The organism is Bordetella muralis (genome assembly GCF_054781015.1).
This window is the reverse complement of record NZ_BAAGVF010000006.1, coordinates 170,680-286,022: the sequence shown is the minus strand read 5'-3', so window position 1 is coordinate 286,022 and position 115,343 is coordinate 170,680. Positions and strand designations below refer to the sequence as shown.

Sequence of the window (115,343 nt, the reverse complement as noted above, 5' to 3'; positions counted from 1 at the left end):
AACGTGCCTGGCCAAGTCGTCCCCGCTGCCTCCGCGCGGCCCTGGCAGCCCTGCACAGTACCAGTGATCGACACGGCCCAGCATTTTGGCCAGCACGCCGTCGACATCCTTGTCGTTGAGCATGCCCACGACTGCGTGGGTGTAGGGATGAAACCCCATGTTATCCAGATTTTGAGCCAGCACCGCTGCGGCGTGCGGGTTATGGGCCACATCCAGAATGATGGTGGGCTGGCCTGGCAAAATCTGGAACCGGCCGGGTACCGATGCCTGCAACAGACCGATACGGACGGCTTGCTGCGGTACAGGCAGGCGGTCACGTACCGATTCCAGCGCGGCGAGCGCGGCCGACGCATTCAGCAACTGGTTTGCGCCCCGCAATGCCGGATAGGCCAGGGCATTGCGGCGCTGGCTTCGGCCGCCATAGGCCCATTGCTGGCGATCTCCGGAATAGTTGAAGTCTTTACCGAACAGCCACAGATCGGTGCCGATCTCTGCCGCGTAGTCCAGCAACGACTGCGGCGGCTGCGGATCACTGCATATGGCCGGCCTGCCGCTGCGATAAATATGGGCCTTTTCCCAGCCGATTTTTTCGCGGGTGTCGCCCAGCCACTCGGTATGGTCCAGATCGACGCTGGTGATGATGGAGCAATCGGCGTCAATGATATTGACGGCATCCAGACGCCCCCCGAGGCCGACTTCCAGCACAATGGCATCGAGATTCGACTGTGCGAACAAGCGCAGGATCGCCAGCGTCGTGAACTCGAAATATGTCAGCGTAATCTCGCCGCGTGCCGCTTCGACTGCGGCAAACTGCTCAGTCAACGCGGTGTCGCTGGCAATCTCGCCGTTGATCCGGGCACGCTCATTGAAATCGATCAGGTGCGGCGAGGTGTACAAGCCCACCCGATAGCCGGCGGCCAGCAAGATAGCCTCGAGCATGGCACAGGTCGAACCCTTGCCATTGGTGCCGCCGACCACGAATTTGACGCCGTTCAACTGCAGCGCCAGGCGGTCCGCCACCTGCTTGACCCGGTCCAGCCCCAGATCGATAGCCTTGCTGTGAATGGACTCAAGGTACTGCAGCCACTGAGGCAACGGCGCGGCGGCGTCTAAACGGGGGGCAGACATGAAAATATTCGAAAAAGGCGAAGACGCGGCAGTGTAACAGCCGCGTCGATATACAGGGGCATAGGCCCTGTTGGCGTTGATGGATTCGGCGACCAACCGGCCCCGGCGAAAACTACGCCGCTTGCAGCATCAAATCCAGGTTCTGCACCGCTGCGCCCGAAGCGCCCTTACCCAGATTATCGAATACTGCTGTCAAGAGAATCTGGCCATGCTCGGGATTGGAGAAAACAGCGAGCTCCATATTGTTGCTGTCATTCAAACGCTGGGGGTCCAAGGCCTGCAACGCGGAAGACTCGGCCTGCGGCAACACACGCACGTATTGCGCGCCCGCGTAATGGCCGGCAAGGCAGGCCTGCACTATCCCGGCGTCCACCCCTGCCGGCAACAGGCGTTGTTGTAACGCAATGGTGAGCACGATCCCCTGGCGATAAGCCCCGTAAGCCGGGACAAAAACCGGCGGCAATGCCAGACCGGCATAACGTTGAATTTCCGGGACGTGTTTATGTTGCAGCGGCAAGCCATAGATCTGGAACGCGGGCAGGCTGCTGGACTGTTGGCTGGCGCTCCGTTGCTCACTGTGCGGATCGATGCCCTCGTACCGCTCAACAGCTGCGCGCCCACCGCCGGAATACCCCGATACGGCCTGAATGGCCAGCGGATAGTCAGACGGCAGCAAGCCCGCCGTCACCAAGGGCGATAGCAGCCCGACAGCGCCCGTGGGATAACAACCCGGATTCGTGACGCGCTTGGACTGCGCAATCAGACGCGATTGATCGGCACTCAACTCCGGAAATCCATACGTCCAGCCATCCTGGACACGATGAGCCGAACTGGCGTCGATGATGCGCACGTGGGGATTTTTGACCAGCGCCACCGCCTCGCGCGCTGCCGCGTCAGGCAGGCACAAAATGGCGATGTCGCAGGCGTTCAACGCCTCGGCGCGACGCTGCGGGTCCTTGCGATAAGCCGCCGGCAAAGTATCAATGACAATATCGTCGCGCCCCTGCAAGCGTGCATGGATCTGCAGGCCGGTTGTGCCTTGGTCGCCGTCAATAAAAACATGAGGAGTCGTCATCGCGATGATTCCGGTAAATGGTCGATGGCGTTATCGTGACTCGACTCGTAGAATTAGAAAAGTTGAATTTAATAATCTTCCTATTCAGAAATTCTGATCTATGAGGCGCCATGCGAGAAATCAACCTGGATCAACTGCGCACGCTCGTCACCATTGCGGACCAGGGCTCGTTCGCCAAGGCCGCGGCACTGCTGCACTTGGCGCCGCCTACCGTCAGTCTGCACATCAGCGAACTGGAACAGCGCGTGGGCGCGCAATTACTGTCTCGAACCAAAGGCCATGTACGCCCCACAGCCATCGGCGAAAGCCTGATCGATCATGCACGAAAGCTGTTGGCCGACGTGACACATGCCCTGGATGACGTGTCGCGTCAGGCCCAGGGACTGGCGGGCCGTGTCCGACTGGGTGCATCGACCGGCGTCATCGCTCATTTGCTGCCACGCGCCCTGGCGGCTTTGGCGCAATCGCATCCGGCGATTGATGTACAAATCGCAGTCCTGACCTCTCAACAAACCCTTGTCCAGTTGACCGACGGATCGCTCGATATTGGCATCGTCGCCCTACCTCAGGCCAAGGTTGCCGGCCTGACAATCCAGCCCTGGCGACGCGATCCGGTCGTGGCATTCCTGCCTGCGGCCTGGCGCGCGCCTGCTCATATCACCCCCCGCTGGATGGCCGAACGGCCGCTCATCCTGAACGACCCGGGCACGCATTTATCCAGATTGACCACACAATGGTTTGCCGACGTCGGCCTGCGGCCTGCTCCCCGCATCGCGTTGAACTACAACGATGCCATCAAGAGCCTCGTCGGTGCAGGGTATGGTGGGACATTGCTGCCTCACGAGGCGGGCGCGCCAGCGCCAGATGAACGCATTCTCATGCGGCCGTTGCGACCGGCATTGTGGCGGCAACTAGGGATTGCCTATCGCGAAAAGGTGAGCGAGCCTGCTACGCGGCATATGTTGGCGGCTTTATGGGATTTGCAGCAGCAGTGAAATCGGGCTGTTTGGTTAGCTGGTAGCCAGGGGCTGTTGGGCTAGCGAGTCTTTCCGGGAAAACCCCCTTGCTCGTGATTTCACATCTGTGAAATAATTTTCACACTCATAAAATTCATTTCCCTATCATGCCCCACACTCCCAGCTGGCTAGTCCGCGAATCCCAAGTCCCCGGCTACCACCCCGCCAACCACACTGGCACCCTCAACCGCCGCCTGATCGGCCCAGAAAACGTCGGAGCAAAGCACGTAGAAGTCCTGTTAGGCGTAATAGAAAAGGGCCAAGGCGCCCTGCCCCATGCCCACCCCGGCATCGAGCAAGTCTGTTATTTGCTCGAGGGCACCGCCCGCGCCCAAGTCGGTGACGAATCCGCCGACATGGTCGCCGGTGACTGTTGCTATTTCCCGCCCGATATCCCTCATGTTTTCACCGTCACCAGCGACACCCCCGTGCGCTTGCTGGTCATCTACTCGCCGCCCTACGAAGAATCTCCAGATCGCGTAATACGCGGTTTTGCTGCCCCCACGACAGGAAACACATCCAAGTAATGCCACCCGGCCCAGCGGCCACCGCAGGCAGAACCGCCATCACAGAGCCGCCGCCATCCACCAACCGGAGAGAGACCCCATGTTGTTACGCATCCTACGCGCCGCGGCGCTATGCAGCACCGCGCTTGCGTCCGTATTCACGTCCCCCGCCCAAGCCGCCTACCCCGAAAAACCGATCACGCTGATCGTGCCCTTTCCCGCAGGATCCGGCACCGACGCGGTAGGCCGTATCTTTGCCGCCGAACTGGGGCAGATACTGGGACAACAAGTGATCGTAGAAAACAAACCCGGCGCCAACGCCACCATCGCCGCACAGTACGTCGCACGTGCCAAGCCCGACGGCTACACCTTGTTCGTCACCACCAATACCTCGCACTCGGCCGCCCCGTTCTTGATGAAGAACGTCCCCTACGACCCGGTCAAGGATTTCACGCCGATTGCACGCGGGGGCAACTTGCCCTTTCTGCTGGTGACCAATCCCAAACAGCCCTACACCACCGTGAAGGAACTCGTCGATTACGCCCGCAAAAATCCGGGCAAAGTCACCTATGCCAGCGGCAACAGCACAGGCATCGTGGCGGGGGGCACCCTGGCGCACCGTGCCGGCATCGACATTCTGCACGTGCCTTACAAAGGGACGCCCCAGGCGCTGACCGATCTTGTCGGTGGCCAAGTCAACATCATGTTTACGGATCTGGCTTCGGGCCTGCCTTTTGTGCAATCCGGCCAACTGCGCGCCCTGGCTGTGTCCACGGCAGAGCGCAGCACTATCGTGCCAGACCTGCCCTCCATGCGTGAGGCCGGTGTGAACGATTTTGATTTGAACTCATGGAACGGCTATTTCGGCCCGGCAGGATTGCCGCCGGAGATCGTGACCAAACTCAATGCCGCTATCAACCAGATCGTCAACAAACCCGACGTGCGCAAACGTCTGGCAGATCTCGGCTTCGACGCGTTTAGCGGCACACCGGAGAGTTTTGCCGCCTTTGTCAGCGAACAACGCGACCTCTGGGGAAAACTGATTAAAGACGCAGGAATCCAGGCGCAATGATCGCGCTGTTTTTTCAGAGATGTGCTGATTGCGCCTCGCCCTCTGCACCCGCATTGTTGTGCGTTAACGAAGTGTGCAGCGCCAGCAAACCACAGAGATTCGAACACTATGCAGCATCATGACGCACCTGTCCGCAACGGGCCGACATCTGACATTGACACAGGTTCGCCTCCTGTGACCACCGGTCCGTTGTCCGGCGTACGCATTTTGGATTTGAGCTCAGTCGTGATGGGTCCGTATGCCACGCAGGTGTTGGGCGATCTGGGCGCAGACGTGATCAAAGTCGAATCTCCCGCTGGCGACAACATGCGGGCCGTCGGTCCCATGCGCAATGCTGGCATGGGACATCTGTACCTGCATTTGAATCGCAATAAGCGGTCCATCGTGCTGGACCTGAAAACCGAAGCGGGCCGCGAAGCGTGTCTAAAGCTGGCGGAGAGCTGCGATGCGCTGCTCTACAACATCCGGCCCCAAGCCATGGCAAGGCTAGGCCTATCGTACGAGGCCGTGTCCGCACGCAATCCTCGCCTGGTCTACATTGGCGCCTATGGTTTCAGCGAGGCCGGCCCCTATGCCGGTCGCCCTGCTTACGATGATTTGATCCAGGGACAAACAGGCATTGCGGATCTGTTTCGTCAGCAGAGTGGCGATGTCCCGCGCTATGCGCCATTGACGCTGGCAGATCGCGCCGTCGGCCTGCATGTGGCCATCGCGCTCGTGTCCGCCGTCCTGCATGCTCGTGCACAGGGCCAAGGCCAATCGGTTGAAATCCCCATGTTCGAAGGTATGGCCCACATGGTGCTGGGCGACCACCTCGGCGGCGCAACGTTCGAGCCGCCGCTGGGCTCTACCGGCTATGCCCGGCTGCTGGCCGCGCACCGGCGTCCCTATGCGACCGCAGATGGTTATCTATGCCTGCTGATTTACAACGACAAACATTGGCGAAATTTCTTTGCGCTGATCGGCCGGCCCGAGCTGGAACAAGATCCACGTTTCAGCAGCCACACTGCCCGCGCTCGTCACATTGATGAGGCGTATGCCTTTGTGGCCGACATCATGCGTACACGCAGCAGCGCTGAATGGCTCGCTGACTTGACGCAAGCAGACATTCCTGCCGCGCACCTCTATTCGGTTGATGACCTGATCCACGACGCACATCTGCAGAGCACCGGTTTCGTTCATGAGATGGATCACCCCACCGAGGGCCGATTGCGTACGACCGCGCCGCTGGGACGCTACGAACGCACCCCGACTACCATTCGCCGGCCCGCGCCGCGATTGGGGGAACACAGCCAGGAGATACTGCGCGAAGCCGGTTGCACCGATGCGGAAATCGACGCACTCATTGCCGCTCGGGCGACACAGGAGATCACCGCTCATGATGCTGCACCTCAGAAAGGAATTTCGTAATGGACTTTGAATTTTCATCCGATCAACTGGCGTTGCGCGATGCGATCGAACGCGTCTGTGAGCGTTATCCCAATGAATACTGGCTCGAACGCGATCGTGATGGCGGTTTTCCTCATGACTTTCATGCGGATCTGGCACGCGATGGCTGGTTAGGGATTGCCATGCCGCAAGCGTATGGAGGCGCGGGATTAGGCATGACAGAAGCCGCGCTGATGATGCAAACCATCGCTGCCTCCGGCGCGGGTTTCGCTGGCGCGTCGGCCGTGCACATGAATATCTTTGGTTTGAATCCCGTGGTCGTATTTGGCTCCGACGAGCAACGCCAGCGTTGGCTTGACCCGCTGATCGCCGGCCGCGAAAAGGCCTGCTTCGCCGTCACCGAGCCCGATGCAGGTCTGGATACCACCAAACTTTCCACACGTGCGGAACGCCATGGTGATGAGTACATCGTCCATGGCCGCAAAATCTGGATCTCGACCGCACAAGTCGCTCACAAAATGTTGCTGCTGGCGCGCACAACCCCGCTGGTCGACGTCGCCAAGCCCACCCAGGGCCTCTCACTGTTCTACACCGACCTGGATCGCAGCAAAATCGAAGTCCGAGAAATCGACAAAATGGGCCGCAAAGCCGTCGACTCCAACATGCTGTTCATCGACGGCCTGCGCATCCCTGTTGCCGACCGCATCGGTGAAGAAGGCCGAGGCTTTGAATACATCCTGCACGGCCTGAACCCCGAACGCATCCTCATCGCCGCCGAAGCCGTCGGCATAGGCCGCGCCGCCCTCGATCGCGCCGTGCAGTACGCAGGTGAACGCACAGTATTCGGACGTCCCATCGGCCAGAACCAGGGCATTCAACACCCCTTGGCCCAGGCATGGATGCAACTGGAAGCGGCCAATTTAATGGTCTTCAAAGCCGCCAGCATGTACGACGCGGGCTTGGCCTGCGGCCCCTATGCGAATACGGCCAAGTATCTCGCCGCAGAGGCGGGACATAACGCTTGCCAGACAGCCGTCCTCACCTTAGGGGGTATGGGCTACGCCAAGGAATATCACGTTGAACGTTTATTGCGAGAGAGCTATATCCCGCGCATTGCCCCCGTCAGTCCGCAATTGATCATGTGCTTCATTGCAGAGAAGGTGCTGGGTTTGCCGAAGTCGTATTGAATCGGCGCGGGGGCTGGTGCTGGGAATCAGGGAGTGCTTACAGGCGCCATGCGGCGCGCAGGTATGCAACAGACGAGTCTCCAAAGAGACCTCTACGCATCATCATCGCCAGCCTTAATCGCAACCAAGCAGATCTTCCAACAGGCACCACGCCACCCCTCCCGCATGCCCGGCCCGATCGCTTGAGGTGGACGCGCAGGGCGTCCCCCGAAAGCAGCACCGCAAGACCTTTCTCTCTTCCCAGGCGCTGCAAAAAAAACGCCAAGCACAAAAGTCGTGCCAGCGATGCAGAGAATTCTAATTGCTGCCAGTCGAGCCGAGGCAATCGGCCCGGCCGGGCGCCTCAAAGTCGAGCCAGCAGCCACCGTAGGGAGCGCGAAGGCGCGGACGAGGTGAGCGACGCGGTGTCCGGCGCCCGCGCGCCGGACCGACTTTGTGAAGCCCGGCCGGGCCGATTGCCTCGGCTCGACGACCAAAAGAAAACCTCACCGCACGCAAAAAAACTACCCCTGCTCCAACCCCGTACAAGCCGCCCTCAATATCCGAGCACACTCCTCCTGCCGAGGCTCCAACCGATAAACCGGCCCCCCCACAGAAATCGCATACGTCTCCCCCGACAACGTCACCGGCCAAGCCAGCGCACACACATCGGGAATCGACTCACCGAGGTTCATGAACCACCCCCGCTCCCGCGACAACTCCAGATCCGCATCAACCGCATCAACGGACGTCAACGTACGCTCGTTATAGCGAGTCAGAGCATAGCTATTGAGCAACGCATGGCGAGCCTTCGTATCCAGGACAGACAACAACGCCTTGCCAAGAGAGTTCGCATGTACCTCGCGAAACTCCCCGGCTACCGGGGCATAGCGAATGGTGTGCGGAGAATCCAGCACATCCAGATAGACAACCTTGCCCTCGCCGGTGAGTTTCCCGAACACAATCGTTTCCTGCGTCGCATCGCGCAGTTCGATCAAGCTGGGATAAACACGATCCAGAACCGGATCGGACGCGGCGATGCGTTGCGCCATCGCCAGCAACCGACCCGTAGGGTAATAACCCTGCCGTCGCCCTGTCTCGTACAGATAGCCAAGATCGGCCAAGGTACGAATCAGCGCCAGACAGCTGGAGACCGGCACACCCAATAGGCGCGCCAGCTCCGACAAGGGCAACGCGCGCCGCTCGCGAGCATAGGTTTCTATGATCTCGATGACGCGCAGCGCTGTCTTGACGCTCATGGGCTGGGCAAACAGATGTTTAAGAAAGGATTACTTCTTGCGCATCGGAGGCAAATCCGTGCACACGCCTTCCGCGACTTCAGCCGCCATGCCGACAGACTCGCCCAACGTCGGATGCGGGTGGATGGTCTTGGCAATATCGACCATATCCGCGCCCATTTCGATCGCCAAAGCGATCTCGCTGATCAAATCGCCCGCATGCGTGCCGACAATGCCGCCACCCAGAATGCGGTGCGTTTCGGCATCGAACAGCAGCTTGGTAAAGCCCTCGTCGCGGCCGTTCGCAATCGCGCGGCCCGACGCTGCCCAGGGGAACAGACCCTTTTCGACCTTGATACCCTGTTTCTTGGCCTCGTCCTCGGTCAAGCCCACCCACGCGACTTCCGGATCGGTATAGGCTACCGACGGGATCACGCGCGCGTCGAAGAACGACTTTTGACCAGCAGCTGCTTCTGCAGCCACATGGCCTTCATGCACGGCCTTGTGCGCCAACATGGGCTGGCCCACGATGTCGCCGATCGCGTAAATGTGCGGCACGTTGGTGCGCATTTGACGATCGACTTCGATAAAGCCGCGGTCCGTCACGGCAACACCAGCCTTGTCGGCGGCGATTTTCTTGCCGTTCGGGCTGCGGCCCACGGCCTGCAACACCAAGTCGTAACGTTGCGGTTCTTTCGGTGCGCCCTCGCCTTCGAAGCTGACGTAGATACCGTCTTTTTTCGCTTCGGCGCCGACGGTCTTGGTCTTGAGCATGATGTTGTCAAAACGCTCGGCGTTCATTTTCTGCCAGACCTTGACCAGATCACGATCCGCACCTTGCATCAGGCCGTCGAGCATTTCCACGACGTCCAGACGCGCGCCCAACGTGGAATACACCGTACCCATTTCCAGGCCGATGATCCCGCCGCCGATGATGAGCATCTTTTTCGGAATCTCGCGCAGTTCCAATGCCCCGGTCGAGTCGACGATACGCTCGTCGTCGGGCAGGAACGGCAGTTTCACCGATTGGCTGCCCGCCGCAATAATGGCGTTCTTGAAACGGACGGTTTGTGTCTTGCCGTCAGCGCTCTTGACGGACAAGTGATGCGGATCGGCAAACTCGCCGACACCCGTGACCACCTTGACCTTGCGTGCCTTGGCCATGCCGGCCAGGCCGCCCGTCAGCTTTGCCACCACGCTGTCTTTGTAGCCGCGCAGCTTGTCCAGATCGATCTTGGGCTCGCCAAAACTGATCCCGTGGGCCGCCAGTGCACGCGCTTCGTCGATGACGGCTGCGTTGTGCAACAGCGCCTTGGATGGAATGCAGCCTACGTTCAGGCAGACACCGCCCAACGTCTCGTAACGCTCGACCAGCACAACGGACAGGCCCAGGTCTGCCGCACGGAAAGCCGCCGAATAGCCGCCGGGGCCTGCGCCCAGGACCAGCATGTCGCATTCCAGATCTGCGGAGCCGCTATACGACGCCGCCGCCGGTGCCGGAGCTTTATCGGCCGGCGCCGCCGCCGGTGCAGGCGCAGACGAGGCCTGCGGTGCATTGCCACCCGCTTTCGCCTCGGCCGGAGCATTACCGCCCGCCGGCGCGGCGGCTTTGCCCGCGTCCGCCGACGCTGCCTCGGCAGCCTCGACCTGCAGGATCACCGTGCCCTCGGCAACCTTGTCGCCAACCTTGACCTGCACGGATTTCACCACGCCGCCTGCGGACGCGGGGATTTCCATGGATGCCTTGTCGGATTCGACCGTGATCAGGCTTTGTTCTGCCTTGATCGTGTCGCCCGCAGCAACCAGCACCTCGATGACTTCGACTTCCTTGAAGTCACCGATGTCGGGTACCTTGATATCAACCAGTGTGCTCATGAGGCCCCCTTACAGCAAGATGCGGCGGAAGTCGGCCAGCAACTGACCCAGGTACGCGTTGAAACGCGCGGCAGCAGCGCCGTCGATGACACGATGGTCGTAGGACAGCGACAGCGGCATCGTCAGGCGCGGCACAAACTGCTTGCCGTCCCAGACAGGCTTTTGCGCCGAACGCGACACACCGAGGATAGCCACTTCCGGTGCATTGATGATGGGCGTGAAGTGCGTACCGCCGATCCCGCCCAGCGACGAAATCGAGAAGCAACCGCCCTGCATTTCCGCAGGAGAGATCTTGCCTTCGCGGGCCTTCTTGGACAGTTCGCCCATTTCCTTGGCGATGTCGATGATGCCTTTCTTGTCCGCATCGCGGATGACCGGCACGACCAAACCGTTGGGCGTGTCGGCAGCAAAACCGATATGGAAGTATTGCTTGTAGATCAGTTGATCGCCATCAAGCGACGCATTGAACTCGGGGAATTTCTTCAGTGCGGAAACAACGGCCTTGATCAGGAACGCCAGCATGGTGACTTTGACACCGGCTTTTTCGTTCTCTTTGTTCAAGGTCACACGGAAAGCTTCCAGGTCGGTGATGTCCGCTTCGTCATTGTTGGTGACGTGCGGGATCATGACCCAGTTGCGATGCAGGTTCGCACCCGAGATTTTCTTGATGCGCGACAGCGGCTTGGCGTCGATCGGACCGAACTTGGTGAAGTCGATCTTCGGCCACGGCAAGAGGCCCAGCGCCGCGCCATCGGCGCCGCCCGAGGCAGCCGCCGCCGGTGCTGCCAGCGCTTGCTTCACAAAGGCGCGCACGTCGTCGGCCGTGATGCGGTCTTTCGGGCCAGAGCCTTTGACCTTGCTCAGGTTGACACCCAACTCGCGTGCGAACTTGCGCACCGACGGCGATGCATGCGGCAATTGACCAGGCTTCAGACCGGGATCTTCGAGCGAGGCAGCAGGCGCGGGCTTGGCGGCCGGCGCCTCAGGTGCTGCGGCAGGAGCGGGGCTGCTGGCAGCCGGTGCTGTTGCCGCGGCTGCGGGTTGCGCGCTGGGCTGTGCCGAAGCGGCAGCGGGTGCCGCGCTGGCGCCGCCCTCGACCACCACGATCACGGTGCCCTTGGATACCTTATCGCCTACCTTGGCCTTGATTTCCTTGACCACACCGCCTGCGGATGCCGGGATTTCCATCGAGGCCTTGTCGGACTCGACGGTAATCAGGCTTTGCTCGGCCTTGATGGTGTCGCCCACGGCGACCATGACTTCGATGACTTCGACTTCTTTGAAATCACCGATATCGGGTACCGCGATTTCCACGGGGCCACTGCCTTGCTGGCTTTGCTCGGCCGGGGCAGCGGGCGCCTTGGCAGCAGCGGCAGGCTCAGCAGCGGCAGCCTTTGCCGGCGCCGATTCCGCCGCAGGTGCGGCAGCGGGTGCGGCCTCAGCCGCCGCTTCGCCCGCCTCGATTTCCAGGATAACGGTGCCTTCGGCGACCTTGTCGCCGACTTTGACCTTGACGGACTTCACGACGCCACCGGCCGACGCCGGGATTTCCATCGATGCCTTGTCGGACTCGACGGTGATCAGGCTTTGCTCGGCCTTGATCGTGTCACCCGCCGCGACCAGCACTTCGATGACTTCGACTTCTTTGAAATCACCGATGTCGGGTACCTTGATTTCCACGAGTTTGCTCATGTCTGTTTACCTTCAAGCGTGGTGCGGGTTGGCTTTTTCCGGGTTGATGCCGTATTTCTTGATGGCCTCGGCGACCTTGCCGGCGGGGACCTTGCCCTCGTCGGCCAGCGCGCGCAATGCGGCCAACACCACGAAATGGCGATCGACTTCGAAGTGCTCGCGCAGCTTGTAGCGGAAATCCGAACGGCCGAAACCGTCGGTGCCCAGTACACGGTACGTGCGGTCCTTGGGCACAAACGGACGGATCTGATCGGCGAACAACTTCATGTAGTCGGTCGACGCGATGATCGGGCCTTCGGTCTTTTCGAGTTGCTGCGTGACGTAGGGCACCTGCGGTTTTTTCTGTTCCGGGTGCAGCAGGTTGTGGCGATCGGCATCCAGGCCATCGCGGCGCAGCTCGGTAAAGCTGGTCACGCTCCACAGATCCGAGGCGACGCCCCAGTCGGCTTCGAGCAATTCCTGAGCCGCCATGACTTCGCGCAGGATGGTGCCGGAGCCCATCAGTTGCACGCGGGTCTTGCCCTTGCCGTGCGACTTGAGCTTGTACATCCCCTTGATGATGCCTTCCTCGTCGCCCTTGGTCAGACCGGGCTGCGGGTAGTTTTCGTTCATCACCGTCAGGTAGTAGTACACGTTCTCCTGGTCTTCGACCATGCGCTTCAGACCGTGCTGGATGATCACAGCCAGCTCGTGACCGAACGTCGGGTCGTACGACACGCAATTCGGAATGGTCGAGGCCAGCAGGTGGCTGTGACCGTCTTCGTGCTGCAAGCCCTCGCCATTCAACGTGGTACGGCCTGCCGTGCCGCCCAGCAAGAAGCCGCGCGCCTGCATATCACCCGCTGCCCAGGCCAGATCGCCAATGCGCTGGAAGCCGAACATCGAGTAATAGATGTAGAACGGCACCATGATGCGGTTGTTCGTCGAATACGACGTGGCCGCCGCAATCCACGAGCTCATCGCGCCGGCTTCGTTGATGCCTTCCTGCAGCAGTTGGCCGTCGGCGGATTCTTTGTAGTACATGACCTGGTCTTTATCGACCGGCACGTACTTCTGCCCTTCCGGTGCATAGATGCCGATCTGGCGGAACAGGCCTTCCATACCGAAAGTCCGCGATTCGTCCGCCAGGATAGGCACGACGCGCGAGCCCAGGTCTTTGTCGCGCAGGATCTGATTCAACACACGCACAAAAGCCTGCGTCGTCGAGATCTCGCGGCCTTCGGCGGTGGGTTCCAACACCGCCTTGAATGCCTCCAGCGCGGGGGCCTTGAGCTGCTCGTCGGCCTTGGCGCGGCGCTTGGGCAGATAGCCGCCCAGCGCCTTGCGGCGTTCGTGCAGATATTTCATTTCCGGCGAATCTTCGGCCGGCTTGAAATAAGGCAGTTTCTCGAGCTGATCGTCGGGAATCGGGATCGCGAAACGATCGCGGAATTCGCGGATCGACTCGAGCTCGAGTTTCTTTTGCTGGTGAGTCGGGTTCTTGGCCTGGCCCACCTGGCCCATGCCGTAGCCCTTGATGGTCTTGGCCAGGATGACGGTCGGTTGACCGGTATGCGTGCTGGCCGCCTTGAAGGCCGCGTAGACCTTGTGCGGATCGTGGCCGCCGCGGTTCAGGCGCCAGATGTCCTCGTCGCTCATGCGCGAGACGGCTTCCAGCAGTTTCGGATGCTTGCCAAAGAAATGTTCGCGCACGAACTTGCCGTCGTTGGCCTTGTACGCCTGGTACTCGCCATCGACGGTTTCTTCCATGATCTTGCGCAGGATGCCTTCTTTGTCGTGCGCCAGGAGCGGATCCCAGTAGCCGCCCCAGATCAGTTTGATCACATTCCAGCCCGATCCGCGGAAGTCGCCTTCGAGCTCCTGGATGATCTTGCCATTACCGCGCACCGGTCCGTCCAGACGCTGCAGGTTGCAGTTGATGACGAAGATCAGGTTGTCGAGCTTTTCGCGAGCGGCCAGCGCGATCGCGCCCAGCGACTCGGGTTCGTCCATTTCGCCGTCGCCGCAGAATACCCAGACCTTGCGCTGGCTCGTGTCGGCCAGGCCGCGGGCATGCAGGTATTTCAGGAAGCGGGCTTGGTAGATCGCCATCAGCGGGCCCAGGCCCATCGACACCGTCGGGAACTGCCAGAAATCCGGCATCAGCTTGGGGTGCGGATACGACGACAGGCCCTTGCCATCGACTTCCTGGCGGAAATGGTTCAGCTGTTCTTCGGTCAAGCGGCCTTCGAGGTAGGCGCGACCGTACATGCCGGGCGAAGTGTGGCCCTGGAAATACACCAGGTCGCCGCCATGGCTTTCGTCTTCGGCATGCCAGAAATGGTTTTGCCCGCAGCCGATCATGGTGGCCAGCGAGGCAAACGAGGCGATGTGGCCGCCCAGATCGCCGCCATCGGGCGGGTTATGCTTGTTGGCCTTGACCACCATGGCCATGGCGTTCCAGCGCACATAGGAGCGAATACGCGATTCCAGCTCCAGGTTGCCGGGATGAGCCGGCTCGAGTCCAGGCGGAATGGTGTTGACGTAGGCCGTGTTGGGCGAAAATGGGATATGCGCCCCCGAACGACGGGCCTCGTCAATCAGGCGTTCCAGCAGGTAATGGGCACGCTCGGGACCTTCGCGGTCGAGCACGGCAGCCAGGGCTTCAAGCCACTCTTGGGTTTCTAGAGTGTCTTCGTCGTTGGCGGCCGATAGCGCGCTAGCCTGGGCATTAGAGGACATCGTATGTCTCCTGTGGGAGTTCTGAGCAGGCCCGCTCCAACGTAATGGATCGGGCAATCCAAAGGGGTCCGGCTCCTGGCCGGGGCGTGTTTTGCCGCCTGAACGGTCAATGCTATCGCGTCAGGCAGCAAGTACGAAACGCGAAGATTAACCTGTCCGCGTGAAAATTTCATGTTGCGGTACGGAATTTCATAATATGAAATATTGACAGATTCCTGAATTTATTTTCCCCATCATGACAAACTCCAACGCCCTGCTCTGCGCACACACGCGCAACACGCTCTAAAATGCCGGGTCTATCTGTGCCGACTGTCATGTCCAGCCCTTACAAATCCAGCATTCCCAACTCGTTTCACGACCACGCTCGCAAACGCCGGCGGGGCGTGTACTGGGTCACGCCAGCGGTGGTGTTGATCCTGTATCTGTGCGTAATGGGTGCGTTTTTCTGGCTGCAGCGTCTGCACGACGACAGCGTCATGTTCGTGACCATCGACCAGGAGGTCCGCCAACAGCGTCTGATCTGGGTCGTGCTGGCACTGTCGTGTGTGATCATCATCAGCTTGCTGATGCTGTGGCGTTACACCCGTTTCCGCTCGACCGCCGAGGCCGCCTTGATCGCCGAGACCGGATTCCGCCGTGCCATGGAAAACTCCATGTCCACGGGGATGCGCGTGCTCGACATGGAGGGGCGCATCGCCTATGTCAATCCGGCGTTCTGCCGCATGATCGGCTGGAACGAGGCGGATCTCATCGGACGCAGCCCTCCTTTCCCCTACTGGGTGCCGGGCCGGCACGAGCAGCACCAGCACACACTCGACGTGCTGACCTCGGGCAAGACCCCCAGCAGCGGACTTGAAATCGAGGCCCAGCGCCGCGACGGCTCGCGCTTTACCGCGCGGATGTATGTGTCGCCCCTGCTCGACCCCAACGGCACGCAGATCGGCTGGATGACCTCGATGACGGACATCACCGAGCCCAAACGCATTCGCGAGGCCCTGACTGCCGCGCATGAGCGTTTCATGACCGTGCTCGAAGGGCTCGACGACGCGATTTCCGTGACTGCCGACACCCATGACGGCCTGGAACTGCTGTTCGCCAACCGCACCTACCGCCGCGTGTTCGGGGCGCAGACTGGCGGCCACAACGAACTGCTGGCGCGACGCCGCGGCCGGTTCACCGATGAGGCGATCGAGATCTTTGCCCCCTCGGTACAGCGCTGGTTCGAGGTACACCACCGTATGTTGGCCTGGACCGACGGCCGCCGCGTACGCATGCAGGTCGCGCGCGACATCACCGAGCGCCGGGACCACGAAGAAGCCTCGCGCATCCAGCAAGAAAAGATCCAGCTCACCAGCCGCCTGACCACCATGGGCGAAATGGCTTCGTCCTTGGCTCACGAGCTGAATCAGCCTCTGACTGCCATCGCAAACTACAGCATGGGCGCGGTCGCATTGGTCAAAGCCGGCCACACCAGCCCGACCATGCTGCTGCCCGCACTGGAAAAAGCCGCCTCGCAAGCCGAACGCGCCGGCAAGATCATCAGCCGCATCCGCGAATTCGTAAAACGCAGCGAGCCGCGCCGCCAGCGCGTGCCGATCAGCCGCATCGTTGACAATGCCATCGGTTTTGCCGACATCGACGCACGCAAACGCCGCATCCGCATTGATTCGTTCGTGCCGTCCAATGCGCCAGACGTGCTGGCCGACCCGATTCTGATCGAACAGGTGTTGCTCAATCTGCTGAAAAATGGCCTCGAGGCCATGGACAAGAGCGATTCCGACGAGCTCAAGGTCGCAGTCATCCCTCACGAACAGCACATCGAAGTCGCTGTCGTCGACCGTGGTCACGGCCTGACGGATCCCGAGCGCCTGTTCGAGCCTTTCTTCAGCACCAAGACCCAGGGCCTGGGCATGGGTCTGAATATCTGCCGTACCATTATTGAATCGCACCACGGCCGTCTCTGGGCGGATCCGAATCCCGCCGGCGGTACGATTTTTCGATTTACACTGCCCTGCGCCGCGCCTGAAAAACCGGCACAGAACGATCAGCCCGAGGAGTTACACGCATGAACACCCCCCCCCAGTCGAGCACGGTATTCATTGTCGATGACGACGAAGCGGTACGCGATTCATTGCGCTGGCTGCTCGAAGCCAACGGTTATCGCGTGCGCGCTTTCGCCAGCGGTGAGACCTTTCTCGAGGAATATGATCCCAGCCAGATCGGCGTCTTGATCGCCGACGTGCGTATGCCCGGCATGAGCGGCCTCGAGCTGCAAGAGCAACTGCTGGCCCGCAACGCCCCGCTACCCATCGTGTTCATCACCGGTCACGGCGATGTCCCCATGGCAGTATCCACGATGAAAAAAGGCGCAGTCGATTTTCTGGAAAAGCCTTTCAATGAATCGGACCTGCGCGAGATCGTGGCCCGCATGCTCGAGCAAGCGACCCAGCGCATCAGCCAGTTCCAGGCCCAAAAAGACCACGAAGCCATGCTGGCCCGTCTGACCGCGCGCGAGCAGCAGGTATTGGAACGCATCGTCGCCGGCCGCCTGAACAAGCAAATCGCCGACGATCTCGGCATCAGCATCAAAACGGTGGAAGCGCATCGCGCCAACATCATGGAAAAACTGGAAGTCACCACTGTCGCCGACCTGATGAAAGTCGCGCTGGCAAAACCCGAGGCACACGCATGACCCTGCAGGACCCTTCTACACCCGCCGTCCAAGGCGCACGCATCATCGACGGCACCGCCCTGTCGCAACGCATCCGCGAAGAAGTCGCACAACGTGTGCAAACCCTCGCTGCCAAGGGCATCCGTCCCGGTCTGGCCGTCGTATTGGTCGGCGAAGACCCCGCCTCGCAGGTCTATGTACGCAACAAGGTCGCTGCTTGTGAAAAGGCCGGCCTGCATTCGATCAAAGAGCAATATCCTGCCGACATGACCGAGGCCGAGCTGCTGGCTCGCATCGACGCACTGAACCGCGATCCGTCCATTCACGGCATTCTGGTGCAGTTGCCGCTGCCGCCGCACATGGACAGCCACAAGGTCATCGAAGCGATCTCCGCCGAAAAGGACGTAGACGGCTTTCACATCAGCAATGCCGGTCTGCTGATGACAGGCCAGCCTCTGTTCCGCCCTTGCACCCCCTACGGCGTGATGAAGATGCTGGAATCCGAGGGTGTCACCCTGCGTGGCGCCGAGGCTGTCATCGTGGGGGCCAGCAACATCGTGGGCAAGCCCATGGCCATGTTGCTGCTGCAAGCCGGCGCCACCATCACGATCTGCAACTCGAAAACCCGTGACCTGGCCGCGCAAACGCGCCGTGCCGATGTACTGGTGGTTGCGACGGGCAAGCCGGGCATGATCACCGGCAGCATGATCAAGCCGGGTGCGGTCGTCATCGACGTCGGCATCAATCGTGGCGCTGACGGCAAACTCTGCGGCGATGTCGATTTTGCGTCGGCCCGCGAAGTCGCTGGCGCAATCACGCCGGTGCCGGGGGGAGTTGGCCCCATGACCATTGCGATGTTGCTGGTGAATACCGTCGAGGCGGCCGAGCGCGCGGCAGCGTAATACGTGACAACGATGCCAGGGACCATCAAACATCCGTGGCATCGTTGACTACCGCATCAAGTTCCTATCGAAACCGGAACCATAACGCCCACAGCATGAACACGCCGCCCATCATGAACAGGGCCTGATATCCCCTGACGATGGGTCGCTGATGGCGCAAGAACCCTCGCACGGGCTGGCGATCCAGATTGGCGGCATTATGCGTGGTGTGAAATTTGGCCATTGAGCTCACACCCTTTTGCGCCAATGCCGCAAAAAAATTGAGCAGAAAAATCATCAAGATCGCCATATATAGCTTGACGCCCAACAGCAGCGCTGCGGCCAAGTCCGGGGAACCCTGCTGCCCTGAAAACTTGATGCTCTGACCATGTTTCGTCAGCAGGATCGCCGCCGCACTCAGCACGACATGCACCGCCAGCACCATTAAAAAATGCATAGCCACCGTTTTGAACGGTTTTCTCAGCGTAACACCAAAGAAATAGGCCAATAACAAAACCAAAGACGCCCCCCACATCAGCGTCTTCAAAAGAATATCCATCATCCCAATCGCCTCTGAACTGCGATAAGCTGCGCAGCACGGAGGGCATTTTATCGCCGGAAGGTCCCCCCGCAGGGTCACCCTTGTTTTCCGTGCAAACGCCCTCATCTTTATCGTATTCCGTCCCATTCGCAGCGACACCGAACATGACTCAAAATCCCCTGCTAGCCCCCGTCTCCGACCTCATCGACTATGCCACCGTGCAGCCCGCGCACATCGTGCCCGCCATCGAAGCACTGCTGATCGGCGCACGACAGGCTGTTGATGCAGCAGCGGATCCGAGCTTGCCGGCTGATTGGGAATCTGTGGTGCAACCGCTGGATACCGCGTCAGAGCGACTGTGGCGCGCCTGGTCGGTCGCGGGCCATCTGAATGCCGTGGTCAACACCCCTGAATTGCGCGAGGCCTACAACGCCGCCCTGCCGCTCGTGACGGAGTTTTCGACCTGGGTAGGCCTGCACGAGGGACTGTACAAGCAATACCAACGCCTGCGTGCCGCCCAAGACTTCGACAGCTGGGATCCAGTACGCCGCCGCGTCATTGAATTAGCGCTGCGTGATTTCCGCTTGAGCGGCGTCGAGCTGCAAGGCGCGGCCCGCGAGCGCTATGCCGAGATCTCCGATCGCGAGGCCCAAGTCACGCAAAAATTCTCCGAAAACGTCCTCGATTCGATCGACGCCTGGTCGCTGCTCATCGAAGACGAGTCCCGGCTCGCGGGCCTGCCTGCCGACGTGCTACAGGCCACTCGTCAGGCCGCTCAGGACGATGGGCACGAAACGGGCTGGAAACTCACGCTGAAAATGCCGTGCTACCTGCCCGTCATGCAATACGCACGCGACCGCAGTCTGCGCGAACAGATGTACCGCGCCTATGGCACCGTGGCCTCTGAACAAGGCGACACGCGTTTTGACAACTCCCCGCTGATCGAGGAACTGCTATCCCTGCGCGCCGAGGAATCCGGCCTGCTCGGGTTTGGCACCTTTGCCGCGTTGCGCCTGCAAACCCGCATGGCCCGCGACGCCGACGAAGTCACCGGTTTTCTGCGCGACCTCGCTTCGCGTGCCCGTCCCTACGCCGAACGCGACCTGGCCGAGATCAAGGCCTTTGCCGCCAGCGAACTCGGGCTGGCTGAGCTCGAGCCGTGGGATATTCCCTACGCGTCCGAGCGCCTGCGCGAGACTCGCTACGCCTACTCCGAAGACGAGATCAAACAGTACTTCACCGAGCCTCGCGTGCTCGAGGGCCTGTTCCAGGTCATCGAATCGCTGTTCAACGTACGTCTGCGCGAAACCGACGTCTCGCGCTGGCACGCCGACGTACGCGGCGTCCGCGTCGAATCACCCGAAGGTGCGTTGATCGGCCACCTGTACCTCGACCTCTATGCCCGTGCCGGCAAACAAAGCGGTGCCTGGGTCGACAGCGAGCGCAGCCGCCGCCGACTAGGCGACCATGTTCAAACGCCGGTCGTCTACCTGACCTGCAACTTTGCCCGCCCCGGCGACGGCAAGCCCGCCTTGCTCACGCACGACGACGTCATCACGCTGTTCCACGAAACCGGCCACGCGCTGCATGCCTTGCTTTCCGAAGTCGACGAGCCCGGCGCCTCGGCATTCTCCAGCGTCGAATGGGACGCCATCGAACTGCCCTCGCAGTTCATGGAAAACTTCTGCTGGGAATGGCCCGTCGTGCAACGCCTCTCGGCCCATGTCGCCAGCGGCGAGGCCCTGCCCCGTGCGCTGTACGACAAACTCGTCGCCGCCCGCAATTTCCAAAGCGGCATGCAGACCGTACGCCAAATCGAATTCGCACTATTCGACATGCTGCTGCATAGCCGCACCGATGGCGCGACCATCGAGCAAACCATGGACCTGCTCCAGCAAGTCCGCAAAGAAGTCGCCGTGCTGTTCCCGCCCGCGTGGCACCGTTTCCCGCATGCCTTCTCGCATCTGTTCGCCGGCGGCTACGGCGCGGGCTACTACAGCTACAAATGGGCCGAGGTCCTGTCTGCCGACGCCTACGAGGCATTCGAAGAAGCCGCCAAAGCCAACGCCGACAGCACAGCCGGCACCCTGGATCCCGTCACCGGCGCGCGCTACCGCAAAGAAATCCTCGCCGTCGGCGGCGCCCGCCCCGCTGCGGAATCCTTTGCCGCCTTCCGCGGCCGTGCCCCGCGCATCGACGCCCTATTGCGCCACAGCGGCATGACAAACTGACCGCCGCCTCGTCCAACATCCTCACGCCTACAACCGCAGCCCTTGCAAGCGTCATTGGCCCGAGTGATGAACCCGCCGCAATATGAGGCTTCGGTATGCGACTGACGCCATGACCTGGGCGTCATCAGTCCTGCTGACGCTGTGACCTTGCAGCGTTATCAGTCCCGCTGACGCCGTAATCTTGCATGGGTTATGCCCTTCTAACGCCGTGAGTTTGCCGCAGCCGGGCGGGAGCCACGGGCGGGCCTGTCGGAGGCTGCCGAGTCTGCGAACCATCGGCGGGGGAAGTCCGGGGGCCATGTTTGAGTGGAGCGTAGCGGAGCGAGTTTGGCCCCCGGCCCGCCGATGGTTCGCGGACGAAGGCCGAGTCCCCGTTCAGGGGACGAGTCAGCCGACCAGGCCCGCCCGTGGCTCCCGCCCGGCTGCGGCAAACGGCTTAAGAACCCACCCCTCCGCCAAAAACGCCCCACCCCAAGTCCCTCAGCTAGAATCAAGCCATCAACGTGCCCTCCGCATTCAGCGTTAACGACACCACATGCCTGCCATTCTCACCCGCCACCTCTGGCGCGCCCTGCTGTTAGCCACCTGCACCCTGCTCGCCGCCTGCGGAGATCGAGCCGTCAACTGGACCCTCTACGACGTCAAAGGCCACCTGCCAGACCTGCAATTTCAATTGCCCGGTGCAGGCGGAAAAACCGTCTCCAGCGAAAACCTGAAAGGCAAAACCGTCATGCTGTTTTTCGGCTATGCCAGTTGCCCCGACATCTGTCCCACCACCATGGCGCAACTCACCGCCGTCCTGGAACAACTCGGTGACGACGCCCAAAACGTACGCATCCTGTTCGTCAGCGTCGACCCCCACCGCGACACCCCCGACAAACTCCAGGCCTACGTCGATGCCTTCAACAACCAGGCCATCGGCGTCACCGGCACCGAAAAACAAATCGCCGATCTCGCCCGCCGTTATCGCGTCGCCTACCAAATCGAAAAACCGCGCCCGGGCGACTCCGCCGAAATCTATGACGTCAGGCACAGCCGCGGCGTCTATATATTCGACAACACGGGCAAAGCCCGTCTGCTGGCCTCGGACACCGAGAGCACCGCTGACATCGTCAAGGACATGCGCCAATTAGTCGAACTGACACGCTGAAGCGCTCAACCCTCCATTGACCGCAAATCCAGCGGCCGGTTATCGATAATGGCCTCCATACTGAAAAATCCCGTCACCGTCGCCAACTCGAACCCCGTAATCAACCGCTGGTAAAAACGGTCGTACCCCGCCATCCCCCGGCAGACCACCTTGATCAAATAGTCCCAATCGCCCCCGATGCGGTAGAACTCAGTCACCTCGGGCAACTGGTCCACGTGCTGACGAAACGCATCCGCCCAATCCTTGGAATGGCGGCTCGTCCGTATCATCACGAACACCGTCAGGTCGAAGCCCAATTCGACCACATTCACCTCGGCGCGCGTCCCGCGAATAATCCCGCAACTATGCAAACGCTGCAGCCGCCGCCAGCACGCGTTTTGCGACAAACCCACGCGATCCGCCAGCTCGCGCTGCGACAGCGCGCCGTCTTTTTGCAGGCAAGAGACGATAGCCATATCAAACTTATCTATTTTTTCCATAAATCAGATCATACGACCCAAATTCAATGAATTTTCGGAAAATTTAGGTGATGTTTCAAATTTCCTTCCATCGTATGATATTTGGACACTTCGGCATGACCACAAAGACGGCATAGATGGATACCCACACAGTCGCAACACCCGCCACGCTGGGCCTGTTGCAGCAGTTTCAAGCAGACCTCGACACAGGCGACGTCATCGCCTCCCTGGCTGACGGACTCATCGGCCAGGACGCAATCGTCCAAGGCCCCTATGGCCCCAAACCGCTGATTTACGCCGACTATGTCGCTTCGGGCCGGGCACTCATGCAAGTCGAGCGCTTCGTGCTGGAAAAAGTCCTCCCCTATTACGCCAACTCGCACACCGAAGCCTCGTATTGCGGCGGGTTCATCACCCGCCTGCGCCGCGAAGCACGCGCTGCGATCGCGCGGTGCTGCGGTGCCACGGCCGAACACGCCGTGATCTTCGCCGGATCGGGCGCCACAGCGGGGATCAATCGACTCGTCCATTTGTTCGGCGTAGACGCAGCCCTCAAGGCCGGCAAAAAAGTCCGCGTCATCATCGGCCCCTACGAACATCACTCGAATATTTTGCCCTGGCGTGAATGCGGCGCCGACATCGTCGTGCTCGCCGAAAGCCCCCACGGCGGCCCCGACTTGAACGACTTGGACGCCGCCCTGAAAACCGACGACGATACCTTGGTCATCTGCGCGCTATCGGCCGCCTCGAACGTGACCGGCATCGTCGCCGACGTCCCCGCCATCACGCGCCAGGTAAAAAAGGCCGGCGCAAAAATGCTGTGGGACTATGCCGGCGGCGCACCGTACCTGCCCGTGCAACTGTCGCCCGCCAGCGATGCGCCCATCGACGCGATCGTCTTTTCACCGCATAAATTTCTCGGTGGCCCCGGCGCCTCGGGCGTCCTGATCGTACGGCGCGACGCGGTCCTGAACACCACCCCGACATGGCCGGGCGGCGGTACCGTCAAATTCGTATCGCCGCTCAGCCACGACTACAGCGACAGCCTCGAATCCCGCGAAGAAGCCGGCACGCCCAATGTCATCGGCGACATACGTGCCGCGCTCGCAGTCCTGGTCAAAGAAGCCATTGGCGCCCCGTTCATGCAACAACGCCAGGCCGCCTTGGTACAGCGTGCGCTGGCAAAATGGCAAGGCGTGCCGCAAATCGAACTGCTCGGCTCTCTGACCGCCGAACGCCTGCCGATTTTCTCGTTCCGCGTACGTAATGGCCAAGGCGGTTTTGTCCACCAGCAATTGATCACCCGCATGCTGAGCGATCGATTCGGAATCCAGGCCCGCGGCGGATGCGCCTGCGCCGGGCCCTACGTGCATGAACTGCTCGACATCAGCGCCGACGAGTCGGCCCGCATGCGCCTAGCCATTCTCGATGGCCGCGAAATCGAAAAACCTGGCTTCACCAGACTCAATCTCAGCGTCCTGCTGTCGGATGCCAAGGTAGATTTCATTTTGGCATCGGTATTGGCGCTGGCAACAGACGCCACGCAATTCGAACACCAGTATGGGTTCGACCCGAGCCGTGCGATTTTCACACCCTTGAACACCGTTGCGAATGCCACACAGATGTGACAACTGATCAGTGTTGTTGTACAAACACCCTGAATACGAGTTGTTACACTGCGATCGTCCGCGGTGAGTATCATCAGAGCGTTTACCCATCGCCTAACAGGAGTGTGCGAATGAGCATTATCATCATGATCATCGTTGGCTTTGTCGTGGGTCTGATCGCCCGCGCCATCATGCCTGGAGATCAGTCCATGGGAATCATCTTTACGACGATTCTCGGGATTGTGGGTTCTGTCATTGCCGGCTTTCTGGGCCAGTCGATGGGTTGGTATGCCCCGGGTGAACCCGCGGGCTGGATTGGTTCCGTAGTTGGCGCCATCATTGTCCTGTTCGTGGTTGGCCTGATCGCTAAAAAGCGCGGCTGAGATCGTTGAGGCGCATGCATCACCGCGCCTCGCCATCCCACGATCAACACATTTGCTTCTCGTCCATCCTCTCTTGACGTGCGTGACAGCAAAAAAATGGGCGGCTCTTGATCAAGAGCCGCCCATTTCTTTTCCACCGCTGATGCTTATTTAACCGCTGGCGTAGCGCCACCTTGTACAGCATCTGCCGCGCTGGCATCCTGCGCCGCAGCCACCGTTTTCTCGGTCCAACCGCCGCCCAGCACCTGATACAGCGTGACCAGATTAGACAGCCTGGACAAGCGCGTTTCCACCAACACCTGTTGTGCGGCATACAACGAGCGCTGCGAATCCAGGACGCTCAGATAGTCATCCACGCCCTGGTCGAAACGCTGCCTGGACAAATCATAGGCACGCTGATATGCCGCCACGAGTTGTTGCTGCGCCACGATCTGCGTCTGATAAGTACCCTGGCCTGCCAAAGCATCGGCCACCTCGCGGAAAGCCGTCTGAATGGCTTGCTCGTAGGTCGCGATCTGAATGTTTTTACGCACCTTTGCGACATCCAACCCTGCCCACAGCGAACCGCCGGCAAAAATCGGCATCGTGATCGACGGCGCGAAACTCCACGCCCCCGACCCCGCGTCAAACAAGCCTCCCAGGCTGGCACTGGCCGTACCGGCGCTGCCCGTCAAGCTGATGGTCGGGAAAAACGCAGCGCGCGCGGCGCCGATATAGGCATTGGCGCCCTTGAGCTGATGCTCCGCTGCCCGAATATCAGGACGGCGCACCAACAAATCCGACGGCAATCCGGCCGGCAAGGACTCGGGCACGATGCCGTCGGGCAACGTCTTGGCCTGATCCAACTGAGCCACCACATCATCCGGCAAAGGCTGCCCCACCAACAACACTAATGCGTTGCGAGCCTGCGCCACCAGTCGCGTATATGTCGACAGATCACGCTGCGCCGTACGCAGTGACACCTCGGCCTGACTCAGATCCAGCTCCGTTGCCACACCCGCGTCATAGCTCTGTTTTGTCAGCTGGTACGAATCCTGTTGCGAGGTCAGCGTCGACTGCGTCAGGCTCAGCAGTTCCTGGTCCGCTCGCAACGTCAGATACGCCGTCGCCGTTTCGGAAATCAACGACAACTGCGTGGCAATACGCGTTTCGTCCAGCGCCAGGTAGGCTTCCAAAGCCTGGTCACTTAAGCTGCGGATGCGGCCAAACAGATCCAGCTCCCACGCCGATACCGCGCCGCCAACTTGATACGAGCGGCTGATGCTGCGGCTGCCTGTACTGCTCAGATCCGCGGGCAAGCGCTGTACCGAGCCCTCGCCTGCGACTCCCACGCTAGGCAGCAGATCTGCGCGCTGGATACGATACTGCGCGCGGGCTTCCTCGACATTCAATGCCGCGACACGTAAATCACGATTGGCCGTCAGCGCCATCGAGATCAGGTTCTGCAGCAGCGGATCCGAATAGAAATCACGCCAGCCGATATCGGCCACCGGCGCTTGCGCCGCGGCTCCTTGCGACTGACCCGACTGCGTATACGCGTCGCCCGTCGGATAGGCGGGGCTCACCGGCGCCTCGGGACGTTCGTAGGTCGGAGCCAGCGAGCAGCCAGTCAGCACAGCCGACAACGCAACAACATAGAGTTTATTCATAGGAAACGGAATCACGACTGCTCTCCCAACTTAGCGTCGAGAGCCTCTTCTTCAGCTTTGCGTTCGCTCACGCGTTTGACGCGGAATAGACGCAACATCAATACAAAGAACGTCGGCACAAAGAAGATCACCAGCACCGTACCGGTCACCACGCCACCGATAACACCAGTACCCACGGCATTCTGACCACCCGAGCCAGCCCCGGAGGAAATAGCCAACGGAACGACACCGAGCGAGAAGGCAAGCGAGGTCATGATGATAGGACGTAGACGTTGACGCGCGGCGTGTACCGCAGATTCGATAAGACTGGCCCCCTGTTCGAAGTGCTCTTTCGCAAACTCCACGATCAGAATTCCATTCTTCGCTGTCAAGCCCACCGTGGTCAGCAGTGCCACCTGGAAGTACACGTCATTGGACATACCACGTAGCAGTGTCGCAAGCAATGCGCCGATCACACCCAACGGCACTGCCAACAATACCGAAGTCGGAATACTCCAACTTTCGTACAACGCGGCCAGACACAGGAACACCACGATGAGGGAAATGGCGTACAACGCTGGAGCCTGGGAACCAGATGATTGCTCCTCGTAGGACATCCCCGTCCATTCCAAGCCCACGCCCGTGGGCAACTGACTCACCAGCCGCTGCATCTCGGCCATCGCATCACCAGTACTGTAGCCTGGCGCATTCTGCCCCAGGATTTCAAATGCCTCCACGCCGTTATAGCGAGTCAACATCTGAGGCCCGTAGGTCCACTCGGCGGAAGCGAACGCCGAGAACGGCACCATGTTTCCACTGTCATTTCGCACATACCAGGAGTTGAGGTCTTCGGGCGTCATGCGCGATTCCGGTTGCCCCTGGATGTACACACGCTTCACACGACCACGGTCAATGAAGTCATTGACGTACGACGACCCCCAGGCAGCCGACAAGGTAGTGTGAATCTCTGCAATGGAAACCCCGAGCGCATTCGCTTTCTGACGATCGATTTCGAGTTTGTACTGTGGCGCGTCTTCAGTGCTGTTCGGACGCACGCCCGCTAATATTGGGCTTTTAGCCGCCTCGCCCAATAGTTGATTGCGCGCCTGCAACAACGCCGCATGGCCCACACCGGCTCGATCAACCAGCATCATGTCAAACCCGGTGGCATTACCCAGCTCGATGACCGGCGGCGGCGCAAATGCCATGACGACGGCATCAAGGAATACCGGATCGGACGCGAACTTGGCGTTGGCCCGCTTCATCAGCTCGGCGACCTTTTGTTCAGCGCCGGGACGCTGAGCCCAGTCACGCAGCTTCACAAAGACAAGGCCAGCATTCTGTCCACGGCCGCCAAAACTGAGACCGTTGACGGCAAAGGTAGATTCAACGCTATCCTTTTCATCGTTTCGGAAATAGCCTGCCGCTGCATCAATGACGTGCTGAGTACGTTCGGCCGTAGCGCCTACCGGAGTCTGTATCTGCACAAACATGACGCCTTGATCCTCATCGGGCAGGAACGACGACGGCACCTGGGTAAACAGCCACCCCATAGCAGCCACCAGCACGGCATAAATGAGCAGCATCCGCTTACCACGATTGAGACTGCGGGCTACCGTGTTGGAATACCCGTGGCTGGACCGTTCAAAATTGCGATTGAACCAGCCGAAAAATCCCTTCTTGGTGCCGTGATGTCCCTTGGGAATGGGTTTGAGGAGCGTCGCGCATAGGGCCGGCGTAAATACGATAGCAACCAGCACCGAAAACGCCATGGAGGCAACGATCGTGATCGAGAACTGGCGATAAATCACGCCCGTGGACCCACCGAAGAACGCCATGGGCACAAACACTGCCGACAGAACCAGCGCGATACCGACCAGCGCGCCAGTGATCTGATCCATGGACTTACGCGTAGCCTGCTTGGGCGATAAGCCCTCCTCCTGCATGATCCGCTCCACGTTTTCCACCACCACGATGGCATCGTCGACCAGCAGACCGATGGCCAGCACCATACCGAACATCGTCAGCATGTTGATAGAAAAGCCCGCCAGAGACAGCACACCGAAAGTCGCGAGCAACACGACCGGCACTGCCAGCGTAGGGATCAGCGTCGCCCGGATGTTCTGCAAGAAGAGATACATCACCAGGAACACCAGGACGATGGCCTCGATCAGCGTATGGATGACAGTTTCGATCGAGATGGAGACGAACGGCGTGGTGTCATAGGGATACACCACTTCCATCCCTGGAGGGAAGTACTGCTTCAGGCTGTCGACCGTGGCCCGCACGTTTTCCGCGGTGTCCAGCGCATTAGCCCCCGAGGCCAGACGGATAGCCAGGCCTGCAGCGGGATAGCCGTTGTATTGGCTGTCAATAGCAAAGTTCTGGGCTCCCAGTTCGACCCTGGCGACGTCCTTGAGCCGCACACGCGAGCCATCGGGATTGACCTTGAGCAGAATGTCGCCGAACTCCTCGGCCGTCTGTAGACGGCTGGGACCAATAATGGTGGCATTGAGTTGATTGCCCTTGACAGCAGGCAGCCCCCCCAACTCACCCACAGAGAGCTGCACGTTCTGCGCCTCGATAGCGGCCGAGACGTCGCTGGCTACCAAGCCGAAGTTAACCAGCTTCGCAGGATCCATCCAAATACGCATGGCGTACTGCGAGCCAAACAACTGAAAGTCACCGACACCCTCGGTGCGGCTGACCGGGTCTTGCACATAGGTAGCAACATAGTCGGACAAGTCGGCCTTGTTCATGGAACCGTCGGTCGACACGAAGCCCAGCACCATCATAAAGTTAGAGGTGCCTTTAGTAACGCGTATCCCCTGCTGCTGCACTTCCAGTGGCAACAACGGCTGAGCCAGCGACAACTTATTCTGGACTTGAACCTGTGCCGTATCGGGATTGGTACCCTGCCGGAACGTCACGGTGATTTCCATGCTGCCGTCGGAGTTAGCCTGCGACTTCATGTACATCAGGTTGTCGATACCGTTCATCTGCTGCTCGATGACCTGCACGACAGTATCCTGCACGGTTTTCGCCGACGCCCCAGGATAGGTCACCGAAATGCGCACCGCGGGCGGCGCGATATTGGGATATTGCGATACCGGCAGGCTGAAGATGGACAACGCCCCCGCCAGCATCAAGACAATGGCGATGACCCAGGCAAAAACCGGCCTATCGATGAAAAATTTGGCCATGCGCTAGGCTCCCTTACTTCGTTTGTGCGGCTTGCGACGCACCGGCGGCGGTCGGCTGCCATTCGGTCGGCACCACCTCGACGCCCGGCCTGGCTTTCTGGATGCCTTCGACGATGATCTTGTCGCCGGCCTTCAGCCCCTCGGTCACCAGCCACTGATCGCCCACGGTACGGTCCGTTTTCAGCATGCGTAGCTCGACCTTGTTTTCTGCATTGACCACCAGAGCGGTCGGCTGACCACGCTGATTTCGCGTGATGCCACGCTGCGGCGCCAATAAACCTTGTGGCGCCGTACCTTCGAGAATGCGCGCCCGCACGAACATACCGGGCAGCAATTTATGATCGGGATTGGGGAATACGGCACGCAGCGTCACCGAATCGGTACTCTCGTCGACCGTGATCTCGGAGAACTCCAAGGTGCCCTCAACGCCATAGTTCTGACCGTTAGCCAGCTCCAACGACACACGCGCCGAGTCCTTGCTCGTATCGCGTTGCAGCGACCCGCTCTCGATCGCGTTACGCAGACGCAGCAGCTCTACGCTGGATTGGGTAACGTCCACATAGATGGGATCGATCTGCTGTACCGTCGCCAGTGCTTCAGTCTGATTCGCTGTGACCAGAGCGCCCTCGGTGAACGAAGAGCGCCCGATAATGCCTTCGATGGGCGATAGCACCTTGGTGTAGACCAGGTTGATGCGAGCGGTGTCCAAAGCGGCTTTGGCGGACTGCACATCGGCAGCGGCCTGGTCGCGCGCCGCGATCGCGTCATCGTAAGTCTGGCGGCTGACGGCACGCGTTTCGGCCAAAGGCTTGTAGCGTTGAACGAGCAAATTGGCCGTCTTGAGTTGGGCCTGAGCGCGCGCTAAAGCGGCTTGCTGGCTCTCCAGGCTGGCTTGGTATAACGCGGGATCGATCTGATAGAGCTGTTGGTCGGCCTTGACCTCACCGCCCTCGGTAAAGAGGCGTTTCTTGATGATACCGTTGACCTGTGGGCGCACTTCGGCCACTCTGTAAGCCGAGGTGCGGCCGGGTAGTTCGGTCGTCAGTACCACTGGGCGCGTCGCCAAAGTAACGACGCTGACTGGTGGCTTGCCGCCAGCTGGCGCCTCTGCAGTTTTGCTGCACGCCGCCAATGCCAGCGCGGTCGCTGCGAGAGTCAAAACAGCGGCGCTACGCCGCATTCCGTTGTAGTTCATACGATCCTTTCCGAGCTATAACGTGCCGTATCACCCCTAGCGGCGTGGTACTTGCAGCCCTAAATCTCTGATTCACGATTCGAATCGCGCAGACATCCTATGTTGCACTGCGCAATCCGCCATTTTGCTTTATCCCAATTCAGAAACAAAGTGGGTAAAAGCGAAAACATCATCCCAAATATGGAATAATCCTTTATCGAACTCTCCTGGATGGCCTAGCCATGAAACGCCTACAAGGCATGGAACTGTTTGTCGAAGTGGCCAAAACGTGCAATTTCGGTCGGGCGGCGAATAATCTGGGCATCCCAAAGTCGACCCTATCGCGCCAGGTCGCCGAACTGGAACGTTCGTTGGGATTGCAGTTGCTCAGTCGCACCACCCGTAAAGTGGAGCTGACCGAAGCCGGTAAGCTGTACTTTGTACGCTGCCAACGTATCGTCGCCGAAGCCCAAGTCGCCCACGAAGAACTGCAAAAGTTGGTGGAAACGCCCTCGGGGCCCTTGCGAGTGAATATGCCAGCCGATTTTGGCACGGACTTCCTTGCAGAAGCCTTTCTGGAATTTTCTCGACACTATCCTGAGGTCACCTTTTATCTAGATCTCGCCAATCCCGATCATGCCGGCCTAGTGTTTCAGACCTGCGATATTTCCATCGAGATCGGCGCCCTGCCCGACTCCACTCAGATCGCCCGCCTGCTAGGACGGCTAACGGCCTATCTATACGCGTCACCCGAGTACCTGCAACGTCATGGCACACCGCAACATCCCAGCGACCTGACTCGCCATGAATGCATAGAGTTCCGAGCCGACAACAGCCGCGTCACACGATGGCCCCTGTCACGAGGCGACGAACACATCGAGATCACCCCCAGCAATCGCTTTTCGGTCAACAGTATGGCAATGGTGCGCAGCCTGGCGTCATTAGGCTCCGGCATTGCCATCTTGAGCCCTGCGCAAAGCGTATTGCAGGACGTCGCAGAGCAGCGTCTGCAACGTGTCTTGCCCGATTGGCAGGCGGGGCCGTTTCCGGTCTATGCCGTCACCGACACGCGACTGCTGCCCGCCAAAACTCGGATTTTCATTGAGTTTCTGATGGAACGGCTACGCGACGGTAAGTTCGTAGCGAAGAATAGCGCGGACTTATTAATTTAAATTAAGGCGTGAAATGGGCTGAAACAGCTATGCAGCACCGAAGCACCGACTATGGGTAACCGTCTGCTGTGCAACTAGCGATTAGAAACGCTCATCATCTCGCAAATAACGCCACTGCCCTTGCGGCAGATTTCCCAATCTGATTCGACCGATACGCACGCGTTTCAGTCCCACGACGCGCAAGCCCACGAGTTCGCACATGCGGCGGATCTGGCGTTTTTTGCCCTCGCGCAAGATAAAACAAAGTTGATCGTCGTTTTGCCAGCGGACCTGCGCGGGACGCAGTGCCTTGCCGTCAAGCGACAGGCCATGATTCAACAATGCCAGGCCTCGCTCGTCCAGACGGCCCTGCACGCGTACGAGATATTCCTTGTCTACGTCGGAGTCCTCGCCAATGAGTTGACGGGCGATGCGGCCGTCCTGAGTCAGTACGAGCAAGCCCTGTGAATCGATATCCAGCCGGCCTGCGACAGCGAGCCCCTGCAGATGGGCTCGGGAAAAGCGCAGCGGCGAGCGATCATTGGCGTCGCGGGAACGGGCATCGATCAAGGCGACGGCGGGCGTATAGCCTTTTTCGGCCTGGCCCGACACATAGCCGACGGGTTTATTGATCAGGATGGTGACGCGAGATGTCTGTTGCGCCTGGGCGGCGCGTTCCAGCGTGATGACCTGATCGGGATAAGCTTTGGCGCCGAGCTCGGATACGACGACGCCGTCGACTTTGACCCAACCGCGCTCGATATAACTATCGGCCTCGCGCCGCGAGCATAGGCCGCGCTCGGACATCAGCTTTGAGATTCGTACTTTTTCCATATGCCTTGGTGGTCTGCTACGCGACGGGTGATGTGGTCGCCTAGCGAAGGGGCTATTTTAGGCTGAAGGAGGTTGAGCTGCTCTGGATCTCATATATTGCCGGCGGGAGTTGGCATAATAGTGGCTATGACAGTCTTTCTTCCTCTCGCCGCTGGTTGGCAGCCTACGGTCGCGCCTTCGTTGACTCCTGCTCATAAATTCTGGCTGATGCGTCCTGGCGCGTTAACGGCCGGATTGCGGCAGTTGGGCAAAATGGAACTTCGCGTATTGAACGAATATGCCGAAGGGGTCCCGCTGGATGAAGCTCGGGGAATGGGTCTTGAGGTGGCGCGTCCTGTGTGGGTACGGGAGATCCTCATGTCCGTGGACGGTGTGGACAGCGTGGTGGCGCGCAGTCTGACGCCGTTGGCGGCCTCACATGGCGTGTGGCAAGGAATACGCCGGCTGCGCACGCGGCCGTTGGCGGACATGCTTTATCACGATCGTACGATTCAACGTTCGCCCTTTGTCTGCCGCAAACTGGCCTCGCCTGTACCGTTTTATGCGACAGCGCGGGGGGTGCGGGCCGATGGGGACAACGGTGCACTCTGGGCGCGGCGTTCGGTATTTTGGCGATATGGGCAGCCGCTGTTGGTCGCGGAATGCTTTTTGCCGGGCTTTTGGCGAATCGTGGAACAACGTTCGGCTACGTAGCGATTCAGCAGATTGACGTGCGGCCCAACCAGTCGGTCAGGCAGGCGCAGCGCTGCAGATCAGCATTCCGTACGGACCGCGGCAAACCACCCCGTGCCACAAAAAAAACGATCTAACGCCAGACTTCGGGCTCGATGGTCATCTGCCCTTTGTCTGCGGACACAAAGGCAGTACCGTCCTGTATGTTGACGTGCACGTCCATCGTGCGCTCGGCCAATTCGCCGAGTTCACGGGTATGCCCGGCCGGCAAATGTACGACGCGCAAATTGCGGGCTCGTTCCAGCTTGTTGCGTACGCCGTCCCACCAGACGGAGCTGGCATGGCCGCCGTAGCAATAGACAATCACTTGTTCGGCGCGGCCACAGGCCTTGAGAATGCGCCGCTCGTCGGGTTGACCGACTTCGATCCACAAATCGATTGCGCCGGTCAGGTCTTTCAACCACACATCGGGCTCGTCGGTGTCGCTCAAGCCTTTGGTAAACGCCAGACCCTCCTGCGCGTGCAGGGCAAAAGCCAGCAAACGCACCATCATGCGTTCGTCCGTTTCCGAGGGATGACGTGCGATCGTCAGCGAATGACTGCCGTAGTAGTGGCGGTCGGAGTCGGCGATGTGCAGGTCGGCTTTGTAAATCGTTGCGCGCAGGGCCATGGAGGTGTTGGGAGGCTGGGGCGGGTTTTGAGAAAGGGGGTAATCATACTCGGGGTGGAGGGGGCTTGCGATCAGGTGGGTTCTTTAGGCGCCGGGGGCCGTCATGTCGAGGCGGTGTTGGCCCTATCGTCCGGTCTGGTCGCCTGCGCGACCAGACTGCCCTTCACCGTCCTTGTCAGGCGGGGCGGCTGGGCAAACTCGCTCCGCTGCGATGCGCTCAGACATGCCCAGCCGACTGCCCCCCGCCTGACAAGGACGGTTCGGCGGACTCAACGGGCCGACACCGCCTCGACATGACGACCCCCGGCTCACGTTATCTGCACATGGCAGGATCGAGGCTCTGCGCCAAACAGCATCCGGGACATGCCACTACTGTGAGTCGGTGTCGGGGGCTGAAAGCCGCACCGGGCCGTTGAGCGGCGATTTAGCCCGCGCAGCGGGCCGAGGCCCCTGGTCATGGGCCGAGTCGCCGCGATAGGCCCGGTGCGGCTTTCAGCCCCCGACACCGACGTGTTCACAGAGAGGCTCCATGCCCCTAGCTGACCGACAGCCTAAATCGCACAAGCAAAGCCCATACGGGCCTACCCCGCGTACACCCCCACAGTATGACGAGCAACAAAATGCCCCTCGCCCACTGCTACCAACGGCGCCACTACAGGATCATCTCCCACCCGACGCACCGGACTGGGAATCTCATCAACGAGCAATGAACGCTCGCGATGGCGACGTTGCGGGTCTGCGATAGGCACAGCATCCATCAGCTTGCGCGTATACGGATGCTGCGGATTTTCAAAGATCGCTCGACGTGGACCGATCTCGACGATTTGACCCAGGTACATCACCGCCACACGATGGCTGATACGCTCGACCACCGCCATATCGTGCGAGATGAACAGCAGCGATATCCCCAGTTCGCGTTGCAGATCGAGCAAGAGATTGACGATCTGAGCTTGAATCGAAACATCCAGCGCCGACACCGACTCATCCGCCACGATCACTTTGGGATTCAACGCCAACGCTCGAGCAATGCAGATACGTTGACGCTGGCCGCCGGAAAACTCATGCGGATAGCGGTCGATCATCTCGGGCACTAATCCGCATTTGTCCATCAGCCATCGCACACGATCCTGCGCTGCCTTGCCTTTGGCCACGTTATGAATCAGCAAAGGCTCCATGATCGAATAGCCCACTGTCATGCGCGGATCCAGCGAGGCGAACGGATCCTGGAAAATGAACTGAATGTGGCGCCGCAAAGTCTGCATGGCCGCGCCGCGCAGGCTGCCGATATCCTGGCCATCGAATTCGATACTGCCGCCCTGGCTTTTCACCAACTGCAGCAACGAGCGGCCCGTCGTGGTCTTGCCGCAACCGGACTCTCCGACCAAGGCCAAGGTCTCGCCCGGATAGAGATCGAAACTGACTCGTTCTACCGCATGTACCCGTTTCTGCACACGACCGAAAATACCGCCCGAGATATCAAAACGGGTGATCAAGTCCTTCACTCGCAGTACCGGGCCGTTGTCGCGGCGCACTGTACTCTGCAAGGTGTCGACCGGGGACGATGGCACGGGGGCATCCGCGGCATCGGCCACCCGCAATAGCGGAAATGGCGCTGGCTCGTTCGTGCCCTGCATCGCGCCCAGACGCGGCACGGCAGACAGCAAGGCGCGCGTATAGGCGTGGCTCGGCGCAGCGAAGATCTCGTCCGAGCCGCCCTCTTCAACCTTGTCGCCACGGTACATGACCAGCACACGGTCGGCGACCTCGGCCACCACACCCATGTCGTGCGTGATGAAAATCACCCCCATGTCCATTTCGTCCTGCAACTGACGGATCAATTGCAGGATCTGTGCTTGAATGGTCACATCCAGCGCGGTGGTCGGCTCGTCTGCGATCAATAACTGCGGCTTGCACGACAGCGCCATTGCGATCATGACGCGTTGACGCATGCCGCCCGATAGTTGATGCGGATAGCGATCCAGAATGGCGCGCGCCTCGGGGATGCGGACGCGCTCCAGCATGCGCAACGTCTCGGCACGTGCAGCGGCACTGTCCAACCCCTGGTGCAACTGCAACGCCTCGGCGATCTGAGAGCCCGCCGTGAAACTCGGATTCAGCGAGGTCATGGGCTCTTGGAAAATCATGGCGACATCAGCGCCGCGCACACGTTCCAATACCGTCTCGTTGGCATGTATCAGGTCCAGCATGCTGCCATCGCGACGACGCAACAGCATATCGCCATTGACGATGCGGCCACCGCCGTATTCCACCAAACGCATCAGCGCCAGCGAGGTCACGGATTTTCCCGAGCCTGATTCGCCGACGATGGCCAGCGTCTCGCCACGATCCACATGGAACGACACGTTGCGCACGGCTTCGACCATCCGATCCGGCGTCTTGAACTGCACGGTCAGGCCGTTGACCTGAACGACTCTTTTCGCATCCATATTTTGTGCGAACGTTTTAGTATCCATCTTCGCCATGCTTACTTCTCCTGCCGTGGGTCGAGCGCATCGCGCAGGCCATCGCCGAGCAGGTTGAAACCCAGCACGACCAGGAAAATCGCCGAGCCCGGGAAAATCGACATCCACGGAGCCTGCGTCATGAAGTTTTTGCCGGTATTGAGCATCGATCCCCACGAGGGATTAGGCGGTTGCAACCCCAGGCCCAAAAACGACAGGCTGGCCTCAGCGATGATCGCGGTGGCGATGGTGATCGTCGCCTGCACGATCAACGGCGGCATGATGTTGGGCAGGATGTGCCGCGCAATAATGCGTGTGTCCGATGCGCCCAGAGCGCGTGAACTCTGCACGTAGTCTTCGCTCTTGACGGCCAATACCTGGCCACGCGCCAATCGCACGAATTTCGGTGCGGCCGACACCCCGATGGCAATCATGGCGTTGGTCAGGCTCGGCTCCAAAAACGCCGCGAGCGCAATCGCCAGGATCAAAAACGGGATCGCCAGCAGGGCCTCGGTGCAACGTGACACGATGCTATCGACCCATCCGCCAAAATAGCCCGACACCAGGCCTAGCGGCACGCCAATGATCACGGCGATGGCCACGGAGACAACGCCGGCCATCAGAGACGCCTGCGCGCCATACAACATGCGGCTATAGATATCCCGGCCCAGTTCATCGGACCCAAGCCAGAACGTCGCGGACGGCGCCTTGCGGATCGTCATGAAGCTGGTCTGAAAGGGATCGTGCGTCGCAAGCAAGGGGGCAAAGATCGCCAGCAAGACCATCGCCAGGACGATCGCGGCCCCGAGCAAGGCCACACGGTTGCGTTTGAATTTGCCCCAGGCGCGGTTGCGGCGGCGGGGCGGCGTGACGGCGGCAGCCGTAGCAGTATTTGCGCTCATGCGTGCCTCAGGCGTGGGTTAACCAGGATATACAGAATGTCGGCCAGCAGATTCATGATGATGAACCCTACGGCAACGCACAGGACCACGCCCTGCACCACCGCGTAGTCCCGCGTGAATACCGCATCGACGATCAGCTTGCCAAACCCGGGAATCGTAAACACCTGCTCCGTCAGCACAGCGCCGGCCATCAACTCGCCAAACAACAGCGTGACCAGCGTTACGATGGGCATCAAGGCATTACGCAAGGCATGGCGCAGCACCACGCGGCGCGCCGATACGCCTTTGGCGCGCGCGGTGCGCACGTAGTCGGCGTTCAGCGCCTCCAGCATGGCCGAACGGGTATGACGCATCAAGTAGGCGGCAATTGCTGTCGACAACACCAATGCCGGCATCAGCATGGTCTTCATCGATAACCAGAAATCCTCGAACGGTGAGACGTATCCCGATGCGGGCAGCAGACGCCATTTCACGGACACCAGCATGATCAGCAAAATGCCGAGCCAGAAGTTTGGTATCGACATACCCGACAGCGCCGCAACGTTGGCACCCATCTCCGTGACAGTGCCTTTGCGTACGGCTGCGATGATGCCCATGGGCACGCCGACCAGGATGGCAAAGAACATCGCCATCGTCGCCAGTTGCAGCGTGACGGGCAGTTTCTGGGCAATCAATTGCGTCACGGGCACGTCCGTGCGCAGCGAGCTTCCCAAATCGCCCTGCAGCACATTGCTCACCCATGCCCAATATTGCACGGGCCATGAGGCATCCAATTGATATTTTTGACGCAGAAACTCCAGAACGGCAGGATCGCGCTCCTCGCCCGCCATGGTCAGCACGGCATCGCCGGGCAACAGTTTCTGCAGCAGGAATACGATCACCGACACCAGTATCAATGTCGGTATCGCCACCAGCACGCGACGCAGAATTATTTTGAACATAAAAAGACCTGAAAAACTCGGGGATTACGAACGGTCAACGCCAAATGCACGGGCCGTGCGTGACGGCACGGCCCGTGCATCCGGCGATGCAAGACTACCCGCGCTTATTGCGCAAACGTCACGCCCTTCAGGCGGATCATGCCGTCCGGATAGGGCTTGAAGCCTTGTACCTTCTTGGCCAGTACAAACGGCCACGGTTGGTAGTAAATGTAGACCGATTGCGTTTCGTTTTGCAGAATGCTCTGGGCCTGATCGTAAATGGCCTTGCGCTTGGCTTCGTCAGGCACGGTGCGCGCCTCGTTCAGCAGTTTGTCGATTTCGGGATTGCAATAGCGACCGTCGTTCAACGCGCCTTTGCATGTCACGAACTGATGGATGTTGCCATCGGGATCGACACGGCCTGACCAGCCACGCATCAACAATTCGAAGTTACCGCTTTGCGCTTCGCTCAACAAAGCGGCGTATTCCGTCGGGCGCAGGCTCAATTGGAAACCAGCTTCGGCGGCCATGGCCTGCACCATTTCGGCGATCGCCGAGGTCGTGGTGTTGTTGCCGAAAGCCAGCTCTGCCTTGACTTGTTCCTTGCCTGCCTCTTTCAGCAGGGCCTTGGCCTTTGCCACATCGCGGGCGGGAATCGGAAATTTGTCGCTGTGATATGGGCTGGCCGGCGGAAACGGCTGATTGGCGGGATCGAAAATACCGCCACCCACAACCTCGTTGATCACATTGCGATCCAGCGACAACTCGAATGCGCGGCGTACGCGGGCGTCCTTGAACGGATTGGTCTCGGCGCGCTTGCCATTGGCCAAGTTGAAGTAGAACTGCTGATAGCCCAGCCCCGAAACATTGGCGAATTGCAGCGAGGCATCGCTCTTGACCTGTTGGGCATCCGAGGGATTCATGCGCTCCAGAATATCCAGCCCGCCTGCACGCAGGTTGGACAGACGCACGGTGGAATCCGGAATCGGCAGGAACGTCACGCGCTTGAAGGCGTAGTCCTTGGCGTTGTAATACTGGTCGAACTTGTCCAGTACGATGCGATCGTTCTGCACACGCTGCACAAATTTATACGGTCCCGAGCAGACAGGGTTGCGTCCCACCGCGGCAGTGTCGTCAGTAAAGGTCTTGGGCGACAACATCATGCCCGCACGGTCCGACAACGACGCCAGCAAGGTTGCGTCGGGCTTTTTCAATTTCAGCACCAACGTCTGTGCGTCAGGGGCGTCGACCGACTCCACAGAGGCCAGCTCGCTCTTGCGCATGCTGTCCTGCAGGGACAAGGCGCGCTCGATGTTTGCCTTGGCCGCCGCCGCGTCGAACTTGGTTCCGTCGTGGAATACCGCGTCCGAGCGCAGTTTGAACGTCAGCTGGGTATTGTCGTCGTTCCATGACCACGACTCGGCCAATTGGGGCACGAACTGCAGTTTTTCGTTGACGTCCACCAGTTTGTCGCACAAGGACGTGAAAACAATACGCCCCACATAAGTACGAGCGCGATGCGGATCCAGCACGTCGGGATCTTCTTGCAAACCGATGCGCATTTCCTGCGCGACGGCCGCGCCTGAGGCCACGGCCAATAGGGTTGCACACAGTCCAAGCTTGAAGGTCTTACGCTTCATGGTTCTTTCCCTTGTATACGTGTTGTAGACACCAAACCGGAGCCTGTCATGGGGCTCCGGTGTTGGATGCATTACTGTTATTTTGACTTAGAAGCCGACGGCTTGACCGTCACGTCGGGGATCGCTGGCCGCGACATAGCCCAGTTCGTTGTCGCTTTCGTGCATGCGCCAGATGAACTGGCCCGCGCCAAAGTCCATATAGGGATCGTCCACCGACTTCAGCGCATGGCCCAATGCCTGCAAGCCCTCGACGGTCGCCCGGTTCATGCTGGACTCGATATCCAGCGTGAAATCGCGGTTGACCTTCCAGCGCGGCGCGTCGCACGCGGCCTGCGGTTGCTGGTGGTAGTCCAGCATGCGCACGACGGTTTGCAGATGGCCTTGCGGTTGCATATCGCCGCCCATCACGCCAAAGCTCATCACGGGCTTGCCGCCGCGCGTGAGGAATCCAGGAATGATCGTGTGGAAAGGCCGTTTGCCACCCTCGACCACGTTGGGCGATTTCGGATCCATCGAGAAACCGACGCCGCGGTTCTGCAGGCTGATCCCGGTGCCCGGCACAACCACGCCCGAGCCAAAGCCCATGTAGTTCGATTGGATGAACGAGATCATCATGCCGCTTTCATCGGCCGCCGTCAGATAGATCGTGCCGCCAGCATGCGGGCGGCCGGCTTCGAATTGCGTGGCGCGATCCAGGCGGATCAGCTTGGCGCGGCTTTGCAGATAGGCGTCAGACAGCATCTGTTCGGGCGTGACGTCCATGCTGCGCGGGTCGGACACATAGCGGTACAGGTCCGAGAACGCCAGCTTCATGGCTTCGATCTGGACGTGCTGCGATTCGATCGAATCGACCTTCATATTGGCCAGGTCGAAATGTTCGCAAATGCCCAGCGCCATCAAGGCGGCGATCCCCTGCCCGTTCGGCGGGATTTCGTGCAGCTCGTAGCCGCGGTACGACTTGGAGATCGGTTTGACCCAGTCCGGCTTGTAGTTGCGCAGATCGTCCAGCGTCATCGCGCCGCCGCATTCCTTGGCAAACGCAGCGATTTTCTCGGCGATTTCGCCCTCGTAGTAGTCACGGCCGCCGCTGGCAGCAATACGGCGCAGCGTGTAGGCCGCATCAGGAATACGGAAATGCTCGCCCGGCTTCGGTGCGCGGCCGTTGGGCAGGAAGACCTGGGCGTAGCCCGGCTGGTCCCGCAACTCGTCGGCGGCGGCGGCCCATTTGTGCGCCACAACCGGTGGCACGGCGTAACCGCGCTCGGCGATCTCGATGGCGGGCTCGAACAAATCGGCAAAAGGCAGCTTGCCGAACTTTTCATGCAATGCCGCCCAGCCGGCCACTACGCCCGGCACGGTCACCGCGTCCCAGCCGCGCTTGGGTTGAATGGCCAGACCGTTGGCGTCCGTACCATATTTGGCCTTGAAATATTCGACGTTCCAGGCGGCAGGCGCCACACCGGAGGAATTCAATCCGTGCAATTCCTTCCCGTCCCACAGGATGGCAAAGCAATCGCTGCCCAGACCGTTGGAAACGGGTTCAACCAGCGTAATCGTCGCAGCAGCTGCAATCGCAGCGTCGATAGCATTGCCGCCCTTTAGCAGCATGCGCAGCCCCGCCTGCGCAGCCAGCGGATGCGACGTAGAGACGACATTGCGCGCAAACTGAGGGATGCGGTAGGAGGGATACGGGTTATTCCAATCAAAGGTTTTCATGGCGCGGGGACTCGAAAAAGAAACCTGGGAGATAGATACACAAACCGGACTGCATGGCCGACACGTGCACCAGCGCAACGCGCCAACCAAAACAATTGAAGTTACTCTTGTGATTTAATTAAATCAATTTGAATAATTATTTTCTCGTAAAAAATATTTTTATGAGTAGCATTCGCTTCCTGCGCAGCTTCCTGGCTGTCGCCCACCATGGCTCGTTTTCCGAGGCTGCCGAGCAGGTCGCCCTGACGCAGGCGGCCATCAGCTTTCAGATGCGCGCCATTGAGGCCGAACTGGGACGGGAATTGTTCGACCGTACCGGCCGGCTGGCTATTTTGAACGCGGCCGGACGCGAGCTGCTGCCGGATATCAAGCAGTTGGTCGACATGTACGATCGCCTGAAGCTGCCTCGTTCGGCCCCGGGCAAGCTGGCGGGTGCCGTCTCCATCGGCGCGATCGTGTCGTGCATGGGGACACTGTCCAAAGTGGTCTCTCAGCTCAAACGCCAGCACCCCGCGCTGGATGTCCGCGTACTATCGGGCAAAGCCAGCGAGCTCGCCAGCAAGGTCGAGGCCGGCGAGCTCGATGCGGCCTTTGTCGTCGAGAGCAACCGCAAGGTCGCCAGCCTGCACTGGACTCCGCTTTACGAAGAGCCGCTGGTCATCGTGGCACCTGCGTCCGTGCAGGAACAAACAGCGCACGCCGTGCTGGCGGCCAATCCTTTTCTGCGCTTTGATCGCACCCAGCGCACTGGCCGGCAGATTGACCGCCTGTTGCGACGCCTGGGCGTCGCCTCTGACGAGTTTCTGGAGCTGAACGCGATCGAGACGCTGGTCGAACTGGTGCGCCAAGAGGTGGGCGTGACCCTGCTGCCCCTGTTGAACGGATCGAACTGGCAAAGCAGCCAGGACCTGCGCATCGTGTCTCTGCCGGATGAATTGGGACACCCTACCCGCAGCATCGGCATGGTGGAACGCCGCGATCACGTCCGCCAGCACATCACCCACGAAATCTGCACGCAAAGCCTGGAGATATTCCAGATGAAGGCACATGCCCAGACAGGTTGATCCTGGTTGCCGGCGTCACACATACTGCTGTCATAAATTTACGTTAGGGTCCACGCTTTCGTCCCAGCGATATCATCTGCTTTATGCGCCTGCGCCCGACCTTTACGCTGCCCTCTGCCCCACGCGCCGTACGCGTTCTGGCGATTGCCGCCGCCGCGGCGGGTGTGGGACTCTGGAGCGCAATATTGTTGGCGCCTGCGCCTACCGATTTGCCCCCCGCCCTCAACACCAGCAACGCCCCGGTATCGGACACACGCTCTGTGGCGATGCTGTTCGGCACCGATGGCGTACTGGACACGCAGATTACGGTATTGGGCCTGATTGCCGCGGGACCGCAAGGCTCTGCCGTATTGAGCGTAGATGGCGCGCCGGCCCGGGCCTATCGCATCGGTGCCGAGATCGCACCGGGGTTGTCGCTGGTCGAAGTCTCGACCAGCGGCGTCGAACTGGACCGCAACGGGACGCGCTTGCGCGTCGCGGCGCCCAAGCTATCCGCCGTTCCGGCGGGAATTGTGGCCGTCCCCTAGATCGGCTCACCTCTCCCGCACGGCTGGCATCTGGATATTGCTGCAGCCCTGATCGCCGCGCGCTGCAGGTTATTTCCCTTTGACGTATTTCCGGACTTCGCGGGCAGCGCCGGTGGCCCATTCATTGATCAGCGGCTGCAAGTCGGCCGCCTGAACCCCGCCCTTGCCCTGGCTGGCGCTCGTAATCCGTTCGCCTGTGCCCCCGCGCACGGCGGCATACAACATTTCGCCTGACATGCTATCTGTCACGAGCGTCTCGATGGCAATCGTCGCATCACGCGGCAGTCCACCATCCAGGGCGGCTTTGGCGCCGGTCAACACCAGGCCGATCGGAATGTATTGGTAAGCCTTCAGCGCTTGTTGTTCTGCCCCGACCGCGGTAATGGCGATACGCACGTGCGCGACGCCAGGGCCCGCGCGGTCTACCAGACGGACCTGCTGCCCGATCTTGCTGCGCAGCGATTGGTCGATCGTATTGCGGATCTGGGTCAACGTTTCCATCGACACATCTTCGGTGGCCTTGGGCTCCGGGTAATACTTAACAGTGTCAAGCCATACCGCTTTGTAGCGTGCCGGGGTAAACGCGGGATTCACATAGACCTGCCGGGTGCCGCCATCGGGGGTGGTTTCCTGGTGCAGGCGGCTGTAATCCGGCAAGAAGCCCGACTCTTTAGGCGCGGACCGCGTCGCACAGCCAGAGACCAAGAAAGCAGCCAATATCCCCAAACACATTGCACGCACTGGATTATTGATTTTCATTGCTTTTCCTTTGCGGAAAGTAGACCCAGAGAAGTAGCGCTGTAAACTTTTGTCCTGCCTCATACCATAACGTAACAAAAGCTACGCAGCACTATAGCGCGCTCCAGACGCTTTGTGTCAACGTCCGTCTGCGGAACGTATCTGCCCTGCGCTTGCGACATTCCCTGGGCGCGCCAAGGCGACCGGCACGGTGCAGGCTCATTGTTTTCGCCCTGGAAGTATTACTGTCATATTTCTGACGCATCATTGCCGCCTTCATATGGTTTTTCATTGAATGAGCGGAGAATAGTTCGTGCCTCAGTTTCAGCGCCCGCGTGCCCGGCAGCAAGGTTTCACCCTGATCGAGATCATGGTGGTCGTGGTGATCATGGGCATTCTGGCCGCGCTCGTCGTCCCCCGCGTGCTGGATCGCCCGGACCAGGCGCGACGCGTCGCGGCCAGACAAGACATCAATGGCCTGATGCAGGCCTTGAAACTCTACCGCCTGGACAACGGCCGTTATCCCTCTACCGCTCAAGGGCTGCAGGCCCTGGTGCAACGCCCGGATGGCGCGCGCAATTGGCGGCCCTATCTGGACCGCATGCCCAACGACCCGTGGGGCCATCCCTATCAATACCTGAACCCCGGCGTTAAAGGCGAAATCGATGTGTTCTCGTTTGGCCCCGACAACAAGCCAGGCGGAGAGCAAGACGATGCGGACATCGGCTCGTGGGAACTCTGAGGGCGGCTTTACCCTGATCGAAATGCTGGTCGTGGTGGTGATCATCGCCATCGCGGCCTCGATGGTCAGCTTGTCAGTGGCCTCCTCGTCAGATCGGACGCTGCGCGCTGACGCGGAACGTCTGGTCGATGCTTTTTCTGTCGCGCAAAGCGAAGCCCGCAGCGATGGCCGCACGATTCGCTGGTCTGCGGACGAGCAAGGCTGGTCGTTCGAGCGGCAGGGTCGATCAGAACGTCTGTCGGCACAGGACGATGGCCCCCTCAAGCCCGATCGCTTCGATGACGATCAGAGTCTGCGCCCTCAGACATGGCGCTCGCCACCCGTGGCCCTACAGCTTTCACCCAATCGGCCAGTCGTTTTCGGTACCGAGTGGATTGCCGATCCCATCGTACTGGAGCTCTCCATCAAAGGAGACACCGTGCGTATCGAACGCGACGCGGCAGGCGGATATGCCATTAATTAAACCGTTTCCTGATGGCCTTGCTCGGCCCCATGTTCGCCATCCCGCGAAACCGCCACCGCAGCCGCGTGCATGCGGCGGCCGGCGTTCCGGCGGCCGGCTATCCGGCGGCCAGCATTCCCGCGCCTCGAGAGCTGCCGAGCAAGGTTTCACGCTGATCGAAGTCCTGGTGGCGTTGGCCATCATCGCCGTCGCCATGGGTGCCGCGCTGCGGGCCACGCAGGTCATGCTCGATAACAGCCGCGCTATCCGAGGCAAGACACTGGCGCTGCTGGCTGCTGAAAACACGCTGGCGCAATTGCGCCTGGAGCGCACATTCCCGCGCGCCGGTACACAGACACGCCCCTGCCCTCAAGGCAATGTCGCATTGCGCTGCGAAATCGAAATCCGCAATTCAATGAACCGCAATTTCCGCCAAGTCACAGTCCGGGTGAATGACGCAGACCGCGATGGCGTGACACTGACGCAGTTGAGCGGCCTCTTGTCGCAGGTTAGATAATGTGCACCTGTTCTAGCAGACCGGCGGGATCGAATAGACATCCAGGCGCGCGTCGCATCACACCCGTGCTCCCGCGCACCGCACAGCAAGGCTTCACGCTCATCGAAGTCCTGATCGCCATCGCCCTGATGGCGCTGGTCAGCCTGCTATCCTGGAAAGGCCTGGAACAAGTATCGAACGCGCGCGATTGGCTGGGCGAAGAATCCGCTGACCAAGCCACCGTCTTGCGCACGCTCGGGCAAATCGAACGCGATTTGAATCGCGCCTATGCGGGCGCACCTGCGGGCACGACATCCAGCACGTCCGGCAGTTCCGACGGTACAGACACGGGCACCGCCACGCCAAGCAGCACCACACTGCTGCCTCCGGGCATTGATATCACGCAGTCCTCTGGCGCCGTGCTGCTGAATCTGATCCGCGCCACACCGGAAAACGGCTTGTGGCAACGCGTCATGTGGCGCCTGCGGCCCGATGGCTTATGGCGCTATAGCGGCGCGCCCGGCTCGAGTTATCCATTGCCAGAACCCGATCAGGGCGTTCTGATCATGCCCGGCGTCAGCCGCCTGGATGTGCGCGCGTGGTTGACCGGACAAGGCTGGATCAACCCGTTGCAACCCGCCACGGCCCGTGCCGCAGGCCTGGAAATCGCCATCGAGCGTCAACGCGGCAATCAGAAAGAACGCTATACCCGAATTGTGGTGCTGTCATGAGAACGGCCCGCATCCGCCCAAGCTGTGCGCCAGCGGTATTGGCAACATCCCGCCCCCCCCGCGAACAGCGAGGCATGGCTGTCGTCAGCGCCCTGATTGTCGTAGCCATCGTGGCTGCGCTGACCAGCGGCCTGTTTCTGCGCCAGACGTCAGCCATACGCCAGATCGAAAACGAACAGGCCCGCATTCAGGCTCGATGGCTGCTATTGGGCGGCATAGATTGGTCGCGTCTGATCCTACGCGATAACGCCCGGGCCGAATCCACCGTCAGGCGGGACCAGCTATGGGCAACTCCCGTCCAGGACACACGCATCGATGGCGAACAGACGGGCGAGGATGCGGTCTTTGCCGGCAACATCCAGGACGAGCAAGGTAAATACAACCTGTACAACCTGGCCAAGCAAGGCATCGTGGATGAAACACAGATCGAGGTCCTGGCGCGACTGCTCGACATGCTGGGCCTGCCCAACACCCTGGCACGCCAGATGGCCACGCAAATTGCGCTGACGCAAAGCCGAAAAGTTGCGGCGGGCCCGGCACCGGCCGACGAAACCAGCAGCGGTGCGCGCGCGCCGCAATCACGCGGCATTGACGATATGGCCGCGCTATTGCGTATCGACGATAGAGCGCTGCAGACCCTGCGCCGTACGCTTACCGTATTGCCCGAGGCCACCGAGGTCAACGTCAACACTGCCGAGCCCGAGGTCATTGCGGCAATCGTGACCGGCTTGACGCTCGCGCAGGCCCGCAGCATCACCGGCGAACGCGACCGCGGCGCCTGGTTCAACAACAGCGCAGACTTCACTAATCGTTTGAGCAGCTATGGCGATGCCGTGGAAATTCCTCCCGTGACCACCGGCAGCAATTGGTTCATTGCCAATGGCACCGTGGCCTATCTGCGCTCACGCGTCAGCATGCAGGCGCTGTTGAATATGTCGGCAGACAGCACACCGAAAACCGTATGGATAAGAGAAACACCGTAACCACGCCGTCACGCCCGCCGGTAAAGAACACGCTACGTATCGCCCTGCCCCCCTTGGCGGAATGGACGGACAGTACGCCTTTGGCTTATGCCTGGCTCGACCGGCAAGGCCGGGTTGCGCGTGGCGGCGGTTTACCCGCAACGGAACTTGCTGCGGCATTTGCCCAGGCACGTACCCAGGTGGTCTTGCATCCGGATGACGTGATCGTCGCCATGATCAACGTCCCCGCTGTCCCCGCCAATCGTTATGCCGCCGCGGTGCGGGGCATCCTGGAAGGCCTGGTATTGGGGGATATGGATGGATTGGCGATAGGCCACAGCAAACGCGCAGAAGACGGCACGGCCATCGTCGCCTGGACGCCACGCGAAGCCCTGCGCAGCGCGTGGCAGCGCTTGTCCGCTGCCGGCTTGTCCGTGCAGGCGTTTTATCCCTTGCAAATCTGGTCAGACCAACCGTGCATCGATCAGGCGGCGCCTCTGCACAACATCGAGGATCCCCGTTGGCAAGCGTCTAACCCCGGATGGTCTCTGGCCATCCCACAGTTGGCGCCGCGGCAACCCTCGCGCTGGCGCGGCGCCGCGGCATGGATCGCAGGCGCGGCACTGATCTGGATTGTCGGCCTGAACATTCATGCCGCTCAACTCCAGCGCGAGACAGAACAACTACGGCAACACATGGAGCGCGACGTGCGCGACGCATTCCCTGACATTCCTGTTGTGCTGGACCCCTTGCGCCAAGCACAACAAGGCCGCGACGCCCTGCGTACTGGACAGGGAGACACTTCGGGCAAAGACCTATTGTCGCTGGCCCGTGTTGCCGCCCAGGTCTTGCCGTTTGCCGCGGATGCGGTAGATCTGCTGGTCTACCAGAATGACGTGCTGACATTGAGGTTGAGCGACGGCTCGCAAGACAGCGGTCAGAGCGAATCGGGATCGCCGCCCGCGAACGAACTGGGCAAGACTGCGACACCCAACGTTAAAGCAGCCTCGCCGGAATCCGCGGGTCCGGCCTCAGCCCCAAACGCCCGGACCGGCGACGCAAAGACCACTGCGGCGGACCGCGTGGCCGATACCGCTGCCATTTTGCAACGCGCCTCTGCCTTGGGCGCGCGCGTAGAGCGCGACGACAAAGGCGCCTGGCGCATTACTCGAGCCGACCCATGAGCTTTTCCGATTCCCTGCGTAACTCCGTGGCCCCCTGGGTCCGCCGAGGCTCGGCCTGGTATGGCAGAGCTGAATCCTGGTATCGGCACCGCCCGCGTCGCGAGCAACAATTGCTGGCAATGGCCGGTGGCGTGATCGGCATCGCTCTGATTTTTCTGGTCCTGATCGAGCCAGCCTGGTCGACCATGACACGCGCCCGACAACAGCTACCGGAACTGCGCACACAAGCCGCCGCCGTATCCGACCTGACGGCGCAGGTCCGTGCCCTGAGACGCCAAGGCAGCCACGGCGCCAGCGACGGCGCCCCTTCGATTGAGGAGCTCGGCAACAGCCTCAAACGCGAAGGGTTGAACGAAGAGAGCTGGTCCTTGTCCGAGGCGCCAGCCGCCTCGGTGTTAAGCACCAGCAATGGCCAAACCTCGCAAACCTACAGCAGCCAGGATCTGGCCACTCGCCAGGCCATCACGCTGACACTGAACGAGGCGTCCTCATCCGCGCTATTCCGCTGGCTGGACACCTCCGCCCGCGATTGGCGCCTGTCTGCGGTCAAAGCCGAACTCACGCGTGCCCTGCACGCCACAGGCCGCCGCCTGCCAGGCCGCCTGAGTGGCACATTGATATTGCTGCCGGCTTCGCCATCGTGAGGCCTCTAGCCCAGATCACATCACACCGACGCGTCGTGCCACATGCTTGACGTCGTCACTGTTGACGCTCACAGACGTGTGCAGACCGCGCACGTGATTTGAACCCGTTTCCGTTCCCGTACCACGGACATCCCCCGATCAAACCTTTCCTGATGCGCCTGTCACTACCTTCATTCGTCTCGGTGCCGTTGACCATTCTGGCGCTCTGCAGCGCCATCGTCGCTGCGCTATTCGTCCTGCCCGCACGCTGGCTGATGCTGGCTTTGCCTGATAACGCGATGGCCGCCATTGCTGACGCCGGCGGCACCGTGTGGCGTGGCAGTGCGCAAATCGCGCTCGGACCTGATGGCGCACGCTATCTGCTGCCGCAACCTGTCAACTGGCAATGGAATAACGGGGCGCTGGAGATTTCCCATCCGTGGCTGCGCGGACCTGTCCGCGTCCAGCCCAGCTGGTCGGGACTGAAGGTCTCTGCCCAGAACCTGCGCGCGCCCGCCAGCGTCCTGACCGCGTTCGGCGCGCCGCTGAACACGATTGTCCCCGCAGGCCAGATCAGCCTCGAATGGCAAAGCTTTATCGTGGGTCACCTGCCCCAAAGCGGCAACCTCGCTACCGGTCGCTGGACACAAGCCGGGTCCGCACTATCTCACGTACGTCCTCTCGGCGACTATCGCTTGCAGGTCAACGCCAAAGACGGCAATGCTCAGTTCACTTTGAGCACAGATTCCGGGGCTCTCGTCATCAACGGCCAGGGTCAATGGCAAAAAGGCCGTATCCGCCTGCAAGGCACGGCAGAGCCCGCCGACAATGCCACCGATGCGCAACGCGCCGCACTGACCGGGCTGCTCAGCGCGTTGGGCCCCGTCACCAAGGGCCAAAGCCGGTTTGGCACGCCGCGTTGAGTCGCCAGCAGCGTCGATAGCTCGAGCGTGTCTTTTACATGTAACAATCATTCGCGCGGCAGCAACGGCGATGAGAAGCATTTTCCTGTCGAAAAAAAACGTGTGTTAGGAGCTGTAAAACTCCACATATGCCACAGCGCACAATGCTAGCCTGAAGTCCTTCAGATACGTTCAAGGCGGGCTCGATTGCGCCGGCAGGATAGCACCCCTGCCCACACAAAAGTCATTGCTCGAATACGGGCATCCATTCGTGACGAAATGGCAAGCAACTTGCCAATAGACGTCTTTATTGGCGCAACCATTATCTCTACGATTCAGTTTCAAGATACGTTTCCCCCTGCGGCGTTTTGGCAATTCCCATGAATATCCTGTACACGAATTTCCATGCCGCGGCGACCATCGGTGGTCATTCGATCTATATCCTCTCGCTGCTGCGCGCGCTGGCTTCACACCACAATCTCATGGTCGCGGTCCCTGATGGCTGCGGCCTGGCGCGCATGGCGGGCGATATAGCGAATGTGCGAGTCATTTCACAAGAATATCCCAGCCGCTTTTTCAAACGCCTGCGTGCCGCCCGGCAACTGCGACGCGTTATTCGAGAACAGCAGATCGACGTTATTCACGTCAACGGTTCGGCCGATCACCGTACCGTGATGCAAGCCTGCGCTGGTTTAGGCCACAAGCGACCTCGCGTCGTCTTCACCAAACATAACGACCTGCCCATTTCGGCCATCGGCGCAGCGTGGCGTGCCCGCCTCTGCACTGACCATGTGATCGGCGTATGCCGCTATATCGAGCCCATGCTGCGCCAGTCACCTTATGCGCGTCTGCCTATCAGCATCATTGCCAATGGCGTATGTGGACAACGCTTTCAACCCTGGTCCACAGACGCGACACACGCCGCCCGGCTGGGCCTGCTGGGCTCGCGCGCAGCCGATTGCCGATTGCTGGTGGGCAGCAATGCCGGCACCAATGATTACAAAGGCTGGATGGACATGGTGAATGGCCTCGCCTCACTAGGAGAACAGGCTCGAGGCGTATACGTAGCGCTGGCGGGCGCCTATCCGAATGCCGAGCAGATGCAGGCATTACAGGCAACAGGGCTGGCGGATCGCGTCATTTTTACTGGACCGCTGGATGATGTACGGCCTTTCCTGGCGGCACTGGACCTAGGCTTTGTCCTGTCGTATCGGGTCGAAACCATTTCATTTGCCTGCCGCGAGATGATGGCCATGGGCTTGCCCGTCATCGTGTCGGACCAGGCCGGTTTGCCGGAAAATATTACGCCCGGCCACGACGGCTGGATTGTGCCTCGCCGCGACCCGCAGGCCGTGGCCGACGTGATGCGGGGCGTGTTGCAAGACCCTGCCAGCCTGAAAGCCATGGGCCGGGCAGCACGGCGCAAAAGCGTTGAGGAATTCAGCGTCGAAGCCTTCTCCCGGCAGACCGAACAGGTTTATCTGAGTTTGGCGCGCGTCGCTGACACGCCCAAACTGCAACCGCGCATGAGTTGACCCTCACGCCCTCGGCCGTCTGCCGTCCAGCCCTGCACGTTGTGGCGCATCACTCGCAACGTGCACGCGCCATGCCGATTATGACTCTCGGGTCACGCGCAAGATTTCCTCTGGCGACGTGGCTCCCGCATCCACCCAGCGCTGTCCGTCGTCGCGCAGTGTCCGCATTCCATTGCATAAGGCCTGCTTGCGTATGGCCTGCTCATCACGCCCTTCGTGAATCAAACGGCGTACGTCTTCATCCACGGTGAACAGTTCGTGAATCCCGGACCGTCCGCTGTACCCAGTGTGATTGCATGCCTCGCAACCAACCGGCCGATACACCACCTTTCCATCGGGCAGGGTCTCGGCAGCGCGACATTCCGGGCACAGCTTGCGTATCAAACGCTGTGCCAACACCCCTAGCAACGACGATGCCAGCAAAAACGGCTCGACGCCCATATCGACCAGACGCGTCACCGCGGACGTCGCGTCGTTCGTATGCAGCGTCGCCAGCACCAAGTGCCCGGTCAATGACGCCTGCACCGCGATCTGTGCTGTTTCCAGATCCCGGATTTCACCGATCATGATCACATCCGGGTCCTGGCGCAAAATCGCGCGCAGCGCCAGCGCGAATGTCATATCGATCTTGGCGTTGACTGGCGTCTGGCTGATGCCGGGTAAGTCATATTCGATGGGATCCTCCACAGTCAGAATATTGCTCGTCGAGGCATCCAGCCGCGCCAGGGCCGCATACAAGGTCGTCGTTTTACCGCTACCCGTCGGCCCTGTCACCAACACAATACCGTGCGGCTGGCGGATCAGGTGATCCAACTGCGCCAACACCGATGGGCTCATCCCCAGCTTTTCCAGCTGCAGACGGCCGGCCTCTTTATCCAGCAGACGCAACACCGCGCGTTCGCCGTGCCCGGTCGGCAAGGTCGACACCCGCACATCAATCGGACGCCCGCCTACACGCAACGCAATACGGCCATCCTGCGGCAAACGCTTTTCCGCGATATCAAGATGCGCCATGATCTTGATACGCGAGATCAGCGCCGAATGCAGCGCCTTGCGCGGACTGACGACATCGCGCAGAACACCATCTACGCGGTAACGCACCACCGAATGCGTCTCATAAGGCTCGATGTGCATATCGCTCGCACCGTCACGTGCCGCCTGCGCAAACAAGGCATTGATCATGCGGATGACGGGCGCATCGTCCTGGGTTTCCAGCAGATCGGCGACCTCTGGAATATCCTGCATCAGACGGTCCAGATCGATCTCGTTTTCCGCCACGCCCATCACCGAGGCCGCATCGGCGGTATCGCTGTAAGCCGCATTCAACAAGGTCTCCAGGGCATCGTCCGACACCTCGGTCACCGGCACTTCACCGTGACAACGCAGGATCTCGCGTATGGCCCACGATGGCGTACGCGGACTCGTCGTCAGTTTCGACGCTCCTGGCCGCAATAGCAGCACCGCGCGCTGCGCGCGGGCCCAACTGTAAGGCAAGGGATAGGCGTTCACAGATGTGTCACCAGCTCGGGACGGAAACCCAGTTCCTTCAACAGTGCAACAGCAGTATCGACCGTCGTCGCATCGCGTGCCAATTCCGTACGTACCACGTATCCCTGCCCGCCGGGCCCTACCTGGGAATAAGCATTCAGGCCACTGGTGCGCACACGCTGCACAATACGCTTCGCTTCGGCCTCGTCCTGGACAGAAGCAAATTGCAGAACCGTCGTGTTCGATTCCTTTTCTGCATAGAGTGCCGAAGGATCCGTCGCGATACTGACGCCCAAGGGCAGGCTCGCCCGAATAGGCAAGCTCGGATCCGAGCCCCCAAATGGCTGCGGAAACTGACGCACGGCAAACGTCTGCACCGTTGTCGGCGGCTCACGGCGCATCGTGGTGGCCAGCGCTTCCGGGCGCATGTCGTAATCAGCGCCACCCACCGCCGGTACATTCGCCGGCGGCAATAACGGCGCTTGCATATCAGGCAGGAGCCAATGTTTGCCGGGTTGCGCCTGGCTCTGCAAACGGCGCATATAGTCATAGCGATTCACCGTCACATTCGCGCTGTCGCGCTTGTCACGCACCACATAAGGCCGCAAGAACACCATCAGATTCTTTTTGGTGCGCGCCCGCGAGTCGTAGCGGAACAATGCCCCCAGTATGGGAATCTCGCTCAAGCCCGGCACGGCGCTGGTCGTCGTCGTGACGCTATCCTCCAGCAAGCCTCCCAACACTATGATCTGGCCGTCATCGACCAGCACGCTGGTATCGATGGCACGCTTGTTCGTGACGATGCCCGTGGTCTCGCTGGAGCTCGCCTGGTCAATGCTGCTGACCTCTTGGTAAATATCCAGCTTCACCGTGCCACCTTCGGAAATCTGCGGGCGGATATTCAGTTTCAGGCCGACATCCTCGCGTTCGATCGTTTGAAACGGATTGCTGCTGCCGTCACTGCCGGAGGTCACATATTGCCCCGTCACGAACGGCACGGTCTGTCCGACCAAAATGCTGGCAGACTCGTTGTCCAAGGTCAGCAGATTCGGCGTAGAGAGGATATTGGCTTTGCCTGTATCGTTCAGTGCCCGCGCCAATACACCCAGATTGATGATCTCATTGCCCAATACATCCACAGTGCCCTTGACCACCCCCAGCGTGAGACCGCCTGCCAACTGGTCAATCGTCGTAGCGCCCGTAGACGATGTGCCGATACCGCTGCCGCCGAGGTTTGTCCCGCCGACAAAGCCGCTGCCATCGTTCAGATTGCCGCTGCCCGTCATCCATTGGATACCGAACTCTGCCGCCGCCTCGTCGTTGACTTCGACAATCAAGCTTTCCACCAGCACCTGCGCGCGACGCTGATCCAATTGATCGATCACTTCGCGCAGGCTGCGGTACAGCGGCTCGGGCGCCGAAATGATGAGGGTATTGGTCGACGGATCCGCTTGGATCGTAGCGCCCCCGCCGGAATACGACACGGCCTGAGATGAGCTCGTATCGCGCTCAATCTGTTCCATGCTCAGCGAGTTGCCAGACGAACTGCTGGAGCCGCTACCGGTCGAACTACGGTTCAACGACGTATTACGCGATGAGGTATTGCGATTGCTGCTAGTGCCGGTGTTGTTGCCCGGCGCCGTCGTCTGACCTGCCATCGCATTGGCGGCATTCGCCGCATTCAAAGACTGACTGTTCAGCAACCCACCCAGCACTTCGGCCAGGCGCGCTGCCTGCGCGTTGCGCAGATACACCACGTGCAGATTGCCGGGCCGGGATTGCTCCGAATCCAGCTTATTGATCAGATCGCGTGCCAATTTAGTACGCGCCGGGCTGCCAGAGCGAATCAATACGCTATTGGTACGCGGGTCCGCCACCATGGATATACGCTGCGTTTGATCGCTGTTCTGCGCATCCAGCAACTGTGTCGCCAGCGACGCCAGATCGCTGGCCACCCCGTATCGCACGGCCACGACATCCGTATCGATCGCACTGGGTACATCCACACGCGCGATCACCTGAGCGATGCGGTCCAGATTGTCCGCGTAATCCGTCACGACCAGCGTATTGTTGCCGGGATAAGCATTGATCGGGTTGTTGGGCGGCACCAACGGGCGCAGCACCGGCAACAGATTCGCAGCGTTCTCGTATTTCAACGAAAACACACGCGTCACGATCTCACTGCGTTGCGCCCCACGCGCAAACTCGGCCACCGACACTGGCGCAGGCGCACCCGTGCGGCGCAGCGCATCGGTGACGACCGGACTGCCCTGCAGTTTGGCATCGGACTCCGGCACCACACGCGTCACGCCGTCGACCTCCACAATCGCATACCCCTGCATGCGCAAGGAACCCGCCAACATATTCAGCGCGGTCGCGCGATCAACGGGGCGGTCCGACACCAGCGTCAACTTACCCTTGACGCGTGGATCCACCAGATAATTGCGTTGCGTGAACAACGACAAGGCACGCAATACGGCAGGGATATCCGTATCGACAAAATTCAAACTCACCTTGTCATTAGTGGCCTGCGCCTGAGCGTAGACGACCGGCAAAGGCATCGCGACTTGAGCGATGGCAAGCAGACAGGCCAGAGTAGTTTTTCGAACGCGACGCATGAACTCTCGGTGACTAAAAACGTAAAAAGACAACGATCAGCAGCAACAAACATGCAACAAATCAACGGGTGAAACCCACCTGAAAACAATGAACGAATCACCTGTTCACTGCCATCCGACCGCGAGACAAAACGCCCGACATTGCGCCTTGGACATGACATTTTCATGACAGAGAATGTGATTGTTCCGATTGGGGCAATGCGTGCCGACAGCAAATAAATGGCTCAAGACGATGAATTTCGCGGCCGAGTATACGGGGTACCCCTGCAACACCATTGTCATAATTCAGCGTCAATCTGACGGCCTATAAATTCAAGAAATTCCAGGCTCTTTTTGCATGCCCTCATTTCGCTATGAAGCCACCGATCTGGTGGGAAAGATTGTCCACGGCACCCTCGATGCTGAAACCGAACGCGGTGCACGCAACCAATTGCGCGCCCGCGGTTTGTTGCCGCTGTCCACGACGCTCGCGGCCTCTCGCCATGCTGCGGGCACCAGCGTCCTGCAGCGTCGCCTGTCCGATGGCGAACTGGCATGGTTGACTCGACAGCTGTCCAGCCTGCTGGCAGCCCGCCTGCCGCTGGACGCTGCGCTCAGCGCGACGTTGGAGCAAGCCGAAAGCCGGCACGTCGCTGGCGCGCTGACGGGTGTACGCGACGAAGTTCGCGCGGGATTCCGCTTGGCCGATGCACTGGCCACTCGCCCACGCGACTTTCCGGAGATTTATCGGGCACTGGTTGCCGCTGGCGAAGAATCCGGTGATCTGGCGCAGGTCATGGAAAAACTCGCCGATTACATCGAAGAACGCAATGCCCTGCGCAGCAAAGTGATGACGGCTTTCATCTACCCCGTCGTCGTCGCCTGTGTATCTGTCGTGATCGTGGCATTCCTATTGGGTTATGTCGTGCCGCAAGTGATCACCGCGTTTGATCATGCGCACCAGCAACTTCCGTTGTTGACACGGGTCATGCTCACGCTCAGTGATTTTGTGCGTGATTGGGGCTTGATCACCGGCGTCGCCTGTGCCGCCCTGTTTGCTTTATGGCGTCTGACATTGCGCTCGCCCGCGCGCCGCATAGCGTGGCATGCCCGCTTGCTGCGCATGCCGTTGGCTGGCAAGTTCGTGCTGGGCGTGGATGTCGCCCGTTTCGCCTCGACACTGGCAATCTTGAGCGGCAGCGGCGTCAGCCTGCTGGGTGCGCTAAATGCCGCGCGCCGTACGCTGGGCAATGATCGACTGCGCAACGCCGTCGACGAAGCCACAGAGCGCGTACGCGAAGGCGCACCGCTGGCCGCCGCGCTCGCCGCGCAAAAAGTCTTTCCGTCTTTGTTGATTCACCTGATTGCCAGCGGCGAAAAAACCGGCCGTCTGCCGGAGCTGCTGGAACGTGGTGCGCAGAACCTGTCGCGCGACCTGGAACGCCGCGCCATGGCGATGACCGCCCTGTTGGAACCCATGCTGATCTTGATCATGGGCGGCTTTGTGCTGCTGATTGTGCTGGCAGTGATGATGCCGATCCTGGATATGAATCAGCTCGTGCGTTAAAGGAGGGAACGCATCCCTCCCGTCGACATTGCGCCGGGCTCGTCCAAGCCCTGGCGCCTGTCACTTACAGGGCTTGTTCACCGTTCTCACCCGTACGGATACGAATAGCCTGTTCGACCGGCGAGACGAAAATCTTGCCGTCGCCGATCTTGCCGGTACGGGCGGCCTTGATGATGGCCTCGATCGCGGGATCGACCATATCGTCGCCCAACACCACCTCGACACGGATCTTGGGCAGGAAGTCGACCACATATTCAGCGCCCCGATACAACTCGGTATGCCCTTTCTGGCGGCCAAACCCCTTGACCTCGGTAACCGTCAGGCCGCTGACGCCGACCTCGGCGAGAGCTTCGCGCACCTCGTCGAGCTTGAATGGCTTGATAATGGCAGTGACTTGTTTCACGTTATTCTGATCCTGAAGAAAAAACTTAAACGGTTTCCCGAAATCCATTGGTGACAGGATAGCGCCAATCCCGGCCAAACGCCCGCGGCGTAATACGGGGCCCCGGAGGCGCCTGCCGACGCTTGTATTCGTTGATGCGAATCAAACGCACGATCTGCTCGACTGCCGGCTGCGGAAAACCTGCAGCAACGATCTCGGCCGCCGACTCATTGCGCTCCATATAGCGCTCCATGATGCCGTCCAGAATGTCATACGGCGGCAAACTGTCCTGGTCGGTCTGATCCGGCCGCAATTCCGCCGAGGGCGGGCGCGTGATGATGCGCCGCGGGATGACCTCCGTTTCACGGTTACGCCACTCAGCCAGTCGATAAACCAGCGTTTTCGGCACGTCTTTGATCACCGCGAAGCCGCCCGCCATATCGCCATACAGCGTGCAATAGCCCGTCGTCAGCTCGGATTTGTTGCCGGTGGTCAGCACCAGTCGGCCCGTCTTGTTCGACAGCGCCATCAGCAAGGTCCCACGCACGCGCGCCTGGATGTTTTCCTCAGTCGCATCGATGGGCAGGCCGGCAAACTGCGGCGCCAGCATGTTCTCGAAGGCCTCAAAGGCCGGGGCAATGGCGATATCGTCGTGTTGCACGCCCAGCCGCTGCGCCATATCAGTCGCGTCAGTCTGGGAGATATCTGCGGTGTAGCGCGACGGCATCATCACCGTACGCACGTTCTCGGCGCCCAGCGCATCGACCGCCACGGCCAGCACTACGGCCGAGTCGATCCCGCCCGAAAGCCCGATGATGGCGCCCGGAAAGCCGTTCTTGCCCAGGTAATCCCGCACGCCCAGCACCAGCGCATTCCAGACTTGCTCTTCGAGGCAATAGGGCTTGACGTCAGCATGGGCGGACACCGGCCGCACAGCGCCCCCTGCATCCACCTCGACCACGTTGACGCCCTCGGTGTAGTCCGGCAGGCGCGCGGCCGGTTGCCCCTGGGCATCCAGGGCGAACGAAGCGCCGTCGAACACCAGCTCATCCTGCCCGCCCACCATATTTGCGTAGATCACCGCACAACCGGTGTCCTGCACACAGCGGCGTGCGACGTGCAGACGCTCGTCCTGCTTGCCCGTATTGTAAGGCGAGGCGTTAGGCACCAGCAGCACCTGAGCCCCGGCCTGTGCCGCCGCCCGGGGAGCCCCTGCGAACCAGATGTCTTCGCAGATATTGACGCCGAAACGCACGCCTTTGACCTCAAAGACCAGCGCGTCATCCGCAGCGGTGAAATAGCGTTGCTCGTCGAAAACCGAATAATTCGGCAATTCGCGCTTGCGATACACCCCAACCACGCGCCCCTCGCACAGGACTGTGGCCGCGTTATAGAGGTTTTCACCCTCAGCCAGCACATGACCGACCACCAGATGCAGCCCAGTCAGGCCAGCCGCATCCCGGCGCAACTGATCCAGCGCGGCCTCCTGGCTATCAACAAAATGCGGCCGCAGCAGCAAATCCTCGGGCGGATAGCCCGTCAGCACCAGCTCGGGCGTGACCAGAATATCGGCGCCCTGCTCGTGCGCCGAACGGGCGGCCTTGAGCACTCGGGCGGCATTACCGGCAACATCACCCACATAAGCGTTGATCTGCGCGATTCCAACGCGGGCAACGCGGTTTGACGACGGTTCCAAAATGGGGATTCCCAATCGGTTGAAGACAAAAGGAAAAAATTATCGCATGCCTGCGCCACCGCCTGGCTCCCAGCCCGCCTCCACCGACGCCGGATGCCCCTGCAGGGCGCGTTCTCGCATTAATTCCTGCTGGATGGCCCGCCCCAACCCGTCGCCCATGGCACCGACATCTGCCCCCGAGGGCTGCTGGTACAGGCGCAGACCCAGCTCGGGCAGAATTGCCAGCATATGATCAAAAATATCGCCCTGAATCCGCTCAAATTCGACCCAGGCCGTCAGCGCCGAAAAGCAATACACCTCGATGGGAATCCCATCTGACTGGGGCTCCATCATGCGCACCATCTGGGCCATGTCGTGGCGGATTTCGGCATGCTGCTTGATGAATGCCAGCGCGTACGCGCGAAAGGTGCCGATATTCGTCAACCGGCGGCGATTGGCAGGAACCAGGGCCAGCTCACCGCCCAGTTGGCTATTGGACTGCTGTAAATCCGTTTGTTTGGCGGTCAAATAATCCCGCAACAGGCGAAACCGCATCAGCCCTTGGGCCTCATCATCGGTCAGAAAGCGCACCGAGGTCGCATCGACCCGCAACGTACGCTTGATCCGCCGCCCGCCCGACTCGAACATCTGCCGGTAATTGCGATAGCTTTCCGAAAATAACTTATAGGTGGGCACCGTCGTCACGGTGTTGTCCCAGTTTTGCACTTTGACCGTATGCAAAGCGATATCGCGCACAAACCCGTCGGCATTGGCCTGCGGCATCTCGATCCAATCGCCGATGCGCAGCATATCGTTAGAGGTCAACTGGGTACTGGCGACAAAAGACAGCAAAGTGTCCTTGAATACCAACAGCAATACGGCAGAAAGCGCCCCCAGGCCGGAAATCATCCAGAGCGGCGAACGGTCCAGCACAATCGACAGCACCAACACGGTGCAAATGGCGATCAGCATCAGCTTGCCGATCTGGATATAGCCCTTGATCGAGCGCGTTTGCGCCCGCGTCGTCGCCGAATAGGTATCCTGCAACGCGCTGAGCACGCCGCCAATGGCCATAAAGACACAGATCCACGCCGCCGCATGCGCCAGCCGGCCGACCACACTGACGGCCTGTTCCATGTGCGGCACGAGGCCTACGCCCAAGGACACCACCGCAAATGGCACGGCATACCAGGCATTGTGGTACGCACGCCGCCGATGCAGCGCCTTGTCCCAGTTTTCACGCCCGGTCAGAATCAGCAACCGATGAGCGCAGAACAGCACGATCCGCGCTACCACCCACTGCGCGATCAACGCCGTCACGACCAATACGCCGATGCCCACCAGCGTTTGTGCCCACGCCTCGTGAGGTACGTACTCTCCCAGTCTGACCACCAAGCGATCCCAATCCAAAGCCTAGACTCCCTCGTCATTGCGGATGGCGAAATTATCCAACAAGTCGTCCTCGCCTGGGTCTACGGGATCGCGGGACCGCAGCCGGGCATCCCGTCATCCGCGGTCCCCGCCCTGGCTCTATAATCCTGCCCATCATGGCAAAAACACCCAACTCCGACCAAAACCAGTTCGCCAACAAGGCGCAAGCCTGGTCCGCCCGGTTCTCTGAGCCGGTTTCCGATCTCGTCAAACGCTACACCGCGTCCGTGGATTTCGACAAGCGCCTGGCGCGCTACGACATCCAGGGTTCGCTGGCGCACGCCGACATGCTGGCCGCCCAGGGCATCATCAACGCCCAGGACCTGGCCGACATCCAGCGCGGCATGACCCAGATCCTGTCCGAAATCGACGCCGGCAGCTTCCAATGGCTGCTCGACCTCGAAGACGTCCACCTGAACATCGAAAAACGCCTGGTCGAGTTGGTGGGCGATGCCGGCAAACGCCTGCACACTGGCCGCTCACGTAACGACCAGGTCGCGACCGACATCCGCCTCTGGTTGCGGGCCGAAATCGACAACCTGATCGACTTGCTGCGCCAACTGCGCCATGCGCTGGCCACTGTCGCCCTGGAACACGCCGGCACCATCATGCCCGGCTTTACTCACCTGCAAGTCGCCCAGCCGGTCACGTTTGGCCACCATCTGCTCGCCTACGCCGAGATGTTCGGCCGCGACGCCGAGCGCCTGGCCGACTGCCGCCGCCGCGTCAACCGCCTGCCGCTGGGCGCAGCCGCCCTGGCCGGCACCTCGTTCCCGATCGATCGCGAACGCGTGGCCCAGACGCTCGGCTTTGACGGCGTCTGCCGCAACTCGCTGGACGCCGTATCCGACCGCGACTTTGCCATCGAATTCTGCGCCGCGGGCGCCCTGATCATGACGCACGTCTCGCGCCTGTCCGAGGAACTGGTCCTATGGATGAGCCCGCGCGTGGGCTTCATCGACCTGGCCGACCGTTTCTGCACCGGCAGCTCGATCATGCCTCAAAAGAAAAACCCCGATGTGCCCGAGTTGGCACGCGGCAAAACCGGACGCGTCAACGGCCATCTGGTCGCCCTGCTGACCCTGATGAAAGGCCAGCCCCTGGCCTACAACAAAGACAACCAGGAAGACAAAGAAGGCCTGTTCGACACCGCAGACACCCTGCGCGACACGCTGACCATCTTTGCCGACATGGCTGGCGGCATCAAGGTCAAATCGGACAACATGCGCGCTGCCGCATTGCAAGGTTTTGCCACGGCGACCGATCTGGCCGACTACCTGGTCAAACGCGGCGTGCCTTTCCGCGATGCGCACGAAGTCGTAGCCCATGCCGTGCGCGACTGCGAACAACGCGGCTGCGACCTGGCCGACCTGTCCACCGCCGACCTGAAGGCCTACCACGCCAGCATTGACGAGGACGTCCACCAGGTGCTGACCCTGGAAGGCTCGGTGGCTGCACGCAAGCACATTGGCGGCACCGCCCCCGAACGCGTCGCCGAAGAAGCCCAACGCGTCCTGGCGGAAACGGCACAGCAAGGCTGATTTCCCGTAAACCTGCCTTATCACGAGGCCCCTTTATGTCGCTCGTTACCGGGGTGGCATTCAGGGGCCTCGTCGTATCCCCCACTGTATTCGACACCCGTTTTTTCTCTCGATAGGCCGTCCCGAGTCACGGTAATATCTCGTCCCGCGGTCCCAGCACCAACATCCCGGCCGGCCGTCAGCCGCCCTTTCCGCTCAACTCGCATCACGTTCATGATTCGTTACGCTCGCGCCGTCGCGGCTGGCCTGGCTCTGCTAACGGTGCTCATCAGCCCCCTCACCCTCGCGCAGACTGCGCGCAAACCCTCTTCATATGAAGAAAGCAAGCGGCAGCTCCTGCCGCCCGAGTCCGGCTCAGCCTCAACCGAGCCAAATAACGGCACAACCGGAGCGGCAACATCTAATCGCGCGCCGGCTTTTCTAAACCAGATCCGGACCGAGGCCGATTTCCAACAGCTCGCCCGCGTCTACAACGCCGGCACGCCACTGGAAATCCCCCATGTGATCTTCGTCATCGACCGCAAGCGCGGTAATCGGCTTTATTACGTCAACACCCCACGATTCGATCTGCATGAAAACTTCGTGCGGCAACAGGGCCTGCAGCGCGACCTGGACAAGGGCACGCTGAACGCCCAGTACCGCTCGCCGAACCGTCGGTTCCTGTTCGGCACCATCAGTTGGCAACGCGACCTGCCGGGCTATACCTACGAATTCTGGGAAGGCGACCGCCTCACGCTCGACCTCCTGCGGTTGACCGACAGCACCCTGCGTGCGGCCTTTTACGCGCCTCTCCGTTTCAAGACCAATTCGACAGAGCACGAGCACGCCGCCCAATTGGCCGGCCTGCCGTTCGTGACCCAAGAAACGCTGATCCGCGAGCAATCCTTTCTGCCGCTGAACGAAGGACGCGCACAAGGCAAGCTGCGCATCATCCAGTCAGTGGAAAACACGCCTGACATCGCCCCCACCGATATTGTGGTCCTGGGCGAAGTCCCGATCGCGCTCTCACCCGTCGCCGGCCTGATCACTCAGCGTCCATCCACCGTGTTGTCGCACGTCAATCTGCTGGCCAAAGGATGGCGCATCCCCAACGCCTATGTCCGTGATGCCGTGAACGCATTACGCGCCTATGACGGCCAATGGGTGGAGCTCAGCGTCACCCATAACGGCTACCACCTGCAACGTATCGCTCAACCTCAGGCCGCTGCGTCCAAACCCATCAACGCAACGCTGCCCAAACCCGATCTCACGGTCAAAACGGTCAAACCGCTGGCCGGTCTGAAGACACGGGACAGCCGCTTTTGTGGTGTGAAAGCGGCCAATCTGGGCGCGCTCTCGTCGGCATTGGCCCCCGCGGCCAGCGTGCCCGATGGCTTCTGCATCCCATTCGCGCAATACGCAGCATTCATGCATCAGCTGCGTGTTCCCGAACGCGTGGCAGCGCTGGAGCAACGCCCCGACTTTATCAACGACGCCACCGTACGCCGTGCCGAATTGGCATCCCTGCGACGAGACATCATTCAGGCCCGTCCCGACCCGGCCCTCATCGCCACCTGGCAGCAACGCTGGCAAAGCCAACTACAAGGGCGCGGCGTCTTCGTGCGCAGCTCTTCGAACTCCGAGGACCTGCCTGGTTTCAGCGGCGCAGGCCTGTACACCACGGTTCCCAACGTCACCGACACCGACGCGTTCACGCAGGCCGTGCTGGCCGTGTGGGCCTCGGTCTACAACTTCGAGGCCTACGAGGCGCGGCGTGCTGCCGGCATGCCGCATGACAGCGTTGTGATGGGCGTCCTGGTACAACTGGCCGCCGCATCGGACAGCTCGGGCGTCATGATCACGCGCGATCCCTTTGATGCCTCGCGGCGGTACGTCACCTACCTCTCGGCCAAACGCGGGTTGGGAATCAAAGTCGTCGAAGGCAAGCGCCAGGCCGAACAGGTTATGTATTCGAGCTGGTCCAAAGCCGTGCAGGTGCTGAGCCGTTCCGCAGAGGACACGCAACTCGTCGCGAACGCCTCAGGCGGTGTACGCGAGGTCCCCATCCAGGGCGAACGCCAGGTCCTGAACGACGCCCTGATCGTGCGATTGGCGGCCGTGGGCAAACAGATCAAACAACGGCTGGGCAACATCGACCAGGATATCGAATGGGCCGTACAAGGCGACAAGATCCTGATCCTGCAAGCCCGGCCGTATATCGACGGCCGCCGTTAGCGCCCTCCGAGGTCCACCACGAAAGACCGCGACCGGCCTCGCTTTCGGGGTTTTGGTAGGGTATGGTCAGCGCGATCGCAACGGTTCGCGTTGGCCATATGACTCAATGATGATCAGACCGGCCCGGTCCATTCGGTCACGAATTCCCGGAAATCCGGCCGCTCTACAGTCGGCACTGCGCACCCCGGGGTCCCGATCGCCAAAAATCCCAGGAAACGGTAGTCCAACGCATCCAGGCCCAAGGCGTTCTGGACCTCCTCGAGATAGGTCCCCATCCCGGTACTCCAGAACGCGCCGTAGCCCAGCGCATGGACACCGTTCAGGATATTCATCACTGCCGCCCCCGTGGCCAGCAGTTGTTCCTGCTCGGGCACCTTCGGATTGTCGTGATCGATTTTGTGCGCCAGACCGATGAACAGCGGCACTTCGCTCATCCATTGCCGCACGGATTTTTCTTTCTCGGGCGTCATACGGGGATCGCCGCTGCGTTTGACCGCGTCCAGCGCCAAATCGGCCAGTCGGCCAATCGCCTCGCCGCGGATCAGCACGAAACGCCAGGGACGCAGCTTGCCATGATCAGGCGCGCTCATCGCTGCCTGCAAGATTTGATCCAGTTCTTCCTGCTTAGGCGCGGGCGCACGCAGAAACTTCATCGAACGGCGCGAAGCCAACGCATGCAAAGGAGAAACAACAGTCATGGTCCAACCCATCAAATTAAAAAAGCTATCCCGAGCCTTTTGCCGGCGAGTCGCCTTGAGGCTGAACGTCGGCTTGACGACAAAGAACTCAGTCGAGAAACATTCTCATCATACCCTCAGGTAAGCACCGTTCCCTGAATTCCCAGGTCCGCATTGCTGACAAGCTGCGCGCACCCAGCGCCTTTCGCGTCCCGAGAGCGATCATTCAGAGCAAATCCCCTCACCCCAAGTGGGTATGCCGCGCAGGCCGCTCTTCTACCTGCATCTCGGACAAACCGTGCAAAATCCCGCAGTCTTCGGCATCCGGGTGAGCCGAGAGACAGCGCTGCCGTATCTCGGCCAATTGCGTCTTGAGCTGCATCAACTCGGTAATCCGGGCATCGACGTGGGCAATATGGGCGTCAAACAGCTCATTGATCGGGCCGCAGCCCGCTTGATGATTGTCCGCCAACTGCAGAATCGTCCGAATTTCTTCCTGCGTCATATCCAACGCCCGGCAATTGCGGATCAATAGCAGCCGCTCCAGATGCGGCGTGCCATAGCTGCGGTAATTGTTCATACCACGCTCCGGCTCGGGCAATAGCCCCTCTTTCTCGTAATAGCGCACGGTTTCGACCGTCGTGCCGGCGGCTTTGGCGAGTTCACCGATTTTCATCTGGACCTCCTTCAGGCTCCCCTGGCGCGCATGCAGAAACTCAACCTGCACCCCACATGAGAGCAAACACGAATTCAAACGCTTGACCCTATAGTAACTCCAGGGTGTGAAATAGGCTCTACTCTCCTGACATAGACGGAATTTGACCTATGCCTAATTCGTCCGCCTCTCATCGCAGTTGCTGCGGCGGCAGCCACGAACACGATTCGGCAACCGCCCACGAGCACGCCTCCTGCGACGGCCATGGTCATGCGCACAGCCACGGCAGTGACAAGACAGCTGCCCACGCCGACCATACCCACGAGAGCAACGAACGCAGTTGCTGTGCCGCCGGGGCGCCGGCCCCGAGCGTATCGACCCTGACCGCAGGCCCCGGTCAGCAACTGACGCGCCTGCGCATCGGTCAAATGGACTGCCCCACCGAAGAAACGCTGATCCGCAAAAAACTGGACAGGCTGTCGGGCGTGCACGACGTTCACTTCAACCTGATGCAGCGCATTTTGACTGTCGTGCATGCCGAAGGATTGCTCGACTCCATCGTGAGCGCTATCAAATCGCTGGACATGACCCCCGAGGTCCTCGCGCAGGACGATGCCGGCGGGTCAGCACCACCGGAGAAGCCCTCCTCGCGCACCGGCTATATGCTGGCCGCGGGCGGCGTACTGGCGCTCTTGTCCGAAGCAGCGCATTTTGCGTCTCTGCCCACGGCAATCAGCGCTGTCCTGGCGGTGGCTGCCATTCTGACCTGCGGCCTGGGCACCTATCGCAAGGGCTGGATCGCGCTGCGCAACGGCAACCTCAACATCAATGCCTTGATGAGTATCGCCGTCACCGGTGCCGTCCTCATCGGCCAATGGCCCGAAGCCGCCATGGTGATGGTGCTGTTCAACATCGCCGAGCTCATCGAGGCCCGCGCGCTCGACCGAGCGCGCAACGCCGTACGAGACCTGTTGGCGCTCACCCCGCAGGTGGCCACCGCACGCCAGCCCGATGGATCCTGGAAAGAAGTCCCTGTCGCGGAACTCCGTTTGGAAGATTGGGTGCGCGTGCGTCCGGGCGAGCGTATTGCCGCTGATGGCATCATTGCCGAAGGCGCCTCCGCCATCGACCAATCCGCGATCACCGGCGAAAGCCTGCCGGTCGACAAAACCGTCGGCGATACCGTGTTCGCCGGCACGGTAAACACCACGGGCGCATTCGACTATCGGGTCACTGCCGCCGCAGGCAACACCACGTTGGCACGCATCATTCATGCCGTCGAGCAAGCCCAAGGCGCGCGCGCCCCCACCCAGCGCTTCATCGACCGATTCTCGCGCGTCTACACGCCAATCGTGGTCATCCTCGCTATCCTGATTGCCGTCGTACCGCCCCTATTCATGGATCAACCGTGGATGGATGCGATCTATCGCGCGCTCGCCCTGCTGATCATCGCCTGCCCCTGCGCCCTGGTGATTTCCACCCCCGTCAGCGTCGTCAGCGGCCTGACCGCCGCCGCACGGCGCGGCATCCTGATCAAAGGCGGCGTTTACCTCGAACAAGGCCGCAAACTGACCTGGCTGGCGCTGGACAAGACAGGCACGCTGACACATGGCAAGCCGGTTTGCACGGACTTTATGGTCCCAGCCGGCGCAATCTTCCGGTCTGCCCCGTCGGCCGATGCCGGACTCGCCGCTGCGCTCGAATCCCCCGCGGCTCGCCTGGCGGCCAGTTTGGCTGCGCGTTCCGATCACCCGGTCTCGCGCGCCATCGCCCAGGCCTACATCGCCGCCTACCCCGACGCCCCCCTGCCCGAGGTACAGGATTTTGCCGCCCTGTTGGGACGTGGCGTGCGTGGCCGTATTGGCGATCAGACCCTGCACCTGGGCAACCTGCGCTTGATGCGGGAACTGAACGTCGCAACGCAAGACATCCAGGCCCAAATCGAAACCTACGAGGCCCAAGGCAAAACCGCGATTGCCCTGACCGACGGCACCCGGATACTGGCCGTGGCCGCCGTTGCCGACACCCTGAAGCCCACCAGCAAAGCCGCCATTGCGAGTTTGCACGAGCTCGGCGTGCGCACCCTGATGCTGACGGGCGACAACAGCCTCACCGCGCGCGCCATCGCCGAACAGGCCGGCATCGATGAGGCCCACGGCGAACTCCTGCCCGAAGACAAACAGCGTGCCATCGAGGCCAAGCTGAGCGACAGCGGCCAGGTCGGCATGGTCGGTGACGGGATCAACGATGCCCCCGCGCTCGCCCGCGCCAACATCGGTTTTGCCATGGGCGCGGCGGGCACTGGCACCGCCATCGAGACGGCCGACGTGGCCCTGATGGATGACGATCTGCGCAAAATCTCGCAGTTCGTACGTCTATCGCGCGCCACGCACCGTATTCTGATGCAGAACATCATCTTGGCGCTGGGCATCAAGGCTGTATTCCTGGTGCTGGCCGCCACCGGGCATGCCACACTGTGGATGGCCGTATTCGCCGACGTGGGCGCCAGTCTCCTGGTAGTCGCCAATGGCTTGCGGCTGCTGCACACCAACTCAAGCCGATAACAGTTCAAGCCCAAGGGGGTGCGCCAGCACACACGCTTTTATAACTATAAGAAATATTTTCAACATTTTTTATGTGTTGTGGAAGAATAGGCAGCTTGTTAGAGTCGTCGTTTATGCGCAGTGAGTCGCTCACAAGGCTGCCACTGCGCTCATAACAACATCACTCGGAGCGTGACCCTATGAAACTCCTGCGTTCGATTCTGTTGGCCGGCCTGCTACCCCTGACCATCGCCGTCTCCGCTCACGCCCAGGATGATCTGGCCAGCATCAAATCTGCCGGCGCGATCAAGATCGGCACCGAAGGCACGTATGCCCCATTCAGCTATCACGATGCATCGGGCAAGCTCACAGGATTCGATGTAGACATCGGCCGCGCCATTGCAGAACGCCTGGGCGTCAAAGCCGAATTTGTCGAAGGCAAGTGGGACGGCCTGATCGCCGGCCTGGACGTCAAACGCTACGATGCCGTCATCAACCAGGTTGGCATCACTGATGCCCGCAAGGCCAAATACGACTTCTCCGATCCTTACATCGCCTCCGAGGCGGTGCTGATCGTGCGCGACGACAACACCGAGATCAAGAGCTTTGACGACATCAAAGGCAAGCGCTCGGCCAACACCTTGACCAGCAACTTTGGCAAACTGGCGCAGAAATATGGCGCCCAGGTCATCGCCGTGCAGGGTTTTAACGAGGCCATCGACCTGCTGCTTTCCGGCCGTGTTGATGCCACCATCAACGACAACCTGTCGTTCCTGGACTTCAAAAAGCAAAAACCGAACGCCAAAGCCAAAATTGTCGCCAGCGATAAAACCGCCGAATTCAGCGAATCCGGCGTGCTGATCCGCAAAGACAACCCCGAGCTGCGCGCCGCCATCAACAAGGCATTGACAGACATCAAGGCCGACGGCACGTATAAAGCCATCTCGGAAAAATACTTCGGCACGGACCTGTCCGCGAAGTAAACCCACCATGACGGAAGGCAGCACGTGCATGATGCTGTCTTCCTCTACCCTCAACGACGCACCGCGATCTCATTCACACGGACCCTTCTATCGTGCCTGCCTGGTTGCAGTTGATGATCGATTCATTCTGGCCTCTGCTGCATGCGGGGCTGGTGTTTACAGTACCGCTGACGCTGCTGTCGTTCGCGGGCGGATTGGTCCTGGCATTCATCGTGGCGCTCATCCGGTTATTCGGGCCCGCGCCGCTGGTGGCCATCGTACGTTTTTATGTCTGGCTGATCCGCGGCACGCCGTTGCTGGTCCAGCTATTCATCATTTTCTACGGCCTGCCCAACGCAGGCATCGTGCTGGACCCCATGCCTGCCGCGTTGATCGGCTTTATCTTGAACGTCGGCGCCTATAACTCCGAAGTCATCCGCGGCGCCATCGAGTCCATCCCCAAAGGCCAGTGGGAAGCAGCCTACTCCCTCAGCATGACCCGCGGCCAAGCCATGCGCCGCACGGTCTTGCCGCAAGCCGCGCGCGTAGCCGTGCCGCCATTGGCCAACTCGTTCATCTCGCTGGTCAAAGACACCTCGCTGGCGGCCGTACTGACGGTACCCGAAATTTTTCAGGCCGCTCAACGCATTGCCGCTGTCACGTATGAACCCTTGATTCTCTATACAGAGGCAGCCCTGATCTACCTGATATTCAGCTCGGTATTGTCCGCCGCGCAGACCCGCCTCGAACGCCGTTTCGGCCAGCATGCCGTTTTTAGCGAGGGCAAACGATGATCTCGCTCACGCAGATCGACAAACACTTTGGTGATAACCACGTGCTGCACCAGGTCGATGTCGCGCTCGCCGAAGGCAGCGTCACCGCGCTGATCGGCCCGTCGGGCAGCGGCAAAAGCACGTTGCTGCGTTGTGTGAACCTGCTGGAAATACCGGACAGCGGCAAGCTGCGCGTAGGCGACGAAGTCCTGCAATTCGAGCCGGGACACAGACCATCTCGCGAAGCCGTACAGCGCATCCGCCTGCAAACAGGCATGGTGTTCCAGAATTTTCAGTTATTTCCGCACCAGACCGTCATCGATAACGTGATGGAGGGATTGATCACCGTACAGAAATGGCCGAAGGCTCGTGCCCGCGAGCGGGCCGAGGCACTGCTGGCGAAAGTCGGCATGCAAGACAAAGCCAACGCCTGGCCCTTGAATTTATCGGGCGGACAACAACAACGCGTCGCCATTGCCCGTGCGCTGGCCCCCTCGCCTCGTGTGCTGTTATGCGATGAGCCCACGTCAGCGCTGGACCCCGGCCTGGCGGCCGAGGTGGTCGACGTGCTCAAGCAACTCGCCAGCGAGGGCATGACGATGCTGATGGCCACGCATGACCTGCGCCTGGCCGCAGCGATCTCACGCGAGGCCGTGTTTTTGCAGGATGGCCGCGTGGTCGAATCAGGCGCATCGGCCGAGTTGTTTACCCGGCCGAAAGACCCCCGCACCGTGGCGTTCATTTCCACCTTGACGCAGTGATCACGATCACCTGAGCATCGTTGCGGCCTCGATCGCCCATGCCTGAGCTGTACGCCACGCATTCTGGGCCTGGGCGCCGACGCCGTTACTCCAGCTTCACGTTCGCGGTCTTTATCGTATCGCCCCAGCGGCCAATCTCATTCTGAATGTACGTCCCGGTCTGATCCGGAGAGCTCAGCATCACTTCGGCCCCCAGTGCCGCAAACTGTGCCTGCAGCGCTTTATCTTTTAACGCCTGCTGCATAGTCGTGTTGAGCTTCTCGACAATGGGTGTCGGCGTGCCTTTGGGCACCAGCAATGCAGCCCACGTCTGCGCGTCAAAACCCGGTACGCCGGCACGATCCATGGTCGGGATATCGGGCAAAGCCTTCGAGCCGTTTCGGCTGCCTACGGCAAACACCTTGAGCGTCCCCTTTTGCACATGAGGCATGATGGCCGGCCCCGACTCGAACATCATCGCCACATCCCCCGCCATCAACCCGGTCAGCGCAGCGGATGCGCCACGATACGGCACGTGCATGAGGTTCAAGTCCGCTTGATGCTTGAACATTTCCATCGTCAGATGGTTCGTCAACCCCGTACCGCCCGAACCGTAATTCAATTGCCCCGGGTGCTTTTTCACGTAATCGATAAGCTCTTTGAGATTATTCGCCGGAAAATCCGCGCGCGTGACCAAGAACTGCGGCACGACCACCACCATCGACACCGGCGTGAAGTCTTTCAACGTGTCATACGGCAGCGTGGTGTATAGCCCCGGATTGATCGCCAGCGGGCCACTGGAGGCCATCACGAGCGTGTAGCCATCGGCCTCTGAGCGTTTGGCTCCCTCCATCCCGATGATGCCGCCGGCGCCTCCACGATTATCAACAAAGAACGCCTGTCCCAGCGCGTCAGTCAACTGTTGGCCGATTGCCCTGGCCAGCACATCTGTCGTCTGACCGGCCGGGAACGGCACGATGATTTTTACGCCTCGATCCGGATAATCCGCTCGCGCGGGTGCGTGGAGCAAAGCGCCTAGGCACAACAGTGCTGCGAGTACTCGTTTCATGGATGGTCTCCTCCGTCCGTTTTTTTCCGAGCACGCGGCAAGCCCGCCGAAAGAGAATCAACTCATGGTTCGTCTCCACGTTCCCAGTCGGTCTGCAGCTTGAAGCGATCGGCAATGTAAAAGTTTTCAGATACCGTCAGCAGACGGTCTTGCGGGTCAAAATACGCGCGCAGCATGCGCAGGGCAGGACTGCCGCTTTCCAAGCCGAGCTGGAACAATGCGTTCTCAGGCATCAGCGTGGCCTCGATCTGCTGGCGGATCCGGTGGATCTCCTGACCATAATCGTCCTGCAGCATCTTGTAGATGCTGGGATGATTGCCATGCAGTTTTTGCTTGATTCCCTCGAATTCCGGCCGGATGAACACGCGCGTGTACGAGATCACACGGCCGCTTTCAACCAGGCAGCGGTTGGTGTGAAACACCAGCCATTTCGAGCCTGGCTCGCAACGCAATGACTCCGCCATGGCGTCATCAGCCACGGCCAATGTTTCGCCAAAGACTTCCAGGCGAGTCTGGTCGGTATAGGCCAACAGGTCTTTCATCGTGCCCAGGCCGGCGATATAACTCGGCTGCGCCGCCCCCGGTTGGGCCGCGGTCACGACCGTGCCGATACTCGGGTATCGCACGATCATTCCCGTATCCACCAGCCGGCGTGTTGCCTCACGCACCGTATGCCGGCTCACTCCGAACGTGGCGCTCAGCTGGGCTTCAGTGGGCAGGAGCGATCCCACAGGATATTTCCCCGCCACGATGTCATTGAGCAGGCTCTGATGCAGCCACGCGTATCGCGGCTGTGTCTTGCTGCGTGGCGTAGCGCGTGTCGGCTTGGCCGGAAGATTGTTGTTCTTCGATGGCATGCAATTCCCTCTCGGACTATGAAGTTAATGTACGTACATTTAAATTAGATGTAAAGTAATCAATGTACGTACATTAAATAAAACGCTTAACCCTCGTATGAGGGGATAGGACGGAGACCTCATCCATGCAACAAACGAGTGCTGCCACCCATAGTGTGCCAGCCACGTCTCCCTTCAAGGGACTGGTCGTGGTTGAACTGGGCCATAGTGTGGCCGCGCCGTTTGCCGGGCAGATTTTCGGCGAATTGGGCGCGACAGTCATCAAGGTGGAAAAACACGACGGCGATGCCGCCCGCTCATGGGGGCCCCCCTTTCAAGACGGCGCCTCCACCATGTTCCAGGCGCTCAACCGCAACAAACAATCCGTCGTATGCGACTTGCGCGACGCGGAACAGACCGACGCGCTCAAGCGCCTGATCGCCGAACGCGCGGACGTCGTCCTGCAGAACCTGCGCCCTGGGCAGGTCGACACGCTGGGCCTGGATGGGGCCGCATTGCTCGCGCTCAAGCCGTCTTTGATCTACTGCAACATGGGCGCCTTTGGGCACGCAGGCCCGCTACGCCATCGTCCCGGCTACGACCCGTTGATGCAGGCTTTCGGGGGCATCATGAGCACCACGGGCGAGGCAGGCCGCCCCTCGGTACGCGTGGGCGCGTCCATCGTCGACATGGGCACAGGCATGTGGGCCGTCATTGGTATCCTGGCTGCGCTCTGGCAGCGCCAGGCCACCGGCCAGGGCCGTATCGTCGATGTGTCGCTATTCGAAACCGCCACATCCTGGGTGTCGCTGATTGCCTCGCAGGTATTGGTCTCGGGTGAAGCGCCCTCGCGCTATGGCTCGGGCACGGCCAGCATCGTCCCCTACAAAGGCTACCTCACCGCCGATGGTGAAATCGTCGTGGCGGCGGGCAGCGAAAGCCTGTTCCGCAGTTTGGCGCGTACGGTGGGTCATCCCGAATGGATCACAGATCCGCGCTTTACCGACAACCCCAGCCGAGTGCACCACCAGGACGCGTTGTACGGCATGCTCGACGAGATATTCGAACAGCATCCCACGCATTACTGGCTAGAAAAACTGGAGGCGGCCGGCCTGCCCTGCTCTCCCGTTCACGACATGAATCAAATGCTGGCACACCCCCAGACCCGGGCGCTGGGCCTGGTGCAGCGCGTGCCAGACAGCGAGATGAACTTCATTGGCCTGCCGCTCAGCTTTGACGGACAGCGTCCACAGCCACGCTTTCGTCCGCCCACACTGGGGCAGCACACCGAACAACTATTGGGCCAGACTTCGTCACACGAGACTGCCCCCACGGAGACACATTCATGAACCAGGCATTTCCTCATTACGACACCCTGACCCTACACATGGAAAACGAGCACGTCCTGCTCGTCACGCTCAACCGTCCGCAGGTAGGCAACGCCCTCAATACTCAAATGGGCCATGACTTGCTGGATGTATGGAACCGGCTGACGGAGGATGCAGGCCCCGTACGCTGCGTGGTGCTGACTGGCGCCGGGGAACGCATCTTCTGCGGCGGCGGTGATCTGAAAGAACGCAATGGCATGAGCCGCGAAGTCTGGCAGCGTCAGCACGAACTGTTCGAACGCATGTACTGGACATTAGTGGATTTACCGCTGCCCGTGATCGCCGCTGTCAACGGACATGCCTATGCCGGCGGCCTGGAAATGGCGCTGTCCTGCGACTTTGTCTACGCCAGCCGTCAGGCGCGTTTTGCGCTCACCGAAGTGACCTTGGGCATCATGCCGGGCGCCGGCGGCACACAGAATCTGCCGCGTGCCATCGGCGAACGCCGCGCCAAAGAAATCCTGATGACGGGCCGCCCTTTCGATGCGCAACAGGGCCTGGATTGGGGCCTGATCAACGCACTGCACGAGCCGGCCCAGGTATTGCCAGCTGCGCTGGAGACAGCCAACGTCATCGCGGGCAATGCCCCGCTGTCCGTTCGTCAGATCAAGAAATCCGTGCGCTATGGCGGGCAGATGGAGCTGCGCACTGCGTTCCGCTTCGAGATCGAGGCCTATAACCATCTGATCGACACCGATGACCGTCGCGAAGGCGTATTGGCCTTCAATGAAAAGCGCAAGCCGGTCTTTAAGGGCCGTTGACCCAACAGCCAAAGGAAAACATCATGTCCAGAGAAGTCATCCTGCGCGAAGTCGGCCTGCGTGATGGTCTGCAAAGCGTCTCGACTTTCGTCGATACCGCCGACAAGATGGAATGGATACGGCGCGAGGCGACCGCCGGCGTCAGCGAAATCGAAGTCACCTCCTATGTCCCTCCGAAGCTGCTGCCGCAATTCGTCGATGCCGAGGCGGTCACCACGGAATCGCTGCGCATCCCGGGCCTGACCGTCGCCTCGCTGGTGCCGAATTCACGAGGTGCGCAACGCGGCATCGAGTTAGGCGTGCACAAAATCAATTTCGTCATGTCGGTGAGCGAAACGCACAACATGAAAAACGTCCGCCGCAGCCGGGAAGAATCCTTGGCCGACTTCCGCAACATGGTGGAGCTCGCACGCGCCCAACCGCAGGCGCAACGGCCGATACTCTGCGGTGGGTTAGCGACTGCGCTGGGTTGCTCGTACGAGGGGCAAGTCCCTGTGAGTGATGTCGTTCGCTATGCCGTCGCGTTGGTCGAGGCCGGCGCCGACGAATTGATCATTCCGGACACCGTGGGCTATGCCAACCCGGCGCTGGTGCGCAAGGTGTTCAAAGCTGTTCTTGCCGAAGTCGGCGATTTACCTGTGGCCGCTCATTTCCATGACACACGCGGCACCGGCTTGGCCAATCTATTGGCGGCCCTGGACTGTGGCGTACGGGCCTTCGATGCATCCCTCGGTGGATTGGGTGGATGTCCTTTTGCACCGGGCGCCACCGGCAACATCGTCATGGAGGATGCTGCCTACATGTTGGAATCCATGGGCATAGACACGGGCATTGACCTCTTGGCGCTATTAGAGGTACGCAGCGTCTTGCAGCGCGCGCTGCCCGATGCGCCTTTGTATGGCGGCCTGCCGCGCGCGGGGTTGCCGCGTGGTTTTGTCCCTGCCCGTCAAGCCCTCGCCGCTTGAATCCCTCGTTACGAACTCATCTGACTACACGCTATGGACACGATTTCATCCTCTTCAGAAGGTCTTTCGTTGCCTTTGGGCGAAGACTTTCCCGATGTGCGCGACAGCGTACGGCGCATTTGCGAGCAATTCCCAGGAGAATACTGGCGCCGCCTGGAAGAAGAAAACCGCTATCCAGACGAATTTGTCGCGGCATTGACGGAGTCGGGATTTCTGGCAGCGCTCATCCCCGAAGCATACGAAGGCAGCGGCATGCCATTACGCGCCGCTGCCGTCATCCTCGAAGAAATCCACGCTGCCGGCTGCAATGCGGGCGCCTGCCATGCCCAGATGTATACGATGGGCACGCTGCTGCGCCACGGCAGCGCCGAACAAAAAGCACGCTATCTGCCCGCCATCGCACGCGGCGAACTGCGCCTGCAGGCCTTCGGCGTCACGGAGCCTACCAGCGGCACCGACACCACCCGCCTGAAAACCCGGGCCGTACGAGACGGCGACAGCTATGTCATCAATGGGCAAAAAGTCTGGACCTCTCGCGCCCTGCAATCCGATCTGATGCTGCTGCTGGCCCGCACTACCCCCTATGACGAGGTGGAAAAGAAAGTCGACGGTCTTTCCGTCTTTCTCGTCGACATACGCGCCGCCTTGGGTCACGGGATGGAAATCCGCCCGCTCAAAGCCATGATCAACCACAACACCACCGAGGTGTTTTTCGACAACCTGCGCATCCCTGCCGACAGCTTGATCGGCCAAGAGGGCCGCGGATTTCGCTACATCCTGGACGGCATGAACGCCGAACGCATCCTGGTTGCTTCAGAAGCCATCGGCGATGCGCGCTGGTTCACACGCACATCAGTGGCCTACGCCAATGATCGACGAGTCTTTGATCGCCCCATCGGCCAAAACCAAGGCATCCAGTTTCCCATCGCGCGGGCATATGCGGAAACACAGGCTGCCGATCTGATGCTGCGCAAGGCTGCTGCCTTGTTCCAGGCGGGAATGCCCTGCGGGGACGAAGCCAATATCGGAAAGATGCTGGCGTCCGAAGCTGCCTGGCATGCTGCCGAGGCTTGCCTGCAAACGCATGGCGGTTTCGGTTTTGCACGCGAGTACGACGTCGAACGCAAATGGCGCGAAACCCGCCTGCTGCAGATCGCGCCGATCTCGACGAACCTGATCCTGTCGTACATCGGCCAACACATCCTCGGCATGCCTCGCTCATTCTGAGCGCTGGATTTCACGGAGCTCTCATGAACGCACTCACCCAAGCGTTGGCCACGTACATCGCACAGCCTGATTTGGGCACCCGCGAAAGCGAGGCCATCGCCATTGCCCGCCAGGGCATGACCGACACCATCGCCGTCGCCCTCGCCGGACATCAGGAGCCAGTCACGCGTATCGCGATGGAGTATGCGCGATCCACGCTACAGTCCGGCACACAGAGCGCTCCGCTATGGTTTGGCGGCGCGACGCTGCCATCGCCGCAAGCCGCATTCGTCAACGGCGTCGCAGGTCACGCACTGGATTACGACGACGTCGCGCTTTCTGGCCACCCCAGCACCGTGCTCACGCCGGCCATTCTCGCGGAGGCTCACGCACGAGGCGCCTCAGGAGCCGAGTGTTTGCGCGCCTATGTCGTGGGTTATGAAGTTTGGGCGGAACTGGCCTCGCGCGAATCTGACCCGTATCACATCAAGGGCTGGCATCCCACGGCGGTATTCGGCACTGTCGCCGCAACGGCAGCCCTGGCCTATCTGCGCAAACTACCAGCCTCCGACATCGTCCGCGCACTGGCCATCAGCGCCAGCCTGGCCAGCGGCCTCGTCGCGAACTTCGGCACCATGACCAAACCGCTGCACGCAGGCCGTGCCGGCGCCCTGGCCTTCGAAGCGGTCACGCTGGCCGGCCTGGGATTAAGTGCGGCAAACGACGCACTGGAGCACCATGCGGGTTTCCTGGCCGCCCTATCTCCGCATGGTCATGTCGATCGCGAACGTCCCTATCGGCCTGGCGTCCCCCATATCCTGGCCACGCGCCTGTCCATCAAGAAATACCCCGTCTGCTATTCCGGCCATCGCGTCATCGATGCCGTTCTCGATATCGCGAATGCAGAAAACCTGGATGCCGCCAAAGTCGCGCACATCACCTTGGGTATCGGCCCGGCCCAGGCTTCCATGTTGCGCAACGCGGCCCCCGTCACCGCACTGGAAGCCAAATTCAGCGCGCAATTTGCCGTAGCCGCTGCGTTGATGCGACGTAAAGTGGGGCTGGCGGAATTGAATGACGAGTTTGTCAACGAGTCCGCCATGCACGAGCTCTATCGCAAAGTCGCCGTCGAAATCGTCGAGACACCGGATCCGGAAGACGCCGCATTCGCCCTATACGACACCGTGACCATCGAAATGCAAGACGGCCGCATTTTCCGCTCAGGCGAAATCCGCTATGCACGCGGACATGCTCATTTGCCGCTGAACGAAGCCGATTTGCGTACCAAATTCGATGACTGCCTGGCCGTATGGCGCGCTCAGGCCGGCACGAATGCCGCAGCAATCCCGTCGGCCGGCACGCTCTATGACCGATTGACCAGCCTCGCTCAGATCGACAACATTCGCACCCTGTTTGGAAACTGACTGATGACGCGTACCGACGATATCCCTTGGTCGCTCGAACTCCATACCCTGGCCCAACGCTATCCTGAACAGGTGGCCGTCGACGACGGCCACGCCACACTGAACTATGCGGCGCTCAATGCCCATGCCCACGCGCTGGCGAACGCCTTGTTAAACGATGGCGCACAGCCAGGGGGCTGTGTCGGCATCTACTTGCCCAATGGTATCAACGCGGTCTGGGCAGATTATGGCGCCACCATCAGCGGCGTCTGTCTGGTGCATCTTAATGCCGCCTACACACGTCAGGAAATTCAATGGGGACAACAATTGGCCCCGATGAGCCACATTATCACTGACCGTGCCCATGCCGGCACGGTCAGTGATCTGGGAGCCCGGCTGATCCTGTGCGAAGACATCGCACCACGTCCCCATCCCGATGTGTTGCCCGCCGTCCGTGCCGATACTTGGGGTCGAATCATTTTTTCCTCGGGCACCACCGGCAAACCCAAAGCGCTGGTGTATGACCAGGGACGCCGCTGGCTGGCAGCAGTTCTGCTGCGTGCCATGTTGCCCTTTACCCCCGGCCCTGGATCACGCGTATTGTTGATGACGCCCTATGTGCATGGAGCCTCGATGCAGGCGCGTGCATGGCTGGACTACGGCGGCACAGCAGTGTTGCTCAATGGCGTCGACCTCGAGGCCGTGGGCCGCGAATTGCGCAGTGGCAAACTCGAAGCGATATTCGCCCCTCCTACCGTGCTCGCAAAACTCGCTGCGGCCTTTGAGGGCGAACATTTCCCCAACGTACGCTGCGTTTTCACCGGCACCCAGACGCTCACGCCCAGCCTCTATGCGCGCGCACGTGCGCTCTTTGGCCCTTGCGTTCGCGTCACCTATGGCAAGAGCGAAAACGTCAATCCCATCACCGTACTGGATCCTGCCGCCACCGAAGCCTGCTTTGCATCGGATAGCGGCGAAGGCGCTTGCCTGGGCTGGCCCGCACCAGGCGTACAGCTGCGCATCAACTCGCACGACGAGATCGAATTGCGCTCGTCGCATATGTACGTCGGCCATATCGATCAGGACGGCTTCCACGCACCGGACGCCGATGGCTGGCATCGCACCGGCGACTTGGGTCGCATCGATGAACGAGGACGGCTCTGGCTGCTGGGCCGCATGGCCGACGTCATCAAGACGGGCGGCTATAAAGTCTATCCCGATGAAATCGAAGCCGCGCTCGCCGGCACACCAGGATGCGGCGACATCTGTGTCGTCGCACTGCCCTCCGACTACTGGGGCGAGATCATCGTCGCCGTCGCAGAGCGTGCCGACGACCTCTGGGCAGATCATGCACGGCAGCAGGTCGAGAGTCTCGCACGCTATAAACATCCCCGCGCGCACATCGCGATCGCGGCTCTGCCCCGCAATCCCCAAGGCAAGATCAGCCGACGCGCCGTACGAGACCAGATACTGTCCGAATACGCATTGCACGACGGCCCCTATCCCACCCTGCATAAAAGTTAACAGGTATTCAATCGACCTTGGCGTTAGAGGTCTTTACCGCTTTGCCCCATACGGAGATCTCTCGCGCGATAAATTCGCGCGTGTCTTCGGGGCTGACTGAAACCGTGTCTGCGCCCAAATCGGCGAGTTTGTTCTGGATACCCGGGCGGCTCACGACATCGCGCGTCACCGCGTTGAGCTTGTCGATGACGGGTTTGGGCGTGCCCGCGGGCGCCATCAAGACAATCCACGCTTGCGCTTCGTAACCCGGCACGCCTTCAACGGAGACTGGCTTCACGTCCGGAAACGCCCGCGCAGGCTCCAGGCCACCCACGGCCAATACCTTTAGCGCACCGGACTCGACATGCGGCTTGATAGCAGGACCTGCCTCAAACATCAGCGCCACATCGCCGCTCAACAGCCCCGTCAACGCGGCCGATGCCCCGCGATACGGCACATGCGTCATATTCAATCCCGCTTGGCTCTTGAACATTTCCATCGCCAAATGGTTGGTCAATCCACTGCCGCCCGAGCCGTAGTTGAGTTGGCCGGGATGCTGCTTGATATAGCCCAGCAGCTCACGCACGTTGTTGGCGGGAAAATCCTTGCGCACTACGAGAAACAGCGGCACCATCGCAACCAACGCAACAGGCTCGTAGTCTTTTTGGGCATCGTATGGCAGCTTGCTATAGAGCCCGGGGTTGATTGCCACAGGTCCACTGGCAGTCATCAACAACGTATAGCCATCCGCCTCCGAGCGCTTGGCAGCCTCCATGCCGATGATGCCGCCCGCGCCGCCTCGGTTATCGACAAAAAAAGCCTGTCCCAGGGCGTCACTCAGTTCCTGTCCAACAGCGCGGGCAATGACATCCGTCGTCTGCCCGGCCGGATATGGCACGATCATCTTGACGCCGCGCTCGGGATACGCCGCATGCGCCGTCACCGTGCCTGCCCCCAATCCAATACCCAGCAATAACGCCGCTATTGCTCCACGCATCCTCTGCCTCCTTATTTGGTGGTTTCGGGCGCTGATCTACGCCAACGTCCGTACATAAACATATCACTTATTTGTGATTATGTACGTACATTGTTATGACGCAGTGCGGCATTGCTGAAAACGAGGGCTTACACCGGCTTTGGCTCGATAGTGGTCGGCGCGATGTGGGACACGGCCGATCCGTTCCACAAATCACTGATCTGCAAGAATCAATCCACCGTCGCGCCCGTGAACTTCACGATTTCTGCGTATCGTGCAATATCTTTACGCACGAATTCGCCTAGCTCCTCAGGCGTGCTGCTCACGGCAGTTGCCGCCTCGGCCTCAAGCAGCTTACGAAAATCCGGTGTATCCACGGCCTTGCGCGCAGCGCTGTTCAGCTCTGCAACGACCTTGGGCGACAAGCCGGCCGGACCAAACATTGCGAACCAGGCGTTGGACTCGAATCCCTTGATCGTGTCGCCGATCGGCGGCACTCCTGGGAATTGCGGCAGTTCCGCCGTGCTCGTCACGCCCAGCGCTTTCAATGTCCCGTTCTTGACCGGGGCCAAGGCATTCATTGAGCTCGCGAACATCATATCCACCTGGCCGCCCAGCACGTCCGTGAGCGCAGGCGCCGTCCCCTTGTAGGGGACGTTCAAGATATCCAACCCGGCCATCATCTTCATCCGCTCGCCGGCCATATGCAGCGACGAGCCTATTGCCCCCAGCGCCGTGGTGTACTTGCCCGGATGCGATTTCACTTCTTTAACAAACTCGGCCATGTTCTGCGCCGGGAAATCCTTGCGCGTGACCAGGACACTGGGCACATTCGCCAGCATACTGATCGGCGTGAAATCCTCGATCGTGTCGAACGGCAGTTTGCGATACAGCGAGGCGTTGATGGAAAAACTGGTGAACGTAACCAATAACGTGTTGCCATCAGCGGTGCTCTTGGCCACATAATCCGCCGCGATGTTGCCTCCAGCGCCAGGTTTGTTCTCGACCAACACAGTGCGCTTTAAATCCTGGCCCATGTGCTGCGCAATACTGCGGGCGACGGTGTCCGTCGTGCCTCCCGGCGGCGCTCCTACGACGAGCTTGATCGTATTATTCTGAGCCATCGAGGCCAATGGCATGGCGCCGGCCACGACCAACGCACAGCCGCTTAATACATAACGAGCAGCAATCAACACGGCAGTCTCCGTTTATTCTCTAGTCTGAATTGGGCGAGCATACTGGCAACGCCCATCCTCGGGAATAGGACAATCCTCCTGGCATAGAACAAATGAATAGATAGGGACGATCGACAATCAGCGCCCGGCGGGCAAGTCGAACGAAAACACGGCGCCTTGGCCCGGCTCGTCCAGCAGGCGGATCTCGCTGCGATGCAATTGCAAGATCCGCTGCACAATCACCAGCCCCAGTCCTCCGCCATCGCTGCGTGGCTGACGCAACGCCGATGCCCGCGTAAATAGTCCTGCACGCAGGTCCGCCGGAATTCCCGGACCACTATCGCTGACCCGCACCTCGACCATCTGCCTGGAATTGCCTAGCCGCACCTCGATGTCAGTACCCGGTGGACTGTGACGAATGGCGTTGTCCAATAAATTGGTCAGCACCCGCTCTATCATGCCCAGGTCGGCGCGCACAGGTGGCAGCTCTCTGGGAAAGTCCGTGCTCAGGCGCTGACGCCGCGCCTCGGCCGCCAACTCAAATTTCTGAATCACATCCTGCACCAGCTCGGGCAGTGAAAACGTGTCGATTTCCAGTTGTACCAGGCCGGATTCCAGCCGGGCCAATTCGAAGAGTTCCTGCGCCAGGCGGCCGACTTTACGGCTTTGTCCAAGCGCGATGTCCAGGTAGCGGCGCCGCTCCTCAGCGGCCAGCGACTCATCCTTCAGGCGCAGGGTTTCCAGATAACCGTGCAGCGATGTCAACGGCGTGCGCAGGTCATGCGAGATATTGGCAACCAGGTCGCGCCGTTGTTGATCCTGCCGCGTGAGTTCGTGCCACTGGTCAGCGATTCGCTGTCCCATCTGCGCAAATGCCCGCCGCAGGACGCCGATTTCGTCGCGATGTTTCTCGTCGTCTCCCACGCGATACAGGGCTGCTGCAGCGCTGCCGTCGCCGTCGAACTTGCGTACCGCCTGCGTCAGCTCGCGCAGCGGCCGCGTTATCAGCGCAAATGCCACCAGCCCGGCCACCAATCCAAGCAGCGCGACCAAGGCGATCGACCATAGCGTGGTACGCAACACGGCGCTGGCCGATACCGCCGAGGCCAGGGCATCATGCGCCTCTCCCTGCAGCACGACATAAACATAGCCACGATCCACACCATCGATGCGTACCGGTGCCGCGCTGAATACTTTATGAGCCCCTATATTGCGTGGATCCGCTCCTAGAATAGGCAACGGATCACCCGCCAGGAAACGGCGCACAGGCTCCAACTCGACCCTGTCGAGCTTGACGCGGCCGGCCGGCGCCGCGTCGGCCTCGATGCGGCCATCATTGCCCAACAGATAGACCTCGACGGCTGGGTTCACGGCCATCAACTGATCGAACAGCGTGCGCACCGACTCCGGTTTCCAGCCGTCGGCGTCCATCAATGTGCGGCTGCCGGCGATGTGCTCGGCCAGGCCGCTGGACAACCTCTGCACGACTTCTTGTTGATAACGCTCATTAGCGGCCATGTGCAGCCAGGCCGAGGCGCCACAGCAAGCCAACAACAACAGCGCGAACACTGCGGAAAGGCGCTGGGTCAATGTCAGGTGCTTCATGAAGACTCTCCAGGAGCCGGCGCGGCGAATTTGTAGCCGCGGCCCCATACCGTCAGGATCAGGCTCGGCTCGGACGGGTCAGCCTCGATCTTTGTGCGCAATCGATTAATGTGAGTGTTTACCGTGTGCTCGTAGCCTTCGTGCTGGTAACCCCAGACCTGATTCAACAGATCCATGCGCGAAAACACCTTGCCAGGATGGCGGGCAAAGAAATACAGCAGGTCGAATTCGCGTGGCGTCAGCTCCAGCAACCGGCCTTGAACCCTGGCATCGCGCGCTACCGGATCAATGGAAACACCCGATACGTCCAGACGGCCGGCATCCAAACGCGCATTGCGCACAAGCGCATCGGCGCGGCGCAGCAATGCCTTGACGCGGGCCACCAATTCCAGCATCGAGAACGGCTTGGCCAGATAATCGTCGGCCCCCAGTTCCAGGCCCAGAATGCGGTGCACCTCGCTGGACCGGGCACTGGTGATGATGATAGGCGTGTAGCGCGCCATCGCGCGGGCGCGCTTGCAGATTTCCAGGCCATCAATGCCGGGCAGCATCAGATCCAGCACCAACGCATCCCAATGCCCGGTTTCCAACTGACGCATGCCGGCGTCGCCGTCAGCCGCATGAGTGACCGCATAGCCCTCGTCGCGCAAGTGCAAGTTCAGCAAATCTGCGATATGGGCGTCGTCTTCGACTATCAGGATACGTTTGGACATGGCGGTGCCAGGGATTTTTGACCGGTAACCGCTATTGTCGCCAATTGCGGCAGGCTAGTTATCACATTTAATTTAACTTTGCGTGAGGACTTCGCCATACGGTACGGGCAAGAATGCCCCCATGGCTACTCACTTTTCTCCTCGTCCGCTTGCTGCCACGTCCGACAACCGCGCCGTGCATCCCGTCTGGCTGCGCGTCACGCACTGGCTGAACGTACTGGCCGTCCTGATCATGATCCCCAGCGGCTGGCGTATTTATAACGCGTCGCCGCTGTTCGATTTCGATTTTCCGGCGGCCATCACCCTGGGCGGCTGGCTGGGCGGTGCGCTGCAGTGGCATTTTGCCGGTATGTGGCTGCTGGCCGGCAACGGACTGCTGTACCTGGCGATGAATTTGGGAACCGGCCGCTTGAAGCAACGTTTTTTCCCGCTGTCGCCTCGACACATCGCCGCTGACTTGATTGCGGCATTGCGCGGCCGCCTGTCGCATGCCGATCCGCGCCATTACAACGCCGTGCAGCGGCTGGCTTATCTGTTCGTCATGGTCGACATTGCCGTTCTGGTGCTGTCCGGCCTCGTGCTGTGGAAATCCGTGCAATTTGAAACGCTGCGCGTATTGATGGGCGGCTATGAATCTGCCCGCTATGTGCACTTCATTGCGATGGCGTTGATGGTCGCATTCGTGGCCATACATGTACTGATGGTGGCCCTGGTGCCGCGCACGCTATTGACCATGATTCGCGGCAAATAAAAGGATACGACATGCCCCTGCACAAACGCCCCACCCTGCCCGGACTGGACGAATCGGCCATCTTGCAAGAGGCGCGCAAACTGCTCGCCCCGCGCATTGAGCAACCCACACGCCGTGCTTTCCTGCAACGCACGCTGAGCCTGGGCGGACTGGCGTTGCTGTCGGGTTGCAGCCTGAGCGACAACGACAGTGTGGAACAAGCCCTGACCGCCGTGTCCCGCTTCAATGATCGGGTACAGGGATGGATTTTCGATCCCACCCAATTGGCGCCCACCTATCCCGAGTCCATGATCACGCGGCCGTTTCCCTTCAATGCCTACTATGGCATCGACGATGTACCGCAGATAGATGAGGCGGATTATCGGCTGGAATTGAGCGGTCTGGTGGCCGACAAGCGCCCCTGGCGTCTGCATCAGTTGCGTGCCATGGCACAGGTCGATCAGGTCACACGCCACATCTGCGTAGAAGGCTGGAGCGCGATCGGCAAATGGGGCGGCGTACGGTTTTCGGATTTTCTGCGCAGCGTGGGCGCCGACCTGCAGGCCAAATACGTGGGTTTCCAATGCGCCGACGACTATTACACCAGTATCGACATGCCCACCGCCCTGCATCCACAGACCTTGCTGACCTTGACCTATGACGGCCAGCCCCTGCCTGCCGAATATGGATTTCCCATGAAGCTGCGCATGCCGACCAAGCTTGGCTACAAGAATCCCAAACATATCCAGGCCATCTACGTCACCAACACGTTTCCTGGTGGTTATTGGGAAGACCAGGGCTACAACTGGTTCGGTGGCAGTTGACGTTTTCTCACCCCCCGCGGCAGTGCCGCAACAAATAGGAGTTCTCCATGAAAAAAAGCGCGATCTATGCAATGTCGATGTGCCTGGCTCTGGCTGCCGGCGGCGCCTATGCCGCAGACAATATGAGCAAGGATGGCATGGCCAAGGACGGCATGTCCAAGAGCTCGATGTCCAAGGATGGCATGTCCCATGATGGCATGAAAAAGGATAGCTCGATGTCCAAAGACTCCATGTCCAAAGATGGGATGAAGAAAGACAACATGTCGCACGATGGAATGAAAAAAGACAGCGCGATGTCCAAAGACAGCATGTCCAAAGATGGCATGAAGAAAGACGGCATGTCCCACGACGGAATGAAAAAGTAAATCGATGCCAACGTGACCACGGTGCCCGCGCTGGCGGGTTCCGCCGGCCGCGTGCCGCGGAGCAGATCATGAAATCAACTCGCAGGTTTTTCCTCACCGCCGGCGGCAATGCTGCCTTGGCCGCAGCGCTGTACACACTGACCGGTCCGAGCGCACTGGCCCGTGCCGAACCGGAAAATTTTGCGGTCATGCACAGCGATGCCGAATGGCGTGCCCTGCTGACCCCGATGCAGTACGCAGTATTACGCCACGCCGAAACGGAACAGCCCTATTCCAGCCCGCTGGACCACGAGCATCGCACCGGCACCTATGCGTGCGCGGGCTGCGGGCAAGCGCTATTTGCTTCACAGACCAAATTCGACAGCGGCACCGGTTGGCCCAGTTTCTGGCAGCCTCTACCGCATGCGATCGGCACCACGCGCGACCGCAGCTTCGGCATGGTGCGTACTGCCGTGCATTGCGGACGCTGTGGCGGACACCTTGGCCACGTATTCGACGATGGGCCCAAACCCACGGGATTGCGTTACTGTATGAACGGTGTCGCCCTGGCTTTCACCATCGCGGTATCTTGATCGACAGCCTTACAGGAATTTCATCATGAACCCGACACTCGCCACGCAAGCCAGAAAAACGGGCACGCCCTCCCGCCGAGTCTGCCTCAGACTGGCCGCGGCAGCCCTTATCACCGGCGCCGCCTCGTTTTTCCTGCAGCCGCCGGGCCATGCTGCCGAGGCCGTATTTCACATTCCACAGCCCGAGCAGGATCTGTCTGCCAATTCAGCCAAAACAGCCACCGCCGTGCTCGCTGGTGGATGTTTCTGGGGTGTACAAGCCGTCTTTCAGCACGTAGACGGCGTCACCCAGGCGCTATCGGGCTACGCCGGAGGCAGCGCCAATACTGCCCAGTACGATACGGTCAGCACCGGCCGGACAGGCCATGCCGAGGCCGTGCAGATCACCTACGATCCTAGCCGTATTACCTATGGTCAGCTGCTGCAGATCTATTTCTCGGTGGCGCACGATCCCACCCAGCGCGATCGCCAGGGGCCGGATGTGGGCACTCAATACCGGTCGACTATTTTTCCGGTGGACGCAGACCAGCGACGTGTGGCAGAGGCCTATATTGCCCAGTTGAATCGCTCGGGAATCTACAACCGCCAGTTGGCGACTACGGTCGAGAACCTGGATAAATTTTATCCCGCCGAAGACTACCATCAGGACTATCTGGTTCGGCATCCCGACAGTCTGTACATCGTGATCAACGACCAGCCAAAAGTAGAAAACTTGGCCAAGGAATATCCTGATCGCTATCGTCAGACGCCGGTATTGGTGGGCGGCTGATTCGTTCTGCCTATCTCGCAGGCCCAAGAAATTCCGTCAGCAACGGCCGACCCGCAAAATAAGCGCTCAGATTGTCGCGAACGAGAGCCCCCATCGAGGCGCGCGTTTCCCTCGTTGCACTCGATTGATGGGGCTGCAGAATGACGCTATCGAGGTCACCGAACTCCCGTGCGATATTCGGCTCATTATGAAAGACGTCAAGTGCAGCGCCAGCAATCAGCCGCTCGCGCAAATACCTTAGCAAGACAGGTTCGTCAACGATCGCGCCACGGGCGACATTAATTAACATTCCATCACGCCCCAAGGCGTCGAGCACCTGTTTGCCGATTACGCCGCGCGTGTCGCTATCAGCGGACGCACAGATCACGAGGAAGTCCACTTCAGCAGCTAACGCGACCACGTCGGAGAAATACCGATAGCGCACATCATCGAAACGGCATCGATCGTGGTATGCGACTTCAAGCTTGAATGCTTCTGCTCGCGTGGCCACTGCGCGTCCCACGCGGCCGAGGCCCAGTATGCCGACACGCTTGCCCCATACGCGTGTTGTCAGGCCAGGGCCGCCCTCGGACCAGCGCCCCTGCCTCACGTAGCTATCACACTGCGGAATACGCCGAGCGCACGCGAGCAGCAAGCCGAATGCCATATCTGCGACATCTTCCGTCAACACATCTGGCGTGTGGGTCACGCGGATATTTCGCCGCCGCGCGTGTGCGACGTCGATTGCGTCGAGTCCGACACCAAAGCTGGCGATGAGCTCGAGGTCCGGGAGCAAATCCATCGTCGCCGCGTCGGCGCCGTGCTCGCCGTCAGTCGCGAGCGCGCGCACACCTGAGCCGAATTTCCGAAGGAAGCTTACCTTGTCGGTTGCCTCCCACAGACGGTGAACGCTGTACGTTTGCTCGAGAATCGCCATATCAGCCGGCGTATATGGCCGTACAACAATCAAGGGCTGCTTGCTCATAAGATCATAATCAGTAGAAGAAGTGGGTATTCATCGTCCCTGCGAGCCGACATCGCGGAAGCGAATCTTTCGCGGCATCGCGTAGGCGATGAGTAAAGCCGTTACGGCGCACGTCAGTGCGATCGTGTAGAGACCCATTGATGCGCTGCCGGTCACCTCCTTGACCTTGCCCACCATATACGGTGCGATGAGCCCGCCGATCTGCCCGATCGAATTGATGAGCGCCACACCCGCAGCGGCCGCCGCCCCCGTCAATACGCGTGCGGGGAAAATCCAGAAAATGCCAAACGACGCGATCACACCGGTCGCCGCGATCGTCATGCCAATGACGAGAATTACCGTATTGTTTCCGTACGCCGCGCTGAGCACATAGCCGATGGCCGCCGCCAATGCGCATCCCGTGAGGTGCCAGCGGCGCTCACCAGTACGGTCCGACGTCCTGCCCAACAAAATCGTGCCAACCAACGCGACGACGTACGGCAGCGACGTAATCAGGCCGATCATGAACGGATCGGTGGTACCAGCTGTCTTGATCAACTGTGGCATCCAGAACAGAAAGCCGTAGATGCCCATGCACAGCCCGAAATAAATAAGCGAGAACAGATACGTGATTGGCAGCTTCAGCGCCGCAGCGAACGAATGTGTACTGCCCACTTGGGAGTCGCGCGCAAGGATCTCGCTCAGACGCCGCTTCTCGTCTTGCGTGAGCCACTTCGCATCCTTGACGTGATCGTCGAGTACCAGCAGCACGATCACGCCCAGCAAGATCGACGGCACGCCTTCCAGCAGAAACAGCCACTGCCATCCTGGCAAGCCGTGCACACCATCGAAGTACTTGAGAATCGCACCTGAAACCGGCCCTGCGATAATGCCGCACAGCGCGATGCTGCCGAAAAATAGATTATTGATCCGTCCACGACGCTCGGCCGGAAACCACCGTGTGAAGTAATAGAGCACACCCGGCACGAAACCGGCTTCCAGTACACCGAGCAGGAAACGCAAAAAGTAGAACATATTTTCCGAGCGCACGAACATCATCCCAGCCGAGACGAGGCCCCACGTAACCATGATCCGCGCGATCCAGAGGCGCGGACCCACCTTCACCAAAATGGCATTACTCGGAATTTCGAATAGTAGGTAGCCGATAAAAAAAGCACTGGCACCGAGACCATAGGCGGCGTCGCTCAGGCCGATATCCGATTGCATCTGCAGTTTGGCGAAGCTGACATTTACCCGGTCCAAGTAAGCGACGACGAAACAGGCGAGGATTAAAGGAACAATACGCCAACTAACCTTGTTAAGAATTCTGGCCTCGTCGAGCAGATCGGCAGGCTGTTCGCCTGCCACCAATGATGCTTGCATTTTGTGTCTCCAATTTATTTTGTAGTGCTGGTTAAAACAACCCACTTCTAACGACTGCACCTGCTTGCGCTAACCACGACCTATAAAAGGCATTGCGGTCGCCATGACGGTCATGAACTGAACGTTGGCTTCCAGGGGCAGGCTCGCCATGTAGGCGACGGAACGTGCCGCGTGCGACACATCCATGACCGGCTCAATCGCACGTTCGCCATTCGCCTGAAGCGTGCCTGCGCCCATCTTCGCCGTCATGTGAGTCTGCGCATTGCCGAAATCGATCTGGCAGACCGCTATGCCGTATTGGCGTCCGTCCAGCGCACAAGCCTTTGTCAATCCGCTGACCGCGTGTTTGCTGGCGGTGTAATCAGCAGAATGCAGCCGTGGAACGTGTGCCGAAAGCGAGCCGTTATTGATAATGCGTCCGCCGCTAGGGCTCTGTGCACGCATCTGGCGGAACGCCGCCTGCGTGCAGAGCAGCGTGCCCGTTACATTGACATCCATCAATGTCTTCCACCGGTCGATGGACAATTCCTCTACCGACACCCCTTCCACGCCGAGGCCCGCGTTATTAAAGAGCAGGTCAAGGCGCCCGAACGCCTCTCTCGTAACGTCGAACAGTTGCTGCACCGACGCCGGATCGGCCACGTCAGTGGGTACCGCGATCGCGCGGGCCGCATCGCCCCCGGCTTCGCAATACGCATGCACCACTTCATTGAGTGCATCCTCGCGTCGGCTGGCCAGTGCAACGCACCAGCCGTCATCGAGCAACGCACGTGTAGTGGCTCGGCCGATTCCAGTGCTCGCCCCGGTCACGATTGCTACCCGGTTATGCTTCGCGCCGTCGGTTGGTGTTCCTTGCTCCATGTCATATCCTCCTTTTTTTGGCATGCGCGCTAGCGTGCTTGTCGAGTTCCAGCACTTGTATTAAGGATTAGCTGGGCGCGCGTGCGAGCACGAGCTAACGCTACGCGAGCTCGATCTTTCCATCGACGAGACGATTGACCTTCCAAGGATTCGTCGCTTTAAGCGCCTCGGGCAACAACGCCTCTGGCACGTCCTGGTAGCTCACCGGCCGCAGATAGCGGCGAATCGCGAGACTCCCCACCGAAGTCGAGCGCCCGTCGGCCGTGGACGGATAGGGTCCACCGTGCACCATCGCATGCGAGACTTCGACACCCGTGCCAAAGCCATTGACGAGCACCCGCCCCACACGCCGCTCCAGAACGGGCAGGAACGACCGCGCCACCGTGTAATCCTCTTCATCGATATGCAGTGCCACCGTCAGCTGTCCCTCCAGCGATTCAATCAGGGCCTGCATTGCTTGCAAATCCGGACAACTTACGATCAGCGAAGCGGCACCGAAAATCTCTTCACGTAACGAGGCGTGCTCGCGAAACGCCTCAGCGGTCGTCAAAAAGAGCGCACCCTGCCCTTCGTTCACACCGGCCGCCGGCTGCGCGCGCGCCAACGTTTGCACCTGTGGGTGCGCAGAGAAGTTCGCTACGCCCGTCTCGAACGCCCGATGGATACCCGGTGTGAGCATCGTTGCGGCCGGTGTGCGAGCCAGCGCCTCCGACGCCGCCGCCACGAACCGATCGAGTGCCGGCCCTTGCACCGCGAGGATCAACCCCGGATTCGTGCAGAACTGGCCGGCGCCCAGCGTCAGCGATTGCACGAATGCCTGCGCAATGGCTTCGCCGCGCTGTTCGAGCGCATGAGGAAACAGGATCACCGGATTGATACTGCTCATTTCGGCGTATACCGGAATCGGTTCGAGACGCGCCGCAGCAACAGCCATCAGATCCGTTCCCGCCTGGCGCGAACCGGTGAAACCCACCGCCTTGATGCGCGGATCGCGCACAAGGGCTTGACCGATTTCGCGGCCACTGCCGAACAGTAGCGAGAACGTCCCCGCCGGCATACCACAGTCTTCCACGGCCTGGCGCACCGCCCCGCCCACAAGCTCTGATGTACCGGGGTGAGCCGCATGCGCCTTGACGATCACGGGGCAGCCCGCCGCGAAGGCGGAAGCCGTATCGCCGCCCGCAACGGAAAAGGCGAGCGGAAAGTTGCTGGCGCCAAACACCGCGACCGGCCCGAGCCCGATATGGCGCATGCGCAGATCGACTCGCGGTAGCGGCTTGCGTTCCGGCTGCGCCGGGTCCATACGAACTTCGAGAAAGTCGCCGGAGCGCACGACGCCCGCGAACATGCGCAATTGGCCAACCGTGCGGGCACGCTCGCCTTCGATTCGTGCGCGCGGCAACCCCGACTCCGCAACGCAGCGCTCAATGAGCTTGTCGCCCAGCGCGAGAATATTGGTGGCGATCGTATCCAGGAATTCCGCGCGAGCTTCCAGACTCGTTTCTCGGAATCGGTCGAACGCGGACCACGCGAGCTCGCAGGCAGCGTCCACGTCCTCGAGTGTGGCGCCACCGAAACCAGGCGCGAGGCGTTCGCCGCTTGCAGCGTCGAGCGCATACGACACACCGTTGGTTCCGCGCCGCACATCCTGGCCAATCAATAGGTTTCCTGCAATGTCCATTTCCATTTCCTAAATGGGGCAAATCGAGCCCCCGAATGCCAAGCGTCGAGATTCACGTGTGCGCAAGCGCAGCACGTCCCGGCCATGCTCCACCTGCGCGCTTCACAACGACGCTTCAAGCATGGCGCGGTAATCTGCCGCGGAGGCCTCGCGCGGATTGGTCTTGTGGCTGTGATCCTTGAGCGCGCCCGCGATGATGTCCGGAAACATCTCGGGCGTGACGCCCAGTTGCGCGAGCCCGGTGGGCAAGCCGAGCCGCTGCGTCATGGCACGCACCGACGAAGCCACTTCATTACCGTTGCTCACACCCATTGCCATTGCGATGCGGTTGAGCTTGTCCTCATCGCGTACGGAAGGAGCATCCTCGTTAAAGGCGAGCACAGCCGGCAGAAAGATCGCGTTCAGCGTGCCGTGATGAAGGCGCGGATTGATGCCCCCGAGCGAATGGCTCAGGCTGTGCACGCAACCGAGGCCCTTCTGGAATGCGAGCGCACCCTGCATCGACGCGCTCATCATGTTCATGCGCGCGACGCGGTCGCCGGGCTCGCGCGTCGCGCGCTCGATATGCCGCCACGCGCGCCACAATCCATCGAGTGCGATGCCGTCCGCAGGCGGGTTAAAAGCGGGGGCAAGGAACGTTTCGATGCAATGAGCGATGGCATCCATACCCGTTGCCGCCGTCAATGCGCTCGGCAAGCCCATTGTCAGTTCGGGATCGCAGATCGCAACGCGCGGCACCACGAACGGCGAGATCACACCGACTTTGCGGCCATCGTCAAGAATCAGGATCGCGCCGCGGCCTACTTCGCTGCCAGTGCCGGCCGTCGTCGGCACCGCGATGACCGGCGCGGTTTTCGCAGTGATGTTTGCCACGCCGCCTTCGATCACGGCGAAGCGCTGCAGCGGACCATCGTGCGTCGCGCAAACGGCCACGCCCTTGGCCAGATCAATGGAGGAACCTCCACCTACAGCGATGATGCCATCGCACTCTCCGGCCTCATACACCGCCACGGCTTCGCGCACGGCGGCCTCGTTCGGATTCGGCGGCGTACCGTCATAGATCGTTGCCGGCGCATCGCCCGCAAGCGCCTCAAGCACCGTATCGATAATGCCCGCGGCGCGCACCCCCTTATCGGTCACAATCAATGGCCGGCGTATGCCCACGCGTTCGCATTCACTCTTAAGCAAACGGACGGCACCAAAGTCGAACTGAATTTGCGTGATGTAGTTGATGAGAGACATGGCAATAAGCTTTAGTTATACTGGATGAACGCAATGAATACGTTGCTGTGGCACAAGACACGGACCGCCCTGGAATCAGGCGGCGCTTTACGCCTTAAAATGCTGCGCTGACCGAGTATAGGAAAAAGATTACTGCGCAGTAATTGAGAAGTTCTAATACGGGTATAACTTTCTCTCAACCCCATGATACCCCCGCTCAATTCCATCATCTCCCGGCTGCACCTGAAGCAATTGCGGCTTTTGATTGCGCTCGGCGACCACGGCTCACTGCTCAAGGCCGCGCAGCAGGTCGCGCTCACGCAGCCTGGCGCCAGCAAGGCCCTGCAGGAAATCGAAACTACTTTCGATACGCCGCTATTCAACCGCACCAACCGTGGACTCGAACCCAACGAGACCGGGCATTGCGCGATCCGTTATGCGCGCGTGATTTACGCAGAGCTTGCGCATATGCGCGAGGAAATGGTGGGGATCCAGGGTGGCCGTGTGTCGGTTGGCGTCATCATGGGAGCAGTGCCGCTCCTTACCGATGCAATCACGGCACTCAATCCGGACCTGTCGGTCGAGATCGTGGAAGACACAAGCGCAGCCCTGCTGAGTCTGATCGATGTGGGCCGGCTCGATCTTGCGATCTGCCGTACAACAATAAGCCCGACGCCACAGATTTACGATTCGCTCAAACTGCAGGACGAAACGCTCGCGGTGGTTGCAAACGTGCAGCACCCACTCAGGCGGACGAAGCGGCTCACACTACAGGATCTTGCCGAATACCGCTGGGTGGTGTATCGCGCGAACATGCCGATGCGCCTGCTACTCGAGCGCGAGTTCAGGGACGCCGAAATCCGCTTTCCGAGGCATCTGCTGGAAACGACCTCCGTGTTCGCCACCCTCGCGATTCTGCAAAGTAATCCGTCATTCGTCGCGCTTGTGTCCATCGACGTCGCGCAGTTTTTTGCCCGTCACGAGATGACCTGCATTCTTTCGCTCAATCTAGCCTCACGCAGTGAACCCTATGAACTCGTTACGCGAAAAGGCGCGCCGCTCTCACAAGGAGCAAGACTGCTAATCGAAGCGCTGCGCCGCGACCAAGAGATTAAAAATTGAAACGAGCCGCTCAAGATACGTGAATCGGAAAACGGTCCAGCGGCATTACAGCAATAGTATTTCGGCGATGATTAAAGCCAATCTACAGAACCGCTGATACTATGGCGTCAAAGCAGCAACCAAAGACTGATTGCAGTGTCTTCAATTTGGGTAGCTAGGTGGTAGCCAGCCCAAAAAATGAAGCAAAAGAGCAAAGTCAATTCCTTGAAATTAAAAAATTTTGAACAGAATGAAACTCGCCACCTGGAACATTAATTCCCTGAAAGTCCGTCTGCCCCAAGTCCTGGACTGGCTTTCAGCCAACCCCGTCGACGCACTCTGCCTCCAAGAGCTCAAGCTCACCGACGACAAATTCCCGTTGGACGCATTCACCGAGCTGGGCTACCAAGCCGTCTGGGCCGGACAAAAAACCTACAACGGCGTTGCAATCATCTCGCGCGAAACCGGCTCCGCCATGGTGCGCAACATCCCGACGATGGACGACCCGCAACAGCGCGTGCTGGCCGTCACCCTGCCCGCGCCGGGCGGCGACGTGCGCGTCATTTGCGCCTATTGCCCCAACGGACAATCGCTGGATTCCGAGAAATATCCCTACAAGCTGGACTGGTTCCAGCATCTGAACCGCTGGGTCGCGCAAGAACTGAAAAACTATCCGCGCCTGGCCTTGCTAGGCGACTACAACATCGCCCCAGCCGACGAAGACGTGCACAATCCTGCGAAATGGGTAGGCCAAGTGCTGGTCTCTGAACCGGAACGCGAGGCCTTTCGCGCGCTGATCGACCTCGGCCTGGCCGATTCATTCCGCAAATTCGAACAACCCGAAAAATCCTTTACCTGGTGGGATTACCGGCAATTCGGTTTCCGGCGCAACGCGGGTCTGCGCATCGATCATATTCTGCTGTCCGAGCCTTTGATCAAGCAGTGCACCGCCTGCGTCATCGACAAGGAACCGCGCGCGAACGAACAGCCCTCGGATCACGCGCCCGTGATCGCTACGCTGAATCTCGACTGAGGTATTTCTCGGACTGTTCGGTCGTGGCGACGGGCAGTCCACGCCTCTGCGCAGCCCGCCCACGACTCTGACCGTTCCTGCATGCAAAGGCCTGTGCGGCGCTAAACCGTGAGGTAGGCAAACGGCAGGACCAAAAGGATTGGACCAACGGACAGAGACTGCAGGATGTTCGAAAAATAATCGACGACGGCCGCCCTGATCAGGCCTGCACGGGCGTCCACTTTTCGGTTTCAGATATGCTATATTTTGACGCTTATCGGGGCGGTAGCTCAGCTGGGAGAGCGTCGCGTTCGCAATGCGAAGGTCGGGAGTTCGATCCTCCTCCGCTCCACCAAAATTCCCAGTTAAAACAAGGCACACGTCTAGCGATGTAGTGCCTTGTTTGCGTTATAGAGCAGGTTTTGCCACAACGGGTGTGGCAAATTTGTGACAAGCATCATGCTTCCCGGCTGCCTGTCGTCGCTCCGCATTGCACGACATCGCCCATCTATTTATAGGCGCAAGCAACTAACCTGTTCCAGCTATCTCATGAAACAGATGCGAGGTCTGCTTCAAGCTCTCTAATTGCGATGCTGATATTCCGGTCAAAGGCCATTTCTACCTGCTCATCGCTCATTCTTCGTACTCGATGTTTTGGAAGTCGCATCAGAAGAATTTTCCTCTTTTGTCCGACATCCATTACATCGAAGTTAGGGATATATCTATGCATTTCCGTCTGCCTGCGTCTGCTTTCGTATAGAACTTTTATCAATGATTTGGGGCAGACTTTACTATTCAACGCGAATCTCAGCAGTAGCGAATCTACCGTATTCATGACGGCACGCAGACACGAAGTATCATTGATCTGAGAGAAATAAAACACCCAACCCAGTCGACGCTCTTTGAATATGCATCCGGTGAGGCGTAAATTCAACCTCCAAATGAATCTGGACAGCGCGCGATCCCGCTTCTCTTTGGTGTTCGCAGTGGCAAGATTATGTCTATACGATGTGAATATACCGGCCAAAGATGACTCGAATTTCAGGACACTCTCTCGTCGAATAGAAATTGAACCATTGGTGACCTGATAGCCCAAGAAAGAAAAAGACTCGGTCAAGGAGCCAACCTTAGATTTCGAATCATCTTTATCAAAAGGATGCGGTTCCAGACCAAGGCTCTTCAGCGCCGAGATAACAGCATCCCCAATCTGCCGTCCTTTTGCAGCCGGAGTGAGGATCAAGATATCGTCAACGTATCTTTTATACCAGCATTGCCCGTTTCCTCCGAACAATCTGTCTATAGTTGTTAGCGCAATCTCAGCCAAAATATTAGAGATAGACAGCCCCTGCGGCACCCCCCTCAATTCCCTTTCAGCTCCCGTGCCCTTCCTTCCACTGGGAACAGTGGGATTCTCCACCGCGCGCAGAATTAAATCGACTATTTCTTTTTTTCTAATTTTTCTCTTAATCGAGCGCAGGAGGAGATCATGAGGAATAGACGGATAAAAATCCTTTAGATCTATCTTCACGTACTCCGAATACTCTCCCGAGCGCAAAGCTTCAGAGAGCGACCCAATAGTTAGCTGGGGTAGCTCTAATCGCCTATCTGGATAGACGACTGCCAATAGGTCGCACAACCCTCGTAATACTATTCGGTCCCGAACCGTTGGTATTGAAATAACCCGAGGAAACTTACCCTTCCCCTTAGAAATCAACTTTTCTTTATAGGGCGTGAACTTATAGCTTCCAGCCAAGACTTTTCGACTGACAATCTTAAGCTGTTCGTCCTTAGACTTTTGGAAGCCTCCTGGGCGCACTCGATCCAAACCTATAGCGCCAGAATCCTTTACCCTGTCCTCATAGATTTTCCCTAAATTTCCGAACCAAAAAATATCGCGAAATTCTTTAGCAGCGCTCATAAAAGGAGAAAATTATGAACAGTGGGGACAAATACAGGAAAGCCAATACAACGACACGCCAGATCAAATAGCCATACGCCGAAATGCATTCGCGTTTAACGGGATGACGCGAACATAGCTCTGCAGCATGCAGCACGCGAAATACCTTATCGTCAATCCCGCGATGATTCTCTACTTGCCCAAGAAGGTCGTGATATTTCCCGATCACATCGTCGTCTAGCGAAGAGGCACCCAGACCATCGTACAACCGCTGTAAATTCTGATAATTTTGACACATAGCAATTCCGCGTCCACGAAAATCCCTGTTTGCCACTGCCATAGAGATCCCGAGAAGAAAAACGCCCAAAAGCGCGGAAATAATATCTGTATTTGAACCCAGAATAGTGGGGTATCGAATAGCGACTATGGCCAAACCAGCGCTCAGTAGCGCATACCACACTAATAAGATTTGAGAATGCAAATCGGCTCTTGAAAGTCGAATATGTGCCTGAATCCGAGCTTTATATGTGAACCAGATCTTATTTTTAATATCCTGCATTCAACGCCTCATAGGTAGTTAGAGGAGGAGAGACGAGGAGATTGCAGAACAGTTGAACATCCCCGAAGGGATCAGCGAGGAGGCCTCGCAACGACCGGAGTCGTTATTTATTAGATCCACCCTTGTAAGCAAGAGAAAGCACCCGTCCCTCCTCGCTGCAGAGTAACAAAAAAAAACTGGATGCGCCAGACTGTTTGAAATCCTCTGCTCACCTAAACCCACCTTGCGCTTCACACTGCCCCACGATGACACTCGTGCTGAGAACGTTGAGAACGGCTTCGATACAAAGCAAGGTGGGCAGACTCGATCTCTGTCACCTCTGGAGACCCAACGCGAGTGCTTTGGGGAAGCGGACCCTTACGGGCCTCTTCACACAGCGATTCAGAGTAGTTCCGGCGAAAGACCTCATGCAGTCGCGGACATAGATCGAACAGACGAAAGATATCGCCCAGTGTGACATCTGGCTCTACAGCGACTTGCTCGAACAGGTATCCAATGGCATTTTCTGTCACGCCGACCCTGCCAGGCGGCCCCGGATCATCTATATATGTGTAAAACGTGTCAGTCGTAGACCAGCATGCAGAGTTAAGCTCATCATGATCAGAGAACCTTATGTCTTCACCTAAGTAGGTCTATTTGTCTACCGATACCCTCATGCAGCGATCTCGGCTATTTTGAGTAGCCCCAAAGCGGGTAGCCAATTTGACTCGGATTTTGAGCTATTTGACCCATCCAGTCCTGCCTGGCCAAACTGGGTGTACCCAACTTGACCAAGAGACAGGACATGACGACGCAGCACCAAGACGACCCGGAAGAGCCGTTTTTCATCATCGAGGAACTAGAGGCCGAGATGAGAGCTGTCGGGTATGTATTCGAGCCTCCCGCCTACGTCTCCACGGTGCGCTTGTCCCAAATCCTGGCCGGCTCTCCGATGACAAGTTGACGACCAAGACGGACAACTGGGCAAACCAGGAGCGCAGGCGCCAATGACAGCTAGCCTAGACGTTTTGCCAATTCCTCGGCCTGTGGGATGAGCATCAGGGGTGTACCACAATGGCCCGAACCGTGGACTCAAGGCTTTCCATGAAATAAGCCAAAATTTCTTTTCGCTTCGCCGGCCCAGCATTCGGTATTTTTATAAGAAACTCACCCACCGAAGGTGGTTGGATAGGTGGCGTTAACAAAAACTGCAGAACAACTTTAGAAAACTCTCGCTCACTTTCTTTGGAGTTATGAGCAATATGATTTCTTATTTTCTTTGCCTGCAACAAATACTGTTGCGAAGCCGCAATAGCCGTACGCACTGGCTCCCCACCATTTATATAAATACCCGATCGCTCCATAACAACTGACGGGCTTGTCCAGTCGAGAAACTGTTGAGACGAGACAACCATTTCTCTAGCGTGGCCTCTATCACGAGGCGCAACAAAGCACGCAATGGCATTGCCGGACATATCTACTTCGCCTGTCAAGTAAGATAAAAAAACCTCTTCTAGAAAATTCTCATAGGCACGAAAAACTCGAAGAAAAATAGCTTCATAGAGCAAGAATCGCTCTGAGTCCTCTATACCAGAACCAGGGTTATTTGCTTTATCTCGCAATCGTTTGCTTACTGCTAGAGTATTGGAAAACTCTGCATAATGATCGCCGACTGGCATTACAGCGCTCTATTTATCAATTCACAGATAAAAGTGCTACGCAATTTACGTGACGACAAATCCGTAGTCGCTCGTCGAGATGCCTCTATAAATGCCCTATAGTCGTCGTCAGGTGCAACAGCATCTTTCGCAGTGACCTCATCATACCTTGCGCTAATCTCATCTAACACAGACCTCAAAACTCCAAGATTCTGCTGATTTAATGCAGGTCTAGGCGCATCTTCTAACCCGCCGATGCCAAACATGCAATGAGCCACTGAACAAAATAAGGAATAAAAGAAATGTATGCGCGCAAAGTTTGAAACCATGAGTTCATCGGTAGGATAGACCTCACCAATGACAGCCATCACAGAGTCAAATTGCTCCTCTGCTCGAGCAACCACATTCTCATCATCATCGTATTTTTTGTATAGATTTGGTATCGCTTTTTTGGACTGGACCCCCTCTACCAAAGCTCCCAGCAGATCCGACGACAACTCCGCCTCAGCCATTCGCGTAACAGTTTTTTCAGAAACAACCCCACCCTCTATCCAATAACGAACATATCGAAATCCAAGATGATATGCGGACTGCTTAAAAAAGCCGAGATATTGGGCATTTAACAATTCCTGCGGATTAAGCTTAACCGAATACGTATTCAATCTCGCAAAAACATCAAGAATATCTTCAAATGAGAGGTCGAAAAGCATATCGACGCCAATCTCATACTTAAGGAACTCCGACTGCACCTCCTCAGGGAGTTCCGCATACCGCCGCCCAGCAAACTCCCTGTTGTGCGCGCGAGAAATTTTGAAATCTCCCTTTATGAAACTGAGAATTGCACGCAGTCGCTGTTGCCCATCCACCACGGTGCGGACGTTTCTTCCAAGATTTAATGTCTGAGTTATCAATACCTTAGGTATTGGCTTACCGCGAATGATAGTGTCAATAAGGTATGACTTTGCCTTTTCCGTCCAGACAGAACGGCGTTGAAACTGCGGCGACAACTCAAGCAGAGAGGTTGCGTCCCACTCCACGAAATCAGAAATATTGTAGGCTCGGGTGTCGAAGTTCTTCATTTTAAATCCGAATTGAAAGGCGAGTAATTTCTACCGCATCGCACCATCGTTAGATAATGCCGGTACATTGCCATTCCTTATATCTATAATTCCGCGTGTGACGACCGCTATTTAGACAATTAGCTATTTTAGGCGCTTTGCGAGTTCTTCTGCTTTGGGATGATAGTACCGCATCAACATACGCGGGTCTTTATGACCAGTAATCTTCATCAGCTCATGCATTGGAAAAATTGACGCCAGGCGCGAAGTCGCCTCATGCCGCAGATCGTGAAACCGCAAATCCACCAGAAAGCCGGCCAACGGCCTTTCTTTAGCCTGCTGACACTTTCCCTCGTAACGCTTGCGCGCCCGCTCCACAGCCCGTTCAAACGCCCGAGTAACTCCGTCAGCCCGGATACCGAACACCAGCCCTGCCCCCCTCCCCTTGGCGTCCAACCCATCCCAAAGTCCATGCAACACTGCAACTGCCACTGACGACAGCGGTACATCTCGCGCACTGCCGTTCTTTGTCGCCGGCAAATGAGCCACCCGGTGCTCCAGGTCAATATGCTCCCAGCGCAGGCCGACGATATCCCCGCGCCGCGTGGCCGTCTCCACGGCTAGCCGAACGATCGAGGGAAGCAGGGCCGAGTGGCTTGCAGCAATTACCCACTCCAACTCACCCTCCTGCACAGCGCGCGCATCATCCCCGCCCTCTGCATCCTCAAGAGGCAGCTCCAACTCCACCACGCGCCTCACACGCGCATTCTTGACCACTGGCTTGCGCATAATCTCGACCGGGTTGGAAAGGCTCTCCATGCCCTATTCCTTGCGTGCCACGCTGAACACATGCGACAGCACAGCCAGTCGTCGCAATACAGTCGCCGGCGCATAATCCTGCAACCAGGCATCCCGAAGACTGGCCAGGCCGGCCCCACGGACCGACGCTAGCGGCCGAAAGGCCAGCGGCAAGGTCAATAGCGTCTTGATGACGGAGGCCTCCTGCACCTTGCCTTTCTTGTGCCGTACGATCTCCGCCTGGTAGCGCTCCAGCGCCTCCCGCGGCGTCGTGGACTCCGCTTCGCCACGACTGATCCACACGCCCCGAGCCATTTCCGACTCGATCATCTTCGCCCAGGCCTCGGCCTCGACCTTGGTGTTGAAGGTCTTACTTTGCGCGGGGTAGCGTCGCTTGCGTATCTGCGCCTCCCACTGGAACGGGCCGCGCTTGCGAAAAGTAGCCATGCCACAACAGCTCAAAATTAGTGTGGCAAATTTGTGGCAAATAACCTTGAATTAGTCAAAGTACATTGATTTTATTGGTGTGTAATTTGCGTTCGCAATGCGAAGGTCGGGAGTTCGATCCTCCTCCGCTCCACCAAGATTTCCAGTAAAAACAAGGCACGTTGGCTTGCTAGCGCGCACCGCAATCGCGGAGAATCTAACGTTTCAGTGGGCTTGATTGGAGGTGTCGTCCCTTGCGACAGACGACCATCTTCACGATTCGGAAAACGGGTTCCGCAGGTTAAACGTGTCCTCGAAGATCTGGCCGTGATTCATGTCTTCCGTGTATAGCGTCTGACATCCTGCACCAACCGCCGCCGCCAGGATACATGCGTCATAAAAACGCTAACCGATAGCGTCAAGACGACTGCATGGATATCTCCTGCAAGATCCTGCCGTCCTTCTGGATGACGTCGCTGTCGGCAATCCGTTTCTTGTCATGGAGCACAACGGCAGCGCGGAAACAAATTGAAGCGCCCGTCCGTCAGTGCCGCGTCCCACGTTCCAAGCATGTAACAATCGTTAAGTATAGTTTTCATCGTGCACGAATCTCCCCGATTCGCACTAACATCCGACACTTCGATTTACATCCGATCTTGGCGTCCTATCGAGAAAGGTACGTTTCAGATCTGCAAGACATGACGGATGAAGCCTCATTACCCGAACGATTCTTGATCGCGGACGATCACCCTACCTTCCGTATCGGCATGCGCGAGATTATCCGGCGCATCGCTCCTAACGCCCAGGTAGACGAGGCAGATCATCTGGAGGCGATCTTCCAGTACGTTCGAGAAGAAGGGCCACCGGACACACTGATTCTGGATCTGCTCTTTCCAGGCCAAACCTCACTCACCTGGATCGCGACGTTGCGGCAGGCTTGCCCCAGAAGCTCACTCATCGTCGTATCGATGTACAACGACAAACAGAGGATCGACGCAGTGTTGGCCTCTGGCGCCGATGGCTTCATCGGTAAATCGGTCCCTCCGGGGGAACTCGGAGAGACGATCCAGGCTATCCGCGCCGGTGACATCGTAGTGCGATACAACCGCACGCATCTGCCGGGCGAGGCTGACCCGCTCGACGCGATGCAGTCGCTCACCCAGCGCCAACGCGACGTCTTGGGCATGCTGGTGGACGGACTGACCAACAAGGAGATTGCCCGCGCCTTGAACATCTCTCCTTTCACTGTCCGTATTCATGTATCGGCATTGCTTCGGGCCTTGAATGTCACGTCGCGTTCGGCCGCGGCATCGTTAGGCGCGAAAGCCGGCTTGAGCACGCCTAAACCCGACGCACTTCTCTAATCTGAACGCTATCCAACTAAGCGTTCAGACCCGGACCAGATTGGCGGGATGCGCCGCCTCCAAGACGAGCGATGTCAGCAGTGACCGCAGTTCGGCCGGCCTCACCGGCTTGGCCAGGATCGGAAGGTCCGGATCCGCTAGCTTGCCGCGTACGGCCTTCGTGTCATGTCCGGTCAGTAGCAGCGCCGGCAACTGCGGTCCCAGCGCCTGTCGTATTCGGGCAATGCACTCCGCCCCGGTGATTTGGGCATTGAGGTCATAGTCACTAATGACGACATCGCAGACGCCAGGCAGCACGGGTAGCGTAGTCGCGCGTTGAACGATGCATCCCCAGCGCTCCAACAGCAAAGCCGTTGCCATCAGCACATTGACATCATCCTCGATCAGCAGGACACGTAGCCCGTTGAGTACACTCGCCCCCTGTTCGCCGCTGCGCAACTGTGCCTTGGGCAAATGACGGACGATCTCGAATCCGTCCACGTTCACTACGGTGCCGCGCCCGATCGTGGATCGAATGGAAACAGCGGCCCCCAATAACGTACAAATCCGCTTGACGATGGACAGGCCCAGCCCGAGGCCGCCGATGTCCTTGTCGCGTTGCTGTCGCACGCGGTAGAACTCGTCGAACACCTTATCCAGGCTCTCCTGTGGGATGCCCCGTCCTTGGTCATACACCTGCAGCGACAACCTATCACCGCGTCGTCTTGCCGCGACCAGCACAGGTTTTCCTTCCCCATACTTGACCGCGTTCTCGACCAGGTTCTGAACGACAGTACAGATCAAGTTCGGATCGGTACGGATGAGATGATCGCCGGCACGCACGCGCACGTCGACATCGGCCCAGCGCGCGGAATCACGGCTTTCACTGATCACCGTGTCCAATAATTCGCGCACCGGCACGACGTCGAACCTGGCCTCCAACCGACCGCTATCCAGCGTGTAGCTATCGAGAATCGAACGGAACAGGTGTGACACGCTATGCAGGGACCGATCTATGTTGTCGACCAACTGAGCCTGGCGAGCATTGAGGTGCTCGTCCCGCAAACAGTCCGTGAACAGCGCGATGGAATGGATCGGCTGACGCAGATCGTGGCTCGCCTGTGCTAGAAAACGGGTCTTTGCAAGAGTTGCTTCGCGCTCCCGCTCATAGGCGCGCTTGTTTTCACGCAACAGCACATGGGTATATGCGGGGACCAGCAACGTGGTCAGCAACAGCGTCCACATGATGTAAGGCTGTGCCTGCCAGTAAGGTGTTACCTGCCCCACCACTAGCAACGTGGCGAGCGCGATTCCAGTCGAAATGGCCAGATAGGCCGACCCATAGCGGATGCCATAACCCACCGTGACCCACAGCACCAACGCGTAGACGGGAAGCAGATCCTCATCACCAAGGATCATGTGAAAGCCCAAGGCGGAATAGTCGAGCAACATGGCGAAGAGCCGCCTGCTGGGGTAGTTACCCGGCCAACGCACGATGGCAAAACGCAACACCAGAGAAACGATAATGAACAGGGTCCCATGCGCCGCCATAAGCCGTGCGGAGGACTGTGGCAACATGCCCTCCATCGCTAACAATGGCGCGTACAGCGTTCCCAAAAAACCGAGAACCAAACGCACGGTCGCTTGCGCGCGCTCTGTATCTTTTTCGTTGTTGGCCATACCTCGAAGCATCCTTGTCTTCGTACCGGCACTATTTTCGGCGTTCTATTGGCGAAGGACCTTCTGGGAAACCCTGATTCATCCGCTGGCGATGAGCTAGTACCTATTAGTACACATGTACTAGGTCTTTCTCTATCGGGAACTTTTATACTGCTGCATCATCGCCTTCCCAGATTTCTGCACAATCGAATCTTCCCGATCTGACGGCTTCTGGATGCGCGGCCTGGGGCATTCCCAATTGAATGCAAATTTTATCGCGGCGGCGCTTGCGCGCTTGGGATCGTCAATGGTTCGACTGCTGATTGCCATCGGCTTGTACTTATTGTCTGGCCTTGCCTTCGCAGAGGGTGGATGCCCCCAAGGGCAAACGCCAAAACAGTATGGCGGCGTATGGGGTTGTGCCCCGGGCGGGACGGATGCCCCCGTTCAACAGCAGGAAGCCGCCCCGCCACAACCCACGGGCTATTGGGTTACCAAATGGGGCGCTATTGGCGGTGATGCGGCCAAGGGCATCTTGGGCGTTTCCACCGGCATGCCCAACGAGAAAGCAGCAATTCAGGCCGCACTCGCGGACTGCCGGTCGAAAGGCGGTGGGGGCTGCAAGCTCGATATCTCCTACTACAACCAATGTGCCGTACTCGTCACAGGCAACAAGCTCTACAACACCTCCAGCGCGGAAACGATTGAAGCCGCCACGGCAAAGAGCATGGCTACGTGCCGGGCCGCTGATGTGAACTGCCGGGTTTACTACTCCGGATGCAGCATGCCGGAGTTCGTCGCCTACTAAATGCAGCGCACACCGCATGCCAGAACGCCGAAACCAACTGCCGTGTCCCCCACACGGGTGGCCATGCATACGCGGCAGCCAATGCTTTAAAGGACTTCAATGATGGCGAGAATCTTTCTATTGCTGATCACCCTCACGCTCAGTGGAGCAGCCTTCGCAGAGGGTGGATGCCCGCAGGGACAGACGCCGCGCCTCTATGGTGCCGTGTGGGGATGCGCGCCTGGCGGAACGGACGCACCTGCCCAGTCCGAAGCACCCGCGCCGCCCCAGCCCACTGGCGAGTGGAAGGAGGCGTGGGGAGCGTTTGCTGCCGACAACGTCACCGGCACGCTGGGCACCGCCGTGGACCGGCCCAACCGCGCAGCTGCTGAACAGGCCGCGGTGAGTGACTGCCATGCCAAAGGCGGCAAGACCTGTCGGATCGAGCTTTGGTACGCCAATGCATGTGCCGTCATGGTGCTGGGTGCCAAAAAATATTACATGCGTTCAGCACCCTCCATCGAAGAAGGAACCAGAGCAGGCATGGCGCAATGCAACGCGTCGGACAGCAACTGCCGCCTCTACCACTCAGCTTGCAGTGAGCCGAAATTCGTTCCGTACTGAGCAGCAACAAGCTGCGCGCATAAGTGACGCCCATCAAAGCGTGACGGATCTCCCGCCTTTGGCGGCTTTAATACGACAACAAGCATAAGGATGTTTATGAAAACCAGTCTCACCCTCTCTCTGGCAATGGTCATTTTGGCAACCGCAGGCTGCACCACGATGGGAACCAACGAGGCGATCGTGCCCCTGCAAAGTGCCACCGCCGAGATGATCGGCTTGGCTTCGTCGGACGAGCTTTCGGTGACCGACGTGAAAGCCAGTCAACCTGATGCGTTGGGCGCACAGGACCTGAGCTATATCGCCACTACAACGAAGGGACGCCGCTTCGATTGCACTGCACGCATGATGCCGGGGCTACTGATCTCGGCGCCAACGCTAACGAAGCCTTCCTGCACTCCGGTGCAAGTGCACTCGATCAAGAAATCCCGGTAAGGCGGCATCGTTGCGGGCAGGAGCTAGCAGCAAAACGCGCCATGCTCTGCCCGCTACGATGCGCCATTGCAGCCGATAGCCATTGCGAGTCCGCCTAGGACAGCTATTGCCGCTCGGCACGGAGATATACGCCACACGCTCAATTCCCGGCCCTCATAGGCGCCACTCCATCTTCGGTGCCGACATGTGCTGCTCTCCAGCAACTAGCATTCAGCTTTCGTTTGGGCAAATAAGAGGGGCCGGTTTCTTCTTCCACCTCGCAGCGTCAGCCTGGGGGTATCTATAGGGGTAGCAAAGAAGCTCCGACCACACTTTTTTCTTATGAATCAACTGCTTATACGGGCTGTTTGGTAGCCCTCCGCTCCACCAAAATTCCAGACAAAAAGGCCTTGGAAACACAACGTGTTCCAAGCCTTTTTGTTTCTACAGGCTTGATTTTATTGACCTATCGGCTGGTATGGCCGCCCCGGAGCGCATTGGTAATCGACGCGTTTTTGGGGTTCGTCCAAGGCAGGGAATACAGCTTTTTGTCCCCTGCGAAAGACTTGTCGATTTGCGCGGCCACTGCGGGAGAGCTCTGGTAGATATCGACAAACTGACGAATGCGGGAGTCGTTCTTGTTGTCGCTACGGGCCACGAAACGGATAGCGTAGTAAAGATCGTCAATCGTGGAATACTGAAGCGCTTTGCTGGCCAACTCCGGTTGGCCAGCGTTGACGAAGTGCGCGGGATACCCTTGGGCAAGCGCGAGGTCATCCACCGCGCGCACCAATTGCGGCCCCTCCACCTCCACGAGTTGCAGCTTTTTGGGATTGCGCACCACATCGTTGACGGAGGCTTTGGCACCTACACCATCTTTTAGTTGAATCAAATCTGCAGCCTGCAACAGCAGCAAACCACGCGCTTGGTTGACCGGATCATTGGCCACGCCGACTTTGGAGCCGTTGGGAATGGCGGTCAACGCGTCATATTTCTTGGAATAGAGGCCAATATTGGGTAACAGACCATACGCCACGCTTTCGATTTTGTAGCCTCGCTCGGTCACGGCGTTGTCCAAGAATGCCTGGTGCTGGAAGTAGTTCAGATCCAGGTCCCCGGACTCCAGTGCGGTGTTGGGTGTGGTCCAGTCGGTGAACTCAATGACTTGCACATCCAGCCCGGCTTTTTTAGCCTGTGCAGCGGCAACATTGACGGAGTCGGCCAAAGAACCGGGCGTGACACCGATTTTCAACGGCGCGGCATGTAAGCTGCCCACGACGGCCACTGCAGCAAAAGCAGATAAAACACGGAATTTAAAGCAGGTGAAAGACATGCAAGATTCCTGGAAAAAATCGGTATGCAAATGGAAGGCTGAGACCCTGGAGAAAACCCGTCACTGCGCTTGTGCGATAGCGGCCGGCACAGGCTCAACCGATTCAGCAAAGCGGGTCAATGCGCGTCGCCATCGCGCGGCGGGATGGTGATCGGGCAAACGGTCACCACGACCAAAAAGCTGTTGGCGCAAGGTGCCTCCGTCATATGCCGTACGGTAACGGCCGCGGTTTTGCAGTTCGGGGACGATGACGTTGGCAAAGTCCTGCCAGGTCTCTGGCACGACGATGCGTGTGAGGTTAAAGCCGTCAATCTCGCCCTCGTCGATCCAGTGCGTCAATGCATCGGCCACCTGGTTAGGATCGCCCACAACGGTGTTGTAGCGGCTGCCTAAGGCGAATTGCTCCAGCAGCTTGCGGCGCGTGGTCCAGCCTTGCTTTTTCGCCGCCGCCGCGGCCGATTGAATGGCATTGCCTTGGCCGAACTCGATAGGCTCATCCAAATCATATTGGGAAAAATCCACGCCAGTGCTGGCGGCGAAATGAGCCAGACCACCTTCGGCACTCGCGTGGGCGAGGTAGTCAGCGTACTTCTCTTTAGCCTCGGCCTCGGTTGCACCGGTGACTACGGCGACGCCCGCGTAGATCTTGATGTCATCCGGCTGGCGGCCGGCCGCCACTGCCGCTTGACGCAACTTGCGCGAGGCTTCGCGTGCCGCAGCCGGATCGCGCGCGCCAATGAAAACGCCTTCGGCATGCTGCCCCGCAAACTTCAGTCCACGCGCAGAGGTACCTGCCTGGAATAGCAACGGCGTGCGTTGCGGCGATGGCGCGCTCATGTGAATGGCATTGCTGCGATAGAACGGCCCTTGGTGGAACACGGGATGCACCTTTTCTGGCAGCGCATGGATGCGCCGTGCCTTATCGGCAATCACTGCGCCATCCTCCCAACTACCCTCCCACAACTTGTAAGCGAGTTCCAGAAAGTCCTCGGCACGGTCGTAGCGGCTATCATGCGCATCCAGGCCATCTTGGCCCAAGCCGCGCGCGCCACTGTCCACATAACCCGTGACGATGTTCCAACCCATTCGGCCATTGGTGAGCTGATCCAGCGTCGTCACATCACGGGCAAAGGTGTAGGGGTGGTGCGCGCCGACAGTAGCCGTCACGCCGAAACCCAAGTTCTCGGTCACCGCCGCCATCGCGGAGATCAACAGCCACGGGTTGTTCACCGGCAGTTGAATGCCCTCGCGCAACGTCAAGTCCACACCCTTTTGGTAGACGTCGTAATAACCAATCACGTCGGCGATGAAGATGCTGTCGAACAGCCCTTTTTCCAGCGTTTTGGCAATGTCCGTCCAGTACTTGAGCGTATGGTATTCGGTGGAACGGTCACGTGGATGCGTCCACAAACCATGGTGAATGTGGCCCACGCAATTCATATTGAAGGCGTTGACGTGGATATGTTTAGTGGCTTGGGTCATGGCGGGAATTCCGTTGGTACGCAAAAAAGACACAGCGCATCACAAGGCTCCGTAACGCGGCGGGTTGATGCCGTTCAACACATAGTTGCCAATGGCGTTGAACTTCCACCGCACAGGATCGTGCAGCGTATGGGTACGCACATTGCGCCAATAGACATCAAAGCCACGGTCGGCAAAGGTCGACGAGGTCCCGCCGAGTTCCAGCAACTTATCCGCCGCCAATAATCCTGCACTGTGCGTGAGCGTACGAGCCTTGGCCACGGCGATGGATGCGGCCGCCACGGTGTCATCCGTTGGATTGGCCTGCGCAACGTCTACAAAGGCGCCCGAGCGGCGCAGCAACAAACGTGCAGCGCACAGGCGCACGTCAATATTGCCAATGGCATGCAGCGTCAAAGGGTCTTGGCTGGCACTATCAATACCCGCATCCACCCATGGGCGCGTATGCTCGCGCACGTAGGGCAACATAGCAGCAAGGGCGCCCTCACCCACGCCCAGATCAATAGCTGCGTGCATGATTTGCGCCAACGGGCCAATGGGTGTGGGCGAATCAAAACTGGCCTGAAAGGGCACAATCCATGCCGGGTCAATGAGCACATTTTCCAACGCCACTGAGCCACTGCCCGTCACGCGCTGGCCCATGCCATCCCAGTCATCCGTCACCGTCACACCGGCTGCCGCACGCGGCACAAACACCAGCACGCTGACGGGTTCATCCGCACCGCCCCGCCATTGCATGGCCTGCACGGGAATCCAGTGCGCAAAAATGGCGCCTGTGCAATAAAACTTTTGGCCATTGAGCACCCATTGGCCATCCTTGGGCTCCAACCGTGTGCGGCGCTTGTGGTCACGGTGGCCGATCTCTGAAAGCGCATTGCCAAACCGCTCTCCCGCCAATACCCGATCGTAGAAGAAACGTTTTTGCGCGTCAGTGCCGCCCACGCGCAACACTTCCAGCGCATAGAAATGGTTTTGGGGAATGTGACCCAGCGAGCCGTCGGCCGCGGCTATGGTGGCGATGACTTGCGCCAACGTCCATGCGCCGGCGCCCAGCCCCCCGTGCGTTTTTGGCACGGTAATGGCCCATAGGCCGCTGGCACTGTAGTCTTCCATCTCCGACCAAGGCAGACGGCGATCACGGTCACGTTCATGTGCGCTTGGCGCCCATTGTGCAGCCAAACGCTGGGCGATTTGCAGGGCCTCGGCTTCGGTTGCAATGGAATGTGGGCGTTGCTTGGACGCCGCGACAGGAGGGGCCGCTGGCACATTAGTCTTGGTCTCTTGGGCTTTGGCCTCTGAGCGGCTGATGGAGCTGATGACGGTCATGGGGCACGAATTTCTCTTGAAGTCTTCCGACTGGTTGCTTGGGCTCAATTCCACTGGTGACGCTTGGGCAGCGCACCGTTGAGGCGGTAATTGCCCAGCAAGTGATATTTCCATCGCACAGGGTCATGCAGCGTATGCACGCGCGCATTGCGCCAGTAGCGATCAAAGTTGTGTGCCGCACGGGCCGATGAGGTGCCAGCCAGCTCGAACAAGCGCTCGCTGGCGTGCAACGCGGCCTCGGTAGTCAGAATCTTGGCGCGCGCAACCTGTACGGAGGCTGTCGCACTGCTCTCTTCCGTGATAGGCGCGGCCTGCAGTGCGTCAATCGTATTGGCCGCTTCCAGCAGTGTTTCACGAGCGGCATCCACTTCGACCTGTAACTGCGCAATCTCCTGGATGATGTAGGGATCTTGCCATGCGTGTTCGATCCCCGAATGCATCCACGCCCGCGTTTTCTCCCGTACGTAGCGCACTGCCTCGTCCAGCGCGCCTTGTGCAATGCCCTGGTCAATAGAGGCTTGAATCAACTGCGAGAATGGCCCCGACAGTGTTGGCTTGGCGCTGGCGGCGTAGATGGCCACTACATCATCTTCGCCCACTGGCACATCGGTCAGCACCACGCTACCGCTGGCAGTGGTGCGTTGGCCAAAGGCGTTCCAGTCGTCAATGACTCGCACACCCGGCGCATCGCGCCGCACCCAGACCTGCACGGCGCGGCCTTGCTCGTCGGCGGCGCGAAAGGGAATCCAATGCGCAAACATGGAGCCGGTTGAGTAAAAGCGCGTGCCGCTCACGCGCAGGCCGCCATCGGCGGCGCGGCTCAGGCGCGCAGTAACGTCAGTGACGGTAGCCGCTTTGCTTTTTTTCTCTGGTCCGGCATTGCCAAAACGCGCGCCGTTCAACACAGCATTGAACCAACGCTGCCGTTGCGTCTCGGTGCCGCTATCTTTGAGGTTTTGGATCAGCGCAAAATGGTTTTGCGGGATCTGCCCCAGCGAGCCGTCGGCCGCGCTGATGATGATGAATACCTGCGCCAGCGTCGCATTCGATGCCTCCAACCCGCCATAGGCTTTAGGAATGGTGATAGCTGCCAAGCCGCTGGCAGAGTAGCGCTCCATCTCATCCCACGGCAGCAGGCGTTGGCGATCCCGCTCAGCAGCCGTTTCAGCGAATTCGGCGGCCAATTGATGCGCGATCTCAATGGCCTCAGCCTCGCTGGATATGGCGTGAGGTGCTTGCGGCGGCAGTGGCAAGCGCTGCGTGCTGGCGGTTTCCGGCAAAGCTTCGCCCAGAGCATTCCGATCGGTCATACGATGTTTCTTTGATCTCAAGAGGTTGGGCGTGGCATTGGCTGCCGCGCCGGTACTCAGGTTGTGTGTGCCTGAATCAATCAAGGGAATATTTGAAATTCGCGATGCACGCGCGTTTCGCCTTCGCTAAACCATCAACGGCTGCGCAGCCATCGCACATAGCGGTCGCCGGCCTGCTGTACCACCATGACCAGCGCAATCAGCACGGCAATGACAATCAGCATCACTTGTGTGTCAAAGCGCTGATAGCCATATCGGATGGCCAAATCGCCCAAACCGCCCGCCCCTACCGCACCGGCCATGGCTGATGAACTGATCAACGCGACCAAGGTAATCGTGAAACCGCCAATGATGCCCGGCAACGCTTCCGGCAGGTAGACGTGGCGCACAATGTCCCACTTCTTGCAGCCCATGGCCTGGGCCGCTTCGATCAGGCCCGAGTCGACCTCGCGCAGGCTCACCTCTGCAATGCGTGCAAAAAACGGCGTCGCGCTGATTGCCAGCGGCACAATGGCGGCCCATACACCGATAGTCGTACCAGCCACCACGCGCGTGAACGGGATCAACGCCACCAGCAGCACGATGAACGGCGTGGCACGGAACCCGTTGACCACACTGCCCACCATGCGATTGATGTTGGGCGACGCCAAAAACCCGCCTGGCGCGGTGACGATCAGCAGCACAGCCAGCGGAATACCGGCACAAAAGGCGAAACCGCCAGATACGCCCACCATCACCAACGTGTCCAGCAGCGCTTGCCAGTAACGCTCAGCGGGGATGCTCAGATTCCACGACACAACCGATGTCCTCAATGTGATGCGCAATGGCCGCCGGGCCCTGCGTGAGAGATTGCAAATCAGGCAGCGCCACATGCCCTGCAATAGCGACCAACAAACGCCCGTGCGCGTGGCCCTGGATGCGGTCTACCCCGCCATGCACCAGTTGCGGCTGGCCCGGCAGGCTGCGGACAATGCGCAGCAAATCGGGCTCCAGGCCGCCTTCCCCACTGTACGAGAGTTGCAAAATACGGCTGTACCTGCCTGAAGGGTGCGGTTGCCGAACCAGGCGTGCTTGCAGGTCGTCTGGCAGGCTGTGTTGCAACGGCGCCAGCAGCGCCTTGGTGGCATCGTGCTGCGGGTTGCCAAAGACTTTCCAGACTTCGCCTAACTCGGCCACGCGTCCCTTTTCCAATACCAAGACGCGCTCGGCAATTTCGCGGATGACGCTCATCTCGTGCGTGATCAGCACGATGGTGATACCCAAGCGCCTGTTGATGTCCTTGAGCAGGCTCAGGATGGATTGCGTGGTTTCCGGGTCCAACGCGGAAGTGGCCTCATCGCACAGCAGAATCTGCGGCCCCGTGGCCAACGCGCGCGCAATGCCTACGCGCTGTTTTTGCCCGCCGGAGAGACGGCTGGGATAGGTGTCCGCCTTGTCTTGCAAGCCCACCAATTGCAGCAATTCCTGGACGCGTTCGGCAATCGCACGCGGGGACACGCCCGCGACTTTCAATGGCAGGGCTACATTTTCGTAGACCGTCTTGGCAGACAGCAAATTGAAGTGCTGAAAAATCATGCCGATGCGGCGGCGCAGTTGCACTAGTTCCGATTCACTGAGCGAGGCAATATCCACGCCGTCAACCAATACCTGCCCGCCTGTAGGTCGTTCAAGCCGGTTGATGGTTCGCAGCAGGCTGGACTTGCCTGCGCCGCTGCGGCCAATGATGCCGAATATACTGCCTGGTGCAATGTCCAAATCGATGTCTTGCAGCGCCGTCACCGCCCCTGCGGACGAACGATAGATTTTAGAGAGATGGCGAAACGCCACGCTGCCGGCTTTGTCAGTGTCAGGCCGAACGCTTGCATGGCCAAAGCGGCGGAGGTCAGATTCACTGGAATCAATGTGAGACATCTCACCTTCATCAAAATGATCCAGATTGCGCCGCAACGCTGACGTATAAGCCATGCACATCACTCCTTGCTGCCAGCGTCTTGCCATGCCAAGGTGTAGAGACGCTCATCATCGTTGAAGGCCGTCTTGCTCACATCGCGCACAGCTTGCGATTGTTGGTAGATGCCAATGAATTTTTGAATGATCGGATCTTGTGTGCGATCGGCCTTGACGACGAACTGAATCGCAAACTGCGCGTCTTCAATACCCGAATAAGCCAACCCGCTCGAGGGATCAAATGCCTTGGCCGCCACGATGAAATGCGGATAGCCTTGAGCAAGGTCCACATCGCCCGTAATGCGCACCAACTGCGGACCTTCCACCTCCACAAAGCTGAGCTTTTTGGGATTCTCCACAATATCATCCAAGGTGCCCAGATAGCCCACATCGGGCTTGAGCCGGATCAATCCCACCTTTTGCAGCAGCAGCAAACCGCGCCCTTGATTGACCGGGTCGTTGGCAATACCGACCTTGCCGCCTTGGGGCACTTGATCGACGGACTTGTGCTTGAGCGAGTACAAGCCGACATTGGCCAAAATACCCGTACCCGCACTGGCGAGCTTGTAGCCATTTTTCTCAATGGCATTTTTCAGGAAAGGCTGATGCTGAAAATAGTTGATATCGATATCGCCGTTGTCCACCGCAACGTTAGGCGTCGTCCAATCAGTGAACTCAATCACCTCTACGTCGATGCCTTGCGCTTTGGCGTCTTTAGCCG

At 59.5% G+C, this 115,343-nt stretch carries 99 protein-coding genes, 1 tRNA gene and 1 pseudogene (2 of these 101 only partly in view); 51 read left to right on the top strand and 50 right to left on the bottom strand.

Going from position 1 to position 115,343, the window contains the following annotated elements; genetic code table 11:
* A protein-coding gene (folC, locus tag ACYVIT_RS12325; RefSeq protein WP_415809004.1) for a bifunctional tetrahydrofolate synthase/dihydrofolate synthase crosses the window boundary here: on the bottom strand, nt 1-1,128 show its 5' portion. It extends 180 nt beyond the left edge of the window; only the first 1,128 of its 1,308 coding nucleotides appear in the window; it begins with the start codon at nt 1,126-1,128; the stop codon falls past the left edge of the window.
* 112 nt (nt 1,129-1,240) lie between these two features.
* Complete coding sequence (gene argC / locus ACYVIT_RS12320; protein ID WP_415809005.1) at nt 1,241-2,203, bottom strand: N-acetyl-gamma-glutamyl-phosphate reductase; 963 nt, start codon at nt 2,201-2,203, stop codon at nt 1,241-1,243.
* Between the two features lie 110 nt (nt 2,204-2,313).
* On the opposite strand from argC, the gene ACYVIT_RS12315 reads away from it, so the two are divergent.
* The 5 genes from ACYVIT_RS12315 (at nt 2,314) to ACYVIT_RS12295 (ending at nt 7,373) form a co-directional block, all read left to right on the top strand.
* On the top strand, nt 2,314-3,198 hold the full coding sequence (locus ACYVIT_RS12315) for a LysR family transcriptional regulator (protein ID WP_415809006.1): 885 nt from the start codon (nt 2,314-2,316) through the stop codon (nt 3,196-3,198).
* 128 nt (nt 3,199-3,326) lie between these two features.
* Nucleotides 3,327-3,746: a cupin domain-containing protein gene (locus tag ACYVIT_RS12310; RefSeq protein ID WP_415809007.1), complete on the top strand. Its 420-nt coding sequence runs from the start codon at nt 3,327-3,329 to the stop codon at nt 3,744-3,746.
* A gap of 79 nt (nt 3,747-3,825) precedes the next feature.
* Nucleotides 3,826-4,797 carry a Bug family tripartite tricarboxylate transporter substrate binding protein gene (locus tag ACYVIT_RS12305; protein WP_415809008.1) on the top strand — a complete coding sequence of 324 codons (972 nt, stop codon included), beginning with the start codon at nt 3,826-3,828 and terminating at the stop codon, nt 4,795-4,797.
* Nucleotides 4,798-4,971: 174 nt separating this feature from the next.
* The gene (locus tag ACYVIT_RS12300; protein WP_415809009.1) at nt 4,972-6,207 is read left to right on the top strand and encodes a CaiB/BaiF CoA transferase family protein; all 1,236 of its coding nucleotides are present in this window, start codon (nt 4,972-4,974) and stop codon (nt 6,205-6,207) included.
* The gene (locus ACYVIT_RS12295) at nt 6,207-7,373 is read left to right on the top strand and encodes an acyl-CoA dehydrogenase family protein (protein WP_415809010.1); all 1,167 of its coding nucleotides are present in this window, start codon (nt 6,207-6,209) and stop codon (nt 7,371-7,373) included. Before ACYVIT_RS12300 ends, ACYVIT_RS12295 begins: the two co-directional genes overlap by 1 nt.
* A 503-nt stretch (nt 7,374-7,876) precedes the next feature.
* Here the strand turns inward: ACYVIT_RS12295 and ACYVIT_RS12290 are convergent.
* From ACYVIT_RS12290 to aceE, 4 genes are read right to left on the bottom strand one after another with little or no spacing between them, the layout of a single operon-like run.
* The gene (locus ACYVIT_RS12290) at nt 7,877-8,611 is read right to left on the bottom strand and encodes an IclR family transcriptional regulator (RefSeq protein WP_415808977.1); all 735 of its coding nucleotides are present in this window, start codon (nt 8,609-8,611) and stop codon (nt 7,877-7,879) included.
* Between the two features lie 30 nt (nt 8,612-8,641).
* Nucleotides 8,642-10,465: a dihydrolipoyl dehydrogenase gene (lpdA, locus tag ACYVIT_RS12285; RefSeq protein WP_415808976.1), complete on the bottom strand. Its 1,824-nt coding sequence runs from the start codon at nt 10,463-10,465 to the stop codon at nt 8,642-8,644.
* Nucleotides 10,466-10,474: 9 nt separating this feature from the next.
* Nucleotides 10,475-12,157, bottom strand: coding sequence for a dihydrolipoyllysine-residue acetyltransferase (gene aceF / locus ACYVIT_RS12280; RefSeq protein ID WP_415808975.1), 1,683 nt, complete (start codon nt 12,155-12,157; stop codon nt 10,475-10,477).
* A gap of 12 nt (nt 12,158-12,169) precedes the next feature.
* Entirely contained in the window at nt 12,170-14,878 is a 2,709-nt protein-coding gene (aceE, locus tag ACYVIT_RS12275; protein WP_415808974.1) for a pyruvate dehydrogenase (acetyl-transferring), homodimeric type, read from the bottom strand.
* Nucleotides 14,879-15,192: 314 nt separating this feature from the next.
* Here aceE and ACYVIT_RS12270 point away from each other — a divergent pair, with 314 nt between their 5' ends.
* Genes ACYVIT_RS12270 through folD form a run of 3 tightly spaced genes read left to right on the top strand, consistent with a single transcriptional unit; the run spans nt 15,193 to nt 18,451 of the window.
* Nucleotides 15,193-16,947 carry a PAS domain-containing sensor histidine kinase gene (locus tag ACYVIT_RS12270; protein ID WP_415808973.1) on the top strand — a complete coding sequence of 585 codons (1,755 nt, stop codon included), beginning with the start codon at nt 15,193-15,195 and terminating at the stop codon, nt 16,945-16,947.
* The gene (locus ACYVIT_RS12265) at nt 16,944-17,570 is read left to right on the top strand and encodes a response regulator transcription factor (RefSeq protein ID WP_094821538.1); all 627 of its coding nucleotides are present in this window, start codon (nt 16,944-16,946) and stop codon (nt 17,568-17,570) included. The genes ACYVIT_RS12270 and ACYVIT_RS12265 overlap by 4 nt, the downstream gene beginning before the upstream one ends.
* On the top strand, nt 17,567-18,451 hold the full coding sequence (folD, locus tag ACYVIT_RS12260; RefSeq protein ID WP_415808972.1) for a bifunctional methylenetetrahydrofolate dehydrogenase/methenyltetrahydrofolate cyclohydrolase FolD: 885 nt from the start codon (nt 17,567-17,569) through the stop codon (nt 18,449-18,451). The genes ACYVIT_RS12265 and folD overlap by 4 nt, the downstream gene beginning before the upstream one ends.
* Before the next feature lie 64 nt (nt 18,452-18,515).
* On the opposite strand, the gene ACYVIT_RS12255 is transcribed toward folD, so the two are convergent.
* Nucleotides 18,516-19,070, bottom strand: coding sequence for a hypothetical protein (locus ACYVIT_RS12255; protein ID WP_415808971.1), 555 nt, complete (start codon nt 19,068-19,070; stop codon nt 18,516-18,518).
* Nucleotides 19,071-19,135: 65 nt separating this feature from the next.
* Between ACYVIT_RS12255 and ACYVIT_RS12250 the strand changes: the two genes are divergently transcribed.
* Nucleotides 19,136-21,202, top strand: a complete 2,067-nt coding sequence (locus ACYVIT_RS12250) for a M3 family metallopeptidase (RefSeq protein WP_415808970.1) — start codon at nt 19,136-19,138, stop codon at nt 21,200-21,202.
* Nucleotides 21,203-21,737: 535 nt separating this feature from the next.
* On the top strand, nt 21,738-22,352 hold the full coding sequence (locus ACYVIT_RS12245) for an SCO family protein (RefSeq protein WP_415808989.1): 615 nt from the start codon (nt 21,738-21,740) through the stop codon (nt 22,350-22,352).
* 5 nt (nt 22,353-22,357) lie between these two features.
* On the opposite strand, the gene ACYVIT_RS12240 is transcribed toward ACYVIT_RS12245, so the two are convergent.
* Complete coding sequence (locus ACYVIT_RS12240) at nt 22,358-22,831, bottom strand: Lrp/AsnC family transcriptional regulator (protein ID WP_415808990.1); 474 nt, start codon at nt 22,829-22,831, stop codon at nt 22,358-22,360.
* A gap of 116 nt (nt 22,832-22,947) precedes the next feature.
* Between ACYVIT_RS12240 and ACYVIT_RS12235 the strand changes: the two genes are divergently transcribed.
* Together ACYVIT_RS12235 and ACYVIT_RS12230 are read left to right on the top strand one after the other, a co-directional pair.
* On the top strand, nt 22,948-24,438 hold the full coding sequence (locus ACYVIT_RS12235; RefSeq protein WP_415808991.1) for an aminotransferase class V-fold PLP-dependent enzyme: 1,491 nt from the start codon (nt 22,948-22,950) through the stop codon (nt 24,436-24,438).
* A 110-nt stretch (nt 24,439-24,548) separates the two neighbouring features.
* Complete coding sequence (locus ACYVIT_RS12230; RefSeq protein WP_415808992.1) at nt 24,549-24,800, top strand: GlsB/YeaQ/YmgE family stress response membrane protein; 252 nt, start codon at nt 24,549-24,551, stop codon at nt 24,798-24,800.
* Between the two features lie 146 nt (nt 24,801-24,946).
* On the opposite strand, the gene adeC is transcribed toward ACYVIT_RS12230, so the two are convergent.
* The 3 genes from adeC to ACYVIT_RS12215 are packed head-to-tail and all read right to left on the bottom strand — an operon-like array spanning nt 24,947 to nt 30,811.
* A complete protein-coding gene (adeC, locus tag ACYVIT_RS12225; RefSeq protein WP_415808997.1) occupies nt 24,947-26,449 on the bottom strand; it encodes an AdeC/AdeK/OprM family multidrug efflux complex outer membrane factor in 1,503 nt (500 codons plus the stop codon).
* Nucleotides 26,450-26,460: 11 nt separating this feature from the next.
* Nucleotides 26,461-29,631 (bottom strand): efflux RND transporter permease subunit, encoded by a 3,171-nt coding sequence (locus ACYVIT_RS12220; protein ID WP_415808993.1) that lies wholly within the window; start codon nt 29,629-29,631, stop codon nt 26,461-26,463.
* Between the two features lie 13 nt (nt 29,632-29,644).
* Nucleotides 29,645-30,811, bottom strand: a complete 1,167-nt coding sequence (locus ACYVIT_RS12215) for an efflux RND transporter periplasmic adaptor subunit (RefSeq protein WP_415808998.1) — start codon at nt 30,809-30,811, stop codon at nt 29,645-29,647.
* 236 nt (nt 30,812-31,047) lie between these two features.
* On the opposite strand from ACYVIT_RS12215, the gene ACYVIT_RS12210 reads away from it, so the two are divergent.
* Complete coding sequence (locus tag ACYVIT_RS12210; protein WP_415808994.1) at nt 31,048-31,977, top strand: LysR family transcriptional regulator; 930 nt, start codon at nt 31,048-31,050, stop codon at nt 31,975-31,977.
* 81 nt (nt 31,978-32,058) lie between these two features.
* Here the strand turns inward: ACYVIT_RS12210 and ACYVIT_RS12205 are convergent, their stop codons facing one another.
* Nucleotides 32,059-32,790 (bottom strand): pseudouridine synthase, encoded by a 732-nt coding sequence (locus tag ACYVIT_RS12205; protein WP_415808995.1) that lies wholly within the window; start codon nt 32,788-32,790, stop codon nt 32,059-32,061.
* A 126-nt stretch (nt 32,791-32,916) separates the two neighbouring features.
* Between ACYVIT_RS12205 and ACYVIT_RS12200 the strand changes: the two genes are divergently transcribed.
* On the top strand, nt 32,917-33,483 hold the full coding sequence (locus ACYVIT_RS12200) for a chorismate--pyruvate lyase family protein (protein ID WP_415808996.1): 567 nt from the start codon (nt 32,917-32,919) through the stop codon (nt 33,481-33,483).
* A 112-nt stretch (nt 33,484-33,595) separates the two neighbouring features.
* Here the strand turns inward: ACYVIT_RS12200 and ACYVIT_RS12195 are convergent, their stop codons facing one another.
* From ACYVIT_RS12195 to ggt, 6 genes are all read right to left on the bottom strand, one after another.
* A complete protein-coding gene (locus ACYVIT_RS12195; RefSeq protein WP_415808999.1) occupies nt 33,596-34,132 on the bottom strand; it encodes a YaeQ family protein in 537 nt (178 codons plus the stop codon).
* Nucleotides 34,133-34,713: 581 nt separating this feature from the next.
* Nucleotides 34,714-36,579 (bottom strand): dipeptide ABC transporter ATP-binding protein, encoded by a 1,866-nt coding sequence (locus tag ACYVIT_RS12190; protein ID WP_415806270.1) that lies wholly within the window; start codon nt 36,577-36,579, stop codon nt 34,714-34,716.
* Nucleotides 36,580-36,617: 38 nt separating this feature from the next.
* Entirely contained in the window at nt 36,618-37,496 is an 879-nt protein-coding gene (locus ACYVIT_RS12185; protein ID WP_415806260.1) for an ABC transporter permease, read from the bottom strand.
* On the bottom strand, nt 37,493-38,437 hold the full coding sequence (locus ACYVIT_RS12180) for an ABC transporter permease (protein ID WP_415806259.1): 945 nt from the start codon (nt 38,435-38,437) through the stop codon (nt 37,493-37,495). Before ACYVIT_RS12180 ends, ACYVIT_RS12185 begins: the two co-directional genes overlap by 4 nt.
* Nucleotides 38,438-38,541: 104 nt before the next feature.
* Nucleotides 38,542-40,056 (bottom strand): ABC transporter substrate-binding protein, encoded by a 1,515-nt coding sequence (locus ACYVIT_RS12175; RefSeq protein ID WP_415806258.1) that lies wholly within the window; start codon nt 40,054-40,056, stop codon nt 38,542-38,544.
* Nucleotides 40,057-40,143: 87 nt separating this feature from the next.
* The gene (gene ggt / locus ACYVIT_RS12170; protein ID WP_415806257.1) at nt 40,144-41,772 is read right to left on the bottom strand and encodes a gamma-glutamyltransferase; all 1,629 of its coding nucleotides are present in this window, start codon (nt 41,770-41,772) and stop codon (nt 40,144-40,146) included.
* 161 nt (nt 41,773-41,933) lie between these two features.
* Here ggt and ACYVIT_RS12165 point away from each other — a divergent pair, with 161 nt between their 5' ends.
* Nucleotides 41,934-42,836: a LysR substrate-binding domain-containing protein gene (locus ACYVIT_RS12165; RefSeq protein WP_415806256.1), complete on the top strand. Its 903-nt coding sequence runs from the start codon at nt 41,934-41,936 to the stop codon at nt 42,834-42,836.
* Between the two features lie 83 nt (nt 42,837-42,919).
* The gene (locus ACYVIT_RS12160; protein ID WP_460478202.1) at nt 42,920-43,363 is read left to right on the top strand and encodes a type II secretion system protein N; all 444 of its coding nucleotides are present in this window, start codon (nt 42,920-42,922) and stop codon (nt 43,361-43,363) included.
* 69 nt (nt 43,364-43,432) lie between these two features.
* On the opposite strand, the gene ACYVIT_RS12155 is transcribed toward ACYVIT_RS12160, so the two are convergent.
* Nucleotides 43,433-44,122, bottom strand: a complete 690-nt coding sequence (locus ACYVIT_RS12155; protein ID WP_415806255.1) for a DUF3313 domain-containing protein — start codon at nt 44,120-44,122, stop codon at nt 43,433-43,435.
* A gap of 292 nt (nt 44,123-44,414) precedes the next feature.
* Between ACYVIT_RS12155 and gspG the strand changes: the two genes are divergently transcribed.
* From gspG to ACYVIT_RS12110, 9 genes are all read left to right on the top strand, one after another.
* Nucleotides 44,415-44,843, top strand: a complete 429-nt coding sequence (gene gspG / locus ACYVIT_RS12150; RefSeq protein WP_415806254.1) for a type II secretion system major pseudopilin GspG — start codon at nt 44,415-44,417, stop codon at nt 44,841-44,843.
* A complete protein-coding gene (gspH, locus tag ACYVIT_RS12145; RefSeq protein WP_415806253.1) occupies nt 44,815-45,306 on the top strand; it encodes a type II secretion system minor pseudopilin GspH in 492 nt (163 codons plus the stop codon). The genes gspG and gspH overlap by 29 nt, the downstream gene beginning before the upstream one ends.
* Nucleotides 45,293-45,802: a type II secretion system minor pseudopilin GspI gene (gene gspI / locus ACYVIT_RS12140; protein WP_415806252.1), complete on the top strand. Its 510-nt coding sequence runs from the start codon at nt 45,293-45,295 to the stop codon at nt 45,800-45,802. Before gspH ends, gspI begins: the two co-directional genes overlap by 14 nt.
* Nucleotides 45,803-45,867: 65 nt before the next feature.
* A complete protein-coding gene (locus tag ACYVIT_RS12135; protein ID WP_415806251.1) occupies nt 45,868-46,512 on the top strand; it encodes a PulJ/GspJ family protein in 645 nt (214 codons plus the stop codon).
* Between the two features lie 74 nt (nt 46,513-46,586).
* Nucleotides 46,587-47,495 (top strand): type II secretion system minor pseudopilin GspK, encoded by a 909-nt coding sequence (gspK, locus tag ACYVIT_RS12130; RefSeq protein ID WP_415806250.1) that lies wholly within the window; start codon nt 46,587-46,589, stop codon nt 47,493-47,495.
* The gene (gspL, locus tag ACYVIT_RS12125; protein WP_415806249.1) at nt 47,474-48,658 is read left to right on the top strand and encodes a type II secretion system protein GspL; all 1,185 of its coding nucleotides are present in this window, start codon (nt 47,474-47,476) and stop codon (nt 48,656-48,658) included. Before gspK ends, gspL begins: the two co-directional genes overlap by 22 nt.
* A complete protein-coding gene (gene gspM / locus ACYVIT_RS12120) occupies nt 48,655-49,302 on the top strand; it encodes a type II secretion system protein GspM (protein ID WP_415806248.1) in 648 nt (215 codons plus the stop codon). The genes gspL and gspM overlap by 4 nt, the downstream gene beginning before the upstream one ends.
* Nucleotides 49,303-49,454: 152 nt before the next feature.
* On the top strand, nt 49,455-50,204 hold the full coding sequence (gene gspN / locus ACYVIT_RS12115; RefSeq protein WP_415806247.1) for a type II secretion system protein N: 750 nt from the start codon (nt 49,455-49,457) through the stop codon (nt 50,202-50,204).
* Nucleotides 50,205-50,563: 359 nt separating this feature from the next.
* Nucleotides 50,564-51,718 (top strand): glycosyltransferase, encoded by a 1,155-nt coding sequence (locus ACYVIT_RS12110; protein ID WP_415806246.1) that lies wholly within the window; start codon nt 50,564-50,566, stop codon nt 51,716-51,718.
* 78 nt (nt 51,719-51,796) lie between these two features.
* Here the strand turns inward: ACYVIT_RS12110 and gspE are convergent, their stop codons facing one another.
* Nucleotides 51,797-53,227, bottom strand: coding sequence for a type II secretion system ATPase GspE (gene gspE / locus ACYVIT_RS12105; RefSeq protein WP_415806245.1), 1,431 nt, complete (start codon nt 53,225-53,227; stop codon nt 51,797-51,799).
* Nucleotides 53,224-55,824 (bottom strand): type II secretion system secretin GspD, encoded by a 2,601-nt coding sequence (gene gspD, locus ACYVIT_RS12100; protein ID WP_415806244.1) that lies wholly within the window; start codon nt 55,822-55,824, stop codon nt 53,224-53,226. The genes gspE and gspD overlap by 4 nt, the downstream gene beginning before the upstream one ends.
* A gap of 337 nt (nt 55,825-56,161) precedes the next feature.
* On the opposite strand from gspD, the gene gspF reads away from it, so the two are divergent.
* On the top strand, nt 56,162-57,370 hold the full coding sequence (gene gspF / locus ACYVIT_RS12095; protein WP_415806243.1) for a type II secretion system inner membrane protein GspF: 1,209 nt from the start codon (nt 56,162-56,164) through the stop codon (nt 57,368-57,370).
* 64 nt (nt 57,371-57,434) lie between these two features.
* On the opposite strand, the gene ACYVIT_RS12090 is transcribed toward gspF, so the two are convergent.
* From ACYVIT_RS12090 to ACYVIT_RS12080, 3 genes are read right to left on the bottom strand one after another with little or no spacing between them, the layout of a single operon-like run.
* Nucleotides 57,435-57,773, bottom strand: a complete 339-nt coding sequence (locus tag ACYVIT_RS12090) for a P-II family nitrogen regulator (protein ID WP_415806242.1) — start codon at nt 57,771-57,773, stop codon at nt 57,435-57,437.
* Nucleotides 57,774-57,798: 25 nt separating this feature from the next.
* Entirely contained in the window at nt 57,799-59,448 is a 1,650-nt protein-coding gene (locus ACYVIT_RS12085; RefSeq protein ID WP_415806241.1) for an NAD+ synthase, read from the bottom strand.
* A 39-nt stretch (nt 59,449-59,487) separates the two neighbouring features.
* Entirely contained in the window at nt 59,488-60,837 is a 1,350-nt protein-coding gene (locus tag ACYVIT_RS12080) for a mechanosensitive ion channel family protein (protein ID WP_415806240.1), read from the bottom strand.
* Nucleotides 60,838-60,974: 137 nt separating this feature from the next.
* Between ACYVIT_RS12080 and argH the strand changes: the two genes are divergently transcribed.
* On the top strand, nt 60,975-62,399 hold the full coding sequence (gene argH / locus ACYVIT_RS12075; RefSeq protein ID WP_415806239.1) for an argininosuccinate lyase: 1,425 nt from the start codon (nt 60,975-60,977) through the stop codon (nt 62,397-62,399).
* 213 nt (nt 62,400-62,612) lie between these two features.
* On the top strand, nt 62,613-64,613 hold the full coding sequence (locus tag ACYVIT_RS12070; protein ID WP_415806238.1) for a PEP/pyruvate-binding domain-containing protein: 2,001 nt from the start codon (nt 62,613-62,615) through the stop codon (nt 64,611-64,613).
* 113 nt (nt 64,614-64,726) lie between these two features.
* Here the strand turns inward: ACYVIT_RS12070 and ACYVIT_RS12065 are convergent, their stop codons facing one another.
* The gene (locus ACYVIT_RS12065; protein ID WP_094821383.1) at nt 64,727-65,311 is read right to left on the bottom strand and encodes a nitroreductase family protein; all 585 of its coding nucleotides are present in this window, start codon (nt 65,309-65,311) and stop codon (nt 64,727-64,729) included.
* A 220-nt stretch (nt 65,312-65,531) separates the two neighbouring features.
* On the bottom strand, nt 65,532-65,966 hold the full coding sequence (cadR, locus tag ACYVIT_RS12060) for a Cd(II)/Pb(II)-responsive transcriptional regulator (protein ID WP_415806237.1): 435 nt from the start codon (nt 65,964-65,966) through the stop codon (nt 65,532-65,534).
* A gap of 149 nt (nt 65,967-66,115) precedes the next feature.
* On the opposite strand from cadR, the gene ACYVIT_RS12055 reads away from it, so the two are divergent.
* The 4 genes from ACYVIT_RS12055 to ACYVIT_RS12040 all read left to right on the top strand — a co-directional run bounded on the left by ACYVIT_RS12055 (nt 66,116) and on the right by ACYVIT_RS12040 (nt 70,984).
* Nucleotides 66,116-68,509 (top strand): heavy metal translocating P-type ATPase, encoded by a 2,394-nt coding sequence (locus ACYVIT_RS12055; protein WP_460478201.1) that lies wholly within the window; start codon nt 66,116-66,118, stop codon nt 68,507-68,509.
* A 179-nt stretch (nt 68,510-68,688) separates the two neighbouring features.
* The gene (locus tag ACYVIT_RS12050) at nt 68,689-69,471 is read left to right on the top strand and encodes an amino acid ABC transporter substrate-binding protein (RefSeq protein WP_415806235.1); all 783 of its coding nucleotides are present in this window, start codon (nt 68,689-68,691) and stop codon (nt 69,469-69,471) included.
* Nucleotides 69,472-69,563: 92 nt separating this feature from the next.
* On the top strand, nt 69,564-70,244 hold the full coding sequence (locus ACYVIT_RS12045; RefSeq protein ID WP_415806234.1) for an amino acid ABC transporter permease: 681 nt from the start codon (nt 69,564-69,566) through the stop codon (nt 70,242-70,244).
* Complete coding sequence (locus tag ACYVIT_RS12040) at nt 70,241-70,984, top strand: amino acid ABC transporter ATP-binding protein (protein ID WP_415806233.1); 744 nt, start codon at nt 70,241-70,243, stop codon at nt 70,982-70,984. Before ACYVIT_RS12045 ends, ACYVIT_RS12040 begins: the two co-directional genes overlap by 4 nt.
* 85 nt (nt 70,985-71,069) lie before the next feature.
* Here ACYVIT_RS12040 and ACYVIT_RS12035 read toward each other — a convergent pair whose 3' ends face one another.
* Together ACYVIT_RS12035 and ACYVIT_RS12030 are read right to left on the bottom strand one after the other, a co-directional pair.
* Complete coding sequence (locus ACYVIT_RS12035; protein ID WP_415806232.1) at nt 71,070-72,032, bottom strand: Bug family tripartite tricarboxylate transporter substrate binding protein; 963 nt, start codon at nt 72,030-72,032, stop codon at nt 71,070-71,072.
* Nucleotides 72,033-72,094: 62 nt separating this feature from the next.
* Complete coding sequence (locus tag ACYVIT_RS12030) at nt 72,095-72,889, bottom strand: GntR family transcriptional regulator (RefSeq protein WP_415806231.1); 795 nt, start codon at nt 72,887-72,889, stop codon at nt 72,095-72,097.
* 125 nt (nt 72,890-73,014) lie between these two features.
* Between ACYVIT_RS12030 and ACYVIT_RS12025 the strand changes: the two genes are divergently transcribed.
* The 6 genes from ACYVIT_RS12025 to ACYVIT_RS12000 are packed head-to-tail and all read left to right on the top strand — an operon-like array spanning nt 73,015 to nt 80,115.
* On the top strand, nt 73,015-74,217 hold the full coding sequence (locus ACYVIT_RS12025; protein WP_415806230.1) for a CaiB/BaiF CoA transferase family protein: 1,203 nt from the start codon (nt 73,015-73,017) through the stop codon (nt 74,215-74,217).
* Entirely contained in the window at nt 74,214-75,017 is an 804-nt protein-coding gene (locus ACYVIT_RS12020; RefSeq protein WP_415806229.1) for an enoyl-CoA hydratase/isomerase family protein, read from the top strand. Before ACYVIT_RS12025 ends, ACYVIT_RS12020 begins: the two co-directional genes overlap by 4 nt.
* A 23-nt stretch (nt 75,018-75,040) precedes the next feature.
* Nucleotides 75,041-75,982: a hydroxymethylglutaryl-CoA lyase gene (locus ACYVIT_RS12015; RefSeq protein WP_415806228.1), complete on the top strand. Its 942-nt coding sequence runs from the start codon at nt 75,041-75,043 to the stop codon at nt 75,980-75,982.
* Nucleotides 75,983-76,015: 33 nt separating this feature from the next.
* Nucleotides 76,016-77,209: an acyl-CoA dehydrogenase family protein gene (locus ACYVIT_RS12010; RefSeq protein ID WP_415806227.1), complete on the top strand. Its 1,194-nt coding sequence runs from the start codon at nt 76,016-76,018 to the stop codon at nt 77,207-77,209.
* 23 nt (nt 77,210-77,232) lie between these two features.
* Complete coding sequence (locus ACYVIT_RS12005) at nt 77,233-78,612, top strand: MmgE/PrpD family protein (RefSeq protein ID WP_415806226.1); 1,380 nt, start codon at nt 77,233-77,235, stop codon at nt 78,610-78,612.
* A gap of 3 nt (nt 78,613-78,615) precedes the next feature.
* Nucleotides 78,616-80,115, top strand: a complete 1,500-nt coding sequence (locus ACYVIT_RS12000; protein WP_415806225.1) for a class I adenylate-forming enzyme family protein — start codon at nt 78,616-78,618, stop codon at nt 80,113-80,115.
* Between the two features lie 7 nt (nt 80,116-80,122).
* Here the strand turns inward: ACYVIT_RS12000 and ACYVIT_RS11995 are convergent, their stop codons facing one another.
* From ACYVIT_RS11995 to ACYVIT_RS11980, 4 genes are all read right to left on the bottom strand, one after another.
* The gene (locus ACYVIT_RS11995; protein ID WP_415806224.1) at nt 80,123-81,091 is read right to left on the bottom strand and encodes a Bug family tripartite tricarboxylate transporter substrate binding protein; all 969 of its coding nucleotides are present in this window, start codon (nt 81,089-81,091) and stop codon (nt 80,123-80,125) included.
* A 209-nt stretch (nt 81,092-81,300) separates the two neighbouring features.
* Entirely contained in the window at nt 81,301-82,209 is a 909-nt protein-coding gene (locus tag ACYVIT_RS11990; RefSeq protein ID WP_415806269.1) for a tripartite tricarboxylate transporter substrate binding protein, read from the bottom strand.
* A gap of 174 nt (nt 82,210-82,383) precedes the next feature.
* Nucleotides 82,384-83,850 carry a sensor histidine kinase gene (locus tag ACYVIT_RS11985; protein WP_415806223.1) on the bottom strand — a complete coding sequence of 489 codons (1,467 nt, stop codon included), beginning with the start codon at nt 83,848-83,850 and terminating at the stop codon, nt 82,384-82,386.
* Nucleotides 83,847-84,563: a response regulator transcription factor gene (locus tag ACYVIT_RS11980; RefSeq protein ID WP_415806222.1), complete on the bottom strand. Its 717-nt coding sequence runs from the start codon at nt 84,561-84,563 to the stop codon at nt 83,847-83,849. The genes ACYVIT_RS11985 and ACYVIT_RS11980 overlap by 4 nt, the downstream gene beginning before the upstream one ends.
* Before the next feature lie 121 nt (nt 84,564-84,684).
* Between ACYVIT_RS11980 and ACYVIT_RS11975 the strand changes: the two genes are divergently transcribed.
* The 5 genes from ACYVIT_RS11975 to msrA all read left to right on the top strand — a co-directional run bounded on the left by ACYVIT_RS11975 (nt 84,685) and on the right by msrA (nt 87,823).
* Nucleotides 84,685-85,314: a cytochrome b/b6 domain-containing protein gene (locus ACYVIT_RS11975; protein ID WP_415806221.1), complete on the top strand. Its 630-nt coding sequence runs from the start codon at nt 84,685-84,687 to the stop codon at nt 85,312-85,314.
* 11 nt (nt 85,315-85,325) lie between these two features.
* On the top strand, nt 85,326-86,117 hold the full coding sequence (locus ACYVIT_RS11970) for a molybdopterin-dependent oxidoreductase (RefSeq protein WP_415806220.1): 792 nt from the start codon (nt 85,326-85,328) through the stop codon (nt 86,115-86,117).
* Nucleotides 86,118-86,164: 47 nt separating this feature from the next.
* Nucleotides 86,165-86,482 (top strand): pentapeptide MXKDX repeat protein, encoded by a 318-nt coding sequence (locus tag ACYVIT_RS11965; RefSeq protein WP_415806219.1) that lies wholly within the window; start codon nt 86,165-86,167, stop codon nt 86,480-86,482.
* A 68-nt stretch (nt 86,483-86,550) separates the two neighbouring features.
* Nucleotides 86,551-87,054: a peptide-methionine (R)-S-oxide reductase MsrB gene (gene msrB / locus ACYVIT_RS11960; protein ID WP_415806218.1), complete on the top strand. Its 504-nt coding sequence runs from the start codon at nt 86,551-86,553 to the stop codon at nt 87,052-87,054.
* Between the two features lie 25 nt (nt 87,055-87,079).
* Nucleotides 87,080-87,823 (top strand): peptide-methionine (S)-S-oxide reductase MsrA, encoded by a 744-nt coding sequence (gene msrA, locus ACYVIT_RS11955; protein WP_415806217.1) that lies wholly within the window; start codon nt 87,080-87,082, stop codon nt 87,821-87,823.
* Nucleotides 87,824-87,833: 10 nt separating this feature from the next.
* On the opposite strand, the gene ACYVIT_RS11950 is transcribed toward msrA, so the two are convergent.
* From ACYVIT_RS11950 to ACYVIT_RS11930, 5 genes are all read right to left on the bottom strand, one after another.
* The gene (locus ACYVIT_RS11950; protein WP_415806216.1) at nt 87,834-88,787 is read right to left on the bottom strand and encodes a 2-hydroxyacid dehydrogenase; all 954 of its coding nucleotides are present in this window, start codon (nt 88,785-88,787) and stop codon (nt 87,834-87,836) included.
* Nucleotides 88,788-88,817: 30 nt separating this feature from the next.
* Complete coding sequence (locus ACYVIT_RS11945) at nt 88,818-90,149, bottom strand: MFS transporter (RefSeq protein ID WP_415806215.1); 1,332 nt, start codon at nt 90,147-90,149, stop codon at nt 88,818-88,820.
* Between the two features lie 69 nt (nt 90,150-90,218).
* Entirely contained in the window at nt 90,219-91,010 is a 792-nt protein-coding gene (locus tag ACYVIT_RS11940) for an SDR family oxidoreductase (RefSeq protein WP_415806214.1), read from the bottom strand.
* A 100-nt stretch (nt 91,011-91,110) separates the two neighbouring features.
* Nucleotides 91,111-92,691, bottom strand: a complete 1,581-nt coding sequence (locus ACYVIT_RS11935; protein ID WP_415806213.1) for an aldehyde dehydrogenase (NADP(+)) — start codon at nt 92,689-92,691, stop codon at nt 91,111-91,113.
* A 102-nt stretch (nt 92,692-92,793) separates the two neighbouring features.
* Complete coding sequence (locus ACYVIT_RS11930) at nt 92,794-93,933, bottom strand: iron-containing alcohol dehydrogenase (RefSeq protein WP_415806212.1); 1,140 nt, start codon at nt 93,931-93,933, stop codon at nt 92,794-92,796.
* A 183-nt stretch (nt 93,934-94,116) separates the two neighbouring features.
* Between ACYVIT_RS11930 and ACYVIT_RS11925 the strand changes: the two genes are divergently transcribed.
* From ACYVIT_RS11925 to ACYVIT_RS11915, 3 genes are all read left to right on the top strand, one after another.
* The gene (locus tag ACYVIT_RS11925) at nt 94,117-95,034 is read left to right on the top strand and encodes a LysR family transcriptional regulator (protein WP_415806211.1); all 918 of its coding nucleotides are present in this window, start codon (nt 94,117-94,119) and stop codon (nt 95,032-95,034) included.
* A gap of 229 nt (nt 95,035-95,263) precedes the next feature.
* Nucleotides 95,264-96,046 (top strand): exodeoxyribonuclease III, encoded by a 783-nt coding sequence (xth, locus tag ACYVIT_RS11920; RefSeq protein ID WP_415806210.1) that lies wholly within the window; start codon nt 95,264-95,266, stop codon nt 96,044-96,046.
* Between the two features lie 258 nt (nt 96,047-96,304).
* A tRNA-Ala gene (locus ACYVIT_RS11915) sits at nt 96,305-96,380 on the top strand.
* A gap of 192 nt (nt 96,381-96,572) precedes the next feature.
* On the opposite strand, the gene ACYVIT_RS11910 is transcribed toward ACYVIT_RS11915, so the two are convergent.
* Complete coding sequence (locus ACYVIT_RS11910; RefSeq protein WP_415806209.1) at nt 96,573-97,943, bottom strand: reverse transcriptase domain-containing protein; 1,371 nt, start codon at nt 97,941-97,943, stop codon at nt 96,573-96,575.
* Entirely contained in the window at nt 97,930-98,481 is a 552-nt protein-coding gene (locus ACYVIT_RS11905; protein ID WP_415806208.1) for an SLATT domain-containing protein, read from the bottom strand. The genes ACYVIT_RS11910 and ACYVIT_RS11905 overlap by 14 nt, the downstream gene beginning before the upstream one ends.
* A gap of 784 nt (nt 98,482-99,265) precedes the next feature.
* Here ACYVIT_RS11905 and ACYVIT_RS11900 point away from each other — a divergent pair.
* A complete protein-coding gene (locus ACYVIT_RS11900; protein ID WP_415806207.1) occupies nt 99,266-99,424 on the top strand; it encodes a transcriptional regulator in 159 nt (52 codons plus the stop codon).
* Nucleotides 99,425-99,518: 94 nt separating this feature from the next.
* Here the strand turns inward: ACYVIT_RS11900 and ACYVIT_RS11895 are convergent, their stop codons facing one another.
* From ACYVIT_RS11895 to ACYVIT_RS11885, 3 genes and pseudogenes are all read right to left on the bottom strand, one after another.
* Complete coding sequence (locus ACYVIT_RS11895; protein ID WP_415806206.1) at nt 99,519-100,139, bottom strand: hypothetical protein; 621 nt, start codon at nt 100,137-100,139, stop codon at nt 99,519-99,521.
* Nucleotides 100,139-101,197: a DUF262 domain-containing protein gene (locus ACYVIT_RS11890; RefSeq protein ID WP_415806205.1), complete on the bottom strand. Its 1,059-nt coding sequence runs from the start codon at nt 101,195-101,197 to the stop codon at nt 100,139-100,141. The genes ACYVIT_RS11895 and ACYVIT_RS11890 overlap by 1 nt, the downstream gene beginning before the upstream one ends.
* Before the next feature lie 123 nt (nt 101,198-101,320).
* Nucleotides 101,321-102,421 (bottom strand): annotated as a pseudogene (locus ACYVIT_RS11885) (tyrosine-type recombinase/integrase).
* Between the two features lie 677 nt (nt 102,422-103,098).
* Here ACYVIT_RS11885 and ACYVIT_RS11880 point away from each other — a divergent pair.
* Nucleotides 103,099-103,764 carry a LuxR C-terminal-related transcriptional regulator gene (locus ACYVIT_RS11880; protein WP_415806204.1) on the top strand — a complete coding sequence of 222 codons (666 nt, stop codon included), beginning with the start codon at nt 103,099-103,101 and terminating at the stop codon, nt 103,762-103,764.
* A 24-nt stretch (nt 103,765-103,788) separates the two neighbouring features.
* Here ACYVIT_RS11880 and ACYVIT_RS11875 read toward each other — a convergent pair whose 3' ends face one another.
* Nucleotides 103,789-105,423 (bottom strand): ATP-binding response regulator, encoded by a 1,635-nt coding sequence (locus ACYVIT_RS11875; RefSeq protein ID WP_415806203.1) that lies wholly within the window; start codon nt 105,421-105,423, stop codon nt 103,789-103,791.
* A 286-nt stretch (nt 105,424-105,709) separates the two neighbouring features.
* Here ACYVIT_RS11875 and ACYVIT_RS11870 point away from each other — a divergent pair, with 286 nt between their 5' ends.
* The 3 genes from ACYVIT_RS11870 to ACYVIT_RS11860 all read left to right on the top strand — a co-directional run bounded on the left by ACYVIT_RS11870 (nt 105,710) and on the right by ACYVIT_RS11860 (nt 107,245).
* Nucleotides 105,710-106,210 carry a DUF4189 domain-containing protein gene (locus ACYVIT_RS11870; protein ID WP_415806202.1) on the top strand — a complete coding sequence of 167 codons (501 nt, stop codon included), beginning with the start codon at nt 105,710-105,712 and terminating at the stop codon, nt 106,208-106,210.
* A gap of 99 nt (nt 106,211-106,309) precedes the next feature.
* Entirely contained in the window at nt 106,310-106,813 is a 504-nt protein-coding gene (locus ACYVIT_RS11865; protein WP_415806201.1) for a DUF4189 domain-containing protein, read from the top strand.
* A gap of 96 nt (nt 106,814-106,909) precedes the next feature.
* Entirely contained in the window at nt 106,910-107,245 is a 336-nt protein-coding gene (locus ACYVIT_RS11860) for a hypothetical protein (RefSeq protein ID WP_415806200.1), read from the top strand.
* 445 nt (nt 107,246-107,690) lie between these two features.
* Here the strand turns inward: ACYVIT_RS11860 and ACYVIT_RS11855 are convergent, their stop codons facing one another.
* From ACYVIT_RS11855 to ACYVIT_RS11825, 7 genes are all read right to left on the bottom strand, one after another.
* Nucleotides 107,691-108,557, bottom strand: a complete 867-nt coding sequence (locus tag ACYVIT_RS11855; protein WP_415806199.1) for a MetQ/NlpA family ABC transporter substrate-binding protein — start codon at nt 108,555-108,557, stop codon at nt 107,691-107,693.
* Nucleotides 108,558-108,617: 60 nt separating this feature from the next.
* Nucleotides 108,618-110,039: an LLM class flavin-dependent oxidoreductase gene (locus ACYVIT_RS11850; protein ID WP_460478200.1), complete on the bottom strand. Its 1,422-nt coding sequence runs from the start codon at nt 110,037-110,039 to the stop codon at nt 108,618-108,620.
* Nucleotides 110,040-110,078: 39 nt separating this feature from the next.
* Nucleotides 110,079-111,365, bottom strand: a complete 1,287-nt coding sequence (locus tag ACYVIT_RS11845; protein ID WP_415806197.1) for an SfnB family sulfur acquisition oxidoreductase — start codon at nt 111,363-111,365, stop codon at nt 110,079-110,081.
* Between the two features lie 44 nt (nt 111,366-111,409).
* Nucleotides 111,410-112,675 carry an SfnB family sulfur acquisition oxidoreductase gene (locus ACYVIT_RS11840; protein WP_415806196.1) on the bottom strand — a complete coding sequence of 422 codons (1,266 nt, stop codon included), beginning with the start codon at nt 112,673-112,675 and terminating at the stop codon, nt 111,410-111,412.
* Between the two features lie 134 nt (nt 112,676-112,809).
* Nucleotides 112,810-113,472: a methionine ABC transporter permease gene (locus tag ACYVIT_RS11835; RefSeq protein WP_415806195.1), complete on the bottom strand. Its 663-nt coding sequence runs from the start codon at nt 113,470-113,472 to the stop codon at nt 112,810-112,812.
* Complete coding sequence (locus ACYVIT_RS11830) at nt 113,444-114,586, bottom strand: methionine ABC transporter ATP-binding protein (RefSeq protein ID WP_415806268.1); 1,143 nt, start codon at nt 114,584-114,586, stop codon at nt 113,444-113,446. The genes ACYVIT_RS11835 and ACYVIT_RS11830 overlap by 29 nt, the downstream gene beginning before the upstream one ends.
* A 59-nt stretch (nt 114,587-114,645) precedes the next feature.
* Nucleotides 114,646-115,343, bottom strand: the 3' portion of a protein-coding gene (locus tag ACYVIT_RS11825) for a MetQ/NlpA family ABC transporter substrate-binding protein (RefSeq protein WP_415806194.1). 127 nt of this gene lie beyond the right edge of the window; only the last 698 of its 825 coding nucleotides appear in the window; its start codon lies beyond the right edge, outside the window; it ends in the stop codon at nt 114,646-114,648.

Excerpts from the sequence above, each read along its gene's own strand:
- ACYVIT_RS12025 (WP_415806230.1), top strand. The coding sequence starts at position 73,015 with ATGCAACAAACGAGTGCTGCCACCCATAGTGTGCCAGCCACGTCTCCC.
- gspI (WP_415806252.1), top strand. The coding sequence starts at position 45,293 with ATGCCATTAATTAAACCGTTTCCTGATGGCCTTGCTCGGCCCCATGTT.
- lpdA (WP_415808976.1), bottom strand. The coding sequence starts at position 10,465 with ATGAGCACACTGGTTGATATCAAGGTACCCGACATCGGTGACTTCAAG.
- gspN (WP_415806247.1), top strand. The coding sequence starts at position 49,455 with ATGCGCCTGTCACTACCTTCATTCGTCTCGGTGCCGTTGACCATTCTG.
- ACYVIT_RS12210 (WP_415808994.1), top strand. The coding sequence starts at position 31,048 with ATGAAACGCCTACAAGGCATGGAACTGTTTGTCGAAGTGGCCAAAACG.
- ACYVIT_RS11890 (WP_415806205.1), bottom strand. The coding sequence starts at position 101,197 with ATGAAGAACTTCGACACCCGAGCCTACAATATTTCTGATTTCGTGGAG.
- msrA (WP_415806217.1), top strand. The coding sequence starts at position 87,080 with ATGAACCCGACACTCGCCACGCAAGCCAGAAAAACGGGCACGCCCTCC.
- ACYVIT_RS12265 (WP_094821538.1), top strand. The coding sequence starts at position 16,944 with ATGAACACCCCCCCCCAGTCGAGCACGGTATTCATTGTCGATGACGAC.
- ACYVIT_RS11990 (WP_415806269.1), bottom strand. The coding sequence starts at position 82,209 with ATGCCATTGGCCTCGATGGCTCAGAATAATACGATCAAGCTCGTCGTA.
- folD (WP_415808972.1), top strand. The coding sequence starts at position 17,567 with ATGACCCTGCAGGACCCTTCTACACCCGCCGTCCAAGGCGCACGCATC.
- ACYVIT_RS12010 (WP_415806227.1), top strand. The coding sequence starts at position 76,016 with ATGGACACGATTTCATCCTCTTCAGAAGGTCTTTCGTTGCCTTTGGGC.
- argH (WP_415806239.1), top strand. The coding sequence starts at position 60,975 with ATGGCAAAAACACCCAACTCCGACCAAAACCAGTTCGCCAACAAGGCG.
- ACYVIT_RS12215 (WP_415808998.1), bottom strand. The coding sequence starts at position 30,811 with ATGCGGCGTAGCGCCGCTGTTTTGACTCTCGCAGCGACCGCGCTGGCA.
- ACYVIT_RS11975 (WP_415806221.1), top strand. The coding sequence starts at position 84,685 with ATGGCTACTCACTTTTCTCCTCGTCCGCTTGCTGCCACGTCCGACAAC.
- ACYVIT_RS11870 (WP_415806202.1), top strand. The coding sequence starts at position 105,710 with ATGGTTCGACTGCTGATTGCCATCGGCTTGTACTTATTGTCTGGCCTT.
- ACYVIT_RS12030 (WP_415806231.1), bottom strand. The coding sequence starts at position 72,889 with ATGCCATCGAAGAACAACAATCTTCCGGCCAAGCCGACACGCGCTACG.
- ACYVIT_RS12220 (WP_415808993.1), bottom strand. The coding sequence starts at position 29,631 with ATGGCCAAATTTTTCATCGATAGGCCGGTTTTTGCCTGGGTCATCGCC.
- gspF (WP_415806243.1), top strand. The coding sequence starts at position 56,162 with ATGCCCTCATTTCGCTATGAAGCCACCGATCTGGTGGGAAAGATTGTC.
- ACYVIT_RS11855 (WP_415806199.1), bottom strand. The coding sequence starts at position 108,557 with ATGTCTTTCACCTGCTTTAAATTCCGTGTTTTATCTGCTTTTGCTGCA.
- cadR (WP_415806237.1), bottom strand. The coding sequence starts at position 65,966 with ATGAAAATCGGTGAACTCGCCAAAGCCGCCGGCACGACGGTCGAAACC.
- ACYVIT_RS11985 (WP_415806223.1), bottom strand. The coding sequence starts at position 83,850 with ATGAAGCACCTGACATTGACCCAGCGCCTTTCCGCAGTGTTCGCGCTG.
- ACYVIT_RS12270 (WP_415808973.1), top strand. The coding sequence starts at position 15,193 with ATGTCCAGCCCTTACAAATCCAGCATTCCCAACTCGTTTCACGACCAC.
- ACYVIT_RS11860 (WP_415806200.1), top strand. The coding sequence starts at position 106,910 with ATGAAAACCAGTCTCACCCTCTCTCTGGCAATGGTCATTTTGGCAACC.
- aceF (WP_415808975.1), bottom strand. The coding sequence starts at position 12,157 with ATGAGCAAACTCGTGGAAATCAAGGTACCCGACATCGGTGATTTCAAA.
- ACYVIT_RS12020 (WP_415806229.1), top strand. The coding sequence starts at position 74,214 with ATGAACCAGGCATTTCCTCATTACGACACCCTGACCCTACACATGGAA.
- ACYVIT_RS12110 (WP_415806246.1), top strand. The coding sequence starts at position 50,564 with ATGAATATCCTGTACACGAATTTCCATGCCGCGGCGACCATCGGTGGT.
- ACYVIT_RS12245 (WP_415808989.1), top strand. The coding sequence starts at position 21,738 with ATGCCTGCCATTCTCACCCGCCACCTCTGGCGCGCCCTGCTGTTAGCC.
- argC (WP_415809005.1), bottom strand. The coding sequence starts at position 2,203 with ATGACGACTCCTCATGTTTTTATTGACGGCGACCAAGGCACAACCGGC.
- ACYVIT_RS11845 (WP_415806197.1), bottom strand. The coding sequence starts at position 111,365 with ATGACCGTCATCAGCTCCATCAGCCGCTCAGAGGCCAAAGCCCAAGAG.
- ACYVIT_RS12240 (WP_415808990.1), bottom strand. The coding sequence starts at position 22,831 with ATGGAAAAAATAGATAAGTTTGATATGGCTATCGTCTCTTGCCTGCAA.
- ACYVIT_RS12235 (WP_415808991.1), top strand. The coding sequence starts at position 22,948 with ATGGATACCCACACAGTCGCAACACCCGCCACGCTGGGCCTGTTGCAG.
- ACYVIT_RS12195 (WP_415808999.1), bottom strand. The coding sequence starts at position 34,132 with ATGGCCCTGCGCGCAACGATTTACAAAGCCGACCTGCACATCGCCGAC.
- ACYVIT_RS11940 (WP_415806214.1), bottom strand. The coding sequence starts at position 91,010 with ATGGAGCAAGGAACACCAACCGACGGCGCGAAGCATAACCGGGTAGCA.
- ACYVIT_RS12250 (WP_415808970.1), top strand. The coding sequence starts at position 19,136 with ATGACTCAAAATCCCCTGCTAGCCCCCGTCTCCGACCTCATCGACTAT.
- ACYVIT_RS11880 (WP_415806204.1), top strand. The coding sequence starts at position 103,099 with ATGACGGATGAAGCCTCATTACCCGAACGATTCTTGATCGCGGACGAT.
- gspM (WP_415806248.1), top strand. The coding sequence starts at position 48,655 with ATGAGCTTTTCCGATTCCCTGCGTAACTCCGTGGCCCCCTGGGTCCGC.
- gspK (WP_415806250.1), top strand. The coding sequence starts at position 46,587 with ATGGCTGTCGTCAGCGCCCTGATTGTCGTAGCCATCGTGGCTGCGCTG.
- ACYVIT_RS12315 (WP_415809006.1), top strand. The coding sequence starts at position 2,314 with ATGCGAGAAATCAACCTGGATCAACTGCGCACGCTCGTCACCATTGCG.
- ACYVIT_RS11905 (WP_415806208.1), bottom strand. The coding sequence starts at position 98,481 with ATGCAGGATATTAAAAATAAGATCTGGTTCACATATAAAGCTCGGATT.
- ACYVIT_RS12055 (WP_460478201.1), top strand. The coding sequence starts at position 66,116 with ATGCCTAATTCGTCCGCCTCTCATCGCAGTTGCTGCGGCGGCAGCCAC.
- ACYVIT_RS12160 (WP_460478202.1), top strand. The coding sequence starts at position 42,920 with ATGCGCCTGCGCCCGACCTTTACGCTGCCCTCTGCCCCACGCGCCGTA.
- ACYVIT_RS12305 (WP_415809008.1), top strand. The coding sequence starts at position 3,826 with ATGTTGTTACGCATCCTACGCGCCGCGGCGCTATGCAGCACCGCGCTT.
- adeC (WP_415808997.1), bottom strand. The coding sequence starts at position 26,449 with ATGAATAAACTCTATGTTGTTGCGTTGTCGGCTGTGCTGACTGGCTGC.
- ACYVIT_RS12205 (WP_415808995.1), bottom strand. The coding sequence starts at position 32,790 with ATGGAAAAAGTACGAATCTCAAAGCTGATGTCCGAGCGCGGCCTATGC.
- ACYVIT_RS12185 (WP_415806260.1), bottom strand. The coding sequence starts at position 37,496 with ATGAGCGCAAATACTGCTACGGCTGCCGCCGTCACGCCGCCCCGCCGC.
- gspH (WP_415806253.1), top strand. The coding sequence starts at position 44,815 with ATGCGGACATCGGCTCGTGGGAACTCTGAGGGCGGCTTTACCCTGATC.
- ACYVIT_RS12230 (WP_415808992.1), top strand. The coding sequence starts at position 24,549 with ATGAGCATTATCATCATGATCATCGTTGGCTTTGTCGTGGGTCTGATC.
- ACYVIT_RS11900 (WP_415806207.1), top strand. The coding sequence starts at position 99,266 with ATGACGACGCAGCACCAAGACGACCCGGAAGAGCCGTTTTTCATCATC.
- ACYVIT_RS12165 (WP_415806256.1), top strand. The coding sequence starts at position 41,934 with ATGAGTAGCATTCGCTTCCTGCGCAGCTTCCTGGCTGTCGCCCACCAT.
- ACYVIT_RS11895 (WP_415806206.1), bottom strand. The coding sequence starts at position 100,139 with ATGCCAGTCGGCGATCATTATGCAGAGTTTTCCAATACTCTAGCAGTA.
- xth (WP_415806210.1), top strand. The coding sequence starts at position 95,264 with ATGAAACTCGCCACCTGGAACATTAATTCCCTGAAAGTCCGTCTGCCC.
- ACYVIT_RS11910 (WP_415806209.1), bottom strand. The coding sequence starts at position 97,943 with ATGAGCGCTGCTAAAGAATTTCGCGATATTTTTTGGTTCGGAAATTTA.
- ACYVIT_RS12015 (WP_415806228.1), top strand. The coding sequence starts at position 75,041 with ATGTCCAGAGAAGTCATCCTGCGCGAAGTCGGCCTGCGTGATGGTCTG.
- ACYVIT_RS11970 (WP_415806220.1), top strand. The coding sequence starts at position 85,326 with ATGCCCCTGCACAAACGCCCCACCCTGCCCGGACTGGACGAATCGGCC.
- ACYVIT_RS12040 (WP_415806233.1), top strand. The coding sequence starts at position 70,241 with ATGATCTCGCTCACGCAGATCGACAAACACTTTGGTGATAACCACGTG.
- ACYVIT_RS11965 (WP_415806219.1), top strand. The coding sequence starts at position 86,165 with ATGAAAAAAAGCGCGATCTATGCAATGTCGATGTGCCTGGCTCTGGCT.
- ACYVIT_RS11840 (WP_415806196.1), bottom strand. The coding sequence starts at position 112,675 with ATGACCGATCGGAATGCTCTGGGCGAAGCTTTGCCGGAAACCGCCAGC.
- msrB (WP_415806218.1), top strand. The coding sequence starts at position 86,551 with ATGAAATCAACTCGCAGGTTTTTCCTCACCGCCGGCGGCAATGCTGCC.
- ACYVIT_RS12175 (WP_415806258.1), bottom strand. The coding sequence starts at position 40,056 with ATGAAGCGTAAGACCTTCAAGCTTGGACTGTGTGCAACCCTATTGGCC.
- ACYVIT_RS12310 (WP_415809007.1), top strand. The coding sequence starts at position 3,327 with ATGCCCCACACTCCCAGCTGGCTAGTCCGCGAATCCCAAGTCCCCGGC.
- ACYVIT_RS11865 (WP_415806201.1), top strand. The coding sequence starts at position 106,310 with ATGATGGCGAGAATCTTTCTATTGCTGATCACCCTCACGCTCAGTGGA.
- ACYVIT_RS12295 (WP_415809010.1), top strand. The coding sequence starts at position 6,207 with ATGGACTTTGAATTTTCATCCGATCAACTGGCGTTGCGCGATGCGATC.
- gspL (WP_415806249.1), top strand. The coding sequence starts at position 47,474 with ATGGATAAGAGAAACACCGTAACCACGCCGTCACGCCCGCCGGTAAAG.
- ACYVIT_RS11995 (WP_415806224.1), bottom strand. The coding sequence starts at position 81,091 with ATGCGTGGAGCAATAGCGGCGTTATTGCTGGGTATTGGATTGGGGGCA.
- ACYVIT_RS12190 (WP_415806270.1), bottom strand. The coding sequence starts at position 36,579 with ATGGATGCGAAAAGAGTCGTTCAGGTCAACGGCCTGACCGTGCAGTTC.
- ACYVIT_RS11875 (WP_415806203.1), bottom strand. The coding sequence starts at position 105,423 with ATGGCCAACAACGAAAAAGATACAGAGCGCGCGCAAGCGACCGTGCGT.
- ACYVIT_RS11850 (WP_460478200.1), bottom strand. The coding sequence starts at position 110,039 with ATGACCCAAGCCACTAAACATATCCACGTCAACGCCTTCAATATGAAT.
- ACYVIT_RS12005 (WP_415806226.1), top strand. The coding sequence starts at position 77,233 with ATGAACGCACTCACCCAAGCGTTGGCCACGTACATCGCACAGCCTGAT.
- ggt (WP_415806257.1), bottom strand. The coding sequence starts at position 41,772 with ATGAAAACCTTTGATTGGAATAACCCGTATCCCTCCTACCGCATCCCT.
- ACYVIT_RS11980 (WP_415806222.1), bottom strand. The coding sequence starts at position 84,563 with ATGTCCAAACGTATCCTGATAGTCGAAGACGACGCCCATATCGCAGAT.
- ACYVIT_RS11830 (WP_415806268.1), bottom strand. The coding sequence starts at position 114,586 with ATGTCTCACATTGATTCCAGTGAATCTGACCTCCGCCGCTTTGGCCAT.
- ACYVIT_RS12065 (WP_094821383.1), bottom strand. The coding sequence starts at position 65,311 with ATGACTGTTGTTTCTCCTTTGCATGCGTTGGCTTCGCGCCGTTCGATG.
- ACYVIT_RS11945 (WP_415806215.1), bottom strand. The coding sequence starts at position 90,149 with ATGCAAGCATCATTGGTGGCAGGCGAACAGCCTGCCGATCTGCTCGAC.
- ACYVIT_RS11925 (WP_415806211.1), top strand. The coding sequence starts at position 94,117 with ATGATACCCCCGCTCAATTCCATCATCTCCCGGCTGCACCTGAAGCAA.
- ACYVIT_RS11930 (WP_415806212.1), bottom strand. The coding sequence starts at position 93,933 with ATGTCTCTCATCAACTACATCACGCAAATTCAGTTCGACTTTGGTGCC.
- gspD (WP_415806244.1), bottom strand. The coding sequence starts at position 55,824 with ATGCGTCGCGTTCGAAAAACTACTCTGGCCTGTCTGCTTGCCATCGCT.
- ACYVIT_RS12155 (WP_415806255.1), bottom strand. The coding sequence starts at position 44,122 with ATGAAAATCAATAATCCAGTGCGTGCAATGTGTTTGGGGATATTGGCT.
- ACYVIT_RS12180 (WP_415806259.1), bottom strand. The coding sequence starts at position 38,437 with ATGTTCAAAATAATTCTGCGTCGCGTGCTGGTGGCGATACCGACATTG.
- ACYVIT_RS12070 (WP_415806238.1), top strand. The coding sequence starts at position 62,613 with ATGATTCGTTACGCTCGCGCCGTCGCGGCTGGCCTGGCTCTGCTAACG.
- ACYVIT_RS11935 (WP_415806213.1), bottom strand. The coding sequence starts at position 92,691 with ATGGACATTGCAGGAAACCTATTGATTGGCCAGGATGTGCGGCGCGGA.
- ACYVIT_RS12050 (WP_415806235.1), top strand. The coding sequence starts at position 68,689 with ATGAAACTCCTGCGTTCGATTCTGTTGGCCGGCCTGCTACCCCTGACC.
- ACYVIT_RS11950 (WP_415806216.1), bottom strand. The coding sequence starts at position 88,787 with ATGAGCAAGCAGCCCTTGATTGTTGTACGGCCATATACGCCGGCTGAT.
- aceE (WP_415808974.1), bottom strand. The coding sequence starts at position 14,878 with ATGTCCTCTAATGCCCAGGCTAGCGCGCTATCGGCCGCCAACGACGAA.
- ACYVIT_RS12000 (WP_415806225.1), top strand. The coding sequence starts at position 78,616 with ATGACGCGTACCGACGATATCCCTTGGTCGCTCGAACTCCATACCCTG.
- ACYVIT_RS12035 (WP_415806232.1), bottom strand. The coding sequence starts at position 72,032 with ATGAAACGAGTACTCGCAGCACTGTTGTGCCTAGGCGCTTTGCTCCAC.
- ACYVIT_RS12200 (WP_415808996.1), top strand. The coding sequence starts at position 32,917 with ATGACAGTCTTTCTTCCTCTCGCCGCTGGTTGGCAGCCTACGGTCGCG.
- ACYVIT_RS12290 (WP_415808977.1), bottom strand. The coding sequence starts at position 8,611 with ATGAGCGTCAAGACAGCGCTGCGCGTCATCGAGATCATAGAAACCTAT.